Raw genomic sequence first — 115,343 nt, 5'->3', positions numbered from 1 at the left:
AAGTCTAATCCCACAGTCACTATGGGTACACCTGCTTTACTGGCGATATGGTAGAAACCTGTCTTCCAGCGTTTTACCGGGCTGCGAGTACCTTCCGGTGCCAATGCCAGTGAGAAGTTAGGATTTGATTGGTAGAGCTGGACCACAGCGTCTACCAAATTATTGGATTTACTTCTATCTACCGGGGTTCCGCCAACGGCTTTGAAGAACCAGCCCCATGGCGGAATAAAAAGCTGATTTTTTCCGAGAAAATTAACCTTAGCACCTAATGCTCCGCGGGCTAATAAGCCGACGATGAAGTCCCAATTACTGGTGTGAGGGCCAAGGATAGCGACAAACTGATGGTCCATAGGCAGTGAACCGGAAATTTTCCAGCCAAAGAATTTTAAGATGAACTTACAAAAATACTGAAACATAACTAAAGACAAATAATCCTTTTAATCTATCGTAACCCTCAACAAATTAGCCATCGACTTTATGACTTAACTCATTGAGTTCATATATACTATAGCCTATCTCGTATTTATGGAGAAAACCATGTTTAAAAAAGGACTTACGGCTCTACTAATGCTACTGGCATTTAGCGCCTCAGCCGTGCCAACCGATGATATTGCGCATATATTGTCTGAGCAGGAGGCCGCATGGAACAGAGGTGATCTTGATGGCTACATGCAAGGTTATTGGAATAACGAGAAGATGCGTTTCGTTTCCGGAAATAAGTTTCGCTATGGTTGGGCTGAAACATTGGCGGCTTATAAGAAGAACTATCCTGATAAGGCGACCTTAGGCCAATTGAAATTTACCATCAATGACACCAAGATGTTGAGTAACTATGCGGCTATCGTGGTGGGGCGTTGGGAGCTAACCCGAGCCAAAGATAAGCCTAACGGTGTATTCACTCTGTTGGTGGAAAAGATAGATGACCGCTGGGTTATCACCCACGACCACACATCAGATTAGGTTATCTCAGATATCCAAAACTCAATTTTGGACTGGAGTCTCATTTTAGCTTCTTAGTATTTTGTGCCATTTACTTTGAACTGCTGTCGTCCTAAGTTGCGGCCTTTGCCGTCATACCTTACCTCGATGAAGCGAGTAGTACCCGAGTTATCTTGCAGTAGAATGCTGGTCGATCGGGTGCCGTATTCCTCATGCTTAATATAGATAGATGAGAGTAGCCTTTCCCACTCCAAGCCTATGCCTGTTTCCGGCAGATCTGAGTCTTGGGCACGGGTTTCATCTTTCATTATTGCTAGCAAAGCGTCTATATCGGGTTCTTCACCACTTGAAATAGACTCCTGGAGTGCGAGTGTCCCGCGAGCCATCTTGGGCCAGATATCATCCAATGCTCCATTGCTTATGGAGTGGAACCCCGAATCTAACCGGGTAAGAGAATTGGCTATGCTGTTAAAGCAGTAGAGTTCGCTGACATCGCCAAAGATCAAGTTGAAAGGGTTGTAGTGGCTACTGTGATCTCGTAACCAACTGCCGGTGATGAGACCTTGAGATCCGAGAGCCTTGAGTACTAACTCGCCGCGGCTTCTCATCTCACTCTGCTGTCTCAAGGGGTCTCTTAAATTAGTTAATGCCGCGAATCCGCCTCGTTTATTGATGCCAAGCCAAGTTCCCCCTGCCTCCAGATCTTTGCCAGCTAAGATCTCATTCTCTGGCGGCCATAAATGTGCCTGCTCTGTGGGCCTGTGGTGGAACTCATCGCGATTGGCACACACGATCAATGGGTATTTTGAATGCTTATTTAAAGCAATAAACAAGATGCACATATAAAGAAAATGCTTGGGAGTGATAGTTACAAGGTAATCTATTTTGTGTCGAAGCGGAATTTATCTTATTACTAGATGGTAGAAGCTACCCGAGCGAAAGAGGATGAAACTCATTCATTTCAAGGGCCGCACACACTATTAGTGGGTATTTAGGATGCTTATTTAAAGCAACGAAGAGAATACACATAGACGGTCTAAATCGAAGAGAGGTATTTTGAATTTATACCTGATTTGAATGCTATTTATTTGCAGCTTTTGACAAGGAAAAAGCAAAGAAAATGGCGAGTTTCGAGGGTAAGCCTAGGTCCTAGGACCTAGGCTCTTTAACTTAATGCTTATGTCCGTGCTCATGTGAGCCATGGTCATGGGATTTTGGCTTGAGTAACATGATGCGGGCCATAAACTTTCTTGGGCCTAAACGTAGCAGGCTAGCGGCAAATAAGCAGGCCAGAATTATCAGAGATATTATACTTAACGGCTCAGGCATAGTCATCATCATGCTCCATTGAGGCTGGATCAGTGATGTTATGCCTAAGATGACTATGATGAGTCCTATCACTGCAGTTCTCTGGGCCCAGCTCATTAACTTGAGCTGGGCCAAGTTGAAGATAGGTGCAGCCACCAGAGCTAACATAACGGCTGGGATACTCCAGCCACTGTATGCCAAAGATAGCGCTAAAACCGCACCGCCTAAGTTACAGAATCGCATTGGCAGGAAGAGCACCATAAGTACAGCCACCTGAATAACCGGATTCTCTAATGGCACCGAAGGATGACCAATCAGGTTAGCCAAGACTAAGCTGAGTATGATCCAGGGCGCACTTCTGTCTACTATGTGGGCGAAGCCAAAACGCAGAGGAGATTTGGGGACCGAAAGATGGGGATCCGTCGGCTCTACCCGGCTAAAAGTAAGTAAGGCTCCGATAACCAATAAGCTGATTAATTGGAAAAGTGCGACCAAGGGGCCAAGTAGGAAAACCGTGATGATCAGGGCCTCTGGCCCCGCGAGTCGTTGTAACCAACGTTTTCCCAGGTGGCTACTCTGAGGTGACAGGCCTAGCTTAAATCTGAGTCCGGCGACAGCATAACTGAGCAAGAGCACAGGTCCCAGAGTCATCATCCAGTCTACGAGTTGTTCTGTGCTATGGCCATGATGATGGTGCTCATGCCCACCCGAGTCCATCATCAAGAGTAGAAACAATAATCCTATGCCGAGTAAGCTGCCTATACCCGCATGATACTCATATTTTTCCTGACTCCCTTTGCTGGCTTCATCTGGTGAATGATGTCCATGGGGCTGATGCAGTACCACGTGTAGAATAGAACCTGTCACGAAGGCTTGTAGATATACGGTATTATCCAGGCTGAGTTGAGTCAGCATCTGTTCTCCGGCGAAGTAACCTACGCCAGTCAGAATCATCATGGCGGCTAAAACTGCCATGGCCCAACGACTGCCGACTTGAGGCTTAACCAGCCACCAGATGGCAAGGCCCACTGGCAGGCGATGTAATATAATGCCCAAGGCGAGTAAAATCGAGACATCGTCCTGTTGGGCAAGCACCATGGCCCCGCCGTCGGTGATGGTGTGCAGCAGTAATCCTCCTACGCCTAAGATGAGGGTGAGATTATGTGTAACCTCAGAATAACGGTGAAACAGCTTCTCACTGGCTGTCGGCCCCCACATTCCTATGATGACGAAGATGATCGCCAGGAAGCCGCCATGCTCCAGTAGCTCAGGTAAAATATGTAGCAGCACAAGTCCGCCCAGGGAAACGAATATAAATCCGTCCAGGCCTTTTTGTAGCCCGTGCTCTGTCGAAAAGAATCGATAGAAGATAGGACCTAATAGTAGTGCGATACAGCTGGCTAATAGATAGAGCATGATTTGTTTAGCTAGGACCTTAGAAAACGACGGGACAGTATACCAGTTTCTGGAAAATAAGCAGACAAGCCAGCATTATTTACATCGAGTGTGATGATTTTTTAAATCTAAGCGGGTTTTGCACGCTTCAAGGTACTCATTCTCTCAAAGTTTGCATCAGGCCTGGCAACAGGTGATTACTGATTTGAGCGCATGTGGTCTTTCCTGTGTAATTATTCTATCTGATTGTTTCCAAAAAGTTATAGAATATATAGACTCCTCCTTGCGCTCAAAATACAGGCTTATAAGCACCTATGGATACCTTCTCTGCCGCTGTAATGTTATTCCTCATCATGGATCCTCTCGGGAACTTGCCTATTTTCGCGTCTATATTGCGCCATATAGATCCGAAAAAAAGACGCCGAGTGCTGATTCGAGAGCTGTTATTTGCACTCGGCATCATGCTGCTGTTTCTTTTTGCCGGTGAAGCTATTCTCAATTTTCTCAACTTGAGATCTGAGTCGGTTAGCATTGCCGGAGGCATCATCTTGTTCTTGATCGCCATCAGAATGATCTTTCCTCAGCCTGGAGGCGTGGTCGGTCTGGCGGCAGGTGAAGAGCCTTTTATCGTGCCTATGGCGATCCCCTTAATGGCCGGACCTTCGGTGCTCGCGGCGCTCATTTTGTTGGCGCACACAGATAGCACCAGGATGTTAGATTGGACCGTGGCTCTACTGGCAGCGTGGGGGGTGAGTGCGGTTATTCTACTCTTCTATAAGGTGTTCACTAAGGTGCTGGGAGAGAAAGGTTTGACCGCGGTAGAGCGCTTGATGGGGATGGTGTTGGTGATGATCTCGGTGCAGATGTTCCTCGATGGTATCGCTAGCTATATGGCCCATATGGGACAGGTAAACTAAATCAGTTAGCAGATTTGTAGGAGCTGCTTTAGCTGCGATGGCCGACTGTGGCCCTCTCTCCCGACTAAAGCCGGTCCTACAATAGAATTTCTGATCTTTGTTGCATCAAAACCTGGTTAGCCACATACTCTGGATATTGTATTCAATTGTTAATGGCTTTATGAAGCTGTTTAATCTGGGATAGGTTTTCATGCTTTCTTGTCTTCTCTTATGTGTATCCAGTCTATCGGCGCTCGATTCGGTCGAATATCGTGATCTTCTACCCTATCAAGGTACGCCTGTCTCCATGGAGGAGCGAGATGAGCAAGGTAATCTAAAGATTGCCTCAACCTATGTAGATAAAGGTGCCTGGCATGGCTTTCATCTGCCCGATACCCCAAGCTATTACGGCAGTTTCACCGGTCCATTGTTTATCGCCCAAGAGTACAGCTTGCACTTGAGTGATAGCATGCAGAAATTGGCTTTGGAGGATCTGATCACAGGGAAAGTGCTTGATTTTAGCCAGGCGGAGCAGAGTCGTATTTATAGTCAGCCCGATGGTCTGTATCAAGAGTTTGATTGGCCTGACATCTCTGTCTCATTGTCTCTTAACTATAGTGATAACCGCACCTCTGTGGTGACGACTACACTCGTTAACCACTCAGGAGAAGATCAGCAATGGCGACTAACTTGGTCCGGTACCCCGTTTCAATCCCATCCTAAATTAGACCAGTACAAGTTAATTAAACGAGTCGATAGTTGGAGCAACGGCGTCGCCTGGCAGCTAAATCCTATAATGGATACTTGGAATATACAGCTAGCCGACGCTAGTTTTGAGCTTTGGTTTAGCCCTAAGACTGAGATCACTCTAGCCGAGCACAATGGTTATAGTGCCAAAACTGAGGCGTTATCAGTAAAGGCTGGCCAGAGTCTCGAATTTTTGAGTGCGCAGCGTTACTTCCATACTCAGCAGGAGCGGCTGGAGCATGGCGATATTGACTGGGCTACGCAGAAGCAATTACTGGCAGAGAACCGACTGCTATGGCAGCAGAGGCTAAATAAGGGCATAGATCAGGGTAAACCTGAGTTTCGTAAGTTAGCCGCTAAGAGCATAGTGACCTTATTGCATAACTGGCGCAGTCCGGCTGGAGCAATTAAACATGATGCGGTCACGCCTTCGATCACTTACAAATGGTTTAATGGTGTCTGGGCCTGGGACAGTTGGAAGCAGGCGGTAGCCTTGTCTTATTTCGATCCTGAGTTAGCTAAATCAAATGTGCTGTCTATGTTTGACTATCAGTTTACTGCTCAAGATAAGGTGCGACCCCAAGATGCGGGTAACTTGCCTGATGCCATTTTTTATAACCGAGATCCCGCAAGAGATGGCGAAGGCGGTAATTGGAATGAGCGCAACGGTAAGCCACCGCTAGCGGCTTGGGCCGTGTGGGAAATATACCAGCAGAGCCAAGATCTTAGCTTCGTGAAGCAGATGTATCCTAAGCTGGTGGCTTATCATTCATGGTGGTATCGCAACCGAGATCATAATGGCAATGGCTTGGCGGAATATGGCGCCAATCTGCATCCGGCGCATCTCAAGAGTGGTCAGCTAAACCGCGAGGCTATTATCGAGGCGGCTGCTTGGGAGTCGGGAATGGATAACGCCCCTAGATTTGATGACGATGGCAGCGTGCAGGTATTGGAGAATCGTAATAAACAGGGTGAGGTGATTGGCTACTCCTTGTCTCAGGAGTCAATCGATCTCAATGCTTATCTGTTTGCAGAGAAGATGATTCTGGCGAAGATGGCAAAACTGCAACATTTAGATAAGCAGTCCAGTGAATGGGCGGCACAGGCCGATAAGCTTAAAACTCAGATCCAGACGCAGATGTTCGATGAGCAGACTGGCTTCTTCTACGATATTCGCTTCGATGGTAAGGAGAGTCATTTATTGATAGGTGCTGGTAAGGGAGTCGAAGGCTGGCTGCCCCTCTGGGCCGGTGCGGCGACTGAGGAGCAAGCGAAAATCATGGTTAAACGTCAGCTCACCGATAAGCAATTTGCGACTAAAATCCCATTTCCTACCGTGAGTGCCGATAGCCCTAATTTTGCCGCGACTAAGTATTGGCGTGGGCCCGTGTGGTTAGATCAAGCCTTGTTTGGCCTGCTTGGACTCGAAAAGTATGGTTACCACAGCGAGGCTGAAATATTGGCCAAACGCTTAGTAGAACAAGGTGATGGTATACTTTCTCAGGCACCGATTAGAGAAAACTACGACCCACTGACAGGCGATGGACTGCATTGCACTAACTTTAGCTGGTCAGCGTCAGTCCTGCTGTTAATTTATCAGCAGTGGCTGAATAAATAATCTGCAAAAATGACTTTTTATTATCATTGAGCACGCGTAAGTCATTGTTTAGCTTGTGATGATTGATAACGTCATAGTTTTCTGTGGTTTACGCCATAACAATCTAGGTTAACAGAGTAAATGTTGTACTTTTACTGTAATTCAGACGAAACTACTGTTAAGGTTTTGTGGTGTTTATGTTGGCTTGGTGATTTATGAGAAGAATTTTCTCCTTAACCCGTTTTATATCATTTATGCCCACTGTGCTGGGCATTTTCTCCTTGGCTATTCTTGCTTCCTGTTCCTCAGCTCCTGAAGAGTCTGACAAGACTCAAATTCAGCAGAATATTGAATCGAGTCACACGGTAAGCCCTGCTGCTGATTCTGTAGAACTGGCCAATGAGAAGAAACGGATAATTTCCTGTGGTTCCATGCCGCCCATTCAGGATAGGTCTAAACTTAAATCGAATTTAGTTAAGAAGGGTGTCATTACACCTGAGATGAGTCTGGAACAGGCCGATGAGAAAGTCGCTGAATTTATCCGTAAGAAACAACAAGCGTTTAAGAATTGTAGCAAGTTCAGGCCTGAGGGAAGTAAGCTATTATGAAAAGAATCAGTAGTATAAGAAGACGTTCATTAATCAGTTTGTCTTTATCCCTGATGTTGAGCGTTACGGCCTCGACATCTCTATTTGCGAAAGAGTTAGATGCTAAGTTAGAGCTCTCGTCTGCATTGTCTTCTGGTGAATTCGCTGCGGCTACATTGGCCGATGCTGGGATGATCAATAAAGAGCAGATATTATATTGGCTCATCAAGCGGGGAGAGGTTTCTGCCGACGCCAGCGAAGCTGACAAGCGTGCTGCCGTCGATAAATTTACTCATAGAGCGACCAGTTTTCAGAGTAAGGGGCGCTTGATTGAGGCCCAGTTTGACAAGGCTAGACTCAAGTCACTGGCTCAAAGTAAGAAGCTTAAGCGCAATTCGATTGCCAAGATGGATAATATGGTCGGCACCTTAGCCGATGCCGATATCACTAAGACAGTGAAAGTCTTAGGCATTCTAATCGATTTTCCGGATCTGCCATTCGATAATAATCGCTTGTCAGCTGACGATGATATCCCCATGTTTTATCCTAATTATCCAGTGTCTCACTACAATGATCTGATGTTTTCTACCACTGGTTTTACTGGTCCCCAAGGTCAAAATCTGCTGACTGGGTATCAATACTATCAAGCCGAATCCGGTGAGCGTTTCAACTTTACCGGTAATGTTGAAGGCTGGTTTAGAGCGGCTAATAATGCCGCCTTCTACGGTGGTAATGATCCCGATAACAATGACGATGATAAGGCTGTGCCTGAACTGGTAAAAGAAGCCGTGACTCAGGCTGTGGCTAGCATGTCGCCTTCCGAATTAGCCAGCTATGATGTGGAAGATCCATTCGATGTCGATGGCGATGGCAACTTAGATGAAGCCGATGGCGATATCGATCATGTGATGCTGTTTCATTCCAGTATCGGTGAAGAAGCCGGTGGTGGCGTGCTCGGCGATGATGCTATCTGGTCACATCGATACTTTGTTTATACTGGTAATACGTCTGGATACACCATTCCTGGTACGGGTAAGAAGGTATTTGGCTATACAATACAGCCAATAAATGCTGCTGCGGGTGTGGTGGTACACGAGTTTGGCCACGATCTGGGGTTACCCGATGAATATGATACCACCAATACAGGCGATGGCTCTCCGGTTGGATCTTGGTCTGTGATGTCCACAGGCAGCTGGGCTGGTACTATTGCTGGATTTAGAGCAGGAACTGAGCCAACAGGTTTTAGCCCCTATGCACGCTCTTATCTGCAGGACAGATATAAGGGACGTTGGATTAACGAGCAGGAAGTCTTGCTTAGCAGCATAGGCACATCGGGATTGGATGTGGTCATTAATGAGGCGGTAAATCACTCATTGGTGAATCAGATCTCTATTCCATTGCCATCGGCGACGATTCCTTTCAAGCAACCCTATGGCGGTAGTTATCAATACTACTCTGGCCAGGGGCATTTGATTAACAATGCTTTGTCATTTGAAATTGACTTACCAAGCTCGACGCCACTCACGCTGACAGTGAAAGCCCATTGGAATATTGAGGTGGACTATGATTATGCTCAGGTGATGGTAGATGGAGTCGCTTTAGCGGGTAATCACACTAAAGCCAGCAATACAATTAACACGGCTCGGGACATCATCAGCGGAAATTCCGGCAATATAGACGGTGCGGAAGGTGCTAACAACTGGGTCGATCTTGAATTTGACCTAAGTAGCTTCGCTGGCATGTCAAAACAGATTAGTATTATTTATAAAACCGATCAGGCTGATGGGGATTATGGTTTTGTATTCGATAACCTGCAGATCACCAATGGTATCTCGGTCATTTATAGTGATGATGCCGAGACGCCAAATACCATGATGCTAAATGGCTTTTCACGTATTGATGATGAACGTCCCGGGGCGGCTCGCCGCTATATCGTTCAACTCAGAAGTCATAACGGCGTCGATGTTGGACTGGATAGCGAATCTTATGAGCCAGGCGTATTGCTTTGGTTGGAGAACTTTAGTTACTCCGATAATAACTCTAGCGCTCACCCCGGTGCAGGCTTGATTGGTGTTATCGATGCGGATCAGAACCTTATTGGTACAAATGATTCTGGTATTCAGGTTAGAGATGCGACCTTTAGCATGTTTAACCAGTCTAGTTATGTCGGAGATAATCACCTGTCGTCCATCTCTATGTTTGATGATAGTCAAGGTTACAGTGCGCCGCTTCAACCTCAGTCTGGAATACTCTTGCCTGAGCTTGGCTTGACTATGGAAGTGGTGGCACAGACTGCTGATTCATCCACAGCGACGGTTAGATTTAACTATGGCGGCACAACACCTCCTCCAGCATCAGATCTGGCATCGAGCTTCAGTGCAAGCCAGGAAGTGGCTGGGACAGTCGTGTTTAGTGCCATTGTGACTGGTGGTGATGGAAATTACTCTTACTTGTGGAACTTCGGTGTCACTGGCACCACCAGTGCCGAGGAGATGCCGACCTATGTCTATGAAGCTTCAGGAAGCTATATTGTTAACCTAACTGTGACCGATGGACTAGGTTCGAGTGTAGTGACTTCCCAGACTATTATGGTTGCTTTACCTGTGCCGCCTGTAGCTGGATTTACCTTTGTGACTAACGATCTTAGCGTGACTTTCACGGATACTACTACAGGCGGTGAAGGCGTTATGACCTATTCGTGGGAGTTTGGTGACAGTCAGACGAGTACGGCGCAATCGCCCAGTCATACTTATGCTTCAGCCGGAACTTATACTGTGATGATGACAGTGACTGATAGCTTAGGTGTAGTGAGTAGCAGAAGTACCTCTATTACCGTGATTACAGCAGTGGTTACATTACCCGTTACCACTCCTTCTGGTGATTCTGGTGGTAGTCTTGGCTGGCTAAGCTTAGGTTTACTGGCTTTGATGGGATTCAGAAGAAGTCGTCATTAAACGAGTATTAGTCCGATTAGGCGACTAAACGAAAAAACGCCCGTTTGGGTGTTTTTGTTTTATATGGATTTTTTTCCTTAAAAAAGAAAAGGTTACATCTGCTCTATGATTTTTCGGGCTGCGGGCAAAAAGGTTTCACTGACGATAAGCTGCTCATCATCATAGGAAAAGTAACGGCGACGTCCCCATAGCTCCTGAGTGACTGGTTGCTTAATTGATTCGGTCAATTGGGCTAGCCGATGGCAGGGAGTAAAGTGAGCTATTTCTATCTTGCCAGGAGTGAAGTTATCGCTGGAAAAAAGCAGTTCACCTAAGGGGCGTGTCCCAAGGGTGAGGAACTCGGTTTCTTTCTTGTCGAGTAAGTTAGCCGGGATCAAGGTTCGGGCAAATATCCAGGCTACCCCATCCAGACATAGCAGTACTTCACGTACCCAAGCTTGCCTCTGGGTGGGAAATTCACCGTTGAAAGGGGTTATAGTTCCCTCTCCGAGTATTTTTACTTCGAACTTGGTACAATGAGAACGTAGCTTTTGGGTTAGACTTCCTGATGAAAGTAACCATTCACTTAGCGGGGAATCTGGGAGTTCAGAGATTTGTTCTGGCGAAAACCATTGAATTGATTCACCATAGGGAAAGCTTAACCTAGTCACACTCATCTATTTCTCGGTACAATACGGCTTGGAAACAGCTGCAGTCTAGCATGTCGTCATAGGATAGTCAGGAAGATTAGTGGGCACAAAGGAGATACAGTTTAATATGAAAAGGTTCGATATGAGATCAGGTTATCTTAGAAAACTCGCATCCCTCTTGTTTATTTTTAGCGTTAGCATCTTTAGTGTTGGCGCTTATGCGGCAGACGAGGATATAGTTGATAACTATGCCTACTATGGGTTTGAACCCGATCTCATCACTAACTATATTTCCAACGGTAAAAAACTTGGCTTCGTACGTATAGGCATAGAGCTGATGGTGAAAGACCCGGAAGATCTTATTGCTCTGGAGCATCACGACCCTCTATTGCGTGCGGCTATATTAGAGATCATGGGCAGTCAGACTGCCGATAAGGTTAAGTCCTTAACGGGGCGTGAGGAGATCCGCCGCGAATGCTATGACACAATCAATCGACTCATAGAACAAGAGATTGGTCGACCGATTGTGGTTAATTTGTTGTTCACTAAATATCTTTACGATTAGTCTGCCTACACTTAGCTAGCTATCTATCCACACTCAATAATTGCCGCCGTTAGTGCTCCATTAACGGCTAAGATACCTATGACAAAATCAGCTCCCAAACAGGCACCTAAATCGAATTTAAGAGATGGTTCGGTTAAAGGTAAGCAAAACCAATCGCAGGCCAAATCTACTTTTCATAAGCAAAAATCTAATAAGCAGAAGCAAAAGAGCAAGCCGGTAGTTCGTAAGCCTAAGTCGGTACAAGCTGTCGAGAAAAAGGGGCTCCACGAGAGAAACTTGCATAGGGATGGCTATGATTTTGAGTTGCTGATTGAGGCTAGCTCTGAGCTAAAGCCATTCGTTAGACCAAACCCTTACGATAACCTCTCAATTGATTTTTCCGATCCTCAAGCGGTTAAAGCACTAAACTTAGCCCTACTTAAGGCGCACTATCAAATAGAGTCTTGGGATATTCCCCAAGGATTTCTGTGTCCGCCAATTCCGGGTAGGGTTGATTACCTACACTATGTTGCGGATCTGCTGGCTGGAAATATTCCACAACAAGTAAGCCAAGAGCCATCAGTGGGAAGTTCTGATGGACAAAATGTCCCCGCTTCAATGAAGGGCTTAGCTAAAGCTGCCACTAAAACCAATAGAGTCCCGACAGGCCCTAAGATAAAGGCGCTTGATATAGGCACGGGAGCGAATGGTATCTATCCCATCTTAGGCATTCAATCCTATGGCTGGCAGTTTATCGCCAGCGATGTCGACCCGCTTTCTATTACTAATGTGGAGTCGATAATTCAGGCTAACTTTTGCCTGCAGGGTAAGTTTAAAGCTCGACTGCAAACCGATCATCAAAAAGTATTTCATGGCATCATCAATGTCGATGACAGATTCGATGTGACCTTATGCAACCCACCGTTTCATTCATCGCTGGCCGAGGCGAGTGAGGGGAGTCAGCGTAAGCTAAAGAACCTCGCAGCTAACCGCGCGGCAAAAGGGCATAAGAGCGCACCTGCTAAGGTTAAGGGCGCAAATGTAGATCTCAACTTCGGCGGTCAGAAGGCCGAGCTCTGGTGTGAAGGTGGCGAGAAGCAGTTCTTGCTCAATATGATCCGTGAGAGCGCCGACTTTAAGACTCAATGCCTGTGGTTTACTAGTCTAGTATCGAAGCAAGAAAACTTGAAACCTAGCTATGCCGCTCTCAAAAAGGCGGGCGCCGTTACCATAAAAACCATAGATATGGCCCAAGGTAACAAACTCACTCGCGTACTTGCCTGGAGCTTCCTCACGCCCAAGCAACAAGCGTTATGGGCTAAATATCGCAGTTAAGGGTTACTGTTTGGTGGCAATACTAAGAACCAAAATTAAGCAACATAACTCTAGAATAGTCTTATCAGTTTTTTAGAATGCAAACCAACCTGTTGTATTTTTGTCTTAAGAAGTTAATGGGTTATCTTGTGGTACCTACAGTGGGAGGTATATACAATCAACAAACGCTCTCTTCAAAAGGCATGAAGATAAATAAATTATTTCATGCCTGGAATAAAGAATTAGTTAAATGACAAACCCCACATTAAGATTCGGCCACCATTATAATAATCACTGGTTTCAGTAGCTGATATTCTAAATTTACTTGTTAAAACCGCATTTTGGAGGGTAAATTCTTGTCTTTGGAATTGTGGAGAACCACTAATTGGAGCAAAGTTAAAACTTCCTTTGGTAACCCAAGTGTTATTCTCCCACACATCAAAGGTAAATGTTTTTAATCTTGTTCCTTGACCGTTATTATATGAGCCTAATTTGAATGACTTAAGAGAAAAATCTTTCTTCAAAATCATTGAAAAAGACATAGGGAAAGGTAAACCGCCACTATCTGATTGTAGATACATCCCCTGATGATAATCCTCACTATCAACTAAAAATGCATCGTTCAATGGACGGTAATAATCAAATGCACCACCGGTAAAAATGCTATCAGCGCTAAAAGAATCAATGTCGCTATACACTGGGGTCTTAGCTTCTGCGGAAAAGGAAAAGTCTCCACTCTCGCCATTTGCTCCATACCAAGTCCCTTTCCACAAACCATTAGAATTTTCAGAGCCAACAAACCATTTAGTTCCGTCACTATCCTTTAGTTTAAAGTTAAACCTAGCATTGCTGCCTGAGCCGATAAATGAATTGTTTTTCTCTTCAATATGACCAGAAAGTACTCCTGAATTACTATCATTTCCCGTGAGAATGTCATCATTTTGAAACAAATTAACTGCAGATGTATAAACGGAGTCATTAATTCCATCAAGGGTAGTATCATAAGTGATATTAACAACTTCAGCATGAGAGGCGCTGACAATTCCTAGCGATAAAATAAATGCACTATTTATTTTAATTATTTTTCCGTAATATTTCACATTGTGCTCCTGCTGCGTTTTGGTTGATTGCGTTTCTCTCAGGTGTGTTATTTTGGTCAAGTCCAACCGGACACCTTACTCTGTAATTTCTCATAGCGGAGCGGTGTTAAATTTACGAGAGTTACTGCGCAAAGGGTATACCTAAGCCTGTGTTGAGTAAATGGCTAGTGTCGAACAAGGGGCTTAGGCGCATAGTACTCGCCACTTATGGGTTATACGCCCAGTTTGGTTTCGAATCTGTACCTAATCCTGAGGTGCTGATGCAAGGTTTGGCAACCCAATGTGTATTACGCACTATTCACAATTCTAGCCGTATCGACGTCTTGTCAAAATGGGTTAGCTAGCTTAAATTCAACCGAATTCAGTGCATACAAAGTTGCAGTATGGATGACTTCTTTTAGATAATTTATTGATGAGATAAGAGTATGAAGCTAGATGCAGTATTGTGGGATTACGATGGAACTCTGGTTAATTCAGTGCCGAAGAATATCGATATTACCAAGACAATTTTATCTATCGTAGCGCCACATTTAACGGGTGAACATTTACCTAAATATTTGCATAGCGAAGCTCTTTATCACGAGGTAAATCATGCAGCTAAAAACTGGCAAGAGTTGTATGTTAAATATTATGGTATGTCCGATGAAGAGATGGTTATAGCTGGTAGTATGTGGGCAGAGCACCAAGAAAAGAACCAAACACAGGTTTCTCTTTTTAATGGTATTACAAAAATCATAGACAGATTCTCTGACATTCGTCATGGGATCTGTTCGCAAAACTCGCAAAAAAACATCCGTAATGTACTTGAGATTCATGGTATTAATGGGCCATTTAAGGCCGTTGTTGGCTATGATGATGTGTCAAACGGTAACCAAAAGCCACATCCAGATGGTGGGATGAAGTGTTTAGAGAGCATATTTGGCCACACCAATAGCCAACTATTGATGTATATCGGCGATCACGAGGCTGATACTCAATTTGCGCGCAATTTACAGTCAGTCCTCGGCGGGCAAGCGAAAGTTATATCTGTGGCTGCGGCCTACAGTCAATCAGACCCTTCAGGTTGGGCGGTTCAACCCGATCACATCGCCACCAATGTCGAAGACCTTACGTCTATCATTGGCAAGTATCTATAACGACAGCTTGCTTTATTGAGAATGCACACCTTCTCGTATCTTCGAATAAGACTTGTTGTTATGTTGGATTTATTCATTTTTATGAAAATAAAACAAGGACATAGGTATGGGGTTGTCTGTTAAGCAAGTTGGGGTGTTGAAGGGGATGGCTGCGGCTATGGGATTAGCTGTGGTGGTGATTGTTGTGGGGATGATGTTTGACCCTTTCTCTTATGCGCAGATAGAGGACTTAGGTAGTAAGTTTACTGTGTTGGGTCAATCGTTGATCTTGCCTGTAGTTTTCCTTATAGGCAGTATCGCTCGCCTAGCAAAATTTCGCTTCTTTAGCCCAGAAGATATCGATGGTAGCGCTTTATCCAATGCTAGTCATGAGGCTAGTGTGTTGCAGAGCCTGCTACAAAATACGCTTGAACAGCTATTGATGACTGCAATGGTTTACAGTATCTGGGCATTCACCATGCCGACGGTCTGGTTATCAGTGCTTCCACTATGTTCGTTACTGTTTGCCATCGGCCGCATTGCTTTCTTCAAAGGCTACGCCAAAGGTGCCCCAGCCAGAGCATTTGGTTTTGCCTTAACCTTTTACCCAAGTGTTTTATTGATGGTCATAGTCGTGATCTATCAGTTGGCTTGTCGCTAAGTTGAGTATTGATAACCAGAGATATGGTTGATATGTTGTTGATTAACAATGGGCGACTAGGATCATCATGATCTTATAGAAGGAGTTGTGATTCAGCATGGAAAATCCATCAACATTATTAGTGGTTAAAAATCTTCAAGAATCTAAATTGTTTTACGTGAATATTCTTGGATTGGATCTAGTTTCAGAAAGTGATTCTTGTATAAAACTCTTGGCAGGCACTCATGAAGTGCTCATGTTTCAGGGGACTTTACCTGCCATAAATTATCAGCATGGTTACAATTCCAGCTCCACATTAGTGTTCACGGTTAAAAATCTAGATGAAAAAATTAACGAGTTAAAGAATCATGGTGTTGAGTTTATTCATGATGTCCCAAATCAAAATGACTGGGGACGGTACTCAGCTTTTAAAGATCCATCAGGCATAGTTCATGAGTTATTTGAATTTTTCAGCTAACGAGTGACTATGGTGTCAAACCCTTAGTTCTAAGTCATTTGGGTTCCCAATAGACCTAAATCGAAGAGATAGATATTTAGGTCTAGATGCGGCTGCGAGCTTCGATTTCAAGGATGAAACCGCAGAGCGGCCAGGGATGGCTTTATAGCGTCTCGCAGAAGTATCTGCACATTAGCCCCACGGCAGGTGATAGGTTACAAAAAGGATCAACGCTCAAATCGACCCAACTAAATACCAATGAAGCTAGAAGAAACTAAAAAAGTTATTTCAGCAATTGTTAACCGACAATCTCAATTAGCGTTAGCGTTGAATAGGCCGAAGGCCGTCTATTAGCGAAGCGTCGTCTTAGCTTTCCCTGCCTATTCCTCGTTCCTAGAGTCTAAAACCTTGGACCTTCTTAGCTTGGATTCCACAACAACTTGCCGCAATCCGTCAAATCATACCCACCCAGTGAGGCGGCCAACTGTCTCGTCTGCGAGCTGGATATCATGTCGAACAAGTGCTGTAACTGACGTCTGAAGTAGATCCCCTGTGGCATGACGAAGTCGAATGATTCCGTGATCAGCGGCACGAAGCTTAGGCCGCTTTCCATGGCGACCGATTGACAGCCGAAGCCTATGTCGGCATCACCGCGGGCGATGAAGCCGGCGAGTTCACGCTCGCTGTAGGCGGTGACATTGGCATTGATATGAGTCAGGGCGGCGCCTTGCTTCATGAGCCAATGTTCCAGGTGTTGCTGGCTACCAGCACCGGCTTGCCTGTCTACCCAGCGCCAGGGGAGGGAGATTATCTGGTCTTCTTCCTGACATCTATGATGCATCTCGGTACGCATCATCAGGCCCTGTTGACGTGTATAGCCGTGGATCATGACCCACTGCTGGTGGTTCGGGTAGCCCTTTAGCAGCGCCGGGTGACGGATATTGCGCTCATCGACACTACCCCAGTGTAAGGTGCACACATCGGCGTAGCCGCGTGAGAGCAAGTCCAGGCCGAGGCGTGAGCCTGTGGAGCTGTAGCTGATGAGGTCGCTTTTGCCTATCTGAGTCATCAATCGAGAGACCAACATAGACAGTAGGGGATCATCACTGCCTGTGATGTGCATTCTGTCTGACAACATGCCGCTATGGCATGAATCCATTACCCAACGATCGATCAAAATCTTAGGGAAAAGCCACTTTCCTGTAACTTTAGTTGCGGGAAGTATGCGATCGTTTGCCATCGCATAGACCTTCTTCTCATTGAGATCTAGGTATTCGGCGACCTGTTTGGCGCTCATATAGACGAGTTTGCTCGGCTCTGTCATTACTAATTTCCATTAAGTAGTACTTTGGCTGCTTCATGCAGCCAAGATTTTAAACGTCCCTTGTTTCGGTCTACTTCTTTGAGGGGCGCTTAGGTGGGATGGCATCGAATTCTATGTTGTCGGCACCATTGTAGATAAGGAAGTGTTTTCCCTTGGCCCGGGCTATCATGGTTATTCCCATCTGTTGTGCCAGCTCTAGTCCCATCTGAGTTGCTCCGCTGCGGGATAGTAAGGTGGGAATACCCATCTTGGCGACTTTTATCACCATCTCAGAGGTCAGGCGTCCCGTGGTGTAGAAAAGTTTGTCTTCACCTGGGGTCTCTTTTAACCACATCTCGCCAGCTAAGGTATCTACCGCGTTATGGCGGCCCACATCTTCGACGAAATCGACGATTTGATCGTCGAGGCACAGGCCACAACCGTGTACCGCGCCTGCATTCTTATAGGTTTCGTTGTATTCACTGATATTTTTTAGCAGGCTATAGATCATGCTCTGCTTAATTCGGCGTTGTGGCAGGTTTATCTCATCCAAACCATCCATAAATCCACCATATACGGTTCCCTGGCCACAGCCTGAGGTTACCGTTTTTTCCGAGAGCTTCTCTTCTAAGTTCTCAGTGTCTTCCTTGGTGATGATGGCCGCTGAGCTGACCTCCCAATCGACGATAATCGATTCAAGTTTATCGAGCTGCGAGATAAACCCTTGGTTCTTCAAGTAGCCTAAGGCCAGCGATTCGGCTCTGGCCCCTAAGGTCATCAAGGTTACAATCGGTCGCCAGTTCAGGTAGACGGTGAGGGGGCGCTCACAGGCGATATGCTTGTCTACCTGCTCACCATTTTCGTCGATAGCCTTAACAGCAATGGTTAATGGCACATCGGTCGCTGTTTTTATCAAGGTTGGATAGTGCTTGCTCAAGGTTCATCACTCTTCATTGGAAATTGACTAATTTAGCATAGCAATTATTGTACCCAGACGCTGAACCCTTGAGTTAATGCGTGATCTCTCTCATTACCCACCGTTAAAACGCCCATTTATGTCCTATAAAAAATGGCGTTCAGGACAAATTGTCCTACTCTTAGTGTGGAATTGATGATCTAGCGCAACTTTCCTCTATTAATTGCATGGCACATATATTGCTTGTTGATGGGCATAGTAGAAAATATGAACCTCATTATCGGGCCGGGTGTTATCTGAATGATAAACCCGCTACAAGTAAGGTGGAGACTGAATGCAACATACCGAAAGCCAATGGCCCATGCATGTTTCTCTCAAGAGAATCGAAAAGTTAGTCGGGCGCTGGACCTCAGTGACCTGGGAGTTAGATCAGATATTACCGGCCACTCATGACGCCCCTGAGAATTCACACCTTATCCAGCTTGAGTTACATAAAGATGAACGCGGTAGCTACCGTATCAATTTGGATATGGACAACGCCATGTTGTTCATAGTGTGCGACGAACTCGAGGACGGTACTTGGGTTCCGGCAATGATCTCCGCAGACCAAAACGTCGCAGCAGGTTGCCTGGAAGGTGATACGCCAGTGTTGAACTTACCTATGCCACAAGCCATTGCCTGTTGGATGGAAGCCTTCATTACCCGCCATGGTGAAGTCGAGATATGTGCGCATCGTCGTAAGCATGTTAACCGCCGTAAGAATCAAGGTCCGAGTACCAATCATTTCAGTGAGCACAGAAACCGATGAGCAATAAACCAAGCGGATTATTCTCTCGCTGGACTCAACGTCGTCAGCAAGTCGAAGAGGAAAGGTTGGCTGAGGAGGCTGCCACAGCAAGAGCGCAAGAAAAGACTGATGAGCAAGACCTTAGTGATCTAGAAGTCACTGAATCTCAGCTAGAGTCATCTCTAGTGCAAGAGTCAGATCAAGAGGCGACCGATGAAGCTAAGGTGCTAACGGCTGAAGACCTTCCCGATCCAGACAAAATTGAAGTTGGTGGCAGTTTTGCCAGTTTTATGGGGGCAAATGTCGATCCAACGGCTAAGGCAGCCGCGTTAAAAGCGTTATGGAAGCAGCCTCAATATAACGAAATAGATGGCTTGCTCGAGTATGCCTTAGATTACAGTAATCAGCCTAAGCTGAGTGCGGAGCAGTCGGCAGAAATTGCCAAGAAGATTTTCCGTCATGTGACTAAGAAAGAGGATGAAGTCAAAGAGCAAGAGCTTGCTCAAGCCGCTGAAGACCATGCAACAGAGAGTGCTGATGAAAGCACTACAGCTTCCCTTAGTAATGAAACACATATAGACAGTGAAGCACCTGAGGACATTTTGGACATCGAGAGTGATGACTTGTCCCAAAATGCACCAGATTCTGAGGGTGAAACAAAGGAAACGGTCGTTTAACGTCATTTTACATAAGTTTAATAACCACAGACTTGGTATGTGAATTGCTACTTTATCTTGCAAAAAGCGAGAAAAGCTTAGCAATAATCGGTAATAAACCTTGGCCCTGATGAAGCCAAAGTGTTGAACAATGAAACGCTAACCGAAGAGTGATAAGAGTGTAGCGATCAGCCGATGGCAGCAGCCAAACTGTTCAGGAACGCAATGTGAGCATAAATTTGAATAATGATACCCAAGTTGAACTCCAAGGGGTTCGGCAGCAAGTGTTGGCGAATACTCAGGTCATTCAAAACCTGATCCCGCCAACCGTCAGCTATACCACTGAGGGCAATGTGCTCGTTATCGGGCCGGAAGATCTGGCTCGCTTAGCGGCAGCTAGATTGTCTAATATGGGAAAAATTGCCATTCTGGCCAATGAATCGATTACCAGCCAAGATGAAGAGCATCTTGAGAGGGTGATGTCTGCCGCCGAAGATGTCGAGAGCTTCTATAACAAGCTTATCGAGATCAAAGGTTTCCTCGGACAGTTTCAGGTTAAAGTCGAATCAGGCAATGAGCAAGATGCTATCGCGACTGACTTGAGCCTGGCGGCTATTCGTAAGGCGCACTTCGATCTTATCTTAGACTTGAGCCAGTCTCCCTGTATCAACTTAGAAATGTTACCACCTGGCTATTTTTACGTGGGTCAGGACGAAGCTAAATTAGACGATGCCGTTAATCAGCTTCCAGAGCTGATTGGTGAGTTCGATAAGCCGCGCTACGTTAAGGTGAACAGCGAGATCTGTGCCCATAACCGTAACGGTATCGATGGTTGTAATCGCTGTCTGAACTTCTGTCCTGCCGATGCCATCCAAAGCATAGATAAGATGATAGAGATAGACCCTTATCTCTGTCACGGTGCTGGTAGTTGTACCAATGCCTGCCCTACAGGTGCGATTAGCTACGACCTGCCAACACCACAAGCCCTACACTCTTATCTTCATAAACTGGTTACTCGCTTCAGCGAGCAGGCTCAAGTTGCTCCTGTGATCTTGTTTCATGATGAAGCCAATGGTGCAGCACTTATAGGTGATGACTTACCTGGCGCTATTATTCCGGTTGCCATGGAAGAGATCACCGTTGCTAGCATAGATCATTGGATGTCATCTCTGGCCTGGGGTGCACGTCAGATTTTAGTGCTTAACACCGCCGCCACAGCGCCGACCTTGACCCAGATGCTCAAGGGTGAACTTCAGCTGGCGAACGATATTCTTAATGAGATGGGTCAGCCACAGCGTATATCCCTTATCGATGAGTCGAGTATAGCCAGTCTTGCCGATTTGGTAGCAAGCAGCTCCGATTGGCCTGTGATTGTGCCGGGTGAGTTTGCTGCTACCACTAAGCGCAACACCTTGTATGCGGCGATAGATCATCTTAATGAGCAAGCGGCTTCAGTGGATACCTGCCTGACCCAGAGTAACCTTCCCTACGGTATTGTCAGCGTAAATACTGATAGCTGTACCTTATGTCTCTCTTGTGTGTCTACCTGTCCAACTCAGGCGCTCACAGATGGCGGCGATAAGCCGGCATTGAACTTCCTCGAGCAAGATTGCGTGCAATGTGGCCTGTGTGAGAAGGCCTGTCCTGAGAACGCCATCAGCCTGACCTCTCAGATGAACTTAGATAAACAAGCGCGTCAAACCATCAAAACATTGAAAGAAGAGGATCCATTCGAGTGTATTCGTTGTGGTACCCCCTTCGCCACCAAGTCGATGATCAAACGCATGCAAGAAGTGATTGGCGGGCACAGTGCGTTCAGTGCAAACACAGAGCGTTTGCAGATGTGTAGTGACTGCCGCGTGAAAGATATGTTTGAAGACATCCTTCAAGACCCAGAAAAGCAACTGCGATAAGAGTGTAGCTATGACCGAATTAGTAAGAGAAGTATCAGAAAATGATCAGTTAAGAGCCGACATCTATCAGCTATTAGCCGCGCTGCTACGCAGCCAGCCGAGTGCAGAGTTATTGCAGTTTCTTGCCAACCTCGAGCTGGATGTCAATGACCCGAGTGAGATGACCAAGGCTTGGTCAGCGCTTAAGTTAGCCTCGAATCAATTCACCAGTGAACAGCTGGAAGAAGAATATTTCAATATCTTCTATGGCGTAGGTAGCGGTGAAATCATGCCTTATGCCAGCTGGTTTATGACAGGTTCTTTGATGGACAAGCCATTAGCCATGTTACGCCAGGATCTGCTGCAGCTAGGTTTCGAGCGCGAAGAGAACGTTAAAGAGCCGGAAGATCATGTTGCAGCGCTTTGTGAGGTGATGGGGGTTTTGTTACTTGAAGCACCAGGCTATCGCCAACTGGGTTTCTATCAACGCCATATCAGCAGCTGGATAGAGCGTTTTTGTACCTCGTTAGCGGTAACGCCAAGCGCGGCTTTCTATGCCACCGTGGCTCAGTTAGCTAAGTCATTCTTCGAAACCGAAGCCAATGAATTTGAGCAATTACAGCTGAATATCCCGGTGAACTGCCCCGGTTCTGAGGCTGAAACAGCCGCAGATGAAAAGCTTGAGCCTGCTAAGCGAGAGCTAGCCTCTTAAACGGCACGCTTAGGCAGCCTAATCATGACTGTCAGTTCGAATATGAAATCACCGGGCTGACATTCAAGAAAACTGAAGGTAAACCTTCAAAAAGAGTCGGGTCATTACAGATGACTCGATGTTAAACATCAAATGGAAACTCAGGAGAGACTATGAAGAAGCAAGCTTCCGACATAGGTCGTCGTCAACTGTTAAAAGCTTTAGCAGTTGGCAGCGCGGCTGGTGCAGTTGCAACTGTTAGTGGTCAAGCTCTTGCTGCATCACCAGCTGTAGCAACGACTACAGAGAAAAGTGACGGCTACCAAGAGACTGACCATGTTCGCAGTTATTACGCATCTTTGCGTACTAAGTAACAGTGGCTTTTTGATCTGATTAGTAAATATTTATATTAAATCAATAAGATTAGGAGTGTGTGATGCGACTAACTCGCAAAACAGACCAGGCAACAAGGGCTAGCAAGCCTGCCTTAGGTCTAAACCGTCGTCAGTTCCTTCAGTCTGCAGGTCTTGCAACTGGTGGTATTGCTGCGGCGTCTATGCTTGGCGCAGGTATGATGCGCAAAGCCGAAGCTAAAGAGGTGCCACATAATGCACCGACTGAAATAAAACGTACCATATGTTCTCACTGTTCTGTGGGCTGTGGTATCTATGCCGAAGTACAAAATGGGGTATGGACAGGCCAGGAGCCTGCATTCGATCATCCATTTAACGCTGGTGGTCACTGTGCAAAAGGTGCGGCACTACGTGAGCATGGCCACGGTGGGAAGCGTCTCAAGTATCCAATGAAACTGGAAGGCGGGAAGTGGAAGAAAATTTCTTGGGATCAAGCCATAGAAGAAGTGGGTGGTAAGGCATTAGAGATCCGCAAGGAATCTGGTCCCGATTCAGTATTCTTCATGGGTTCGGCTAAGTTCTCTAATGAACAAGCCTATATGTACCGCAAATTGGCAGCCATGTGGGGCACCAACAATGTCGATCACTCTGCACGAATTTGTCACTCTACCACTGTAGCCGGTGTTGCAAACACTTGGGGCTATGGTGCGCAAACCAACTCTTTCAACGATATTCGTAATGCAAAAGTGATGATGTTTATTGGGTCCAACCCATGTGAAGCGCATCCGGTTGCTATGCAGCACATCCTCGAAGGCAAAGAACGCGGTGCGAAAATCATCGTCGTTGACCCAAGATTTAGCCGAACTGCAGCTAAATCTGATGAATATGTACATATTCGTCCAGGTACCGATATCCCTTATATATATGGTCTGCTTTGGCATATCTTCAAGAATAAATGGGAAGATCAGACCTTTATCGACCAACGTGTATACGGTATGGAACGTATTCGTGAGGAAGCGGCTAAGTGGAACCCCGCAGAAGTCGAACTCGTTGCAGGTGTACCTGAAGTACAGATGCGCCGTGTGGCTAAGATGATGGCTACGACTAAGCCCGGTACCGTTGTCTGGTGTATGGGGGGACTCAGCATCACATAGGTAATGCTAATACTCGTGCCTACTGTATCCTGCAACTAGCGCTTGGAAACATGGGTGTTGTTGGCGGCGGTACTAACATCTTCCGTGGTCACGATAACGTACAGGGCGCGACCGATTTCGGTTTGTTGTTCGATACACTGCCTGGCTATTATGGCCTTAAGACAGGTTCATGGAAGCACTGGTGTAACGTGTGGGACTTGGATTACGAGTGGGTTAAAGCCCGTTTCGACCAGAATGAATACTTAGGTCAAAAGCCGATGAATTCTACCGGTATCCCGTGTTCTCGCTGGCATGATGGTGTACTGGAAGACAAGACTAAGATCGCTCAGAAAGATAATATCCGTATGTCATTCTTCTGGGGGCAGTCGGTTAATACCGAAACCCGTGGTCGCGAAGTGCGTGAAGCACTGGATAAGATGGACACTGTTGTGGTCGTCGATCCGTTTCCAACGATGGCGGGTGTTATGCACAATCGTACCGATGGTGTGTATTTGCTTCCTGCATGTACTCAGTTTGAAACTTATGGTTCTGTTTCAGCCTCTAACCGTTCACTGCAGTGGCGTACAAAGGTTATCGAGCCCTTGTTCGAGTCTAAGCCAGATCATGTGATCATGTACAAATTGGCGAAGAAGTGGGGCATAGAGAAAGAATTCTGTAAGCATATTAAGGTCAATGGTGATGAGCCATTAATCGAAGACATGACCCGTGAATTCAACAAGGGTATGTGGACCATTGGTTACACAGGCCAAAGCCCTGAGCGTTTGAAGATGCACCAGGAAAACTGGGGTACTTTCGATATTAAATCCCTCGAAGCACCAGGTGGCCCGGCTAAAGGCGAGACCTATGGTCTACCTTGGCCATGTTGGGGCACGCCTGAGATGAAGCACCCAGGTTCACAGATCTTGTATCGCACAGGTCGTGAAGTGAAAGACGGTGGCGGTAACTTCCGAGCCCGTTACGGTGTTGAACACGACGGTAATAATATACTTGCCGAAGGTTCTTACTCTAAAGGCTCTGAAATCCAGGATGGTTACCCTGAGTTTACCGCTGATATGCTTAAGCAACTTGGTTGGTGGGATGACCTGACCGCTGAAGAAAAGCAACATGCTGAAGGTAAAAACTGGAAGACTGATATCTCCGGTGGTATCCAGCGTGTAGCCATTAAGCACGGTTGTATTCCTTACGGTAACGCCAAAGCCCGCTGTATCGTTTGGAACTTCCCCGATGATATTCCTCTGCACCGTGAGCCACTTTATACGCCGCGTCGTGATCTGGTAGCTAAGTACCCGACCTATGATGACCGTATGGTTGCCCGTCTTCCTACCTTGTATAAAACGATTCAGGATCAGGACTTCGCTAAAGACTTCCCAATAGCTCTGACCTCTGGTCGTTTAGTTGAATACGAAGGTGGTGGTGAAGAGACACGTTGTAACCCTTGGCTCGCCGAGCTTCAACAAGAGATGTTTATTGAGATCAGTCCGGCGGATGCAGCAGATCGCGGCCTTCGTGACGGTGATGATGTTTGGGTTCACAGTCCGGAAGGTGCCAAAATCAAGGTTAAGGCCATGGTAACGCCTCGTGTTATCGAAGGTGAGTGCTTTATGCCTTACCATTTCGCGGGTGTATTCGAAGGTGAGAGTCTAGAGAAGAATTACCCTGAAGGCACAGTGCCTTACATTGTGGGCGAGTCGGCTAATACCGTACTGACCTATGGCTATGACGTGGTTACTCAGATGCAAGAGACTAAGTCTAGCTTGTGTCAGATCACTAAAGCCTAATTGAACTTGATGAGGAGATAGCCAACATGGCAGTCATGAAATTTTTGTGTGACACCAAACGCTGCATCGAGTGTAACGGTTGCGTCACAGCTTGTAAGAACGAAAACGATTCCGCTCTCGAATGGGGAATTCAACGTCGCCGTGTAGTGACAATTAACGATGGTGAGCCGGGTGAAGCGTCGATCTCAGTGGCATGTATGCACTGTACCGACGCGCCTTGTCAGGCAGTCTGTCCGGCCGATTGTTTCTACCGCACCGAAGACGGCATAGTGCTGCACAACAAGGATACTTGTATCGGTTGTGGCTACTGCTTGTATGCCTGTCCATTTGGGGCGCCTCAGTTCCCTAAAAAGACGGCATTTGGTAGTCGTGGCAAGATGGATAAGTGTACCTTCTGTGCTGGTGGTCCGGAAGAGACTCATTCAGATGCAGAGCGTCAGAAGTACGGTGCTAACCGTATCGCCGAAGGTAAGTTGCCTATGTGTGCCGAACTTTGTTCGACCAAGGCCTTACTTGCCGGTGATGCTGAGATAGTATCCAGTATCTTTAGAGAGCGTACCGCGGCACGTGGTAATCCAGATGCAATCTGGGGTTACACACCTCAGACCGGTGCATAGGGCAATTAGGACCCATCGGGCTATGAGTGATTTTCGCAGCCCGATTATAAGTCCGATAAAGGAGTGACTATGAATTTTAAATCACTACCAAGCCTGTTTGCTCTGGTGCTAACTGCTGACTTGGTTTTTAAATCACTAGGCAGGTTGTTTTCTGTGCTGGTTTTGCCTTTGGTATTAACGAGTGTGCTAGCGACTGGCTTAGGTATGAGCGCGACAGCATTTGCAGCCGACGGTCAAACCAGTCAGCAGATAGCTACAGCTAAAACCAGCGATGCAGATCTATGGCGTGCTGTTAAAGCTGGTGATTCAGGTTATACAACGGCCCAGGGTGTCGAAGCGAATGTGTTAATTAATATCGCCGGCAATCAAGGGAAAGATATTAAGAATAATTATCTTACCCCTGCGATGGCCTTCGCTGTATTAGGCGTATTTTCAGCCTTCCTGGTATTTTATTTTGTTAATGGACCTTCTAAGTTAAGTAAAGGGTTCTCTGGCAAGATGGTACTGCGTTGGACTAAGGCTGATTTGTGGATCCACTGGGTGTTAGCCCTATCTTGTTTGGGGCTGATTTTTACCGGTCTCACCATAATGTTGGGTAAACATGTTCTGCAGCCTTATGTGGCAGAAGGAATATGGGCGGCAATGATCTATGTCAGTAAGACTATCCATGATTATGTGGGTCCGATATTTATGGCAGCTTGGGTCTTGTGCGTCGTAAAATGGATGCCGATGCAGACATTTAAGATGTACGACCTTAAATGGTTTCTCGTGGTTGGTGGTTACATCAACTTTGGACCATTCAAGGGTAAGCACCCTGACAGTGGCTTTGCTAACGCCGGTGAGAAGATGTGGTTCTGGACGCTAACTGTGTTCGGTTTGTTCATCTGTGTTTCCGGCATCATGTTAGTCCTGCCTGGTCTTGAGTTACCACGTGAAGCCTCAATGGCGGCACTACTCATCCACGCTATCAGCGCGATCATCATTATCGCCTTTACTATCGTGCATATTTGGATGGCGACGGTATTGAGTGAAGGTGGCATGGAGTGTATGAAGTCAGGTTACTGTGATGAGAACTGGGCAGTGCAGCATCATAATCTTTGGTACGACGAGATCAAAGAGAATGGTAGTTTAGAATATAAAGATTAAGGTCAAAGATCCTAGGAACTAGAACCTAGGCCCTAGGAACTTAATAAAAAGCCCCAGTCGATTTAGTTCGCTGGGGCTTTTTTCATATGGATGTGATTATCCCCGGACTATATGGATGTAGTTGGAGGGGAGTTTCATATGGATGTGGATTATTCTCGAACTATAAGGTCGTAGTAGAAGGGGAGTTTTATATCTAAATCTTGAGTGTGATGCTGACGCATCAATGAGAACGAATGATGAGCCTATCTGTCTCGCGACTCGAAGCTTTCTTTGTTGTGTCTTGAGCTCGATACTATAAGGAACCTAGGCTCTAGGTACTTTAGATAAAGTCAGTTGTTGCCCTTTCTCGATTGCAGTTTCAAGATAATTCTTTAGTAACGGAAAGCAAAACTCTCTAAACCATTTGTGTTCAGGATCGTTTTGATACTTGGCATGCCAGAGTAAATAATATGGGTGTGTTTCTAATTTAAAGGGGAGTGGCTTCACTTTTAAATCAAAGATATTGCAATACTCAGCAATGATATGTCGGGGCACTGTGATGATGGCTTCTGTTGTATCAATGACTTTAAAGGCATCGAAAAATGAGGGGACATTTGCTAATACTTTTCTTTCATATCCAGTAGGCTGCATAACTTTATCAACTTGCTTGGTGATATTGGTAATACTGCGCACTAGCACATGTTTAGATCTCACATAGCTTTCGAGCGTAAGAGACTCATTTGCAAGCGTACAGCTCTTTGACATGACAGCTACATACGAGTCTTCAATCAATTTCTTCCCATAGATATTCTCAGGAATTGTATCTGCAATTGAAGCAACTAAGTCTACCTTTTTCATTTCGTCATCGGAGAGACTCTGTCCTTGCCATAATTGGCAGTCAATACTTAGGTCTGGTGAGACCTTCTCTAGCTCAGAGCAAATTAGAGCACTCGTTATTGATGATAAGAAAGAGGTATAGGCTAAATGAAAGCGTCGTTTACAGCTTGCTGGATTAAATGTCTCAGTTAAGTAAAGGGAGTCAAGCGTGGTGAGTATACCTGGGAGCTCGATGAGCAGTTCTTCCCCCCTTTGTGTCAATATAAAATTCTGACCCTCACGAATTAATATGGGATCATCGAATGCCTCTCTAATTTGTAACAGGCTCCTGCTCATTGCAGACTGTGTAACGTTCAGCTGATGGGCTGATAAGGTTAAATTTCGCGTCTGTAATAATGATAATAGCGGTCGAAGTAACTTGTAGTTATTCATTATATCTTCTCAGAGCCATATTAAGGATTGGCTTTATAGTGTTTTTAGCATCCATACATCACACGCGTTATGTACTGTTCCGCTCAAAGATTCACTTAAATGCTCAAAACCTAGTTTTTCATAAAGACGAATCGCTGAATCCATATTAGACAGGGTATCTAAATAACATTGTTGATACCCTTGCTGCTTGGCGTACTCTAAACACTTTATCGTTAGGCTTTTTCCTAAACCATGTCCACGGCTTTCTTTTAATAGAAATAGTTTTTTTAGTTCGCAAATGTCACTGCTCTTGTTAAAGGGGGCAACACCACAGCCTCCAACTACTTTTCCATTTAATTTTGCGACCAAATAGAGGCTATTGATATTGCTATAATGCTGACTCATATTTTCTACTTCAGCATCTGAGGGGCCATAGCCTTCCCCCACAGCTCCGTACTCCTCACCAACTCTCTTGATTATTGCGCATACAAGACTATCAACTTCTGGTGTTACTTCTACTATTTTTAAAGACATTATACACCTCTCTATATGTGGTTATATCTAACTGTACTTGCAGCTAAGTTACAGATGTCCTTCGCGCCACTTTTTGATCATCTCTTCAGAAACGAGCATTCTTTCTATCCGTAACCTGAGCTTTTTCTTCTCTAGGCTGGGGTCTTGCTGTTTAGTCTTCATTTCCTGTGTATTACCGAGTTGATGAGTGACACTTTGGATTCTGGTTGTAGCAAAAGAAACCAAGGCTGCGGTTATTAATAATGCCAGCAATAGTGTTTTAATTTGTGCCACCTTTATTCGTTTTACTCTACTTTGACTTCACTATAAGGCGTAACCAACCATGACATATAATCAATATATATCATGGTTGGTATGATTTTAAGTCATGAGCAGGTAGTTGTGGATAATCATAAATGGAGGTTATGTTTATGGCTTTGTTAGCGCTTTCTTGAATCACTTTTCTATAGTTAGATACTCGTCACTTTTTTACTGTGCTAAGAATATGTTGTACCTTGTTTAAAGCCGAAATAAAAACCATTCCTAATTGCCTTTTTCCTTAAGTATCAGCCTATTAGTTGTACATGTCAGTAACAAGTTTAGCTCGGTCATTGCCATAGGTTTACGTCGTAAAATTAAAATAAATTCCAAAACATGATTGGGTTAACACTTTAGAAAACGGGTGGACTTAATAGCGATCCTTATCCGTTTCAGATCAATATTCTCTCGGTAAAACTTGCTTATATTGCCTGTGCAATTTGTTGAATGCTTTTTTAAAATAAAAAATCGTGTTGAGAAAGACCATCTAGCTAACAAGTGGTTAACATTCGCTCGACATTAAATATGTGGATAAGCATTCTTAATATTTAACGATTCCTTCCCAGGAGTAAAAATGAAGAAGCAACAGCCTGATCTGAACCGAAGATCTTTGCTGAAAGCACTCACTATAGGTGGTACGGCGACGGTCGCCCTTGCCGCTACAGGTATAAGTGCCGCTCAAGCAACAGAGAGTAATCTAGGCACGAAAAGTGCGAATGGCTATCATGAAACTACGCACATCCGTAGTTATTACAATAGCTTGAGAAGCTAATTAGGAGAGTTTTAGATATGCAGTTAACTCGCAAATCTAACGAGGCACCTAAAGTCGAGAAGAAGACTCTAGGCATTAGCCGTCGTCAGTTTATGAAGCATGCAGGTATCACCTCTGGTGGTATTGCAGCGGCTTCACTCTTGGGCACTGGCATGATGCGTCGTGCAGAAGCCAAAGATGTCCCACATGATGCACCAATCGAGATCAAGCGCACCGTATGTAGTGCTTGTGCGGTAGGTTGTGGTCTATATGCTGAAGTTCAAAATGGTGTCTGGACAGGTCAAGAACCTGCGTTTGATCACCCATTCAACGCCGGTGGCCATTGTGCTAAAGGTGCTGCGCTGCGTGAACATGGTCATGGTGAAAAGCGTCTTAAATATCCGATGAAACTTGTGGATGGCAAGTGGAAGAAACTATCTTGGGAGCAAGCTTTTAATGAAGTTGGCGATAAGATGCTGGATATTCGTAAAGAGTCCGGTCCTGATTCACTTTATTTCATGGGTAGCGCTAAGTTCTCTAATGAAGGCTGCTACATGTACCGTAAATTTGCGGCTATGTGGGGCACCAACAACGTCGATCACTCGGCTCGAATCTGTCACTCTACCACGGTAGCCGGTGTTGCAAACACTTGGGGCTACGGTGCGCAAACTAACTCTTTCAACGACATTCAGAATGCCAACGCAATCTTCTTCATTGGGGCTAACCCGGCTGAAGCGCATCCCGTTGCCATGCAGCATATCCTGATCGCGAAAGAGAAGAACAACGCTAAAATTATTGTTGTCGATCCACGTTTCTCACGTACTGCGGCTCACTCTGATCTGCACTGTGCACTTCGTCCTGGTACCGATATTCCATTCATCTACGGTATGCTTTGGCATATCTTCGAAAATGGCTGGGAAGATAAGACCTTTATCAAAGAGCGTGTTTTCGAGATGGAAACGATTCGCAAAGAAGCGAAGAAGTTCCCACCTAAAGAAGTTGAACACGTCACTGGTGTAAGCGAAGCAGACGTTTATCAAGCGGCTAAGCTAATGGCTGATAACCGTCCTGGTACCGTTGTCTGGTGTATGGGTGGTACTCAGCATCACGTTGGTAATGCTAACACTCGTGCCTACTGTATCCTGCAACTTGCCCTAGGTAATATGGGCGTTAAGGGTGGCGGTACTAACATCTTCCGTGGTCACGATAACGTACAGGGTGCGACCGATTTAGGTCTATTGTTCGATACGCTGCCTGGTTACTACGGTCTTAAGACGGGCTCATGGAAGCACTGGTCTCATGTATGGGATCTTGAGTTCGATTGGGTTAAGTCTCGTTTCGATCAAAATGAGTACTTGGGCCGCGTGCCGATGAATACTCCGGGTATTCCATGTTCTCGCTGGCATGACGGTGTCCTCGAGACGCCTGAAGCATTAGCGCAGAAAGACCGTATTCGCATGGCCTTCTTCTGGGGGCAATCGGTTAACACTGAGACCCGTCAGCGTGATGTGCGTGATGCATTGGATAAGATGGACACTGTTGTCGTCGTGGATCCGTTCCCGACTATGGCTGGTGTTATGCATCGTCGTAAGAATGGCGTTTACCTGCTACCTGCTTGTACTCAGTTTGAGACTGAAGGTTCAGTGTCTAACTCGGGTCGTAGCCAACAGTGGCGTGAAAAAGTTATAGATCCCTTGTTTGAGTCTAAGACCGATCTTGAGATCATGTATCGCCTGTCTCAGAAGCTAGGCTTCGCCGAACAGTTCACTAAACGTATCGCCAAAGATGCCAATGATGTTTTGGTTATCGAAGACATTACTCGCGAAATTAACCGCGGTATGTGGACTATCGGTATGTCAGGTCAGAGCCCTGAGCGTTTGAAGATGCACACCCAAAACTGGGGTACATTTAGCAACAAGACACTTGAAGCGGTTGGCGGACCGGCTAAGGGTGATACTTACGGTCTACCTTGGCCATGTTGGGGCACACCAGAGCAGAAGCACCCAGGTACTCAGATTCTTTATAACACACACAAGCATGTGCTCGATGGCGGCGGTAACTTCCGTGCCCGTTTTGGTGTTGAGTACAAGGGTAAGAACCTACTTGCCGAAGGCAGTTTCTCTAAAGGTTCTGAGCTCACCGATGGTTACCCGGAGTTTACCTCTCAGATGCTTAAGCAGTTGGGTTGGTGGGATGATCTAACGGCGACCGAGAAAGCCGAAGCCGATGGCAAAAACTGGAAAACAGATATTTCCGGTGGCATCCAACGTGTGGCCATGAAGCATGGGTGTATTCCTTACGGTAACGCGAAGGCGCGTTGTATCGTATGGACCTTCCCTGATCAGGCGCCAGTTCACCGTGAGCCGCTTTATACGCCGCGTCGTGATCTTGTGTCTAAGTACCCCACTTATGATGATATGCAGGTTCATCGTCTACCGACTCTGTATAAATCTATCCAAGAGAAAGATACTGCGGCTAAGTACCCACTAGCATTGACCTCTGGTCGTCTGGTTGAGTATGAAGGCGGTGGTGAAGAGTCTCGTTCTAACCCATGGCTTGCCGAGCTTCAGCAGCAGATGTTTGTTGAGATAAGTCCTGCCGACGCTGCCGATCGTGGCATTCGCAACGGTGATACTGTCTGGTTAGAGGGTGCCGAGGGTGGTCGCATTAAGATCCAAGCTATGGTTACGCCTCGCGTTAAGCCGGGTGTGACTTGGATGCCTTACCACTTCGCGGGTGAGATGCACGGTGAAAGCCTGGCAGCTAACTACCCGGAAGGAACGGTTCCTTATGTTATTGGTGAGTCTGCGAACACTGCACTGACTTATGGTTATGACCCTGTGACTCAGATGCAGGAAACCAAGGCATCGCTTTGCCAGATTGTGAAAGCGTAAGCTAGGAGAATTGCCATTATGGCTACAATGAAATTTTTGTGTGATACCAAGCGCTGCATCGAGTGTAACGGTTGTGTCACAGCTTGTAAGAACGAAAACGACTCGGCTCTAGAATGGGGTATTCAACGTCGACGCGTTGTTACTATCAATGATGGTATGCCAGGTGAAGCCTCTATCTCGGTAGCATGTATGCATTGTACAGATGCACCTTGTATGGCAGTTTGCCCGGCAAACTGTTTCTACCAGACTGAAGATGGTTTAACGCTGCACAACAAGGATACTTGTATCGGTTGTGGTTACTGCCTCTATGCTTGTCCGTTCGGTGCACCTCAGTTCCCTAAGAAGGGCGCCTTTGGTACTCGTGGCAAGATGGATAAGTGTACTTTCTGTGCCGGTGGTCCTGAAGAGAACCATTCAGATGCAGAGCGTCAGAAGTACGGCTCAAACCGTATCGCTGAAGGCAAGCTACCTATGTGTGCCGAGCTATGTGCGACTAAGTCGTTACTGGCGGGTGATGCTGAGATTATCTCATCTATCTTCCGTGAGCGTGTTGCATACCGTGGCTCTAAAAATGCAATCTGGGGTTAATAGATCTGCTGTGCATTTCTAAGGATGTAATATGAACAAATTGTTCAAACAGATAGGCTTAAGCTTGGTACTTATGTTTAGTGCTATCGGTTTAGCTCAAGCTGGTTCTTCACCGGCAGCTCAGCAGGCTGTTGCGACAGAGGGCCAGATTTGGTCTCAATTGAAGGCTGGGGTAACCGGTGAGACAACCTCACAGGGTCAGTTTCACAATCAAGCTATCAATACCTATGATCTGCGCGTGTTAGAGTTACGTAGTGATTTGCTTGCGCCAGCTTTGATGGCAGCGCTATTTGGCATGATCATCGTTTTTATCTTGTTTATCAAGGTGAACGGCATCTCTAAGCTTCACGGTGGATTCTCTGGTAAGTTGGTTTACCGCTGGTCTAAATTTGATGTATCCATTCATTGGCTTGGCGCTATTCCATGTCTGCTACTGATTTTGACGGGTCTGTCGTTACTGGCGGGTCGTTTCTTCTTCCAACCTTATATGCCTGAGAGTCTGTGGTCTGGTTTTGTCTATGCTGCCAAGCAGATACATGACTTTATGGCGATTCCTTTCATGTTAGGTTGGGCCTTGATGGTCACATTATGGGCCAAGAATCAGCTGCCTAAGATGTATGACATCAAGTGGATGCTGGTAGTGGGTGGGTATATCAACTTCGGTCCATTCAAGGGTAAGCACCCGGATGCTGGCTTTGCTAATGCCGGTGAGAAGCTGTGGTTCTGGGCTTTTGCTTTATTTGGACTGCTGATCTCGGCTTCAGGTATGTTAATGCTATTCCCGAACTTGTTCGAGCCTAGCCGTAACCTGAGTCTGATTGCATTGGTACTGCACTCGGTCAGCGCCATCATTATCACGGCTTTCTCTATCGTACATATCTTTATGGCTACCGTTATGTCTGAAGGTGGTATGGAGTGTATGAAGTCCGGCTATTGTGACGAGACCTGGGCGACACAGCACCATAATCTTTGGTTCGATGAGATTAAAGAAAATGGCACGCTGAAATATAAGGATTAAGCTTTAGCTAAGAGACGCGAGTTTCGAGCTACGAGTTCCTAGGCTCTAGGTCCTTATTAAAAACACTCCGTCAGGTAACTGGTGGGGTGTTTTTTATGTGTGCTGGTAAGCTGCGAGCGTGAGTGTAACTGACAGACTGATAACTGCTGGCGCTTTATTGAGTAAGGGCTAAAACATGACTGGCTTAACAAAACCCAACTGATTGTATCCCTTGCTGCGATAACTTATAGCCAGTTCACATTTTACCTATAACTTAAGTGGTACTTTTGTGCGATTAACATAGCATGCGTGCCTCTTTTTCGCCTCGATTCATCACGGACCTTGTTCTTTGAGACCGAGCAGTTAGGAATTTTATGTCTTCAATTATTCAGCCAAGTCATAGTGAAATTATTAAGCCTTACCAGGCCGATATTACCGTCCCCAATTGGATGCTCGGCGCTATGGAGCGAGTGATGCAGTTCTATGTGGATAAAAACCTGAGACTCGATACTCATTCTGCCGACATGATGCCAGCTCCGATAGAGGGCAAGAAATATATGCTCTATGCCCATATCCCTTTCTGTCATACGCTCTGCTCATTTTGTACCTTCCATCGTTTCCTGTTTAAGGAAGACAAGGCTCGCGCTTACTTTATCTCCCTACGTAAAGAGATGGATATGGTTAAGGCGCTTGGTTATGACTTCGAGTCCATGTATATCGGTGGCGGCACGACAACTGTGCTGGAAGACGAGCTCGCCCGTACTATCGAACATGCTAAGAAGCTGTTTCCGAGTATCAAGGAGGTCTCTTGTGAGTCTGATCCTCAGCATTTAGATAGCCCTGGCTTTAAGCAATTAGAGGGGCTGGTGGATCGTATGTCCATTGGGGTGCAGAGTTTTAACGATGACATTCTTACGATGACGGACCGCATCGAGAAGTTTGGCTCGGGTCAGCAGACGTTCGATAAGATCATGGCGGCTAAAGAGCTGTTCCCGATCATTAACGTTGATTTGATCTTCGGTTTTCGTGGGCAAACAGATGAGATTATCCAGCATGATCTGGATATGGCCGCTAAATTAGACCCACGTCAGATAACCACCTATCCTTTGATGATCACTCATCAGACTCGCAAGAGTGTGAAAGGTAAACTAGCTGCATCTCAGGGAGATATGGCACGTCAATATCGTCAGATCTTAAATAGTCTAAATGGACAATATACTCAGCTCTCTTCATGGGCCTTCGGTAAGGCTAACGACGAAGGTTTCGATGAATATGTCATAGATTATGACGAGTACTTAGGTGTTGGCTCAGGATCGTTTAGTTTCTTAGATGATACCTTGTATGTGAATAACTTCTCATTGCGTAAATATCATGAAAATATTGCCGCTGGGCGCATGGGCGTCGAGCAGCAAAAGAACTACAGTAAGAAAGATGTGATGCAATATCGCTTCTTATTAGGCATGTTCTCGGGCCGCTTATCCCGTAAATATTTCCGTGAGACTTTTGGGGTAAACCTTGATACCGCGCTGTTTAAAGAGATGACCTCAATGAAAATGATAGGTGCAATCAAGAATGATCTAAGTGATCCGGATAATTTGATCGTTACGGATAACGGCAAGATGATGGGCCTCTTGATGATGAAAGAGTTCTATTCGGGGATGGATAATGTGCGCGCTCAGCTACGTAAGCCGCTCAAGGCATGTGATATGTAATTTGTGCCACATGAAAATGCATCAAAGGTTGAAGTTTTACTTCAGCCATTTTTGTTTCTAGAACCGTTTCTAGGGCGATAGCGATATAGGTTATTAGCAAACCTGCAATTTGTTAAGGGATTTAAATGAGTGTAGCCCAGAGGCTTTAAATTTTGGCAAGTGTTTTGACCTGCTCTTCAAGATGTACTATCTCTAAGCGGATCTGTTTGATGAAAGGATCATCATATTGGAGACGGTCGAATTCTTTGAGGCAGGCACGATAGCGTCTGAGTTTATTTTCCGGGGTACCGACAAGATCTAAGATCTCTTCAAAATTAATTATTGATTCCATTCAACAATCCTAAAATTCCATCCATGGTCTGAGCCTATTTTACGAAAATACTTCTTTGGTAAATGATGAATTATGTAACCACTATCCTGTAACATAGATGAAACATGTATTATTATTTAGATAAAACAATCTATTGGCGCTATATTTTGTTTTTTTCACCCTGATTGCTTACCTATATCTGACACGGGATTGAGAGATCTCTTACATTGAGATTAGCGAATCAAAGTCATTAATAATATATATGTTAATGATTGGTATTAGTCCGTGAAAAGCGCTGGGAATGGTTGAAAATATTTTAGTTTCAGGTAGTTTGGCATGTACTAATAATGGCATTTAATAAGGACATTTAGATGATTGTGCGTATCGGGGAGTTTCAGGCTGCCGCAGGAAAGAGCGAAGAGTTATACCACTTTTTACAATTGCTTAGCTCATATATAATCCAGTCGAAGGGATGCGTTTCATATGATGTACTTCGTAAACAGGATAGCCCGGAATCCTTTGCCGTCATCGAACGTTGGCTAAGTGTAGAAGCCCATCAGGCTTCAGTCGATAATTTTCCTAAAGATCAGATGCAGGCTGCGATGCCACTCTTTGGTGAGGCTCCTAAGGGGAGTTATTACCAGTCATGATTAATCTCTTTCGGGCGAATCTTTGGAGATAATAAATATGAAAGTTCTATTTCAGACTGAGCGCATTATCTGTCGTGAGTTTGAGCTAAATGATCTGCAATCTTTTGCCGACTACAGAGCCTTGCCCGATGTGGCTAAGTATCAGAGTTGGAGTGAATATAGCTACCAGGATGCTCTGTCTCTGTTCGAGGAGATGCAAAAGGTGCCATTTGGTGATGTAGGCCACTGGTTTCAGTTGGCGATCACAACAAAAACACCTCAAAACCTTGATGGAAGTCAGTTGTTGGGCGATCTTGCGGTCCATTTTATCGATGATAAGCAGATAGAGATAGGTTTTACCTTCGCGCCTGATTTTCAGGGACAAGGGTTTGCATCCGAAGCCGTGATTGGTCTACTAGCATACCTATTTACCCAGCTGAAACCCCATAGAGTGATAGCTGCTACTGATGCCGAAAATGTCCCATCCTGGTTATTGTTAGAGAGAGTGGGCTTTAGACGAGAAGCGCATTTTATCGAGAATGTGTTTTTTAAGGGGGCTTGGGGCAGTGAATTTCAATATGCCATGCTAGCTTCAGAATGGAGACCCCAAGTTGGTTAATGCCTATGCCTGAGCTAGTTGCTAACTTATCAGTCTTACAAGAAGTCGCACCAGCAGATGATTTTATCAGATTAAGACTCATCTCAGGGCTGACACCCAGGCCGAGAGAGGCTGTAGTGAAAGGTCTGCCTCGCAGCTTGTATGGCGTTCATATTCACCTGAGTGATGAGAGTACAGAACACAAGGTCATTGCCATGGGGCGTGTGGTTGGTGATGGGGCTCTGAATTTTGAAATCGTCGATATCGCTGTCGATCCGGATTATCAGGGGCAGGGCTTAGGGCGTGAGATTATGCAGCAGATCATGAATTATCTTAATCGCGAAGCACCTACTGGCGCCTACATTACCCTAATGGCCGATGTGCCTGCTTTGTATAAGAAGTTTGGCTTTAAGCTCAGTCGTCCTGAGAGTGAAGGCATGTACATTGTTAAGTAGATTTTGATCTATAGCCTAAGTTGATTGAATCGGAGTTGGCTAGATCGGAAAAATCCCTTACCATCATTCTATGACATCTCTATTGCGAGCCTGTTAATGGCCAATATTCTTCTGATTGCTAATTTGAACTGTGACCGTATCCTGCAGCTGGATAAACCTCTACAGACTGGTGGGCGTTTTCATTATCAGGATGGAGGGCAAAGGCTGGGTGGAGGAGGTGCCAATACTGGGTTAGGCTTAGTCTGGGCACATCATAGAGTCGCCTTGGTCAGTCAAGTGGGACGAGATAAGATTGGCGATTGGTTACTGGCGGAGGCGAGTACTCAAGGTATCGAATGTCATCTTATACAAAGACACGATGAAACCAGTAATGAGATGTTATTGGTGATGACGCCGGACGGTGAGCGAACCATTATCAGACCACAGAGACCCATCTTCGAATTAGCTGCACCACCTGTATGGTCCCAGTGGGATGCCGTGTATTTTAACTCATCGGCCGAAGGTGCGGTGAGCTGGGCTAAAACCGCCTTGAACCATAGTTTAGTCTTTGCTCAACTGGCGAAAGATGACAGGCTTAGGCCTTGTCATATATTGATCGCCTCTAAGACGGATATGGCAGGGCGAAGTGACCTATCCCCCTGGGAGTATGGCTTGAGTATAGCTGGGGACTGCCTTAAGCATTTTATCGTTACCGACGGTGCCGATGGCGCTATTCTCTACACTGAAGGTGATATTGAACATGTGGATGCAACTCCCTCCAGTGTTGTCGATACCACAGGGGCCGGTGATGCCTATGCTTCGGGTCTTATTCATGGCATGGCAACTGGATTCTCCATCATTGACGCCATGAAAGAGGGCGCACAATGGGCCGCATTTGCCGTGGCGACGCAAAGCTCAATCCCTGGAGAGGCGTTAAAGACATATCTTGAATTGAATGCTTGAATGTGACCTCTGTTTTCCTAGGAACTAGGAACTAGGAATTTGTCATAAATCTCTCATCCCTTCGCCATCTAGTTGTAACCTTGTCGTTATATCCTAAGCCCATAGAGTTTTTGCATCTCTACTCTTCCACTTATTATTCGTTTTTATCATGTGCTTTGCCCTGCTCCCCAGCAGGGCATTTTTTATCTTAGGTCAGATTGCCCTACTGTCTATTTATCTTGACTTGCAGTAAGTTGATCCATATTAATGCCGAATTCTATGTTCTTCCTTTTTAGGATTTAATTACTGCTATCGAGCCCATTTTCAGGTTAATATTTACATAATTGTTACACTTGTGAGAGTTCTAATTTTCTAATTAGTGGTAACGGGATGTAAACGTATGGGTAATACCGTTTGGAATGATAAGAAGAAGTTCATCTGGATCCTGTCGATTCTACTCTTGAGTGCGTTTCTGTTAACCAGCAGTATCAGTTACCGCGTCGCCCATGATTCCCTAAGCGAGCAGATCGAAGAGAATACCTTGCCACTTACTAGTGACAACATCTACTCCGAAATTCAACAAGATCTGCTGCGACCTATCTTTATCTCCTCTCTGATGGCACAAGATACCTTCGTTCGTGACTGGACTCTGGATGAGGAACAAGATCCGGAAAAGCTGATCCGGTATTTACGCGAGATCCAAGGTAAATACGATACCGTGACCAGTTTTTTTATCTCCGAAAAGAGCAGGAATTATTATCACTCCACTGGGATTCTGAAACAGATCCAAGATACTGAGCCCGACGATGCCTGGTATTTTCGTGTTCGCTCTCTGCCGGAGTCTGAACTTTATGAGATTAATATCGATCCCGATTCGGCAGATAGTAGCCGTACCGTGGTTTATGTAAATTATAAAGTGTTTGATTTTGAGGGTAATTTTATCGGTGTTACTGGAGTTGGCTTGGCAGTCGATAAAGTGAAGAAACTGGTGGAGCTTTATCAGAAAAGATATAACCGTCATGTCTTCTTCGTCGATAGAGAGGGCAAAGTCACTCTAAATGGAGGCTCTTTCACTGGGAGCCAGACACTGCAAGGCACACCGGGGTTAGATAAGCTGGCTACGCGGATTTTAACTAGCCCCAGCGCCTCTCTCTCCTATGTCAGAGACGGTAAGACTGTGTATATCAATAGCCGTTTAGTACCTGAATTTAAATGGTACCTCATCGTTGAGCAGGAGGAGGTGGCAAGTGAGCGTAAGTTATTGACCACTTTCTGGGGAAACTTACTTATTAGCCTGCTGGTCACTATCGGGATTCTGCTCATTGCTAATCTGACCTTGGGTCGCTATCAACGAAAATTAGAACATATGGCTTCGACGGATAAGTTAACCGGAGCCGCTAACCGCCAGATATTTGAAGAGTATTTCGATAAGGCGCTAATTGAAGCCAGTGAAAACCAGACTAGTGTCTCGATAGTGTTGTTGGATATTGATAACTTCAAACGAGTGAATGATAATTATGGTCATAGTATCGGCGATCTCGTGATAAAAACGGTGACTAACATACTCAGAAATCAGCTGCGAGAGCATGATGTTGTCTGTCGTTGGGGTGGGGAGGAGTTTCTGCTGCTGTTGCCTAATATCGAGTTGAGCCACGGCGGGGATATTGCCGAGCGTATACGAGATACCATAGCTAAGCGAAAAATTAGGGTGAATGAGTATGAGCTGAGCGTTACCGTGAGTTTAGGTGTCGCCGAGTATAAACCTAATGAAACCCCTGCCGAGATGATAAATCGCGTCGATGTTGCCCTGTATCAGGCCAAGGAGTGTGGCAGGGATCGTGTGGTGTTATCTCAGTAGCTGGGCAAGATCTCGATAGCCTCTGGCTCAGTTTTGTATTAGCCTACTGAACTTACTATTCGATATTAAGGATCACTTGGATGTCGGCAAAATTGCTGGTTAAACGTTTGTCTGGCCTCTATCTGGGAGAAGAGGTAAGTGATGCCACGGGGGTCTCTAGTGGCATATCCCATAAAAAGTCTTCAGCCTCGCTACGGGTCGAGATCGATCGCGTCATAGGTGATGCTCAAGCCGACCCTAAGCATCATGGTGGCTTAGACAGGGTGCTGCATCATTTCCCCCGGGAGCATTATGGCCAGTATCGTCGCTGGGACATGATGGCTGGTTTTAAAGATGCGCCAGCCATGGGTGAGAACATCAGTACCGTAGGGCTGGATGAGACTCAGGTCAATATCGGTGACGTCATATCCATAGGTGATGTGGAGCTACAGGTAACCCAGCCGAGATCGCCCTGCTTCAAGTTAAATATCCAATTTGGTCATAAAGAATTTGCCTTAACCATGCAGACAAGTGGTTTGTGTGGCTGGTTTTATCGTGTCGTTAAAGCCGGTGAGATCACCCAAGATGCGAGTGTCTATTTGAAAGAGCGTCGCACCGATATCAGTGTGCGAGATGCTATGACAATCTATTTTGCTACCGAATTCGATGCCCAGAGCTATGATCGTCTGGCCTCCTGTGAAGGCCTTGCGGCTTCTTGGGTTAATAGCTTACATCGGCGATTAGACAAACAAAAAATTGAAAATTGGCAGATGCGCCTCATCGGCCCAGTGTAGGGCTAGTGTAAGTAGTTAGACTCATTATGTTAGTCAGAAACGTGTTGTTAATGTGATATTTCAAGGAGAGAAGCGAGTGACAGAGCAAACAGAAGAAGTACAAGAGCTCACCAGAGATGAAATGAACATGGGTATCTTGGTGCAAGTGGCTAGCTTTGCCGGCTACTTGATTCCATTTGGTAGCATACTCGGGCCGCTCATTGTCTGGTTGATGAAGCGTGATGAGATCCCGTTTGTCGATGAATGTGGTCGTAACTGTTTGAACTTTAAGATCAGTATGATCATCTGGGTGATGATAAGTTGTGTGCTGATGTTTGTCGGTATCGGTTTTATTCTGATTGGACTGCTGGCGATAGTGGATATAGTGCTGACGATTATTGCAGCAATGAAGGCCAGTGAAGGGATTAGTTATAAATACCCATTGTCGATCACCTTCATAAAACCACGAACTTAATCAATTTTGACCAATTAGTTTTCTATTGAGTTCCTAGGTTCTAGAACCTAGGAACTCAATCATATTTATACCTTAAATCCTGCCACTAACGTATCTAATCGGCTCGCTAACTGATTCAAAGATTGGCTCGCTTGTGCAGCCGCATGGGCGGTATCGGATGTTCTCTGAGTGATGTCGTTGATCTCGGTGACATTACGATTAATATCTTCCACTACTGTCGATTGCTCTTCCGTTGCTGCAGCCACTTGAATATTCATATCGGTAATATGCCCTATCTGCTCGCTTATGCCTGTCAGCGACTGACTGGCTTCGTCGACGGCGGTGACACCTTCTAGGGAGCGAGCTCTACTCTGGGCCATGGCATCAACAGCACGAGTCGCTTCTGTTTGTAATTTATCAATCATGATCTGCACTTCATTGGTCGAAGTTGCAGTGCGGGAAGCGAGATTTCTTACCTCATCGGCAACGACTGCAAAACCTCGACCCGCTTCACCGGCCCTTGCGGCCTCAATGGCTGCATTGAGTGCCAACAAGTTGGTTTGGTCGGAAACAGCACGAATAACATCTAGAATACTTTCGATAGACTTAGTGTGTGTGGCCAGAGACTCGATGACTTCACCAACTTGTTCAACGTCATCTGAAAGAAGATTGATGGTATCACGAGCGCGGGTCACAACTTCTTGGCCTGTATTAGACTGAGCGTCGGCATTCCTGGCTGTATCGGCGGCCAGGGCCGCATTGCCTGCGATCTCATTGACTGTGGCACCCATCTCGTTGATGGCGGTAACAACCATCATGGTCTGATCTTTCTGCAGCTGGCTATCGGACAGAGTTTGCTGTGCCTGATTGGCGACATCTTTTGCCGACTGACTCAGTTGCTCGCTGGTTTCCCCGACTTCGATAATCGATGCCTGAATCTTGCTGATGAAGCTGTTGAACCCCATGGCTAATTGAGCCAGCTCATCATTCCCCTTAACCGGGAGGCGCTGACGCAGATCGCCTTCACCTTCACCGATATCCTGTAGCATGCTAGCGACTTTAGCTATGGGCTGGCTTATTGAGCTAGCGACTAAGACTGCCAGAGAGATGAGTATGATAGAGATTATCAGGCTCCAGATCAGGATCTGGTAGGCAGATTCTTCGAGCATGGCGAAGACTTCGTTTTGTGGCACCTGGGCAATCAGATACCAGTCCATGGAGGGGATATAGCTGCTGGCGACCAAGATGGTTTGACCATCTTGTTCAATTTTAGTCAGGCTAAATTCATCGCGGTTGAGTAGGTTGTTCGCTTGATTATTGTATATGCCACTCAGATTCCTGCCGATACGGCGAGTATCTTGATGCAGTTTCACCTCGCCCTTAGCGTCGACAAGATAGACGAAGCCGCTCTTTTCAATTTTGAATGAACTGAGCAGGCTAACCATATCGTCTAGTGATTTGGCCAGTCCGACTAAACCACGTCCGTAAGGCTGCTGGTAATTAATAAACAGCTTCACCTCTCCATTGGCTTCGGTGAACACGTTGAGCATACGTTCTTGACCGCTGTTCTTATAGTCGAAGAACCAGGCGTCTTGACCTGGAGTTAACTCTCTCAGGAAACCGTCTTGGGTGTAGTAGGCGGCAGTATCTCTATCGGCGAATGAGGCCTGTGCGAGATCATACTGGCGGGTGATCATCTTCAGCTGATTGACGACCAGAGCCTCTTCGGCTTCGGGCCTGTCATTTTCCAGCCATTGAATCAACATTGGGCTGTTGGCTAGTTGTTCGGCGGCATTCATCAAGGTGGAGATATCCAGCTCAACCTTATTGCGGATCTGCAGCATCATGTTTGGCAGTTCGGAGGTCAACATGCGTTGTTCTATGACTTGTTTAGCGCTGCGTTGACTCAGCACACCAACGAGTATGGTGGATAACAGCACAGCTAACGTGACCGTCAGTAATATCTTCTGTTTGATAGTAAGCATATTTAGTTTCTTTTTTCGCAACTAGTCTGAGATTGAAGTGAAAGCTATCGCGTCAATCTCATTAGGTTTGTGACCCGAGGATCTAAAACTGAGCATAGGCTTGCTTGCTCGATTAGATTTGTTTTATAGGATATGAGTTTCAGATAGAAACTTAGCGTTTGGGTGTTTAGATAACGCTTTTATTAGGGGGTGAGATTATGGTTATTTTTTAGCTTCTATGCAACCTGTTTTTTACAATCTTTACCAAAAAACGCGCCATTAACAGGCGCGTTTTTGAGTGTTTTTTTTAACGGGATTACATATTAGGGTAGTTTGGACCGCCGCCGCCCTCAGGGGTAACCCAAGTGATATTTTGACTCGGATCTTTAATATCACAGGTCTTGCAATGAATGCAGTTTTGTCCGTTGATGACGAACTTGCTCTCACCTTCCTCCTCGACGATCTCATAGACGCCAGCGGGGCAGTAGCGCTGTGCTGGTTCGTCGTATTTCACCAGGTTGATGTCTACAGGAATTCGCTCATCTTTGAGACGAAGATGGCACAGCTGATCTTCCTCATGGAAGGTATTAGACAGGTAAACCGATGACAGCTTATCGAAGCTGAGTTTCCCATCCGGCTTAGGATAATCAATCTTACTATAGGCGCCAACTTCCGCCATCTGTGCGTAGTCGGGTTGCTCATCCCTTAAGGTGATGGGGAACTTACCGCCAAACCAGTTTTGATCGATAAAGTTAAACGCGCCACCTAGATAAGTGCCGAACTTGTGCATAGCCGGGCCGAAATTGCGGGAACTGTATAGTTCTGCCTGTAGCCAACTCTTGTCGAAGCGTTCGTTATAACAATCGAGATCTTTACCGCCTTCGACGCCGGCCTGTAAGGCATGAGCTATGGTCTCGGCAGCCAGCATGCCGCTCTTCATCGCAGTGTGGGTGCCTTTAATCTTGGCGAAGTTCAGGGTTCCTGCGTTACAGCCTATGATGAGGCCACCAGGGAAGGTCATCTTAGGCAGTGAATTTAACCCGCCCTTAGTGATGGCTCTTGCACCATAACTGATGCGCTCACCACCTTGAAGATACTTGGCTATCACAGGATGTTTCTTATAACGCTGAAACTCATCGAAAGGACTCAGGTGCGGATTTTTATAGTTGAGGTCAACGATCAGGCCCACGGCAATTTGGTTATCCTCTAAATGATAGAGGAAGCCACCGCCGGATGCGCCTTCGGTAAGGGGCCAGCCACCAGTATGAACCACTTTACCTAGCTCATGTTGTTCATTGGGTACCTTCCAGATCTCCTTGAAGCCCAGTCCGTAGTGCTGTGGCGTCTTACCGTTATCCAGATGATAATTTTCGATCAATTGCTTACCTAAGTGACCACGGCAACCTTCGCTAAATATGGTGTATTTAGCATGTAGCTCCATGCCAGGCTCATAACTGTCTTTTGGTTTACCATCGGCGCCGACGCCCATGTCGCCGATTATGATGCCTTTGACACTGCTGTCTTCATTGAACAGGAGTTCACTGGCGGGGAAGCCTGGAAATATCTCGACGCCTAACTCTTCGGCGCGTTCGGCTAGCCAGCGGGAGAGGTTGCCGACACTGATTATGTAGTTGCCATCGTTGTGCATGGTTTTAGGCACGAGGGAGTTCGGCATCAGGCGAGCGTTCTGATCTGAACTCAGCATGTAGATTTCGTCGTCAGTGACTAGGGTGTGGAGTGGCGCGCCCTTTTCCTTCCAGTCACTGAATAGTTCTCCGAGTACCTTGGGCTCGAATACCGCTCCTGAAAGAATATGAGCACCGACTTCGGAGCCTTTCTCAACAACACAAACAGTAAGCTCGTTGCCACTGTCCTGGGATATCTGCATCAACCGACACGCCGTTGCTAAACCGGCCGGGCCGGCTCCAACAATGACGACATCGAATTCCATCGATTCGCGTTCCATCACTTCACCTCTAGGTCACTTCTCCCCGTTAAACGGGTGTTTTAATCGTTAACTCCACCTTACATTAAATTCATGTAATGGCACAGAGAATAAACAGTGATTTAAGTCTACTCGGATTCAATAAGAGGTGTGAGCACTGTCACAGATTGTTAACGCTCGGTTGATCCTGAACAAGAAATGCACTTTTAAAACTAGGGAATGAAGACAATAAAGCCTATAATTATTCACTGACGGTTCTCCGAGCTTCTTGTCCTACGTCATCAGATACGGACGCTAAGCCGTGGCAATTACGCCACCGGGGTGTGAAAAGAAATGATCACACCTCCCCAACTTGGAAAGGTGATCATGTCTCAACTACAAGACAAATTTGGTCGAAGGTTTCACTATTTGCGGATGTCGGTGACCGACGTTTGCAATTTCAAATGCACATATTGCCTCCCCGATGGCTACCGTCCCGACGGTCGTGCTCAGTTTCTTGGACTCAATGAAATAGAAAATCTGGTCGGCGCATTCTCTGACGTCGGCACGCAAAAGATCCGCATCACAGGTGGTGAGCCCACCATGCGTAAAGACTTCACCGATATCATCCGTGTGGTTGCCGATAACGACAAGATAAAGACAATCGCAACCACAACCAATGGCTATCGTTTGGAAAAGAATGCCAAAGAGTGGTATGACGCCGGTTTAAGACGCATCAATGTGTCGATAGACAGCTTAGATCCCCGTATGTTTTATCAGATCACGGGTCAAAATAAGTTTGATGAGGTGATGCGAGGTGTCGATGCAGCTCTAGAAGCCGGTTTCGAACGGGTAAAAATCAATGCGGTATTACTCAAGGGATTAAACGATAAAGATCTGCCAAGGTTTCTGCACTGGATTAAAAACACGCCCATAGATCTGCGTTTCATCGAATTGATGGAGACAGGTTTAGGTCATGATTATTTCAAGGCACACCATCTTGCCGGAGCCGATATCAGAACCTCTTTGGTTGAAGATGGCTGGAGCTTAGATACACCTGCGGTAGATGATGGTCCCGCGCAAAACTTCAGTCGTGACGACCATAAGGGACGCATCGGCTTGATCATGCCCTACGATAATCACTTCTGCGCCAGCTGTAATCGCTTGAGAGTATCGGCAAAAGGTAAGCTGCACTTATGTCTGTTTACCGAAAACGGTGTCGATCTTAGAGATCTGTTACAGCATCAAGATCAAAGGGCTGAGCTGGTCGAGCGACTCCATGGTCAGCTAGCCGCTAAGAAGGAGACTCATTTCCTTCACGATGGCATTACCGGTGTGACCCAACACTTAGCCTCCATAGGTGGCTAATCCTCTGTTGCAGCCTGATTGGAGTATTACCTGATGCATCATGATTCGGTAATACTTAGTGTTAGGCCTCAGATATAATTTCTACATTCATTTTTTAAGTGATTATCAAACAAGAGTCACATGCAAGGCATGGAGTTTGTCACTCTTTGATGCTTGTGAGAAAAGTAATTGCCGAATAAATTAAGGTTAAATCTAATGAGCAGTGAATTTACCCATATCAATGCCGATGGCAATGCCCATATGGTTGATGTGACAGATAAAGCAGTCACAGAGAGAGAAGCTAGAGCCGAGTCCTATATAGAGATGGCAGCGGAAACTCTGGAGATGATCATGAGCGGAAGTCATCACAAGGGTGATGTGTTCGCCACTGCACGTATTGCAGGCATTCAGGCGGCGAAGAAGACATCGGATCTTATTCCTCTTTGCCACCCTCTGATGTTGACCAAGGTGGAAGTTGAACTCGAAGCTCAGCCTGAATTTAGCCGGGTACGTATTACCAGTCTTTGTAAGTTATCGGGTAAAACCGGTGTCGAGATGGAGGCCTTAACGGCGGCATCTGTGGCGGCTCTGACCATCTATGATATGTGCAAAGCGGTACAGAAAGATATGGTGATATCCCAGACGCGTTTGCTAGAAAAACGTGGTGGTAAATCGGGTCATTTTAAGGTTTAAGTCGCTCAGTTTTTGAAGGTATATTAAAGATGATAAACGTACTTTTTTTTGCTCAGGTTCGTGAGCTATTAGGTCAGAGTACACTAGCCGTAAAAGCCAGTGAGTCGACTGTGACAGCAGAAGACCTGCGCGCACAACTTGCCGCAAAAGATGATAAATGGGGTAAAGTATTAGCCTCTGATAAGTTACTGGTCGCGGTCAATCAGACTATTAGTAGCTGGGATACTCCGGTTGAAGATGGTGATGAGGTTGCCTTCTTTCCTCCTGTGACAGGAGGTTAATATGGCAACTGAGTTAAATGCTGTCAGAGTTCAGACTGAAGATTTTAGTGTGCCCTATGAGTATGCGCTGATCGCAGGTGATAATAGCGATGGCGCCGTGGTGACTTTCGTCGGTAAGGTGCGCGACTTTAACGATGGCAGCGCGGTGACCGACCTGACCTTAGAACACTATCCTGGCATGACCGAAGCTGTGCTTAATCAAATCGCCATAGAGGCTCGTGAGCGTTGGCCTTTAAATCATGTCACCATCATTCATCGTGTCGGCACTATGGCTTTGGGTGAGCAAATCGTCTTTATTGGTGTCACCAGTGCGCACCGAAAAGCGGCGTTTGCCGCCTGCGAATTTCTTATCGATTTCCTCAAGACTAAGGCGCCTTTCTGGAAGCTTGAGGCGGGCGACAAGGGCGCAAACTGGGTAGAGGCTAAAAATGCTGACGATCAAGCCGCCAAAATGTGGGAAAAAGAGTAACTCTAAGGGATAAAGAATAAATTTGGCCCTCACTTGTAGTCAACCAAAGTAAGGAAAGGCAATGAAGCACTGGTTTAAGCTAGTATCTGTATGTGTGGTGTTAGTGTCTAGTTTGGTATCTGTACCGGCTAGGAGTGATGATGTTCCGCCGATCGCCGCAGCATCGAATATCAAGTTTGCCCTCGATGAGATCGCTAACCTGTTTACCCAAGATACGGGTCGTAAGGTCAATGTTTCCTACGGCTCTTCGGGAAATTTCGTCGCCCAGATCCGGCACGGTGCCCCTTTCCAACTATTCCTCTCTGCCGATGAGAAGTATATTCACCAGCTACAGAAGTTCGATACCAGCTTAGATGAAGGCGTCCTCTATGCGGTGGGCCGACTCGCTATCGCCGCACCTAAATATTCCCCGCTAGAACTCGATCCTGAATTAGAGGGATTAAAATCCCTGCTAAAAGCGGGTAAGTTGCAGAGATTTGCCATCGCAAATCCAGATCATGCTCCTTACGGCGAGCGTGCCCGAGAAGTTCTCCAGGGGCTTGGGTTATGGGATAGCCTTAAGTCTAAGCTTATCTACGGGGAGAATGTCTCCCAGGCGGCACAGTTTGCCGTGAGTGGCTCAACTCAAGGGGGCTTATCGCCTTGTCTCTGGCTATCGCCCCACAGTTCCAGGCCATGGGGCACTATAGAGTGATCCCCGAAGAGTTACACACTCCCCTTACGCAGCGCATGATATTGACCAAGAAGGCGGGAGAAACTGCTAAAGCATTTTATCAATATCTTCAGTCTGACAGTGCCCGTCAGATATTCAGTGACTTTGGATTCGGTTTGCCAGATCTGGATGCATCAAAGCCTGCTAAATCTAAGTCAGTTGAACCTGAGTCAGTTGGATCAGAACAGTTTCAACCAGAGACAGGTAGCTAGTCTATGGATTGGGAAGCCCTCTGGTTATCGATTAAGCTAAGCTGCGTTACCGTTATCATCTTGATCCCCTTTGCTATCTTGGCGAGTCGTTTTCTGGCCTATCATAACTTCACTGGTAAATCTTGGGTTGAAGCCTTGATCATGGTGCCTCTGGTGTTGCCACCGACTGTGATAGGTTATTACCTGCTGGTGGGATTGGGCAGCCAGTCCTGGCTTGGACGTTTCCTGGAGCAGGTATTAGGTCAACAATTGGTATTTCACTTTTCTGGTTTGGTGGTTGCCTCGATCATAGTCAATATTCCTTTCGCCATTCAGCCGATCCAACGCGCCTTCGAATCTGTCCCCCAAGAGGTTCGCGATGCAGCGGCCTGTTGTGGCATGAGTCCCTTAAAAATACTCTTCAAAATTGAACTGCCTCTGGTGTGGCCTGGGGTATTAACCGCACTAGTGCTGTGCTTCTCCCATGTCTTGGGAGAATTCGGTGTGGTCTTGATGATGGGCGGTAATATTGCTGGTGAGACGAAGACCGTGGCTATCTCAATTTACGACAGTGTGCAGGCATTTGACTTTGCCAGCGCCGGGCAGATGTCCTTAGTGCTGCTACTATTTGCCATCACAGTGCTTGCGCTGACGACAAGCATGTCGAGAAGATTAGGGAGAGCGCATGGCTCGAGACATAGTTAATTCAACTTGGCTTGATGCTCAGTTTCCTTCCCGTGTGCTCGAGCAAATAAGGGAGAGGGTATAGTGCAAGACATTGCCGACCTTTACTGTCGCATCAAACAAGAGAAACATATCAAGCTAGATGCCGAATTTACCTGTAAGGCGGGTGAGATGTTGGCGGTTGTCGGCCCTTCTGGCGGCGGGAAATCGACCTTACTACGTATGATTGCCGGCCTCAATCAGCCTGAATCGGGCGAGATACATTATGGGGACCGAGTCTGGTATGACAGTGATAAAAAGCTAAGTCTATCACCCCAGCGGCGGCATTTAGGCTATGTGCCCCAGCATTTTGGTTTGTTTCCTAATTTAACCGCCATGGAAAATGTGGTGGCCGCACTGGATCATATTCCCAAGTCGGAACGTAAGCCTAGGGCTAAAGAGTGGCTCGAACGGGTGAATTTGCATGGTTTGCCGGATCGTTTACCCGCAAATCTATCGGGTGGTCAGCGTCAGAGGGTCGCACTGGCGAGGGCTCTGGCCCGAGAACCTTCGGTATTATTACTCGATGAGCCTTTCTCTGCAGTCGATAGGGAAACCCGCGAACGCCTCTATTTAGAGCTGGCCAGGTTAAAAGAGCAGTTGGCTATTCCTGTGATAATGGTGACTCACGATCTTAACGAGGCTTTGCTGTTGGCGGATAAAATGATTCTTATCAGTCAGGGAAAGATGCTGCAACAAGGTCGACCCCATGATGTATTAGTGCGTCCTCGCAACGAAGCCGTGGCCAAGCAAATGGGGCTACGTAACATTTTCGATGCCTGTGTGATAGCTCAGGAAGAAGAGCGACAGATAACTTGGCTTAAATTTGGTGAGCACCTCATTGCCAGTACCTATTTTGAACATCTGGATGTGGGAGCTAAGGTGCGCTGGGTTATTCCCAATCAAGGGGTGAGATTCAATTCGATCAAGAAAGGCCGACTGTGCAAAAGTTTCAATAAGCTGGATATCACCATAGAGTCTATGTTGACCATGGGCGAAAGCGTCAGGATCATCGCGAGTGTGAGAGGAGTTCGCCACCAGATCAACGCCGAGGTGCCTCTCTATCTTGCGCAAAAACTTGAGCTGGTTAAAGGTGTAGAAACGACAGTGGCACTCAAGTCTGAACTCATTCATATCTTAGAGCCTGCTTAGGGCCTGTTATTTTTCATGAAAGGTAAACAGGCTCTAGCACCTATCTTTATGATCAAACATTAATCTTGATTCCATCAGGGCTTTATAGTCATTCGCCTAAAATTGGCATTAACTAAAAGGGGATCAAGTCATGTATAAGAAATTTACTGGTTCAATTATTTTATCCTGTGTACTCACGCTACCTGCGTTTGCGGCATACAATGGCCCGGGGGTAAGCACCCAAGCAAAAAATGCTGCCGATGCCAGTAAGGCTAAAGATGACACTCCAGTGGTACTGACGGGTCATCTGATAAAGAGTTTGGGTGATGAGAAATACCTGTTTCGCGATGATTCGGGGAAAGTCGAAGTCGAGATCGATAATGCTCTCTGGCGTGACATCGAGGTATCTAGCGACACCACAGTCACTTTGAAAGGCGAGGTTGATGATGATTGGCAAGGTATTGAAATTGAGATTGACAGCATAGAGTTAGTGGCGGAATAACCGATTGTGTCCGGTCAGTTCATTTGGGTTAAGTTCTGTCGAGTTCATTTTTATTGAGCTTATTTCTTGAATCGTAGCTGCTTCAATGTGTGAAGCTGATAGCAAGATTTCCTAGGTTAATCATCGACGAGTTAGATTGAATTAACTGTTCTTGATTTAATGCGATAAGATAGCAATATCGTAGATTTTACTGGAGGAGCCATGGCTCGTTGGTTAGTTGGTTTAGTGCTCATTTCATCATCAGGTTTTTCGGTAGCAGCTTGGGCCGAAACATCGATTCTTGAACTACTTTCCGATGAGGGAAACCTCACTCCCCAGGCATTTTTATTACAAGTTGAGCAAGAGTATCCTGGCATCATCTCAGAGTTTGAGATAGATGTGGTAAATGGTGAGCTCATCTATGAGTTGAGTATGATAGATACCAGCGCCGAGACCATTACCGAATTTGAATTCAGGGCTAAAGACGGACGCTTGGTAACACAGGAAGTCGCAAGATTAGAAGCCGACGATCGCGATGAACTCATCGCCGTTAACTTGATGGAAGATAAATCACTGACTTTCTACACCCTGGTGGATAAGGCCATGAAAGACAAACAAGCATTTATACTCGAAGCACAACTGGATCATGATCTCGGCATCAGTTATTTGGAATTGAAACTTATCAATGTCGATGGTAAGAGTAAATTAGCCTTCGATATTAAGACTCTACGCCCTTTACCTCTGCTTAAATGGAACTAAGTTACTACCATGAAAATTTTACTCGTTGAAGATGATACGACCACAATCGAATATGTGGTTAAAGGATTTATTGAGCAGGGGCACAATATAGAGACGGCCAGTGATGGCCATCAAGGTTTGCTGCTTGCCACTAGCATGAAATATGATCTGGTGATCTTGGATCGTATGCTGCCCCAGCTTGATGGACTCAAGTTACTGGCTGCCTTAAGGGCTACGGGTAGTCAGACTCCGGTGTTAATCCTGTCTGCACTCAGCCATGTGGACGAGAGAGTCAAAGGCTTACGTGCCGGTGGTGATGATTACATGACTAAGCCATTTGCCTTCTCTGAGCTATTGGTACGAGCCGAAAAATTAATGCAGCGAGGCTTATCCCAGCCAACAGAGACCGAATTATCGGTAGGCAACCTGGTGATGGAACTGCTAACCCGTAAGGTGACGCTAGATGGTAGCGAGCTTATGTTACAGCCTAAGGAGTTCCAGCTACTCAAGTATTTGATGGAGCACCCTAATCAGGTGATCAGCCGTACTTTACTGTTTGAAGCAGTATGGGATTATCACTTCGATCCTCGCACCAATGTTATCGATGTACACATAGCTAAGCTCAGACGTAAGTTTGAAGAACTGGGCTTCGGTGAGTTGATCGAGACCGTCAGAGGTGCTGGCTATCGCCTCCGTGAAGGGCATTAAGCCATACCAGAGTAGTGCGTGGCGCATTACCATTATTTTTTCTGCTCTTGTGACTCTGATTATCGGTACCTTGCTGTTTGGCATGTACCGCCAATTAATGAATGAGCAGGAGTTGCAAACAGATCAACATCTCGCGTCTGAAAAGGCGCGCTATCAGCAGATGGCGCTGACGCTAGACCGCAGAAGTTTCGGTATTCAAGTTAAAACTGCCGATCCCAATACCGCCTTAGTGGTATGGCGTAACTCATTCGATCTCGTGGGCGCGTTAAGCTTGATCCCCGACGATATGCCGCTCTTGCCCCTGACCCGTGAGTTTCCTATCCTAACTGGTGGCCCGGATAAGCTACATATTTTGACCGGTGGCCTGGTGGTCACTCGTTATGGGCCGGTATTGATTGCGACCCGTACCGATCAATTAGGCACTCTTATTGAGCGCTTCGTCAATGTGGCAATTACGGCCCTGATGTTGACAATTGTGCTTACTTTGGCGCTAGGTTACCTGTTTTCTAAGGCGATTTTGCGTAGGTTGGTGCAATATAACCGATTGAGTCGATTGATTGAGAAAGGCGAATACTCTACACGCCTACCTGTGAGTTGGCGTCAAGATGAGTTCGATATGTTGGCACGAAAATTTAACGGTGTACTCGATACGCTGGAGAATAACCTGACTGCAGTTCGTGGAGCGACGGATAATATTGCCCATGATCTCAGAACGCCGCTTTCTCATCTAAGGATCGGTTTGGAACAACTTCCGGACAAGACCTCACAGGAGTTACCCGAAGCCTGCGCTATCTTGACTGAAGAGCTAGATCACTGTCTGGCGACGTTCGATGCCATGTTGTCTCTGACACGGATAGAAGAGGGCCAGCAGACGTTGGAACTACAGGATCTGAGCATCAAGGATATGTGTGAAGATCTATTCGAGATGGCTGAGGCGATGGCCGAGTTGAATCAACAGAAGCTATTACTCTCGACGGGGGAAGATATTAAGGTGACGGGGGATAAGTATCTGCTGTTTCAGGCACTATTTAATCTGGTGGATAACGCGATCAAGTATGCCGGTGATGGCGCGACTATAGAGATAGTGCAAGCGGGTAGAGAGATTCAGATCCGTGATAATGGACCTGGAATTCCTAACGAGGCAACAGAAAAAGTATTCGAACGCTTGGTACGGCTTGATCCGAGTCGACATAATAAGGGCACGGGCCTAGGTCTGTCTTTGGTGAAAGCGATACTCGCCAGACATAATGCCAAGGTGACGCTCAGCGATAACCAGCCTGGTTTAGTGGTCCGTATTAACTTTTAAGTGCCTGCCGTGTGACAGCTACAAGCTTCTTAAGTTTTGTCGGTTTAGTAGTAAGGTAATGATAGAGAATGGGAAAAACAATGGGTGCTAGTCAATGTATCAAATAGTCGCCGATGAAGATGATTTCTTAGTGATCGCTAAATCTGCCAATGTTCATTTTCATAGCCAAGATGGCTCTGCCGGGGTGATGGCAAGATTGGAGCAAGATCTGGTTATCAAGCTCTACTCTGTGCATAGGCTAGATAGTCTGACTTCGGGACTACTCCTGTTTGCTAAAAGCAGTCGCGCTGCGGCTGAATTCACCGAGCTATTTACCCAGCATAAGGTACAAAAATACTATGTTGCCTTAGCTAAGGGGAAACCGAAGAAGAAACAGGGTTGGGTGGTTGGCGATATGGCCAAATCCAGACGTAGCATGTACAAGCTGCTGCGCACCACAGAAAATCCGGCGTTAACGCAATTTTTCTCTCAATCTGTGGCCGAGGGTCTACGCTTGTATCTGCTAAAGCCTTTAAGCGGTAAAACTCACCAGCTTAGAGTCGCCTTGGCAAGCATAGGAGTCCCTATCTTAGGGGATAAACTTTATGGAGGCGCAGAATCTGATAGAGGTTATCTGCATGCCTTTAGCTTAAGTTTTAGCTTTGGTGGTAAGGAGTATCGATACTTGAGTTACCCATCACAAGGAGAGGCATTTACCGCTGCGGATACCATAAAGCAGTTGCAAATATGGTCTGAGCCTGAGAAATTAAGCTGGCCTAAACGAAAATGATGTTATTAAGGGAGAATTTTTCATGGATACAAATAAACTACTGCTAATTATCATTGCGATTCTATTGCCACCTGTTGCAGTATTTTTAAAGTCGGGTGTGGGCAAAGATCTGCTTATCAACATCATCTTATGCATACTCTTCTTCATTCCTGGTTTACTGCATGCATTATGGGTCGTGACTAAGTAGTTTCAGCTTTGAACAGGCTAAATGGTTTGAAAGAGAACAAAAACGCAGCCATTGGCTGCGTTTTTTATTGATGATGGCCTAGGTTCTAGAATGGCATGGTGAAACCGATTGTGGCTGTGCGGCCCATTCCCTTAAAGTAGCGGGTGTCTTTACCTACTGTCTGAGAATAGTAAGTGTAGTAATCTTCATTTAACAGGTTTTGAATGCCTATGCTCAGGGTGCCCTTGTACACTGGAATCGCAACAGATGCATCCACGGTAGTGTAGCCATCGAATCTCGAATAGATCTCATTACTGGCATCTTTGAAGTCTTTGTCCATAAAGAAATTCGCCTGAACCCGAGTCGAGATATCGTTGTCGAAGTTATGAGTCCAGAACAAGTTGATGCGATTAGGTGAGATATTCGCGCCGTCCAGGTCGGTATCGACACTCTGATCGTCGTTTGAATCATACTCGCCATTTTGAATCGCGATATTAACGCCGACGTCATCATTGTCACCGATATAGGCGGTGATATTAGATTCTATGCCTTCGATAATACTCTTCTCGCGTTTAACCACGAATGAGCCGCTGCCATCCTCTTTCTCTACCATACGACTGCCGTAGTCGGTCGATGAGCGATAAAAGGCGATCTTGGCGATGAAATGTTCTCCCTGATAGTCTGCACCAAACTCTATGTTGTCTGTGACTATCGGTGTTAGGGCGAGTGAGTCATCGATACTCGGATTTTCATCCGGGAAGCTATCGCCGTCACGTAGGACACGGCCGATATCCGGCATGCCGAAGCCCTGGTTGAAGCTAGTGTAGAGTCGAATCGATGGGTTTATCTGGTATGAAGCGCCTATATTAAACAGGGTCTCATTGAAGTCAGGTGAGCCTCCCTCAATCTCTTTGTCGCCATAGCCATACATGGTCTTATAGTCATCGACCTTGAGTTTGGCATATTCGTAACGCACACCACCTGATAGGGTCAGGTTTTCGATAAGGTCATAATCAAGCTGAGCAAAGGGCGCGATATTTTCGTAGGTGCTTTCAGGAACCCAAGAGGCGCCGCTAACCAGCATATCCTGCTCTGTGGTATCCCTGAATATATCTATACCGTACGCTAGATTCATGCCTGAGTCGGCGATGTTGTTGGCGATCATTGAGGCTTTCATGCCCCACTTAACAGACTTGTTGCGGGACTGCTCATAATAGAGAGATTCACCATTAGCGCCGGTGCCGCAGACGGTGACTTGATCGCTGCCTTCCATGCTAGGGTCGTAAAAGTCAGACCAACAACCACCACCGTATACGGCTTCGAAATTTTGATTGAAAAATTGCAAGTGGAGCTGCTGACCAGCAATATTTTCATGGGTGTAGGTCAGGCTAGTGGTGGTCACTTGATTGTTGGCTGCTTCCCAAGGTTGCTCTTGCTTGATGGCACCAGTGGGAATATCGTTTTCTTTGTCACCGGTCACGGCCATATAGTCGCCGTTGTTTTCCATATTATAGTGATTAACCATCAGCTCCAGACGAGACTCATCGAAGTTATGCCCTAGCTTGATGAAGAAGTCGGCACTCTGACTGTCCATGGACTCGCCTTGGGTGGTGTCGACGCCGATCATCTGATCGTTCGCATCGTAATAGACGCCATTGTTGCGATAGCTGACAGAGCCTATCATATCTAACTGGTCTGACTCACCGGAGAAGGAGTAACTGGTGCCGAAGCTGATGCCATCTGATTCTAAATTATTTGGCACTGTGACATCGAAACTCACTTGATGCTCATTGTTGCCGGTAGGCTTCTTAGTTATATAGTTGATGATGCCACCCTGTGCACCTAGGCCATGCATGGCATTGGCGCCATGGATGATTTCGATACGTTCTATCATGGCGGGATCGATAGTTTGGCCCGAACGACCACCACTACGAAGCGGGTTAGATTGAGGCACTCCATCTATCATGATCAGTGGCGGACGGCCCCTCAGGGTTTCACCTGTATTACTCATCTTCTGACGACTGGGAGAGAAGCTAGGGGCCAAGTTACCGATAATTGTCGATAGATCTTTAGTGGTTCTGAACTGCTGCTCCAACTGCTCTCTGTCGATAATGGTGACCGTATTCGGAATGGCACTGACTGGCTTGCCCATACGGCTGGAGGTCACTGTAATGACTTCTATATCGGATTCTTCTGCTGTCACAAGATTTGGTGTTATTGCGCTGGCAATAGATAGCGCTATCAATGATGTTGTAAACTTCATGCTTAGTCATCCCGGTAAAAACTAGATAACACTATTTAAGCGAAGGATTTTATTATTAGACGCTAAGTGTAAATCTATTGTAAATGATAATGATTTGTATTGCTCGTTAGTGTAGAGGCTGGTTTTCTTGCTGTCTATCCGTGTGCCGATTATTAATCGAAAAAGGTGAGAGTTGTGATTTACATCTCTGATAATGCTGAATTAAGTCGTTAGTTGTAGTGGTTTTGTAAATGTTTTCTTGGGGGAGGTGTTGTTGGTTTGAACTGGTTTGGGTATATAATACCAAACCTTGATAATAGGCTGGGCTGTAAAAAGATGAACCGGACAAAAAAGATAACTCTGAATTTCAAGAAAAAAGCGAAAAAGGCCAATGCTAAATCGTACTCAAGCAATAAGCCGAAATATATATCCAAAGCCGAGCGAGATCGTTTAGCTGAGAAAGAATCAACTGAAACCGATATAGAGCAGGGTGCAGATATAGGGTCTAAACCAGTTTTCTAGACCCGATATTCTAGTCCCCTATTAACCTAAACTTCCCTTTTGAGCTTAATGTCAGCTCAGAAATCTTAAGATTTTTTTGTTCAATCGTGTTTAAAATGTTCAAATTAGGCATAACATACGCTCAGCCCCATTAACACTCGGGGGAAATCATACTCAAGATGCATGATTTTTGCATTTTTCTTCAATAAACTTCTCTTTTTCAGTATTCACTAATGTCCCATATAAGGTGATCTGTGGCACAATGTGCCGCTTCTAATCTCATCTGCGAGAATTAATCTGATTATTCATCGCAGACAGAATAGTGGGCATAGTTTTCGTTACCTATCCCCCTTATTTGCATCACTACCAAGTTTTGTATTGAGGTCGTAATGAAAGTTTTGTTCATCCCAAAAGGAGTTTCATGAATACAGTTTATTCTATAGGCGAACTTGAGTCGTTTTTAGTGGCGATTTTAGTGCTTTTTATCGGGCACTCAGTTAATCGCCATGTCGCTTTCTTTAGAAAGTACAATATTCCTGAGCCTATTGTCGGCGGCCTTATCGTCGCAACTATCATCACTGTCTTACATTTCAACAATATCTCGTTGGAATTTACCCTGTCGATGCAAAATACCTTGATGCTGATGTTTTTCAGTACCGTTGGACTGGCAGCGAGTTATAAATTGCTGCTTAAAGGTGGCAGTAAGGTGTTTATCTTCTTGGGGATCGCCTCTCTCTATATCGTTATTCAGAATGCCGTCGGCGTGAGTATGGCTGCCGCCTTGGGCTTAGAGCCCCTGATGGGCTTGATAGCCGGTTCCATTACACTTTCGGGTGGCCATGGCACTGGTGCTGCTTGGGCACAAACCTTCTCTGAAGACTATGGCATTAATACCCTAGAGTTTGCTATGGCTGCTGCGACCTTTGGTTTGGTCATGGGCGGGATCATAGGTGGTCCAGTGGCCCAGAGGCTGATTAACAAAAATAATCTTGTTTCCTCATATGGTGTCGGTGGTAATCACCATAAAGATCACCCCGATCTAGTGACTTATGATCAGTTAGAAGAGGATAGGGTTACCGCTAAGAGTATTCTTGAGGTCCTGTTTATCCTGCTGTTTTGTGTGGCCGGGGCTAAGTGGATAGGCACTCTGGTGGCGACAATGGATATTAGTTGGCTAAAAATGCCTGACTTTGTCTACGCCCTGTTCATCGGTGTGGTGATCACTAACATCACTGAGGTATCTCGCGGCTATAAGATTAACAGTGAATGCGTCGATATCTTAGGTACGGTCTCACTGTCATTGTTTCTGGCTATGGCACTGATGAATCTTAAGCTATGGGAGATATTCGATCTGGCGATTCCCCTGCTGATCATCCTTATGGTGCAGACCGTGATTTTGGCTCTATTTGCCTATTTCGTGACTTTTCGCCTGATGGGCAGCAATTACGACGCCGCGGTAATGGCGGGTGGTCATTGTGGTTTCGGCATGGGGGCGACGCCTACTGCCGTGATGAATATGGGAGCTCTAGTGACCAGAACGGGTCCATCACCTCAAGCCTTTATGGTGGTTCCTATTGTTGGCGCCTTCTTCATCGATATCGTTAATGCGATTATCTTGCAGGGCTATATAAGCTTCATCGTTTAAGGTTACCGATACCTAACTCCCTTGTTTGAGGGAGTTTATCTTTTTAGATTCATCTTTCTCTGCACTTTCAGTTTATCTTCCTCATTTCACCATGCCAGCTCAATCGACCACTGCCGTTAGCCTTCAATTCCTTATGTTTTTATTTATTCTGTTTAAAAATAAAATCATGCAATCAAAATTATCTGCTATTCGTTATAGGGGTGAACACTTCACTTTCTATAAAGGACTGAACTAGATGAAATCTTCAAATAAAGCGCTTGGTTTAACTGTGGCAGGTATTTTGGCCGCCGGTCTTTCCGTCGGTGCCAATGCGGTACCGGATCAACCTACCGAATGGGAGAAATGTGCTGGTATTGCCAAAGCTGGTGCCAATGATTGTGGTGCACTGGATGGCAGCCATGGCTGTGCGGGCCAGTCTAAGGCGGACAACTTACCCAATGAATGGGTGTATGTACCTTCCGGCACCTGTGACAAGATCACTGGCGGTGAAGTTAAAGCAGTCAAGCCGGCTAAATCTTAATGAGTCGGGGAGTCTGAGTGGCGCCGGCATTGGCCTGCGTCTCCCCCATGTGCAGCAGATCTTGGCTGCCGATGAGACCGATATTCCCTGGCTCGAGGTGCTGGTTGATAACTGGCTCGTCGAGGGAGGGCTAAATAAGCATATGCTGGAGGCTATAGCAGAGCGCTATCCAATAGTTCTGCATAGCGTCGGTCTGTCTCTTGGCGGCCCTGCACCAATCGATTTTAGCTATCTGCAGCAAGTTAAAGCTTTAAAGCAGCAGACCGGAGCCCTCTGGTATTCAGAGCATGCCAGCTTCTCGGGTAATGCTAACCTCAAGGTTCCAGATCTTCTTCCTTTGCCCTATACCCAAGAAGCCGTTGAGCACCTTAGTCGGCGTATTATTCAGGTGCAGGATTTTATGGGTGAAAGAATTCTGCTGGAAAACGTGTCTACCTATGTGAGTTGTCAATTTAATGAGATGACTGAGGGGGAGTTTATTGCCGCGGTAGCCCAAGAAGCCGATTGTTACTTGCTGCTGGATATCAATAATGCCTTTGTCACCAGCAAAAACCTTAATCAGGATATGCAGGCATTTATGGATGTGATTCCGGTAGAGCGAGTCAAGCAGATACATCTTGCGGGTTTTCATGACAAGGGAGACTACCTGCTCGATGCCCATAATCATCCTGTGGATGAAAGAGTGTGGCAGGCTTTTAAACAATTCATTGCCCAAAATGGCCATATTCCCAGTATGATCGAATGGGACAGTGATTTACCTCCTCTCGAGAGGCTGTTAGCCGAACGGTTGATCGCGGCAGAAATTTTAGATGCAGCTCTTGTTACTGAGCCAGAGTTGTCGAATAGAGGAGGAAAGCGATGCGCCTAGCTCAGTGGCAAGAGTCCTTCATCAACGCCTTGAGACAAGGGGGAAGTGATAAGGGACTATTGTCCTTAGTCGATCCAGTTCTGGCGAGTCGACTGGATGTGTATCGTAACAACTCATTACAGGCGCTAACCGCAGCGCTATCGATCTCCTTTCCCATCTGCCAACAATTAGTCGGCGAGGTCTGTTTCTCTCGGCTCGCGCGGGACTACATTCAAACCCACCCCATGCTAGACAGTAACTTGAACTGCTATGGTGAAGCTTTTCCTCTGTTTTTGCATGGGATCACAGCAAGGCGGCCAGAATTTGAAAAGGTGCGATATTTGGCTGAGGTCGCTAGGCTGGAGTGGTCATTACAGCTTAGCTACTACGCCGCAGATAATCTTGACTGCCAGCTGATAGTTCAAATGGCGGAGTTGGCCGAGGAGCAACATCAAGATGTCGTTATGCAGCTCAGGCCGGATATCTTTATTCTGGAGTCTAGTTTCCCACTTTATGAGATCTGGCTAGCTCATCAGCATGAGCCTTCATCAATAGATAACTCAGATACCGAATATTTTCTGAGTGTATCTCGAGACCCGTTTAAACCTCAGGTTAATCTCCTATCTGAGCAAGACTTTAGGCTTCTGGATGCCATCGCTTGTGGTGAGAGCCTAGGAGAGATGACACAGAGAGGACTCGATATGAGTAGCTTGCCACAATGGATAGCCAGAGGCTGGGTGTGTGGATTTATCGTACGGGAATGGGTGTAAATGCTGACTCGAGAGCAGCTGCAAGGCCTATATAGGTACAGCTTCTGTTTGACTGCCGATCGTGGACGCGCCGAAGACCTGTTACAGACCTCCTTGGAAAAATGGCTCAGATGCGGCAAAGTGCCCGAGTATTCCCATGCCTATATCCGCAAGATTATTCGGAATCAGTTTGTCGATGAGTGTCGACGCCTGAATCGGATCGCCTTCGAGCCCATCGATGAGCATGGGCCAGTCCTCTTAGATGAGACTTCGTTAGAGTCACTGCATATCCAACATCGACTTATCGAGCAAGTATTTGAATTATTAAATGCCGCGGAGAGAGAGGTGCTCTATCTATGGGCCATAGACGGTTATACTGCCGCCGAGATCGGCGAGGCGCTTGATCAGCCAAGGGGCACTGTCTTGTCCAGATTACATAGAATAAAACAGAAAGTTGCCGAAGTTAGCCTAAGTCGTGGCTGGCTTAAAGAGGCATCATCATGAGTAACTTAGGCTCAGGAAGTATGGACGTTTGCTTCAAACAAGCGGCGAAGTCGTATATTGAGCAGGAATCACTCGATGATGAGCAGCTAGCTAAGTTTGAGCTGCTGCTTGCCGGGCACCTCGAAGAACAGAGCACAAGAAACCTTGAACAAACAGGTGCCTTAAGGGCCGGCCATCATTCGAGTAAGCCGGCATATATCAGTGAACAGCTTCAGGAATATGGGTCAACAAGGAGTCACCTAAAAGCCAATAGAGGAAAATATTCCTTATTAGCCCTCACGGCGAGTCTGGTCTTGGTATTTATGCTGAGTGTGAATTTTTATCCTGGCTCCCGGTATATTAGCTGGAAGATCGCCGACGAAGTTGCCATGAACCATATCAAGATGAAGCCTATGGAACTGAAATCGGATCGATTGGCTCCCCTGCGTGATTATTTTACCCAACTCGATTTCTCTGTTGTGCGCTCCGAACTGTTTGCTAAGAAAAATTACACCATGTTAGGTGGGCGCTACTGCTCGATTCAAGGGGTTACGGCAGCGCAGATCCGTTATCGAACGGATAAAGGGCAGAAGGTCACTTTGTATGAGGTCGCCTATGATCCTAAGCTCTATGGTGATATACCTAAAATAGAGCAAGGAGAAGCGCCACTATCGATAGATGTTAAGGGGGTCAGTGTCTCACTTTGGGTCGAAAAAGGCTTGCTGATGGCCGAAGCCAAGAACCTTGATTAAAGCGGGAAAAACTTAGTTTCCAGTGCCTGCCAGCTTTTCTCGTCGCTACAATCTGGAACGTGTTGCAGCATGTAGTTCATGTCACCTGTGTGTCTTAACAGGCTGAGCATCATCATGTGTTGCTGTAAGCGGGTATCTCGTTTGCCTTGATAACCGTAACCATCGAGATAGGCGTGGAATATTCTGGGCTCACCCAGGGCGAGTAGTAATGCTGGTGAGGTAAATTCAAACACAGGATCAGGGCAGGCTAGGGCATCACCAAAATCTATGATCCCGGTGAATCGATACCGCCCCTCGTGCTTGTTAACCAATAAGTTACCCGGATGCAGATCTGTATGTATCAGGTGTGCATCGGATTTATTAAGGCTGGTAGCCAATTTATCTGTATGCCGGGCAAGGTAGGCATTTAACTCTTCAAGTAAAGGCTCTGGCAGGCCTTGTCTCTTACGTTTCTCATGGCATTTATCGATTTGTAATCGGATAAAGTCTGGCCAATCCAGCCTTAAGCCTTCGATGCTTTGCTCGGGGAGCCGATGTAACTGTTTACTGAAGTGACCCAGCTCCAGTGCGATATCGCATCGTTCCTCGACAGAAAGCTCTGTGAGTACAGATGAGAGCATGACGCCATCTAGCTTCTCTATCACCAGGTAGAGCCAATTGTCGACATCCCCGAAGTAAAACAGCTTAGGTACCTTGACCCCCAATCTGTGCTGGTTGAGTAACTTGAGGCTCAGGTATTCGCTCTGATACTGTACATGAAAGTTAGGCGCTAAAAGTTTAACGATAAAGGATTTATTAGCCTTATCTAAGTCTCCGGCACTCGAAGTTTGAGTCAACTCGAAGACAGGGTTAGTGCCTTCGAAGTTTTGACTCATATGGATAGCATTTATGCCATGCCTGATACAGATAGTGTCGAGAACGGGGCGCCAATCATCTAAAATCCAGTTATCGCTGATATCACAAGCCAACTCATAGGAGGGATCTCTTGGTAATCTCGGCATCTGGTCTGATGGTCCTTTTTATTCGAGTGAATATTAACTCGTTGGCTTAGTCTGTTTATGATCACGCCTGAATAGCTTCCACTCATCTAGGGCTTCGCCACTTGGCAAGGTACAAATGCTTGTAGATAATTCTAGTTTTCCATCTAGAGATTCGCAATAGACAGAGGCTGGATTGGCGATACCTATCTGAGGCTTAGTCTGTTTGTGATCACGCTTTAGAAGCTCCCACTGATCCAGGGCTTCGCCATTTGGCAGAGTACAGACACCAGTAGGAAGATCTAACTTTCCATCGACAGATTCGCAATAGACAGAGGCTGGATTGGCGATACCTATTTGAGGCTTAGTCTGCTGATGATCACGCTTGAATAGCTCCCAATGTTCTATAGCTTCGCCGCTTGGCAAGGTACAGACACCCGTAGGAAGATCTAGCTTTCCCTGAAGAAACTCACAATAAGCGGCGGCTGGATTCTCTGAGGCGGGGTTGGCTAGTGCAACCACTGTGTCGACGGCAGTTACTACCACCTTGTCTGTGAATGCCTGGGTTTCTTCTGCTGTGGCTGGTTTATCTTGATTGCAGGCACTAAGCATTAGGGCGCTGGCAATAAGCAGGGTAATTGAGGCTGGTTTAATCATATCCTTCGATTCTCCGTTGAAGAGCTGAATTACTAATTTATGCTGTTAGTAACGAGTCATATCCATAAAAGGGTTAATTTTCTGCTTGTTTTGGGGGGATTAATTCATTCAATACAGAAAATAGCCATCAGTTTTATGGATTTACTTTAACCCAGAAGTGAGTTAATCGACAAGGATACGGAATATCATAAAGAAGCTGTGAATATGGCTGCAGTTTTTCTTGATTCTGGTGAGAGGCTCGGGAGCTTGAATGTCTTTTTATAAATGCTCGTGTATAAAAGGCTTTGTAAGAGTCGGCTCTGAGGTATTAGCGTGAGTGCTAATACCTCTAAGTAGGCCTATGTATCTGGGCTATTACTATTTTATTATCCAGTAAGCAGGTCACATCTGGGTATCTTGTTTGAACATGGCTGCCATTAATTGATACTGGCTAGATAGGTTGTCAGTACGGGTCAGTCCATTTTCATCGCTCACCTGAATTACAGGGTTTTTAATGAAATCTCGCGCTTCATTCTGTGTCATCAGTTCGGGTAGTGTCACTGTGTACTTGACTCCTTCCTGTGCCGCTACATTCAAAAATAGTGGCTTAGACTTGACTAGTGCACCCGAGTCGTCGGCGTTGAAGGCGAAGTCTTCGATATATCTGAGTTTTATCAGGTTCTGGCCTTGGGCTAATTTGAACTCCTGGGCATTAGCAACTTTAATTCCGTTAATCTCAGATACTTGCATACTGCTTGGCATTGAGAGGCTCGCGGCAAACGCCGAAGTTGAAGAGATTGCGATCACGGCAGATAAGATAGTTTTAGTCAGTAAGTTCATAGTTAACTCCAGATATTATTCGTAAGCTTTCAGTTAGTAGCGACTGGGTTGTTAACCCGTTGAAAGCAGAATAATGTCTCCCTCTAGGGGAAGGTCAAAGAGTTTTTTCATTTTTTTTAGATTAAATTTTTAGTGCCTGCTAGAACCTAGAACTATTCAAGCTTAGCCACAGATCTCACAGTTTACCTGTTTACCTAGTTTCATCTCGCGGAACTCCATGGTCATGGCATCTATCATTAATATGCGTCCCAGCAGAGGCTTACCCATCTTAGTGATCACCTTGATGGCCTCGACTGCCTGCAGGCAACCTATCATACCGACGACGGGGGCGAGTATGCCAGATTCGACACAGGTGAGATGCTGCTCACCGAAGAGCTTGCTAAAGCAGTGATAGCAGGGATGCTCATCCTGATAATCGAATACCGTCACTGTGCCTTCCATGCGAATAGCGGCGGCGGAAACGAGTGGAACCTTATGCCTGAAGCAGCTGCTATTGAGTTGTTCACGTACCGCCACGTTATCTGTGCAGTCCAATACCAAGCCATGTTGAGCAACTAGCTTGTCTATCTCGGTATCGTCCAGCACAGCATCGATGATATCTATCTGAATATGAGGGTTGAGTCCATTTAGGGTTTCTCTGGCTGACTCGACCTTAGCTTGACCGATATTCTTGTCTTGATGTAGCACTTGCCTCTGCAGGTTGGATAACTCGACGGTATCGAAATCGACCAAAGTCATGTGCCCCACACCAGCTACCGCAAGATATTGGCTGGCGGCGCAGCCCAGGCCTCCGGCACCGATAATCAGCATCTTAGCGAGTTTGAGCTTCTCCTGGCCTTCGAAATCCATCGCCTTGATAGAGATCTGGCGACTGTATCTAAGCATCTCACTGTCAGACAAGATCTCATCGTTATTGGGTGTCGAACTCATATCTGTTTTCCTGATGCTTGTCTTGGTTAGAAATAGGCTAGGGATCAGCTAGCCATGTCATCGTTTAAGCTAACTGCTAGCAATCGCTTAATTAGCAAAGGACTGAATTGAAAGGCTCAACCGTAACGATCGTACCGTCTGAGGTATCGCCTTGCTCTTGGCTAAGTATGACGAAGCAGTTCGCTAAGCTCATGGAGGTGAGCATGCCTGAGCCTTGGCCCCCAGTTAAGCTGACTTCGAATTCACCCTTATCATCTTGGCTTAAGATGCCGCGCTGATATTCTACACGTCCAGGATATTTACGCAGATCTCCCTTCAATGTGGCCTTTAGTTGTAGTGGCTTGGTCTGGGGGAGTCCCTGCATCTTGATGAGCAGAGGCCATACTAGCTTGTAGAAGGTCACCATGGAGGATACCGGATTACCTGGCAGGCCACAGAAGACGGCTTTACCTAGCTTACCGAAGGCGAAGGGCTTACCTGGTTTGATGGCCAGCTTCCAAAACGTGATTTCACCCACTTCATCGAGTACTTGTTTAGTATAATCGGCATCTCCTACGGAGACTCCACCCGAGGTGAGCACCATATCGGCATTGGCTGAGGCATTTCTGAATGCTTCACGTATCGCTTCGGGATCGTCTTTAACCACGCCCATATCGATCCATTCGACGTTGGCTCGGCTGAGTAGCCCACGAATGCTGTATCGGTTCGAGTCATAGATCTGGCCTGGGGCCAACTCTGTTCCTACGGGTCTAAGTTCATCTCCGGTAGAGAAGAAGGCGACTTTTACCTGGCGTGTCACACGTATTTGGTTGGTGCCTATGGTGGCTAGCACGCCGAGTTCGGCGGCGCCAATCAGAGTGCCGCTGACTAATACCTTGCCACCTGTTGTAACTTCTTCGCCACGATAGCGCACGTTGGCTCCTATGGCTTTAGGGGACTCGATAAAGATAGCCATCTCCTTCGCTTCGACCTTCTCATGCATCTGCACGGTATCGTAGCCCACGGGCAGAGGTGCACCTGTCATGATGCGAATGCAGGTATTAGGTTTCGCTTCTCCCTCGAATGGATGGCCTGCGAAGGACTGCCCAATTAAATTTAGGCTCTCATTGTTGGCAAGATCTTCGAAGCGAAAGGCGTAACCGTCCATGGACGAGTTATTGAAGGGAGGCAGGTCTATGCTAGATGCTAAGTCTTCGGCCAATACTCGTCCTAGCCCTTGGGAAAGTTGCACGACTTCTGAGTCTTCCAGTGGATTCACTTGCTCGAGTAGTAGTGCAATCGCTTTATCTGGATGCATGAGGCTAGGTTGAGAGCATGGATCGGCTTTAGTGGGCATCTGGCTACCTTATGAGGAATTTATAATTTCACGTAAAAATACGCGACATTAGTAAAAGCGAAAGTTAGCGGACATTATGCCACGCTGATATCAGAAGACTATGATCTCAACGTCAGTTTTTCATTCGTGTTTTTATAATGTGAAATTGAGACAGTGGAAGATGGCATTAAGTTGCTAGTTCCTAGTTCCTAGTTCCTAGAACCTAGATTTCTAGGAACTTATCTCAAGTTGCCGTAGCAAGTTTACTTCCGGGGATAGCCTGTTGCTTCACCTGTTGTCCATCTTGTAATGTCTCCGCGCCACGGATCACCACAGTGTCACTATCGGTTAGCTCGCCGTTGACCGCTATCCACTCGCCTTCTCCATCGCCTAGCTCTACCGGGATCTTCACTGCCTTGTTGTCTGCATTTATTTTAAATACATAGGCCCCTGTTGAGCGCAGTATAATTGCATCTCTAGGTACCAGAGTCGTCAGCTGTTTAGGGGCTATAGGTAAGGCCAGAGAGACCAGCTCGCCGACACTGAAGGCATCTTGCATCTCTATGGGGAGGTCGATGCGAGCCTCGAAGGTTTGAGAACGAATATCAGATACCGGGATCAGGCTGCGAATATTGGCGTGAAACTCGCCTTCGCGGTGATAAATATTGAGTTCATCACCAATCTTTACCCGGCGGCTATGCTTGAGAGGGGCATGTAGGCGGATCTCTAAGTTATCGGGATCTGTGATGGAGACAATCGATACCGAGCGACTAATATCTTCGCCCGCTTGATGCTTACGTTCTGTGATGATACCGGAGAAGGGGGCTCTTACCTCGGTCCGTTTAAGGTCATCCATTATCATCTTGAGCTTGATCTGCTCTAGCTTAAGATTTGCCCTTGCGAGATCTCTATCGGATCTCGCTTTATCCAGCTCAGTTTCCGAGGCGTTCTTACTGGTGATTAGTTTCTCTAAACGTTGTAATTCGCGATCTAATCGAGTGAGTCCAACGCGTTCATATTCTATTTGAGCCTGCTGTTGTTCTCTTTGTAGGGATAAGCGGGTCTTCTCCAGTCTTGCAACCACTTCTCCTGCAATAACATGTGTGCCTGCTTCCTGTACCCATTCGAGTTTACCGTCGATCCCCGCAGTCAGCTCTGAGTTGCTACGGGAATGAACTGAGCCAATCACCATGATTTTCGGCGAGAGCGCGCGGTTTTCTACCTGAACCACGCTCACCAGACGGGCTTTCTCCTCCGCTTTCTGGCTAGCCTGTTCTTCGGCAAGCAAGCTATAGGGGGCCAGTAATGAAATAGATAGGCTGAGGTAGAGGCTGGCTTGGATAAAAGGTTTCATCACTTAGCTCCGGAGTTAGATTCTGTAACGGGCGAAAATGAGTCCGTGGCGTGGGCTCGCTGTGTAGGGGAGTGGCTGATTCTCAAGAGGCTAGGTATGAGTATCAGGGTAAACAGGGCGCTGAATGTCATACCACCCACAATAACGGCGGCCAATCCTCGGTAGATCTCGCTCCCGACGCCGGGTACTAACATGAGAGGCAGCATGCCGAAGATTGACGTTAGGGTACTCATATATACCGGACGGGCTCGGGTCGCGACAGCTTGATAGATAGCATTGTCGATATTGAGGCCTTCTCGAGTGCCTTGACGGGTCTGATCCACTAACAAGATGGCGTTGTTAACCACCAGTCCCAGTAAGATGATGAAACCTATCATGGTCAGTAGATCTAGGCTCTGAAAGCTCACCAAATTCAGTAATCTCAGGCTGACGACGCCACCGCAAATGGCTAAGGGCATAGATAGCAAGACCAGCAGGCTGTCTTTGGCAGACTTAAACATGGCCGCCATCAAGAGGAACAAGATAAGTACGGCCAGCAGGAAGTTAGCGCCCATCTCCTTGATGGTGCTGTCGAGTTTATCGGCACTGCCACGGAACTTAAGCGAGCTATTTTCTGGTAATGTCGCCTTAAGAGCTGGGACTGCCTTGTCATTGATAATTTCCAGGGCCTCGTCCAATGACATATCTGCTGGTGGGAAAATCAGTAGGCTCACACTACGTTTGCCGTTGACTCTTTGTAGCTGAGTCGGACCTACGGTACGCTTGATGGTCGCGAGTTCACCTATGGTTTGAATACCAGCGGCTTGAGTGTAAACCGGCGTCGCCGCTAACTGTTCCGGGTATTGCCACTTAGGTCCCTTGAGCAGAACATCCATGCGCTCATTTCCATCGAAATATTCGCCGATAAACAGTCCGGAAGTATAGGCTCGAACGGCATTGGCTATCTGGCTCCTGTCGACACCAGCCTGTGCCAGGCGGCGCTCGTTGGGGATAAGCTGTAACTCAGGCTGGGCCATGGATAGGCCTGGAATGGGCCGAACCACTGAGCCAGGAAGAGCCTTTGTGATCAAATCCATTCCTTTAGCGGCCGAATCCATTAAGGCCTCCATGTCCGGTCCCTGAAGGTCAATATTGATTGCCCGGCCACCGTTAAAACCAAACTGAAGTAGTGAGCCTCGGTTGGTGAAGGCCTGTGTATCTGGCAAGCCTATCAAGATCTCTTCGTTGAGCAGTTGGATCATCTGATCGGCTTCCGATGGATCTTCCGGATAGATAAACAATACGTTGAATGCCGCATACATAGAGAAGTTATAGCCCTTGATATAGGGGGCCTTCTCTTTATCATAATAGGGTTTGAGTCTCTCTATGATGACTTCACCCACCTCTTTTTCCAAGGTTTTCACGTTAGCTCCGGGCGGCAGAGAGAAGAAGGCAAAAATGCCATCTGAGCGAGCCTGAGGCAGAAAGTCGGGTCTGGGCATCAAGGCGAAAGTTAATATGCCACTGCCCATTATGAGTAGGGCGCACCAGCTGGCTGCACGTTTCTTATCACCTGTGAGTCTACGTATTAGTTGGGTGAGCTTATGCCATAAATCAGGCTTATCCCTGTCGGCTAGGGTCTTCTTGGGCAACTTGAGCCATAGTAGGCTAAATACGGGAATTAAGGTGATGGCACTGATAAAGGAGGAAACCACTGCAACCGAGAGGGTCAGGGCTAAGTCGGAGAATAGTTGGCCTTCTACACCCGGCATAAACAATATAGGAAGGAAGATGGCAACAGTCGTGACAGTTGATGCCATTAAGGCGCCTCGTACTTGCTCTGTTCCTTTGGCTATCGCATCTGTTAATGTCTCGCCTTTTTGCAACAGACGGACGATGTTTTCCTGCACTATGATAGCTGCATCGAGTACCAGACCTACGGCGAAGGCTAATCCGGCCAGGGAGATCACGTTTAGGGTGCGGCCCATGGCCTCCAGAGAGAAAAATGCGATAAGCAGAGCGACAGGAATGGTGGATGCGATCATCAAGGTCGCTCTAAAGCTGCGTAGGAAGGCGAACAATATGATCAGAGCCAGCAAGACGCCTATGGCTAAGTTACCTTTTACCAGTAAGATGGCGCGCTTGATATGCACAGAGGCATCGAAAGAGAGATCCATGACCAGGCCGGCGTCTTTTAATTCTCCTTCATTAAGCTCGGCAATGGCTTTGTTGACCCCATCCAGTACGGTCACAGTATTGGCGTCGAAGGTGCCTTGCAGGGTCATGTAATAAGCCGGATAGCCATTACGTTTGGTAAATCCTTGTACCTCGGCCGTCGACACACTGACATCGGCAAGTTCATTGAGGTAAACGGGTCGCCCTTCGTTGTACGTCACTATCAGCTTGCCTAGGTTTTCAGGAGTATATTGACCTAAAAATCTCACCGTATATTGACGTCGTCCAACATTGGCCGTGCCCCCGAGATATTGGTAGCGCGGGATAGGGTGCTGCGAAGTTGATCTAAGGTGATGCCGAGCGCCGCGGCGCGATAGGGATCGAACAGGATATGCAGCTCTTTTGGTTGCCTGCTCTGTAACTGCACGGATCCAACTCCGATGATCTGTCTCAGTCTGGGCTCTACCACATCATCTATCAACTTCTGATACTTGCCAAAATCTGTGTCCGGATTATCCGGGGCCATACGAATGAGTAAGGAGGCCAGGTTAGGTGCACCACGACCACCACCGACATTGATGAAAGGTTCGTTAGCATCCAACGGACGCGGAGGCGTCTGATTAAGGGCGTTGATCACATTGATCATCGCCTCTTGCATATTATTTCCGACTTCGAATGTCAGTGAGACGGCACCAAATCCTTGAGAAATATTGGAAGTCATCTCGACAACGCCAGGGACTTGTCTTAAGACATTCTCCTGGGGCTCTATGATGTTAGATTCCATCTCCTGGGGAGCGGCTGAGCGCCAGTTGTTATACACAGATATCTGTGGACGCTGGATATCGGGCAATAGTTGTATGGGTAACTTAGCGATGGCGAGTATGCCGAAGATCGCTATTAATAGCAGGGTTACTAAGGTCCCTGCCGGATTATGGGTGCTTATTCGAGTCAGATTCATTGTTTTTCCTGCCACGCTGAGAGTCGTTGGGAATGACTCTTCTCCAGTGGTGGTCATATTCTTATCGTCCATGATATTAAGAGTTTAATGTTAACAGGTCTGTGTGATTTGGTTAGCAAATGTTGCGGAGGTACTTGTTGTTATTTTGTGGTAGATCTCTTAATGATAACGATTTGTATTTGATAAACAATGGCTTAAGTAAATTTGGTTGCAGTTTCTTATTTTTTTCACGATAATGCTCAGCTATAAATAGCTACCCAGATATGCGTCGTGAGGAATAAAATGCTGGCACAAACAATGATTGATCAACTGAACGCTCAGATAAATGTCGAGTTTTTCTCGTCTAACTTATACCTGCAGATGAGTGCTTGGTGCGATGATAAAGGCTTCGAAGGGGCGGCTAAGTTTATGCGTGCTCATGCCGATGAGGAGATGCAGCATATGCATCGTCTATTTACTTATGTGAGTGAAACCGGTGGTTTACCTCTGCTTGGCTCGATAGATGCGCCTCAGTCTGATTTTACTTCGCTGTTGGCCTTATTCGAATACACCTACGAGCATGAGCAGATGATCACATCTAAAATCAATGCATTGGCCCATGCCGCATTTACTAATCAAGATTATTCGACGTTCAACTTCCTGCAGTGGTATGTCTCTGAGCAGCATGAAGAGGAGAAGTTGTTTAAATCTATCGTCGATAAGATCCGTCTGGTGGGAGAGGATGGCAAGGCGCTGTTCTTTGTCGATAAAGATCTCGCCCAGATGGCTGCCCAAGAGTCGGCTAGCGTGATGGCTGGGTCTGCCGCTTAATCTAGGTTTAAAAAAGCAATAGGAGCCTTGATGGCTCCTTTTTATTTTATGAGCATGAAATGGCTATCGATAGAGCTTGCTGGTGGAGGTATGATTCTAGTTCTTGCGCCGGTAAAGGATGGGAAAATAGATAGCCTTGGCCGAAATCACAACCCAGAGCTTGTAACATCTGCCACTGAGCATGGGTCTCTATTCCCTCGGCGACTAACTTGAGTTCCAGACTCTGCCCCATCATGACTATGGCCTTGATCAGCTTGGCATCAGACTCTCTCTCCAGCATGTTGTCGATAAAACTCTTATCTATCTTAATGACTGCGATGGGGAATCGCTTCAGGTAGCTGAGTGAAGAGTAGCCAGTACCGAAGTCATCGATATAGATATCCAGGCCGAGTGAGCGGATCGACTCCAGTGCTGCCATGCATTGTTCGGTATCATCCATCAACATGGACTCGGTTATCTCTATGTGCAGATACTGAGGCTCGATGTTGTTCTTCTGCAATAGGGCTTTGAGTAGACATTTAAAACTGGTTTTATTATGGCCGAGCAGTTGTCTGCCAGACACATTGATCGCCATACTTATCTTGAACCCTAATCTGTGCCAATGCGCTAGATCGGTTAATGCCTGCTGTAATACCCATTCCCCTATAGGTTCTATTAGTCCGGTTTCTTCGGCGATAGGGATAAACTTATCCGGAGATATCATGCCGAACTTTGGGTCTTGCCAACGAATGAGCGCCTCGACACCTGTTATTTTTCGGTCGTCCAGATTCACTATGGGTTGATAGTGCAAGCAGAATTCTTGTCGAATGACGGCTTGCCTCAGGCGTTGTTCGAGTTGGATGCGCTCGAGCATGTGCGTATTCATCTCAGGCGAGTAATAACGGTAGTTATTGCGGCCATCATTTTTTGCCTGGTACATGGCTGTTTCTGCATTTCGTGTCAGTAGCTCTTCATTGTCACCATCTTCCGGAAACAGGCTGATGCCGATACTGGCGGAGATCATCAATTCATCTCCTTTGACTCCAAACGGAGATGCGAGGTGAGTAATCACCTTATTGGCAATCTCTTGTACCTGATGCTGATGTCGGACTCGCGGCAAGATGATGATGAATTCATCGCCACCGAGGCGAGCGACAAAATCATGCTTATTCACCAGGGATTTAAGCCTGGAAGCCACTTGTTTCAATAGTTCGTTACCGACCGCATGACCGTAAATATCATTGGTATATTTGAAACGGTCGAGATCGATAAACAGGATCGCCACTTGGCGATTATTCTCTTGAGCCATTATCATCTCTTGCTGTACTTTGATTGTGTACAGAGAGCGATTAGGCAGCTTGGTGAGCAGGTCGTAATGGGTTTTATACCAGATATCTTGTTCGTACTTTTTACGATTACTGATATCGAGGAAGAGTCCGATATGTTGAACGATCTGTCCCGCATCATTCTTAACGACAGTGATGGCTAAATATTCCGGATAGATTTCTCCATTCTTGCGTTTGTTCCAAATCTCACCTTCCCATTTCCCTTCACTCTGTAGCGACCGCCACATCTCGTCATAGAAGTGTCTGGTTTGCTGCTTCGAATTTAAGACTGATGGACTCTTTCCTTTAACATCTTGTAGGCTATAACCGGTTATCTGAGTAAAGGCTGGATTAACCAGTTCGATATGGTTGTCTGCATCTGTGACCACGATTCCCTCGGAGGAGTACTCGAATACGGCTGCGGCCAAGTTGAGTTGCCGATTGGCCTTGCATCTCTCTTCCAGCATTAAGTTAAGCGAGTGAGACAGTTGGGCTATCTCATCCTTGCCTCTCACGGGGACCTTAAGTTCAAGGCTAGGGTCCAGGGTCATCTTCTGCATATCCTTAGCAATTAAGGAGATGCTATCGACAAGATTGCTGAGCATGCTTCGGCCTATGATAACCAGTAAGATTAAGTTGATCAGAGCCGCTACTATTCCTAGTGTTAAGTAGCTGAGGGATGCTGTTTGCTGTTGATAACCGAGCCTGGCAATCTTATCTGTCAGCTTATTACTGAGGCTGTGGAGTTTCTCTATGGGAGCGCTGGTAATTTCCCACCAAAATAGACTGTCGATCTCGGGGGCTTGATATTGGAGACTCGCCAGTGATTCGATCATAAGCTTATTGTCTACGCGGACTAAGCTGTCTTGTTCCTTTATGCTTAAACCTTGCAACTTGAGTCGCTGCAGCTTATCTATCTGATGATGATAGTTATCTATGGCTTCATCTATGTTAATGATGGCAGCTAGCTTCATTTGCGACAGACCGTCTAAATTTTTTAACTTGGTGAGTTTAAATTTAAGCTGGTTAATATTGCGATTAAAGCTGGCTAAGTATCTCTGCTCTCCCCTTAATAGGTAATTCTTAAAGTCATGTATCAAGCCGCCGTAACCTAATAGCCTGCTGATCTTATAGGCCTGTTCGACAATATGGACCTGAGACTCTAACTGGATTCTGACTCGAAGGACCTGTTGGGTGGAACTGCTGGCGAGTATTTCCCTGATCAGTAGCTTGTTTGGGGTGTCGGTAGTTAGAAGGGCTTGGGTGATAGCTTGAGTCAGCTGATGCTCGATACTCTTGACCATGATAAAGGCTTTAGAGTCCAGATATTGAGCCGATAGCATGCCGTTCATTAAGCCACGTTCTTTTGCTGCCGTTTCCTGAATGGCGAGAACGTTGAGCAGGTCGACGTATGCTTTAGCTTGCTGGGCATTCTCTGTTTGTATCTGTAGCTGAGAAAGCAGCACTAATAGCTGGTGGTTGTATTCTGAGTAAAATCGGAATGCCTCATTCTTTTGCTGTTGATCGACACCCAAACGTACAGTGGCCATCTCATGACCACTCGTCTTGATGACTTGCAGATTTTCTCTCAATATTTGACTCTGGCTGTGGTCGGTTTCCAGAGTTTGTACAAAGGCTTCCAGAGCCGGACTCTTGAGTAATTTATGCAGTTGAGTGTCTGTCCGCTTCCTTTGCCGATTTAAATCAGTTAGATACTTATCTCCATGGCTACTGACATAGCCTGCAGAAAGGCCTCTTTCTCTCTGTAATTCCAAGATGAGTTGACTGACTTCACGACTGACTTCGATGGAGAGTGTATTTCTTTGAGCTTCGTGATACCGGTCAAGCAGGTGTAACATGCCTATCGAGCCAAATAGGGCGAGTAGTAGCATAGGTATTGAGGCAAACAAGATGAGTTTTTGTTTTAGGCTTAACCTGTTTAATACCGATGGCATCTGTCTGCTCCATGCAAAATTCTCGGCATTTATCTCTATATGAGCGCCGCTGAAACCTGTTGATTCGAAAAGAGGTGAGAATAAATATCATAGCTAACTAGGGCTGTCACACATATTTCATGAAATTCTAATCTAGGTCACGAAATAAATTATTAGTGTCAAAAAGTCGACTAACGTATTATTTTTGTTAGGATTATGTTTTTACTGAATTAGACAAAGGTTTTTAATGAGGGGGTTTTGTTCGGTGAAAATCGGGATGAAGAAAATTAACCTTAAAAATTATAAGGTTAATTCGTTAGTTAAAGGCCTGTCGAGTTAATGTCAGGTCGAGCTAAACAAAAAGCACAATAATATATTTTTGTTTAGCCCGATACGCAAATGATACAGAGTTGAATCTAGCTTGCCTTCGCCATCAGCGCGTGACGGAATTCAACAATATCTTCGATGGTGAGTACTGGCAGATCGTGCTTCGCGCCAAATTGAATGATCTCAGAGAGTCTGGCCATGGTGCCATCCGGGTTGGTTATTTCACACAGTACACCAGCGGGCTTCAATCCTGCCAATTGCATGAGATCTATGGTGCCTTCGGTATGACCACGACGGGTCATTACTCCCCCAGGCTGAGCACGTAGCGGATATACATGTCCAGGGCGTGCCAAATCACCTGCGACTGCGTTATCGGCGGTGGCTGCCTTGATGGTGGTGACGCGATCTGCGGCTGAAACACCTGTGGTGACGCCTACCTTAGCCTCGATACTGACCGTGAAGGCGGTACCGTACTGGCTGGAGTTGTCTTCGACCATAGGTGGCAAGTCTAGATGCTTGACCCGCTCGTCGGTTAAACATAGACAGACTATGCCGCTGCCTTCACGAATAAGCAGTGCCATCTGTTCATTGGTTAGCATTTCTGCCGAATAGATCAGGTCGCCTTCGTTTTCTCTGTCTTCATCATCGACGACGAGAACGCCTCGGCCTTGTTTAAGTGCTTCTAGTGCGACTTCGACGCGCTCAATTGCTGTGCCGAAAGGGGATAGTAGTGACTGATTCATGGGTTAAATCCTTAATAAACAACATTGGGTTTTCCAGAATCAGGGCGTGCAGAAAATGACACCACATTGACAAGCAATGGGGGGCTTAAGCTGAACCGAGTAAGCACAGTGCCAGATACCGATGAAGGTATGTCTGTGGGGCTTCTCGTTACATCTTTACATTCTCTCTCATCCGGACTCAGACTCGCTACTTAAGCTGAAGGCTGTTAGTAGAAAGTTCATTACCGTCGGCTCTGGAATGTTTTACGTGGGGTAAAAGGCACCAGATCTGCTGACCCCAGGCAGCTTATATTTATTAATATGAGCTTGCTTGGGCGCTCGCGGGCTTAAGACTTGAGTGAGATGATTAAATCGAATCAAGTACTATCACCGCCGGTGGGGAGTTACACCCCGCCCTGAGAATTTACTCGTACATCATCTTAGGTATAGGTCCGAGTAATCGAGTCCTATACCAGTAAGATTTAGCTGTTGAGCGCCAGTATGGTGCGCTTCTTTTAAGCAAATGACAAGAGCAGGGAATAGGGGCTTGCTCTTTACCTGAGGTGGTATCCTCTTTAGACTCTTATCTAGAGTGCCAAATGAGTCATCAATTACCAAGGATGTGTAAGATGCCTAGATACCGTCGATCCTTTGCGGATTTCAGATTAAATTTACTATTTGTGCCCTTGATACTAAGTCTATCGCTTGGGTGTACAGATACCTTGAGAGAAACACCTATGAAACAAGCCGATAATCTTCTTCCTCCGGTAGCCAAGAAAGTGCCATTTGAGCTAAATCTCCATGGAGTGAAGCGGGTCGATGACTATTATTGGCTCAGGGATGACGCGAGAAAAGATCCTCAAATACTGGCGCATTTAGAGGCTGAGAATCGCTACAAAACCGCTCAATTTGCTCCCTATGAGCCACTGCAGAAAATCCTGTTCGATGAATTGATTGCCCGACTGGATAAAGACGAGTCCAGTGTGCCTTATAAATGGCATAGTCATTGGTATTCGAGGCGCTATCAGTTGGGGTTCGAGTATCCAGTGATTGTTCGCAGTCGTGGTGAAGTCGAGACTCAGATTAGGCATGTATCTACATCGTCAGAAGAGGCCATAGTAGCATCTCAGTTGCATCATCATGAGCAGGTTTTGCTCGATGTGAATGTGCGTGCCAGCGGCCACGATTTCTATGGCTTAGGTGGTGTGTCCGTCAGTCATGACGAGTCTAATTTGGCGTTTGGCGAAGATACTCTCAGCAGGCGCATGTACAAGATATATTTCAAAGACATTGACAGTGGGGCCTTGCTAGATGATGTCCTGGATGGCACAGATGGTGGATCTGTGTGGGCGAATGACAATCAACATGTGTTCTATATTAAGAAAGATCCGCAGACCTTACTGGGTAATCAAGTGTTTCGTCATAGGCTGGGTACCGAGCAGTCTCAAGATGTGCTGGTATATGAAGAGCGAGACGATACCTATTACATATCACTGGGAAAAAGCTTAGATGAAACCCGTATTGTATTGTTTCATGAGAGCACCATCACCAGTCAGGTGTCTGTGCTTGATGCTGACCAGCCGTTAACTCAGTTTAAGCCATTATTGCCCAGAGAAGAGGGCCATGAATACTCAGTATCTAAGCTAGGTGATGAGTATTACATCTTAACGAATTGGCAGGCCGAAAACTTTAGGTTGATGAAAGCCAATGAAAGCCAGATTTCAGATAAGAGCCAGTGGCAACAAGTGATAGCCGCTGCAGCAGATATGCGTATCGAAGATATTTTGCTATTAAAAGATTATCTGATCGTGCAGACGCGTACTCAAGGTGTGAGCCGAATAGAAATTCGCCCCTTCGGTGAACAGGCATCCTATGAATTGACGTTTAATGATCCAGCCTACGTGGTAGGGCTGGATATTAATGCCAGTCAGCTAAGTGACAAGCTGCGTATCTATTACTCTAGCCCTACTACGCCTGAGTCAGTCTATGAATATGACTTGAGTCAGCCGATGAATAGACGCTTGTTGAAGCAGGAGAAGGTGCTGGGAGACTTTGATAGTGAGCGTTACCAAGCCGAGAGATTGTTTATTACGGCCCGTGACGGGGCTAAAGTGCCCGTCACTCTAGTGTATCGTAAAGATAAGTTCACTAAGGACGGGTCAAACCCTCTGTATCAATATGGCTATGGTGCTTATGGTCATACGGTAGAACCCGACTTCGACAGCTCGGCGATAAGCTTGTTAGATCGTGGCGTGGTATATGCCATCGCCCATGTCAGGGGGGAGAGATGCTGGGTCGCCCATGGTATGACTCGGGTCGCATGCTAAATAAGCAACACAGCTTCGATGATTTTGTCGATGTCACTAAGGCATTAGTCGCTCAAGGATATGGCGATAGCAAGAAGGTACTTGCTGCTGGTGGAAGTGCTGGTGGCTTATTGATGGGGGGGTGATAAATCAGGCACCCGAATTGTATTTCGCCGTAGCAGCCCATGTGCCTTTCGTGGATATTGTCACTACCATGCTCGATGAGACCATCCCACTAACCACCAATGAATATGATGAGTGGGGTAACCCCAATGAGAAGGCTTATTTCGATTATATGCTGAGTTATTCACCCTATGATCAAATGACCAGACAGGCCTATCCCCACCTATTGGTGACCACGGGATTACATGACTCTCAGGTGCAATATTTTGAGCCTGCGAAATGGGTAGCCAAGTTGAGGGACTATAAGACAGACAATAATAAGTTGCTGTTTCATATCGATATGGAAGCGGGGCATGGGGGCAAGAGTGGCCGCTATCGTCGTTATCAAGACACGGCACAGGAATATGCCTTCTTTCTTGGCTTATTAGATTTAGATTAGGTGCTAGGTTGATATGACCCCGGTAAAGTGAACACGGGGTCTCACTTCTTGATTCACATCTTGATTTATTTGTTATGGAGTTATTGTGGCCGAGTCTAATTGGAAGCTATACATGATCCGCTGCGGTAATGGCCATCTCTATACTGGGGTGACTACAGATATAGAACGCCGCTTAAAGGAGCACCAGGCCGGTGGCATTAAGGCGGCTAAATTTCTTCGGGGTAAGGGGCCTCTCTCTTTGGCGTATTCTGAAAATGTCGGCAATCGCTCTGAAGCGTTAAAGCGAGAGATTAGGGTTAAGAAATTGTCCAGGCAACAGAAACTACTCATGATTGCTGAAGCTAATTCTTGATTACTGAAGCTGATTTTCACTACTTTGTCGCATAAGGGTAATCAATAACATTATTATAATGTTATTGATTACCCTTATGCTCTCGTCTGACTAGAGCCTCCATCCTTTCATCTACAAAGACAAGTTTTTCACACCTCAAGAGTTAATTTGTGTCCACGAGTCACTATTGGGGTATAACTTGCCTGGATTTAAACATATAAATATACAAACCAATGAACGAGCCGTAGACAAAACTAATGGTCTGACGAGCGGTTTTTTCATCATTTTCTGCGTATTATTTTTTCTGCATTTACTCACCCTAAATCAAGCTAGTAATCTCGGGATATTTACTAGCATCAATGACATTGGGACTCGGGTGCCTGATTGGATGTCGGCGTTGCTCTCTGATTTTGGCAATGGCATCACTCTGGGGGCTGTGTTCTTATGTTATCTGGTCAAACGTCCTGAGTTGATCTGTAGGGTACTCCTCGCAGCTCTGTTAAGCCTGATTTTTGTCCCCTTGCTTAAGCAGTACTTCGATGCGCCGAGGCCTGCTGTGTTATTAGAATATTTAAATGTGATCGGAGAGATTAGACACAAACACAGCTTTCCTTCCGGGCACAGCGCAACGGCATTTCTATTTGCTGGGCTCATTTACCTTTCAAGCCAACAGGCAATGATAAGGGTGAGCTTAATTTTTATGGCGTCATTAGTGGGGGTATCAAGGATCTTGGTGGGGGCACATTGGCCTGCTGATGTGGTCATGGGGGCTATAGTGGGTCTTAGCTGTGCTTATATCGCGACTCAATTATGTCCGTTAATTCGACTCTCATTTCGAAAGCGCCTAATGGCTTATCTGCTCTTAGTCCTGGCTCTGGTATCGAGTGAATTAAATACTGGCTACGACTTTTCTGATATTTACATCGTGCAATATGTGAGGTGGGGCCTACTTAGCCTAAGTACCATTGCCGTGCTGGTGTTTACGATGAGGGAGGTCATGACAAGCGTAACGGCTAAACGTCAAAGGCTACATTCACATTAGTAAGAGATATCTTAGTTGATGATAATTACACGTTAAATTTGAACTCTCTTGTTATTCAAAATGTGATCTGGTTAGCAGAGCATCGATATGCGTATGTAATAGATTGAAGCTTTACAAGCAGATTTACGGAATTTTCACGTTCGATTCATATAATGGCATCGATGAAAAATTCGGAGTCCGTTATGAACAACAGAATTTCTTCACGAGTAAAATGGAGCTTACAATCTCGTGAAATGACAGGATATGGATTTAAATTTCTGCTATTGGCACTGTTTGTGGTGCATGTACTTACATTAAATGATGCGACCAATTTATCTCTATTTCAGAGCATTAATGCTATGGGGGCTCGATTACCCGCTTGGTTGGTCAGTGCTATTACCGATCTTGGTAATGGGACGACTTTAGGCGCTATTGTGCTCTGTTATCTGGTCAAACGTCCCGATCTCACTTTGAGAGTGGTGATTGCTGCCATACTTTCTTTGTTGATGGTTCCTCTGATTAAAGATTATTTCGCCTCACCCAGACCCGCAGTGATCTTGGAATATTTAAATATTATAGGAGAGACCCGGCATGTAAATAGCTTTCCCTCGGGCCATACCGCGACGGCTTTTCTATTTGCGGTAACTATTTTTCTGGTGAGCAAGTGCAATAAAATTAAGTTGGGTTTGATCGCCGTCGCTGCACTTATAGGTGCTTCACGTATCATGGTCGGTGCTCATTGGCCTGCGGATGTTGTCATGGGGGCTATCGTCGGTGCTTTGTGCGCTTATGGGGCGTTATTGCTTGCTCCTCTGGTGAAGCTCACTGATAAACTGAGATTTCGAAGTTATCTGGTGCTTTTGGTGGTTCTCCTGCTCTGTGAGCTGGATAAAGGCATTGATGCCGATGCATTTTGGCAAGTGATCTTGCTCAGATGGATCTGGTTTAGTGTGTGCGCAGGATTGATTTGGCAGTTTTGGAAGCGGACTCATAGAGCCGCTAAGCTAGAGGGATAATCTCAGCTAAGTAAAAATTTTGAACTGAGTTGGGATATCGCTATCAGTGTTGGGGGTGGGCAGCGACTCATTAAAATAGCTAAAGTCGCTGCGCCGGGAAGTCTGTTAAGCCAGCCAGCTGTTATTGAGAGTTATTGCATGCTGACCTGACCATCTATCTTATCGAAACTCAAGTTGCCGGAGCCGGCTTCGAGAATCGTGAGCCCCTTAGTATTGACCACTTCAATACCACCTGAACCATCTTCTATGGTGACTCGACCTTGAATGTCTTTGACCGACATGCCACCGGATCCATCTGTGATACTGACATCACCATTAACCTTGCTGATATCTATCGAGCCAGAACCATCGTCGAGCTCGATATTACCCTGTACATTTGACAGAATTATGGAGCCGGACCCATCCTGTATATTCAGATCTCTGCCCCCAGGATCTCTATGCTACCAGAGCCATCCTCAAGCTTGATATCGGCATCCATACCAGAGAGTTTGATGCTGCCTGAGCCGTCATCGATGTCTAATGTCATTTTAGCCGGAACCTTGATAACGAGATCTATGTATGGGGAGTTTCCTGAGCCGAATCTTGGGCCAAACTCGGCTACCAGATAGGCAGTGTTACCTTTTTGAGTCAGAGACAAGTTAGGTTCCATCTCTTCATAGGTGTAGATATCGGCCTCGAGTATGATATTTGTAAGCCCATCGACCCCAATTATCTCCAGTGAACCGGCTCCTGTATTGGCGACCATGACGTTGAGCTCGTTAGCATCGAGTTGCATCACCTGTTGACTGTGTTCCAGAGGCTCCATGCTGGCGCCATTAACGTTAATAATGCATCCGGATAGGGATAGGGCAAAAATAGAAGCGAGTACTGTTGGGCGAAAAGTCATGTTTCTGTTCCTTTGAAATCTATTATGTGTGGCCAAGACTTAAGTTTTTATTCTTGTACGCTTGAAGTCATTGCCATGCGGTTTCTATTATCATTTCCTTTTGCAGTGTTTATGCCAACATGGCACCTATATGTTTTATATGGTTATTTTTGGTTTTGTTGGGTAATGTTTGTGAAAATGTTAATCTAAATGCGTAATCTGTGAGTTTTTAGACCTGCAATGTGGTGAATTTCATCACCACATTTATTCGTGCTATAAATCTGGTTACTTACTATGGATAGAAGATAAATAAGAGAGAGCAATGGATTACTTAGCAATCAACAAATCTGCGTGGAATAAGCGAACTCACACCCATGTGGCCTCAAAGTTTTATGATGTAGAAGGTTTTCTATCCGGTAAGTGTGCCCTGCAAGAGATAGAGCTTGATGAGCTCGAGGTGAAAGGTAAGAGTCTTCTCCATCTTCAATGTCACTTTGGATTGGATACCTTGTCTTGGGCCAGAAAGGGCGCCGAAGTGACGGGTATCGACCTCTCGTCTACGGCAATCGAAAAGGCCCAAGAGGTCACATTACAGGCTGGCCTCGAAGCCGAGTTTATCTGTACTGACGTTTATAGTACGGCAGAGAAAGTGTCTAAGCAGTACGATATCGTGTTTACTTCTTATGGCGCCCTGTGTTGGTTGCCAGATCTCGATCAATGGGCTCAAGTCGTCAGAGATTGCCTCAAGTCTGGCGGTCAATTCTATATGGTTGAGTTTCATCCCTTAGAAGCCTTGTTCGATGGCTATAGCTACTTTGCACAAGTTGAGCCGGATGTCGATGAAGAGGGCACCTATACAGAGAACTGCTCTGGTGAGAAAGATACCTTGGTCACTTGGCCGCATTCAATCTCAGATATTATCAATGCTTTGCTCCGCGCCGGACTCAGACTCGAACACTATAATGAGTTCGGCTTTAGCCCCTATAACTGTTTCGAGGGCTTGGTCGAGGAAGTTCATACTCAGGCATCCGGTGAGCGAGTATTAAGATATGTGATGGAACACAAACAGCAGCGTGTACCCTTGAGTTATTCAATTTCGGCTAAGAAACCTAGCTAAGAGAAACCTATATATATCTAGAGAAGCGGTTTACTTCCTGAACCGATAAACATTAAGGTGCTGGCAATATTTCTGGCATCTTATTGATTGTGAATTTGTATGAGTTTTTTGCTCAATTGTAAATTTTTTATGTTTTTATTGTCATGTTTGTGCGAATGGTAATAATAACGATTTATATTTGTAGTATGGACCATAACGTGAAATTAAGTATGATAGGGCTAGCCGTAGTGGCTGCACTGACTGCAGGCTCGGCTCAGGCACAGCCAGAAGCGGTAAGCGCATCTGAATCCAGTAATATAGAGCACATCCTGATCACCGCGTCTCCTTTCGCACAGAAACTTAGTGATACCCCAAATTCGGTTTTTATCGTGTCTAAGGAAGATTTAGACCTTCAGCGAGTAGTCGCGCGTAATTTATCCGAAATCATCTCGAATCTGGTTCCTGGTTTCTCTCCAAGTACCGAAACTATGTCCACCTTTGGCCAGAACTTTCGTGGTGGTAAAGCCATAGTCATGATTGATGGTGTATTGATTTCAACAACCTTGAGAGCCGGTGGTCGTGATCTACAGTCCATCTCTGTGGATGTGATCCAGAGCATAGAAGTGATCAAGGGCGCAAGTGCCATGTACGGTAATGGTGAGGCGGGTGCCATCATCAATGTGATCACCAAGAAACCTACGGTTAACTTCGAAATGCAAACGACAGTAGGCGTCGAAGCCTTTGCCGATGAGCTATCGGATGCCGGCTACAGTATCTCCCAGACCTTCTCTGGCACTACCGACTCAGATCTAGGCTATCTGTTGAATCTGTCGGGTAAAGACCGCGGCAACCTATATGATTCTAATGGTAATCAACTACCCGGCGCACCTAATAGCCAAGGTGGTATGGGTGATGCGGATGAGTACGACGTGTTATTTAAGCTAGATCAAGAGATGGACTCGAGTCGTGTAGCCCTGTTAGCTCATCACTACAAAATAGAGAACAAGCTGCATTATAAACGTAGCGTCAACGATGACAACGGCCTAGTAGAGATCGATAAGACTCAGCCATACACTGGCCCTAACCCGACGACTGAACTAAGCACAGTACAAGTCACCTATGATCATGACGATATATTTGGCCAGCAATTAAGCCTCTCGGCTTATATGAGCAAGGTTAATGTGGGCTATGAGTCGGGCTCCGAGATTGTCTCCGACAGGAGTGGCTTTAAGGCTGCCATGCAGTGGACGATTGATAATTACAGCCGTTTAGTCTATGGATTCGAATATGGTAAGGATAATACCGAGCAAGGTAGAGATCGTGATGTCATTCTTAGCTTAAACATAAATGGTGTTCCCGTAACAGAGTCTCAATATATCTGCTCTGTATGCGATCTTACCGAGACTAAGCTGAGCCCATTCGCTCAATACTGGAACCAGATCACCGATGATCTGACCCTACAAATTGGTCTGCGCTATGAGAACTTCGAGATTGAAGTTCCGGATTATCAAAGGTACAGCAGGGGGATCCTCAGCGAGAAGCAAGGCGATACCTTAAAGTACCATAAGCCTCTGGTTAATTTAGGCCTGGTATATAGCTTGAATGACTCTACCGATGTTTTTGCCAGTTTTTCTCAAGGCTATTCTCATGCGGACATGCGTATGTTGAGAGACATGCCGGTGGCTAGCGTTGCCGAGTTTTCCGATGACATCCCGGCTACACAAACAAACTACTATGAAACTGGTCTACGCTTCAATAATCAGGATCTGCAAGGGAGTCTCTCTTTCTTCTATTCCGACATTAGCGACGGTTATGCCTATGACTATAATGTCGATGCTCAAATTTCGAAGCGTGTTGCCGCCGTGGTGGTCGCCGATGAGAAAGTCTGGGGCTTCGAGGCTACTCTGGATTATCGCATCAACGAGGCGATAAAGATCGGTACCTCAGTATCTCAATCTGAAGGTAAACGCACCAACAGTGAGACAGGTGTAGATTATTGGATGAATGGTACTAAAATCACCCCAATTAAAGCCTCGGCCTATGCCGATTATCGATTTAACGATATGGCTTCGGTACGCATGCAGGTTAACTATGTGGGCGATCGAGATAAGAACGCTCGGGAAAGCGAAGCCGGATATAGCTACTATGAGTCTCCCTATGATGGCTATACCTTAGTGGATCTCATCTCTACCTTCGATACTGGTGGCTATGGACGTATCACCTTCGGCATAGATAACTTGTTCAATGCAGACTACCAGCCTCTGGTGTCTCAGATGAATAAAGAAGTTGTTTGGGAAAAATATCGTAATCAGTTTTCTGGTTATGGTCGACGTTTAGCCCTCGAATACAGTGTAAATTACTAATACCTCACATCTGGACCGATAAACCCCGGAAAAAAGACTCGCATTGATTGCGAGTCTTTTTTGTTTGTAATACCAAGCGGCATAAGGCTCAGAGTTACTTTTCTCTTAATACTGGGTATTTTTGGTATTGGTCATCATAGTAAGGACTTCTCTGATAGAACCAGCGTAGACGTGCCTTAGGGTCTGCCGCGAACTCTTCATCTTTGAGGGCCTTGTCGAAGGCTAGTTGTAACTTAGGGTCATCCTTGAGCATCTGAGCCGCTAGCGGTTCTACGGCATAGTTCTCGATATACTCGGTGCGGGTGAAGATGGGATTAAAAAATCCCCATTGCAGTAATGAATCCGGTGATTGCGGCTCGAGTAGCAAGATAGCCAGATCGCCCAAGGGTTGGTGGGTATCGATTCTTACCGTGCCGCTAGGCAGCTTAGTCTCAACTGACTCGAGTTTCGCATCGGCTTTCACCGTCTGTCTGCCTTCATAATCCTTGCTCCTGAACTTAGGGGAGCTCAGCTCATATTGCTGCAGTTTCATCTCTGTCGGCTGGATGAGTCTAGTCATGCGGATGCCGTGAATGTGCAAACGCTCGATCACTTCAGTCCACTGCGGAGGAATGTAATAAGCACTGGGTCGAGTCACGCTGATATCCGGCACTGTATCGCCTATCACGGGCAGGTTAGGATAAAGCTTAGGAACTCCGTTCCATCTGACAATCTCGTTGCCGCTGATCGGGCTTTCTTCCATGTGATATTCAATGCCCTTAAAGTCCCAGCTTCGCTTTTGTTGCACCTCTTTCCAGGTGAGTGTCACTCTGGCAGGATAGTTGAATTTATCCTGTTTGATGGCTGATTTTAGTTTAGTGGCCTGCTTACCCACTGTTTTCAGTGTTGCTTCGAGCATCACATAGGTTCCTAGCACTCGTTGCTTGTAGGGCTTGAGGCTGTGGTTCTCTATCAAGATAGTCGGCAGGTGTCTGGTATCACCATAGCCATTGGAATAGCGTGGGCTGGGGTTCCACAGTGACATGCCTTTAGTGATATCTGTGTTATCTATGGCAAAGATTAAGGGGCCTGGAATATGGCCTTGGCTAGTGAGAGCCGACTCTATGGCGGGGCGGTAACTCTTCTCTAGCCAGGCATAGCTTGCAGGGCTGAGTCCCTGGGCTAAGTTATAGCCGAAGGTCACATCATACTGATAGTCGATGCCATCGGTGACATGCACATCGATATAGAGATCGGGCTGCCACTCGTTGATGGCTTGTAGCATATGCTGCATCTCTAATGTATCGGCCTTGGCATAATCGCGGTTCAGGTTGAGGTTATTAGATGTTGTACGCCACCCCATATTTACCGGACCGCGTTGGTTTACCCGATTGTATTGGCTGGAGCGCTCATGACCATCGACACTGAAAATAGGCACAAATAAGAGGTTGGCATTATCGAGTAGTACACCTTTATTACCCAGAACGATATCACGCAGTAACATCATGCCAGCGTCTTTACCGTCGATCTCGCCCGAGTGAATCCCGGCCTGAACCAACACACTAGGCTTACCGTTCTCGGCTAATACTTCTGGAGAATAGGCGCCTTCGCTCGATGCTATGAGCATCCAGATATCCCGTCCCTGTGGGCTCTTACCCAGGCTAACTTTCTTTAACTTGTCTGTTTGGGCTATGAGTTTATCCAGCCAGGCAAAGGTTTCATCGTAACTTGGGCTGGTTTTGAGGCCATCTTTCTCGAAGGGGGTAGCCCATTCATCATCGACGCCGAGAAGCAGAGCTTCACTCTTACCATGCCATTCGATAGCTGGTGGCAGTATTCTATCGTTGATATAGGTATTGGCTTGCTTAGGAGTTAACCCTGCTGTGCCAGTACTTGCTGTATTAGCGTTAGTTGCGGCATCGCCTGCAAGGCAGCTAGTGCTAGCGATAGACAGTGCTAGTAAAATGGTTGTTGATAAAGGGGTTAAGCGCATGATCGAATACCCAATAAAGTCGGAGACTAAGTTTTAGTTAGAGTTATTATTTGGCTGTTATATTTCATTAAAAAGCTCACCAACACAAGAGGGGAGGTCATTGTAATTAATAGTCAAAGGTTCGCTTATGTACAGTTCCCATTCCGGGCTCTATTGTTTCTTTGAGCATGACTCTGGAATGTTAGTGAGTGAAGTTTATTTAATGTCGAGTCTTTCAATTGTGGAATATGATGGTTTTTTAGATTCTTGGGTGTTTATCTGCTTTAGCCGAGAATAAAAGGAAACATATGCAACAAGATCAAGATGAGAATTTTAAGCGGCTGACACGCATTGCCAAGTTTCTGGTGCCCACATTTATCTTGCTCGGGGTAGCTGTATTCAGCTGGTTTGAGCTCAGTAATGAGGTGATCAATATTACAGTTGAGAATAAAAATCTAGAGTGGAGCCAAGGTTGTTCTGCTGGTAACTGCTCGGGCGTGCCAACCTTCTATATTATTACCCCAGAGGAGCGCTTTATCACCACTGAAGCTATCTATGACCGAATTGAAATTGGGGAAAACTATGATGTTGAAACAGAAGGTTTTACTGATTCACTTGTCCATAGAAGAATAGATTTCTTGTTTTAAACTCTCATTTAAATGGTCATTTCAATTTCAAGGAACGAAGATGATAGCCAAATATATTCGATGTGAAGTCCCTGTTGCTAACAGGGCAGATTTTCCGAGGGCCAGAGTCTCTGGCAAGCAACGGCGCACTGCCAGGGGTTTATCTCTCAACTAGGTGGCTGGGATTTATCAAGCGGTCAGGCGATGATTCTGGCTCGCTGGAGTGATATGGAGAGTGTGAAAAATTTTATGAGGGTGACTCATGATCCTACCGCAGAGAAAACTAATCAGGTTGGAACCTATAGCACTATCTCTGTCTCCTATTTACATCTGGTGATGAGTATTCCAGCTTTAAATCAATATCAGAATCATCACTGTAATAGCCAAGTCGGTTGTGGTTTTATTCGCATCGCCGATTGCTATATCGACCCAGAAAAAACCAATGAATTTATTAAAGAGCAGGCAAGGCTGTGGAATCCGGGCATGCAGCGAGTCGAGGGAATGTTAGGCGGACAGGTATGGCTGTTTAATGATAAACCCCAGCGTTATCTGGTGACGACCTATTGGGAAAATGAAGCGGCTCATCGTCACTACGCCAGCCATTACTTCCCAACCCTAAAGCAACAAGCTGCCACCGACATAATCCAATCCATCTCAGGCTATCACATCCAAACAGAACCAAGCTGGCAAATAACGCCTTAACTTCTCCATTTGTTTTTTTAGCCTGTCATATATATCCCTTCAATTCGAAGAGAGCATCTCTGTTTTTTAAATCCAGTGTAGGCGCGGCTGTGAGCTTAGATTTCATAGTGAGGTATCGCGAAGTGATACTCTTCGAACGAGAGGCTGGGATGCCGAACTGGCCGTTTAACAGGGAGGTTATTGGAAACCGTAGAGCGCCCAGGGAAGGGTTTACAGCGTCTCACAGAAGTGTCTGCACATACCCCGCTGGGAAGCGATAGACAACAGTGAAGTTATGGTCCATAAACCACCTATCACATAACACTCAACACTAAATGTTAAATATCAAGCAACAGGCATAAAAAATCCCAGTTCAGCTAACAGCCAAACTAGGATTAATAAGGCAATCAAACTAACCAATAAAAGACCTTAATTAGGCATTAGGTCCGGCATGCTTAATCGAATCCGATACCTGGTACTTCTCGAAGTTGGCTGTGAAGCTCTCTGCCAGTTTTTGTGCATATTCGGCATATAGCGCCTTATCTTCCCAGGTATTTACTGGGTTGAGCAGCTTAGTCTCGACGCCTGGAATGGCGACAGGAATTTTCAGGTTTAGCTTTTCTAAGTGCACAGTCTCTATATCTTTGAGTCCACCACTGACAATCGCATCGACGATAGCGCGAGTTGTCGGAATGTCGAAACGGCTACCGACACCATGTGGACCGCCAGTCCAACCTGTGTTGACCAGATATACCTGGCTGCCGAATGATTCGATTCGCTTCATCAGTAGCTCGGCATAGACACCGGCAGGACGTGGGAAGAAAGGTGCGCCGAAACAGGTTGAGAAGGTCGACTGAATCGCAGCGCTGGAACCCATCTCGGTCGAGCCAACCTTAGCGGTATAACCCGAAAGGAAGTGATAAGCGGCCTGCTCTTTGGTCAGTAGTGACACTGGTGGTAGCACGCCAGATACATCACAGGTTAAGAAAACAACAGCATGTGGCTCGGCGCCGCAGTTTTCCTCTTTTCTGAGTTCGATATGCTCAAGCGGATAAGCCGCACGGCTATTTTCCGTGAGTGTCGAGTTGCTGTAGTCCGGAACACGGTTCTCATCCATGACCACGTTTTCAAGTACGGTACCGAAGCGGATAGCGTCCCAGATCACCGGCTCATTCTTCTGGCTCAGATCGATACACTTAGCGTAACAACCGCCTTCGATATTAAATACACCGCCTGGTGCCCAACCGTGCTCGTCATCACCGATTAAGAAACGCTTAGGATCGGCCGATAGCGTAGTCTTACCTGTGCCAGACAGGCCGAAAAATAGTGTCGTGTCGCCATCTCTGCCTACGTTAGCCGAGCAATGCATTGGCAATACGCCTTTGGCTGGGAGTAGGAAGTTTTGCACTGAGAACATAGACTTCTTCATCTCACCGGCATACTTAAGGCCGGCAAGAAGTACTTTACGTTCGGCAAAGTTCAAGATAACGGTCGCATCTGAATATGTGCCATCTCTTTCGGGATCGCAGACGAAACCTGGTGCATTGATGATCTGCCAAACTGGCTTATCTGCGGCATTGAACTCTTCAGGGATGATAAACAGGTTGCGGGCAAATAGCTGGTGCCATGCCGTTTCTGTGGTGACTTGTATTGGCTGGTAATGCTCAGGGTCTGCACCGACTTCTAGCTCAGAAACAAAGAGCTCTTTATCGGCCAAATAGGCCTCTACTTTTTGCCATAGGGCGGTAAATTTAGCTTGTTCGAAAGGTTTGTTCACTGGGCCCCAATCGATATCGGCTTCTGAACTTGGCTCTTTGACGATAAAGCGATCATTAGGTGAACGGCCTGTGCGTTCCCCTGTCTTTGCGACTAACGCGCCATTGGCTGTGAGTTCACCTTCGCCGCGGGCAAGGGCTAGCTCGATGAGTTGTGCTGTCGTAGGGTTATGGTGAGTTAGTTTTGATCCATCCGCCATAGTAAGGTCTCCATGTTTTGAGGTCGGAATTTCGGTGCCGTTCTTTGTCGGCTTTTTTCTATATATAGAAAATTATTGTTTATCAATAAGCGTCTTAATGCGCTGAAACTCGATTGTAACTTAAGCAGAAATGAATGTGTGAGGAAGATCGATTTTTTGGCAAAAAAAGAGGATGCAGATGGCATCCTCGTTTCATTGAAACTGTATTACTGCTTAGCTGCGGGAGCCTGTGCATTGCTGAAGATAGCTTGGATATCGATGGAGTCGAAGCTGTAATTGGTATTGCAATACTCACAACCCATGTCAATTTTACCTAGTTCGGTAATGATGGCATCGATTTCTGCTTTAGCGACGGTGCGAATAGCCTGAGCGCTGCGTTCTCTCGAACAGGTACAGGAGAAAGTGACTTGGACCGGGTCAAAAAGGCGTACTTCTTCTTGATGGTAGAGACGATGAAGTACCTCTTCAGCTTCAAGATCAAAAAGTTCTTCTTCCTTTACCGTGGCTGTCAGTTGCTCTAAATGCTCAAACTCGACGTTATGCTCACCTTCGCTCGGCAGTACTTGCAACAAGATGCCAGCCGCTTGTTGGCCATTGGCAAATAGATTGATCGAAGTCGGTAATTGCTCTGACTGAGCAAAGTATTCTTCGAGGCAGGCGGCTAAACTGCTTTTGTCTAGTGCTACTACACCTTGATAACGCTCACCATCGGTAGGCGTAAGGGTGATCACCATATGACCTTTATCGCCGAATAGTTGCTGCAGATCGGCGTCTTGCTTCAAGTTACCATTCCAGCGAGCCACACCACGTAGCTGTTGTAGGTTGTTGCCATTGATAACGGCGAGTGAGACCGCACCGTCACCCTGAAGTTGTACACTGATATCACCATTGAATTTCAGTGTCGCGGTAAGTAGAGATGTTGCCGCCATAAGCTCACCTAGAAGGTGCTGGAGCCGTACTGGATATTTGTGGGCAGACAAAATCTCTTGATAACTCTTCTCGAGTTGTACTAATTCGCCACGAACGTCTGCATTTTCGAATAGGTAGCGGTGTAAATTATCTTTACTCATCTCAATCTCACAATTACATTGCTTCTGAAGCCGAACTATCGGTATCAATTAAATAGGTATATGGTGCCTGGAGGCCATTTTTTCAACGCTTAGGTCGATTTAAAGTGCATTAGCCTTCTTTAAAGCGAATGAGCTGGCGTCGCTGCTTCTTGTCTGGTTTATGATCTGGTGCGGGATTGTTGAGTACATTCAAGCGTCTCGCCTCGGCATATGTCTCTCGCTTAGCTATGCTTTCGGGGGTTTCCAGGTATAGAGTTTGCGCAAAAATGGCTTTTTGTCGCTGTTCAGACAGTTTTTTGATGACTATTTCTTTTTCGTCATACCCCTGTCTTAATTTTATTACAGCATCTAACTCCGCCATTTTACTCGACTTGGTTCGTTGGCCGTTATAATGAACTTTGCCGCCATTGATCATCTCTTTAGCGATGGCGCGAGTCTTATAAAAGCGGGCGGCCCAAAGCCACTTATCCAGTCGGACCGAGCTTGCGGGGTCGAGGGACTTGGTCATTGAGTCTCCGTGGTGTAACACTAGTTGCTATTTAAAGGTGGATGAGGTCACATGCTGGGTAATAAAATGTTTTTAAAACACGCTAATCACCTAAGATCGCGATCGGCTTCACACCGTTTTAAGACGCGTAAAGTTAACATAATTAGCCCATAGTCGCCAATTATGCCGCTGTTATAAGCTTGTTGCGCTTGTTGCGCTCTACAGTGTAGGTTAGCATGAGTCAGGATTTACTAAATTATTATAATCAGAACAGAGACCTGTATAGAGGGTCCACATAAATATGGATTTATTAGATAAAGTTATTGCCAAGGCCGCAGGTATACCACATAAGCCTTTGAGTTCAGCTACTTTTTGGCTTGTTCTCGTGCTTGTTATTTACCTATTAGCTCAGATCACCTGGAAACTCATCTCAGTATCGGATGGATCTCAAACCTGGCGTCCAACGCCTGTCAGCAGTAGTTCCAGAAGCAATGTGAATATCGGCGAACTACAACAATTAGCGCTTTTTGGTAGGTTGGATTCCAATGCCTCTAAGCCTAAGGTTGAGACCGTAGTCGAGATGATCACTGATGCACCAAAAACCTCCCTATCTATTCAGTTAACGGGTGTGGTCGCCTCGACCGTACAGCAGAAAGGCTTAGCGGTTATAGCCTCAAGCGGCTCCCAGAATACCTATGGTTTAGGGGATAAGATTAAAGGAACATCTGCATCGCTTAAAGAGGTCTATGCCGATCGCATCATCATTACCAATTCGGGTCGTTATGAGACGTTAATGCTCGACGGTCTAAAATATGAAACTAACAGTCAGGCTAATAAGCAACTTCAACGAGCCAAGTCGGTAAGGAAGATAGATCAACGTAAAAATAAGCAGGTAGCTCAAGAGATTAAGCAGTCTCGTGAGGAGCTATTGGCCGATCCGAGTAAAATTACAGATTTCTTATCCATATCTCCCGTTCGCAGTAACGGTGAGTTGAGTGGTTACCGCTTGAATCCGGGTAAAGACAGGGAGCTGTTTAAGCGGGCAGGATTTAAAGCCAACGATCTTGCAAAGTCTATGAATGGTTATGATCTAACTTCAATGAGCCAGTCGATGGAAGTGATGGCTCAATTACCAGAATTAACTGAAATATCTCTTATGGTCGAAAGAGACGGGCAGCTAATTGAGATCATGTTCAGTTTGCCGGAATAATTAAAAATTAGAGGGTGAGACTAATTCCTGGTCCTCACACCTCATCAGTATTTGTTTGAGCCTTATGGGCGAACTAATGGGTTTATGGGAAGTAACATAATGAATAAGAAGAGTTTTCGCAGAAAATTAATTGCAGGGATTGTGATGGGAGCATCTCTTTTAGCTCCTCAACTTGCTTGGTCTGAGCAATATGCGGCTAATTTTAAAGGGACTGATATTCAAGAGTTTATCAATATCGTTGGTAAAAATCTGAATCGTACCATTATCGTCGATCCCACGGTTCGCGGTAAGATTAATGTCCGCAGCTATGATCTTCTCGATGATGAACAATATTATCAATTCTTCCTTAATGTGCTTCAGGTTTATGGTTATGCCGTCGTGGAGATGGATAACAACATCATCAAGGTGATTAAAGACAAGGATGCTAAAACAGCATCTATTCGTGTTGCCGATGATGAGGCTCCCGGAGTCGGCGATGAGATGGTGACTCGTATCGTCGCCCTCTACAACACCGAAGCGAAACAACTCGCCCCCCTGCTTCGTCAGCTTAATGATAATGCCGGTGGCGGTAACGTAGTTAATTATGACCCATCGAATGTCTTAATGATTTCTGGTCGCGCAGCCGTAGTCAATAAGCTGGTAGAGATAGTTCGCCGCGTCGATAAGCAAGGTGATACCGAAGTGCAGGTGGTACCACTGGAATTTGCATCGGCGGGTGAGATAGTTCGTATTATCGAGACCTTAAATCGTGTCACAGGTAACAAGTCTCAGTCGGGCCAGGTTCCTAAAGTGGTTGCCGATGAGCGTATGAATGCCGTGATTGTCAGCGGTGACGAGAAGGGCCGTCAACGTGTGGTCGAATTGATCAAGAAGCTAGATGCAGAGCAGGCTAACACAGGTAATACCAAGGTTCGCTATCTGAGATACGCCAATGCAGAAGATCTTGTTGAAGTATTGATGGGTTTTGCCGATCAGCTGTCCAGCGATCAAGATGGTGGTGGCAAATCAGGTGGTAATAAACGCCGTAAAGATATCAATATCATGGCCCATGCCGAGACAAATGCACTGGTGATCACGGCGCAGCCGGATCAGATGCGCACCATAGATAACGTGATCAACCAGCTGGATATTCGCCGTGCTCAGGTATTGGTCGAGGCGATTATCGTCGAAGTGGCCGAAGGTGACGATGTTGGCTTCGGTATCCAATGGGCGACAGCGTCTGGCGGCATGACCCAGTTTAATAACTTAGGTCCGACCATAGGTGAGGTAGGTGCCGGTGTCTGGTTAGCACAAGATCAGAAGGCCTCACAGACTTGTTCTGGATCTGGAGATAATCAGACTTGTACGGATAATCCAGATACCAAGGGTGATATTACCGTTCTGGCTCAAGCATTAGGTAAGGTTAACGGAATGGCCTGGGGTGTAGCCATGGGCGACTTCGGTGCCTTGATTCAGGCGGTTTCCAGCGATACTAAGTCTAACGTATTGGCGACGCCATCTATCACGACCTTAGATAATCAGGAAGCCTCATTCATCGTTGGTGACGAGGTGCCTATCTTAACCGGTAGCCAGAGTTCGAGTAACGGCAACAGCAACCCTTTTACCACCGTCGAGCGTAAAGAGGTGGGGGTTAAGTTGAAAGTGATTCCGCAGATTAACGAAGGCACCTCGGTTAAGTTAACGATTGAGCAGGAAGTCTCAGGTATCAATGGTAAGACTGCCGTCGATGTCACATTCGCGACTCGCCGTTTGACTACCACTGTGATGGCGGACTCGGGGCAGATCGTCGTCTTGGGTGGTCTTATCAACGAGGAAGTGCAGGAGAGTGTGCAGAAGGTACCTTTTCTCGGTGACCTGCCGATTATCGGCCATCTTTTTAGGTCTTCATCGAGCAGCAAGAAGAAAAAGAACCTGATGATATTCATCAAGGCAACCATTATTCGTGATGGCATCATCATGGAAGGCATCGCGGGTCGTAAGTACAACTACTTCCGTGCGTTGCAGTTAGAGCAGCAAGAGCGAGGCATCAACTTGATGCCGAATACCGAGGTGCCGATACTCGAAGAGTGGAATCAGTCCGAATACCTGCCAGATGATGTTAGGGATATTCTGGAGCGCTATAAAGAGGGTAAAGGCCTGGAGACTAGAATGCGCGAGACTGACCCTGCCCTTAAGAGCATCTCCGAGAGCAAAGAAAAAGACAAGTCTCTGGATACGGATGATAATGCCGATGAGTAATGCTCAACTCCCTCAAAGTGATGAGCTGGCTTTAGTTTCTGATGAAGTTTGGCAGGACGCTGAAATAGACAGTGATGAGGAGTTTCGTTCCGATAGTAGAGAGCGCTTACCCTTCGCTTTCTCCCATCGTTTCGATGTGGTGATCGATACTGGTGTCGATGAAGCTCTGACCTTGTATCATACTGCCGAGACTCCCCTGGCTGCTCTGCTCGAAGTCAGACGCTATACTGGGCGTGAGCTGCCTTTGGTGCAGCTGGTTCCGGCTGAGTTTGAGGCTAGATTAACTCAGGCTTATCAGGCTAATTCTTCCGAGGCACAGCAGCTGATGGAAGATATCGGCAATGAGATGGACTTGTATACATTAGCCGAAGAGTTACCTCAAACTGAGGACCTGCTTGAGGGCGATGATGATGCGCCTATCATCAAGTTGATCAACGCCTTATTATCGGAAGCGATCAAAGAGGAAGCCTCAGATATTCATATTGAGACCTATGAGAAACAGCTGGTTGTCCGTTTTCGCGTCGATGGCATGTTGAAAGAGGTGCTCAAGCCCAATCGTAAACTTTCATCTTTATTGGTTTCCCGTATCAAGGTGATGGCACGTCTGGATATCGCCGAGAAGCGTGTTCCTCAAGATGGCCGTATCTCATTGCGAATTGGTGGTCGCGCCGTCGATGTGCGTGTGTCGACTATGCCGTCGAGTCACGGCGAGCGCGTGGTATTGCGGCTATTGGATAAAAATACCGGCAACTTAGATCTCATTCAACTTGGTATGACAGAGCAGATCCGTATCGAATTCGATGAACTGATCCGCAAGCCCCATGGGATTATTTTAGTGACCGGGCCTACAGGGTCGGGTAAGAGTACAACGCTATATGCTGGTCTGAGCGAGCTGAACTCGAAAGAAACAAATATTCTTACGGTTGAAGATCCTATCGAATATGAACTCGAGGGGGTAGGTCAAACTCAGGTAAATACTAAGGTCGATATGACCTTTGCTCGTGGTCTGCGCGCGATTCTGCGACAAGATCCTGATGTGGTGATGATAGGAGAGATCCGCGACTTAGAAACGGCGCAGATTGCAGTTCAGGCATCATTAACGGGTCACATGGTGTTATCGACGCTTCACACCAATACCGCATCTGGTTCAATCACTCGATTACAGGATATGGGCGTGGAGCCTTTCCTTGTCTCATCGAGTCTGTTGGGCGTGCTGGCCCAACGCCTAATCCGCACCTTATGTTCCGAGTGTAAATCTGAGCATGTGCCGGATCAGAGTGAACGTAAATTACTGGGTATGGTCGAAGATGATCAAAGAGTCATATATCGCGCCGAAGGCTGTAAGTCGTGTGGCAATAATGGCTATCGTGGTAGAACGGGTATCCATGAACTGCTCATCGTCACCGACGAAGTACGTGAACTCATCCATACCGGACGTGGTGAATTGGCCATCGAAAAGCTTATTCGTCAAACCACACCGAGTATTCGTCATGATGGCATGAGTAAGGTACTGGCCGGAAAAACTACCCTCGAAGAGGTGTTACGCGTTACTCGCGAGGAATAATTCATGCCTGCATTTGAATATAAGGCTTTAGATAAACAAGGAAAACAGCAGAAAGGCGTGATCGAGGCGGATACTGCCCGTCATGCCCGTGGCCAGCTCAGAGATCAACGCTTGATGCCGTTAGAGATTAAGCCTGTTCTCGAGAAAGAAGCTAAGGCTAAATCGGGAGGCAAGAGTCTGTTTCAGCGCGGTATATCCGTGGCAGAACTTGCGCTTCTCACGCGTCAAATCGCCACTCTGGTTGCGGCGGGGTTACCGGTAGAGGAAGCGTTGAAAGCGGTCGGTCAGCAGTGCGAGAAAGATCGTCTGGCTAGCATGATCATGGCGGTGCGCTCACGTGTGGTCGAAGGTTATAGCTTGGCTGATTCTCTGGCCGAATTTCCCCATATCTTCGATGATCTCTATCGCGCCATGGTGGCATCGGGAGAAAAGTCTGGTCATCTCGAGGTGGTGCTTAACCGCTTGGCTGATTACACCGAGCGTCGACAGCAACTGAAAAGCAAGATGACTCAGGCGATGATCTATCCCGTAGTATTAACCGTTGTCGCCATAGGCGTTATCGCGATTCTATTGGCCGCGGTAGTGCCCCAGGTCGTTGGCCAGTTCGAACATATGGGCCAGCAGCTGCCCTGGACGACTCAATTACTGATCGCCTCGTCAGACTTTGTCAGAGATTATGGACTGCTTGTCCTAGGTGTGATGGTTGGTGGGTTTGTGTTGTTTAGACGTCTACTGACTAAACCTGAATACCGCATGAAGTTTGATTCCTTACTCCTCAAGTTACCTGTCATTAGCAGGATCAGTAAGGGACTCAACACGGCACGCTTTGCTCGGACCTTGAGTATCTTAGCGGCGAGCTCAGTGCCACTACTGGATGCGATGCGAATTGCCAGCGAGGTCTTGATTAATGTAAAGGTCCGGGCTGCGGTAGAAGAAGCAACGGCGCGAGTACGTGAAGGCACCAGTTTAGGTGCAGCGTTGACGAATACGAAACTTTTTCCGCCTATGATGCTCTATATGATCACCTCGGGTGAGAAGAGTGGCCAGCTAGAGCAGATGCTTGAGCGAGCTGCGGATAACCAGGACAGAGAATTCGAGTCGAATGTCACCATAGCACTGGGGATATTTGAGCCTATGCTGGTCGTCAGCATGGCTACCGTAGTCTTGTTTATCGTTTTGGCTATTCTGCAACCAATCTTAGAGCTTAATAATATGGTCAGTGGTTAAGTTTAGGATTAATCGTACAATCGTGTTATCAGTAAAATAAGCGTTTCGTTATTCATTTTCTCTGAGCCTAACAAGAGGCTCAGAGCGTTTTTAAGAGGATGTTGTTCATGCAAACAAGAAATAAGCAGAAAGGTTTCACCCTACTCGAAGTGATGGTAGTTATCGTGATTTTAGGGATTCTAGCTTCTATGGTTGTTCCCAACTTAATGGGAAACAAGGATAAGGCCGATCAACAGAAAGCGGTTTCAGATATCGTCGCCTTAGAGAATGCCTTAGACATGTATCGTTTGGACAACAGCATCTATCCAACGACCGAACAGGGTCTGGATGCCTTAGTACAAAAACCAAATAGTTCACCTGAGCCGCGTAACTATCGTGAAGATGGCTATGTGAAGCGTTTGCCACAAGATCCATGGAGAAATGATTACTTGCTACTGAGCCCAGGTGAAAATGGCAAGCTTGATATCTTCAGCACGGGTCCAGATGGCCAAGCGGGCACAGATGATGATATTGGGAACTGGAATCTACAGAACTTCCAGTAAGCACTGAAGTTACTGAACATCTGAATCAAGAATCTGAATCGATAATCATATGAAATCATTGAGCTCATCATGGATATGCCAGCATATTCCAGATTTCTCTCTCTATGGGGTTAGCCGATGAAGCTAGTAAGCCAGAAAGGTTTCACCTTAATGGAAGTGCTCTTAGTGGTGCTCTTGATGGGTTTGGCTGCTTCGGCAGTAACCATGACCATGGGCGGCGCCGATGGAAAGAAAGAGCTCGAGAGGACGGCCCTGCAGTTTATGGCTGCTACTGAGATGGTACTCGATGAGACTGTGCTCAGTGGTCATTTCATCGGTATCGTGATCGAAAAGACCAGTTATAAATATGTCTTCTACGATGAGGGTAAATGGAAGTCATTAGATAGAGATCGTATTCTGGCCGAACGGCAGATGAAAGATGGGGTCGAGATAAGTCTGGTCCTCGATGGTCTACCTCTGGTGCAGGAAGATGAAGAGCAAGATTCCTGGTTCGACGAGCCCTTCATAGACGAGAAGACCGAAGAGGAGAAAAAGAAGTTTCCTGAGCCGCAAATTTTGTTATTTCCAAGTGGTGAGATGAGTGCTTTCGAGATGACCTTTTTTAGTGAAGATGAACAAGGTAACGAAATTGAAGCATTAGTGATTGGTGATTCGCTCGGACGCTTATCTCTGGGGAGAGACGATGAGTTCGATGGCGGTGACTATGGGCACTAAGAGCATAATGAACACCAAAGCAAAAGGCATGACCTTGTTGGAGGTCATAGTGGCTCTGGCGGTGTTTTCCATCGCGGCAGTATCTATCACTAAGAGCCTGGGGGATCAGATCGCCAACATGCCGATCTTAGAAGAGCGTACCTATGCCCAATGGGTGGCTGACAATGTGATGGTCGATGCCAGGTTGGAAGCTAAGTTTCCCGATATCGGCAAAAAAGATGGCGAAATGGAGCTTGCCGGACGTGATTGGTATTGGCGTAAAGAGATAGTAAAAACTTCAGATGACAAATTCCGCATGATACGTGTGAGTGTCAGCAATGATGCTCGTTATAAACGTATTGTTGCCCAGGTGAACAGTTATGTACTCAATCCGGAATAGACTTAATGGGGGTTCACCTTACTCGAGATGTTGATCGCTATCGCTATCTTCGCCATGATCGGCTTGGCGGCAAATGCGGTATTGAGTACGGTCATTAAAAACGATGAAGTCACCAAAGAGTTTTCCAGCAAGTTAAAGGCGATGCAGCAAGGCTTTGGTGCATTAGAGCGTGACTTAGGTCAGATGGTGGCCAGAACGCCAAGATTGCTCGAAGGTGGTCGCGGTAGCACAGTATTTCAAACCGGCTCTGATATTTTGGATTCTGAATCAGAGGCTTTGGTCTTCTTCCGCTTGGGCTGGCTCAACCCGGATGGGATTTTACCCCGTGGCAGCATACAGTCAGTGGCGTACGTGGTCAGAGACGGTGCCCTCGAGCGTTGGTATTACCCCTATCCTGAGCCTGAATTCGGGGCGGATCCGATTAAAACCATAGTGATGCGAGGGGTGATATCGGTGCAGTACTCCTTCTTTATGGAAGATAAGTGGGAAAGAAAGGTCGATGGCACTAAGTTGCCCAAAGCGATAGCCATGGAGATCGAATTAGAGGGCCTAGGCAAGATTCAACGTAAATTCTTACTCCCCTTAGGCGCGCCAGTAGCTTCAAATAAGAACAACGGCGGCGGCAATAATAACGGCGGCGGCAATAACAACGGCGGCGGCAATAACAACGGTGGTGGCAATAACAACGGTGGTGGCAATAACAACGGTGGTGGCAATAACAACGGTGGTGGAAAGCAGGATGAGAATGGCAGATAGTCTAATGATTAAGGGGCAATCAGCTAATGAATCAGCTTCCAGCTAAACAGCGAGGTGTCGCGCTTATCGTGGTGCTGTTGATCGTCGCCATGGTGGCAATTATCGCCACCAACATTAATAGTCGTAACCAGTTATCGGTGCGCCGTACCCTCAATTTGGCCGAGTATGATCAGGCATTCTGGTACGCCATCTCCGCCGAAGAGTTAGCTAAAAAAGTACTCAAGCAAGATTTCGAAGACGCAGATGGTACGGTACACCTACAGCAATATTGGGCCCAAGCCGATGTGGTATTCCCCGCAGAAAATGGCGAGATTAGCGGCACAATTTCAGACTTGCAGTCTTGTTTTAACCTCAATGCGCTGTCGGCCGAAAGTGTAAAGGGAGCCGGAGGCAATGGCCAACCTAAATTACCACTGGCGGCGGTGCAATATAAAGGTTTACTGGTTGCATTGGGCATGGATGATTTCGGCGCCGAGCGGCTAACTCATACCCTAAAAGATTATATCGATGAGGATGCAACGGCGAGCCCATTTGGCGCCGAAGATGCAGATTATGAGTCCCGTAACGTACCATATCGTGCGGCTAACACCTTGATGAGTCATCGTAGTGAATTGCGGGCAGTGTTGGGATATACACAAGATATCTACCTTAAGTTACTGCCCTATATTTGTGTGATACCTGGTAATAATAAACAGGTATTGAATGTGAATACCATTGAGGTTGAGCAGGCCGCGCTGCTTGCCGGCATGTTTGATAATAAGATTTCAGTGGGCGAGGCGGAAAGCATCATCAATCAGCGTCCCGGGGACGGATATGAGAAGACTGAAGATTTTACCGAGATATCCTCTATATCTAGCCTAATAACGGCAGATGCGGCGTTAAAAACCAGCTTTGACGTCACTACGAAGTATTTCAAGTTGGAGGCAGGGGCTAAAGTAGAGAATGCTACCTTCCGGCTAGAGAGTGTATTGAAAATGGATGGTAGCAATATAGAGGTCTTGACGCGCCAATTTGGCGGACAGAAATAATCTGGTCAGTACCGGGTATCGCCAGTAAGCATAATAAAAATAACATAACTTTATCTGAGCCCGTTTGGGTGAGGGATCAAGTTAGTGGAGAAGAGATTTGAGTGAAAGACTATTAATCCGCTTAGGAACGAGTCAGGAGCAAACTTGCTCATGGCTAGTTTGGTCTGAGCTGGAGCAGGAAATTATAGGTTCTGGTGAGCTTAAGGATGCCCTAGAATTGGCGAGCCTGACCGAGCGTGCCGGCAATCGTCCCGTCGATGTCCTCGTTCCCTCGTCGGCGATAACTTTGACCCAAGTGGAGTTGCCCGAGAAGGGACAACGTCAAGCGATCCAAGCGTTACCTTTCATGCTGGAAGAGAACCTGGCAGAAAATGTTGATGATCTGCATTTTGTCACGGGTCCTCGCGAGGGCGAGCACCTCAGCGTGGCTGTGGTTGCCCATGAGCAGATGCAAACCTGGTTAACTTGGCTCAGTGATGCGGGTTTAAAGCCTAAGCGTATCGTACCCGATTGTTTGGCATTACCTCTGCAGCAGTGCCAATGGGCGGCAATTAAATTTAATCAGGAATATTTACTCAGAACCGGTGCCGGAGTCGGAGTGAGTCTGAGTGAAGACTGGCTGAATATGGCTTTGCTAAGGCTGCTTCCAGCGGATAGCGAAGCTATGGTCACAGTTGCTGGCTACAGCGAGTTGAATTTAGCTGGTACTCAGGTACAGGCACAAGAACTCGAGCTTCCTATGTTAGTGCTGGCAAAAGGGATCTTATCGGCCCCGATTAACCTTTTGTCCGGTAGCTATACTCCTAAACGTGAATATGGCAAACATATACAGATTTGGCGAAATGCTGCGATTGTCATCGTGGTTGCCTTGGTGTTATCCCTAGTGAATAAAGGGCTCAACATTCACCAAATGAATACCGAGCAGGCACGTCTGCAGCAGCAGAGCGAGACCATTTTTAAGCAAGCCGTACCCGGAACCTCACGTATAGTAAATCTTAGAACTCAAATGGACAGACATCTCAGGAGCATGCAGGGCAGCGGAGGGGGAAGTGAATTCTTCTCTATGCTTGAAGGCTTAGAGGAGGCATTTACTCAGGTGCCTCAGTTAAAGCCAACTACGCTACGTTTCGATAGTGCCCGCAATGAGCTGCGTATGCAGGTGACGGCCAAGAGCTATGCCCAAGTGGAGCAGTTTAAGGAGATTGTTTCTCGCTCATATAGGTTGGATTCAGGTGCGATGAACAGCGGTGAAGATTCAGTTACCAGCACATTGACCTTGAGGAGTAAGTAACATGGAAAATGTGAAAGTATGGTGGAACGGTCTCATCTTACGTGAGAAGCAGCTCGTCAGCGTCTGTGGTGTATTTCTCATTATTGCTTTTCTCTATTGGGGGATCTGGACACCGATATCTAATGCGGAAATTGAGGCCGAAAGAGGCCTAGAGGCACAACAGAGTACTCTTAATTTTGTTAAGCAGACGGCAAATAAGATAGCCGGTCTCAAAGAGAGTGGTAATAAAGCCAGTTTCAGAGGGAGTCTCAGTGCAGCAGTGAATCAGAGTGCAGGGGCGTTTGGCCTGGAGATCACTCGTATGCAGCCTCAGGGTAAGAAAATTCAAATCTGGATGGATGATGTCCCTTTCGATGCCTTACTCGGCTACCTTAACGAACTGGTACAAGAGAAAGGATTATCCTTAGAAAGCATAGATTTGGCAGAGTCTGATACGGTAGGTTTAGTACGTGTTCGTCGTATTCAATTGTCGCAGTAATGATTGTTTTTTATTAAGGTGTAGTAGTGAATTTAGCTAAAAAGATTATTATCGGCGTGTGCATCTATCTGGTATTTTTGCTGGCCTTATTACCTGCAAGTGTGGTGATGAAGCTGGCGCCTCTGCCTAATAATATCAACTTGAGTGGTGTTTCTGGCTCAATATGGTCGGGAAGTATCGAGTCGGTAACAATACAGAATAGGCAATTAGAGCAGGTTCAGTGGCAGTTGAGCCCCTGGGCTTTGTTGCTGGGTCAGGCCAAGATAGATCTGGTTATCGGTAATCGAGGCTCGGCGGTTAACGGTAAGGGATTAGTCATTCTTTCCATGAGCGGAATCGATGCCGAAGGCCTGAGATTCGAGGCGCCGACTAGCTTTCTGTTAGGCAATAATCGCTTACCCTTTAGAACGAAAGTCGGTGGCGATATCAGCTTGTTTATCGATCGTCTCGAACAAGGGACTCCTTGGTGTGAACAGTTAAATGGTAAGCTGTTTATCAATAGTGCCGGTGTAAAAAACCAGTTCGGCAACTATCCTCTTGGAGATATAGAGCTAGGCCTGAGCTGTGTCGATGGCAATGTGAAAGTGAAATCAGATGAGACTATGAATCAGTTAGGTTTCAGCGGAACCTTGGTGCTGCAGGCAGAAAAAGTGGTACAGCTCAGTGCTAAGATAAAAGAGACAGCTTCACAACCCGAAGATCTGAAGAAGGCATTGGCTTTCCTGGGTAAGAAAGACAGCCAAGGTTACTATCCGATCAGTTACCAAGGTAGAGTTCCCGGACTCTAATCAATAGCAAACCAAATAAGAATTATAGATTGCGAGCTTAGTCTCTTACCTGATAAAACATAAGGCACCAATAGGTGCCTTTTTGATACCTGAAGGGTTTAGCTAATCTGCCAGAAGATCATCCAGTAACAGATGATAATCTCCTATTGCAGGAAAATCGCTAAATATTTTATTGGGTTTCTGACTGTCTGGGTTGGTTATACCCAGCTGGTAACCAACACCGGCATCTTTTGCTGCTTGCAATATATCTTCATTATCATCGATAAATAGGCAGCGGCTAGGATCTAACTGGAACTGCAAGAAGAGGTGTTGCCAGAAGTGAGGATGCTCTTTCGGGTAACCAGTTTCATGGCTGGAGAGCATATGGTCTAGCCCCGCAGCCAGTTCAGTATGTTCTAGTTTCAGGGCTAAGCTCTTGGGATGGGCATTGGTGACCAGGATGCGAGACTTTTTCTGCTCACCGAGGGCGTACAGAAATGGCATGCTATCCTGTCTTAACTGAATTCTATCGACCAAGGTTTTATGCAGCCCCATGATATCGAGCCGTAATTCACTTTCCCAATAATCTAAGCAATACCAGTCTAAAGTGCCGAAGACTTTACCGTAAGACGATTCAACTAACGCTTGTGCGGCTTGGCTATTTAAGCCTCTTTGTCGGCTTAATTCCGCTGGGACTATGCTTAACCAAAAGTGATTATCGAAATGTAGATCCAGTAGGGTTCCATCCATATCGAGCAACACAGTATCTATCTCATTCCATGGAAACATCATTATCCCGTTTTATTTTGTGCTGTTTGAAGTGTAGGGGTGCGTTTAAATATCTAAAGTAACTATTTATACTAAATAATATCAATCAGATAGTACGCAGAATCTAGCTCATGCCATGGAAACATTATTATCCTATTCTAGTTCTTTGCTGTTTGAAGTGTAGGGCTTTACCTTGAGAGTACAAGCGATTCGGCTATTAGAGGCTTAATACTAATCTATCTTATTCCATGGAAACCATTAATCAACGAAGTTTCTGGTTGTAGATTAAAAACAGGATAGTAAGATTGTACTCTATAAGCACTTATCATTTGGCTCAGGGACTCCTATGAAGCACAAGAAACCGGAAATTCTAGGTTCAGAGATTGTTGCGCAAAGCCGCTTGTTTAAAATAGAGCAGGTAAACCTCAAATTTTCCAATCAGGTCGAGCGACAATATGAGCGGATGAAGGGGAATAATCGTGGTGCTGTGATGGTGGTGCCTGTGCTCAATGGAGAGACACTGTTATTAGGGCGAGAATATGCTGCGGGTACTCATACCTATGAGCTTGGTTTTCCGAAAGGTTTAATCGATCCCGGTGAAGAGGCACACGAAGCTGCTAATCGTGAGCTGCAGGAAGAGATAGGTTTTGGGGCAAGAAAGCTGACCCATTTGATGGAGTTGAGTTTGGCCCCTGGTTATTTTGCCAGCAAGATGCAGATTTTTATTGCCGAAGATCTTTATGAGAGCGTTCTGGAAGGAGATGAGCCTGAGCCTATCGAGATGGTCCCCTGGCCACTGGATAATTGGCAATCTTTGCTCGAACAGGAAGACTTTTCAGAGTCCAGAAGCGTAAGCGCCTTGTTTTTAGCTCAAAAATACCTAAAACTATAAGTGTTTAAAACATAATTATAAGAACCCTTTTCTTATAATTGTATGTGTGAGTCGGCTGTTGGAGCAGTTATGAAGCCAGAAGAGTACATAGAACAAGCAATTGACATTGCTGTTGAAGCGGGAATAAAGATACGTGATATCTATCTTAAAGGGACTTTCGAGAAAGAGATAAAGTCAGATAATACGCCAGTGACTTCGGCAGATATTGCAGCTCATAATATTATTACCGCCGCATTACAAGCTTTGACTCCCGATATCCCGGTGCTTTCCGAGGAAGATGCGAATATTCCTTTCTCTGAGCGCAAGGACTGGCAACGTTATTGGTTGGTAGACCCCTTAGATGGCACAGGGGAGTTTATCGCAGGGAGTGGTGATTTCTCTGTGATTATCGCCCTGATAGAGCATAACCGGCCTATCATGGGAATAGTGTATGTGCCTATGACTGAGGTATGTTATTACGCCATTGCTGGGCTAGGAGCCTATAAGCGTGATGGTCAATCTGAGGTCAGGATCATGAGCCGTCAGTTGCCTGCCGATCGGAATCCACCGCTAAAGCTCGCCGTTAGCCGACGTCAAGACCCTCAGTCGGTACTTAAGTTATTTAGCCATACGAAACATTGTGAATTGATCGTGCTCGGTGGAGCTGCTTTAAAGAGCTGTCTCGTGGCAGAAGGAAAAGCCGATTGCTATGTTCGTATCGGGCCAACGGGTGAGTGGGACACCGGAGCCGCTCAGATCATTGTTGAAGAGGCTGGCGGGCAGATCATGGATATTGAGCTTCAGCCCCTGAGTTATAATGAGCGGGAATCTTTAGAAAACCCTAACTTTATTGTGGTTGGTTCCCCCCACTTAGCCTGGGACGTTCTGCTAACGGCTGAGAGCTAACCTAATATAGTTAAACAGGCCATCACTCAACGATGGCCTTTTCTTTATTTGTGGTTTAGACAAGTCGCTATCTGCTCAGGATGATAGATTAGAGGATTATTATGATTTTGACTCGACGTTTCCTGCCCTATTTTATTACTCAGTGTCTAGGGGCGTTGAACGACAATGTCTATAAAAATATGTTGTTACTCTTGGTCACCTATTCTCAGCTTGCTAGCCTGCCCATCGATGTAAACCTATTTGTTAATCTAGCCGCCGGTTTGTTTATTCTTCCCTTCTTTCTTTTTTCTGCTCACGCGGGTCTGATCGCCGACAATATCGATAAAGCGATATTAATTCGACGCCTCAAGTTGTTAGAGGTGATCATCATGTGCTGTGGTGCGGCGGCAATCGTTAGCCAAAGCTATTTGATTATGTTGGTATTGCTCTTTCTGATGGGGACACAATCGGCTTTCTTTGGCCCGGTGAAATATTCACTTCTACCTAAGGTATTGAAGGATATTGAGTTGGTTAGGGGCAATGCCTGGGTTGAGATGGGCACCTTCATCTCCATTTTGATAGGCACCATAGTCGCTGGTCTGATCGTTGCCAGTGACCATGCCAACACGTTAGCCGCGATTACCGTCGTTTTTTTAGCAACTGTTGGTTATATCTCGAGTCGCTTTATCCCATCTATCCCCCTAAGCTTTGAACCTAAAAAATTGATGTTCACTCCCTTTTCCGGTTCGATAGCCAGCCTCAGGAAAGCCAGGCGAACACCTTCGATATGGATGGCCGTACTTGCCATTAGCTGGTTTTGGTTTCTTGGTGCTACCTATCTTACTCAGTTCCCCAATTTTGCTAAGCTACACTTACATGCAGGAGCGACAGTGGTCTCCTTGTTGTTAGCCTTGTTTTCTATTGGTATCGCGGCAGGATCATTTTTATGTGATCGCATGTCATTTAAGCAAGTCGAACTAGGTCTTTTGCCCTTCGGTTTGCTAGGTTTGACCATTTTCGGTATTGATCTGTATTGGGCTGTACCAGACTCAAATTCTGTCGATGTTTATACTGCAAGTAGTTTCATTAGTGATTCGCAACATTACCGACTCATGTTTGACTTATTCATGGTAGGGGCAAGCGGTGGTCTATTTATTGTGCCCTTGTATGCATTTATTCAGGCGAGGACGAAGGAGGGGGAGTGTGCTCAGGCCATTGCGGCAAATAACATCATGAATGCGCTGTTTATGGTGATGTCAGCCATCTTCGCAATAATCTTCTTGGGCCCTCTGGGTGGGAGTATATTGCACTTGTTCTTGGTGCTTGCCCTATCAAATTTAGTGGTTGGAGCCTTGCTGTTTATCAGGCTACCTGAGCTGAGATTGAGGCTGGTAACTTACCTCTTGGCTAGATTTATACATCCACTCTCTGTGGCTCAAGGTGATACTTTACCTAAACATGGAGGAGCGGTATTAATTGGGTTATCAAGTTCAGCGAAAGATCTCTTACTGATACAGAGCCTTTCTGTACGACCAATATGTTTTATATTGAGACAGCCTCTTGATACGGAGTTTCTGGCCAAGCTGTTAAGAACATCGGGAAATGTGCTTGAATCGGCATCGAGCCAACAAGGAAAAGCCGATGAGGGGAGTCAGGAGTATATTGAGCACATCGCTAAGGCATTAGCTAATGACGATCTGGTTTATCTGTGCATAAACGATCATCTGGATCTTAGCGATAAACTCGAGGGGTTGATTGGGTCAGTACCTAGGCTGAGCATCTCTTTGGAGCCTGGAGGAGACAAGAGTGTAGATAAAATGGCACCGAGCAGAAGAGTCGGTGTGGTGTTAACCCAAAGAGTAAACATACCTCTAGAAAATGACTAGAGGTATGTGACAATGGTCAGGCTTGAGTACTAAGCTTATGTGCGAGCCGAATACTCGTTTAACCATTCATGCATCGCCTGATGCGAGCCCTTAAATGAGACTCGAGCTTGTTTCTTGTCCAGTTGATATTGATACATAGGGTCGTAATACTTGTTGAGCAGCATAGATATCCACTCGAGGTGAGCCTCTGTGTTGTTCGTTTTTTGCTGAATTTTCAGTGCGTTGGCAATGATAGACTGAAACTCATCATGTAACTGGCCACCGAGTCGTTTCTTAATACCCGTGATACTTAGGCTCAAGTATTCAGAGAACGCGACAAAGCCAGCCTCTTCACCTAGACGCTCTATGTAGCCTGAATGCATCTTATGGACGTATTCATCTAATAATCTGCTATGCCTATCTTCATTGGATTCCTCTAATACTAAGATCTGCGCCGTTTGCATGGCGCTGTAAAATGTCTTAGGTATCGCAGAACGACCGATGAGAAAGCTTTCATCCTCTAAGACTAAACAGCGCTCATCTCTTTGCTGATGTCTTAATAGTTCCACAGCCAAACGATTTTCAAAATTGATCTGGGTTGGTTGGGGCTCATGGTAACGCCCGAAACTCGATCCCCTGTGATGGGCTATGCCTTCCAGATCGACGGACTCGGAACGTTTGACTAAGAAGTCAGTTTTACCGCTGCCAGTGATGCCACTGAGAATAAATACCGGTTGCTGCTGAGGAGCCTCATCGATGACATTGATAAGATATTGGCGCATAGCCTTATAACCACCCTCTACATAGGGGATCTCCAGGCCAGCCTCTTTAAGCCATTGTTGAGTAAGTTGAGATCTTAGGCCGCCTCGAAAGCAATACAGGTATGCACCTGGATTTTTATCAAAATAATCCAGCCAGGCATCCACTCTCTGCTGCTTTACTTTACCTTTAACCAGGGAATGTCCGAGTTTGATGGCCGCTTCTTGGCCATTTTTCTTGTAGCAAGTACCGACCTTCTGTCGTTCGCTATCTTGCATTAACGGCAGGTTAGTACTGCTTGGGAACGCGCCCTTGTTAAATTCGAGCGGTGCTCTGACATCCATCATAGGATGACCCGATAACATGATCTCTCTGTACGCGCTCTTAGGGACTAGATGTTTGCTCATTAGATGAGTTCCACGAGCTGAGTTTGTGATGCATCGGTCATAGTACCAATACATTTAGTCGGCACATTATTTTTGGCTAGCAAGCTAATCAGTTCCTGCTCGGCATCAGCCGCTACCGAGATGAGTAAACCGCCGCTGGTCTGGGGATCACAGATAATGCCTTTCTGCTCATCTGTGAGTGTTGGCAGATGTTCGCTGTAGCTATCGTAGTTTCTGTGTGTTCCACCCGGGATACAACCCATCTCAAGATAAGTTTTTGCCTTAGTTAATAGTGGTAAGGCCGAAACTTGGATTTGTGCATTGAGTTTTGCTCCCAGACACATCTCGATCAGATGCCCGGCAAGTCCAAATCCTGTGACATCTGTCATAGCGTTAACCCCGGAAATTTTTGCAATTGCCGGGCCTAATAAATTCAGCTCACACATGGCATCGGCGGCAATGTTGATATCTTCAGCCGCTATTTTCTTCTGTTTCTGGGCCGTAGTTAAGATGCCTATGCCTAAGGGCTTAGTCAGATAAAGCTTGTCGCCAGCTTGCGCCGTATCATTTTGCTTAAGCTCGGCTAGCGGGATCTGTCCGGTCACGGCGAGTCCAAATATGGGCTCCGGAGAGTCGATACTATGGCCACCGGCCAACATAATCCCTGCGTCTGCACAGGCTTGGCGTCCGCCATCGACAACTTGTTGAGCCACTTCTGCCGGTAAGGTATTCACCGGCCAGCCTAAAATTGCGATAGCCATCATAGGTGTGCCGCCCATGGCATAGATATCGCTGATAGCATTAGTTGCGGCGATTCGGCCGAAGGTGAAGGGATCATCGACGATGGGCATAAAGAAATCTGTGGTGCTGATGATGCCGGTTTCTTCATTAAGCTTATAAACGGCGGCATCATCACGGGTCTGATTACCCACTAATAGATTGGGGTCTTCGAATACCGGGAGCTGAGAAGCTAATATTGTACCTAGGACTTTTGGTGAGATTTTACATCCGCATCCTGCGCCATGGCTGTACTCGGTAAGTTTGATTGTAGATTCTGACATGAACTCAAAAGTCCCTTTAGAAGGTAATTAAGCGCTCATGATAGACCTATAGTCAGACTACTTCAATTAGTAGGGCTCTGGAATGAAAGGTGTGAGGAGTACTGGGGGAAATAGGAACAATTGATAAGTAAGCTAGCAGATGAATCCCCTGTAAAACCCCCTGTAAAAATAATGGCTCGATAGAGATGTTATCGAGCCATTTTATAACAGAACTAAGCGTAAGTAGCGGTGAGTAGCTTCCAGTTTCTATGTTGTAAAATGAAACGTTGTTTCATCTCGTCGACTTGCTGCACTAATTGCTTGTTGGCTAACTGTTTGCGCTTCGCTTCGAGCAGTTCTTTCTTAGCTTGATAATAGTCAGCCAGATGAGATTTCAATATCTCGTATTCTGCTTGCAGCTTGTCTAATACCTCATCACAGTTACTGAGAGTAGAGACGCGATCTTGGGTGCGCTGCAGTTGCATCTTGAGTTTGGCGCTCTCAATTCTCTCCTGGGGAGTGACCCGCAGATCTTTTGCTAGTCCACACCAATTTAAGGAATTGATCAGCCATTTGGTTGGATCGTAATGCCACCAATGTATGCCGTTACGATAGTCGTTTTCGAAGATGTGATGGAAGTTATGATAGCCTTCACCATAAGTAAGCAGAGCGATAAAGCCATTATCCCGCGCCGTGTTCTTATCTGTGTATGGCTGGCTCCCCCATACATGGGCGAGAGAGTTGATAAAGAAGGTACAGTGCTGCACAACAACCAGCCTTAACAGACCTGCCATAAGCAGCATTGCTAGAATATCTCCATTGAGCCAGCCTAAGAATGCGGGTAAACCTATGTTCATCAAAATAACCAAGGGCAGATAGTATTTGTGCTGCCACATCACTATCTTGTCGTTCTGAAGATCTCGAACATTCTTATAATCGTGATAACGCTGAGATTGATATTCTCTAAGCATCCAACCTATGTGGCTGTACCAGAATCCCATCTTAGCAGAGTAAGGATCCTTATCATTATTATCGACATGCTTATGATGAACTCTGTGATCCGAAGACCAGTGAAGCGCGCTGTTCTGTAGTGCCAGAGCACCGCCAAGGGCAAACAAGAAGCGTACCGGCGCCTTGGCTTTATAGGTCTTGTGTGACCAAAGACGGTGATAACCTGCGGTGATCGACAAGCCACTGGCGAAAGCGAAACCGATGAAAGCAAGCCATTCAGTTAAGCCATAGCCCTGTGTCATGCCGTACCAGGGAACGAGTATGGCGGCACCCAGGAAGGTGATTAAAAAGAAGGCTACATTAGTCCAAATTAGTGGGGGTTTGTTCATTATTCTTATCCAGTTCAACTTTGAGCGTACATCTGTACGCTAATTTAGCCTGCAAAACGGTTTTGGTCAAGTCGGAAACACTCGTTAGGGGCTGTGTTTTAGTGTCAAAAAATGTATTATCACGGGATAATATTTAAGTTTCGGAATCACCATGACGGGTGTAAGAGCACAGCAGAAAGAGAAGACGCGCAGGGCGCTAGTCGATGCCGCATTTAATCAACTCAATGCTGAGCGTAGTTTTTCGAGTCTAAGTTTACGTGAAGTCGCTCGCGAGGCAAAGATAGCGCCAACCTCTTTTTATCGACATTTTAAAGATATGAATGAGCTAGGCTTGACCATGGTTGATGAAGGTGGCTTAACACTCAGACAGATGATGCGTAAGGGGCGACAGCGAGCCGAAGCTGGCGGTAGTGTTATCCGTATCTCAGTGGATACCTTTATGGAAGTGCTAGAGTCTAATCCGAATGTGTTTAGAATTTTATTGCATGAACGTTCTGGCACATCGGCTCCCTTTAGAGCGGCGGTAGCTCGTGAGATAGAGCATTTTATCTCTGAGTTGACTCATTATACGGAAGCCACGGCAAACAGAAGCCCTGAACTTGCCAGAGCTCAAGCCGAAGCCTTAGTCACCTTAGTCTTTAATGCCGGAGCGGCTGCACTGGATATGAAGCGAGTAGATAGAAAAGTACTCGCCGATAGACTAGTTATTCAGTTACGCATGGTGGCCAAGGGCTCGGAAGCCTTACAAAATAAGCTAGATAGAAGATAGGTAGCTTCATGATAAAGGGCC

At 46.2% G+C, this 115,343-nt stretch carries 103 protein-coding genes, 5 pseudogenes and 2 riboswitches (1 of these 110 running past the window's edge); of the genes and pseudogenes, 76 read left to right on the top strand and 32 right to left on the bottom strand.

Annotated elements, in window-relative coordinates:
• Positions 1 to 416, bottom strand: partial view of a lysophospholipid acyltransferase family protein gene (locus tag FM037_RS27530; protein ID WP_144049166.1) — the 5' portion only. It extends 136 nt beyond the left edge of the window; 416 of the gene's 552 nt are visible here — the first part of the coding sequence; the start codon lies at positions 414 to 416; its stop codon lies off the left edge, out of view.
• Positions 417 to 537: 121 nt separating this feature from the next.
• On the opposite strand from FM037_RS27530, the gene FM037_RS27525 reads away from it, so the two are divergent.
• On the top strand, positions 538 to 960 hold the full coding sequence (locus FM037_RS27525) for a YybH family protein (RefSeq protein WP_144048616.1): 423 nt from the start codon (positions 538 to 540) through the stop codon (positions 958 to 960).
• 53 nt (positions 961 to 1,013) lie between these two features.
• Here FM037_RS27525 and FM037_RS27520 read toward each other — a convergent pair whose 3' ends face one another.
• Entirely contained in the window at positions 1,014 to 1,781 is a 768-nt protein-coding gene (locus FM037_RS27520; RefSeq protein ID WP_144048615.1) for an NRDE family protein, read from the bottom strand.
• Positions 1,782 to 2,109: 328 nt separating this feature from the next.
• A complete protein-coding gene (locus tag FM037_RS27510) occupies positions 2,110 to 3,663 on the bottom strand; it encodes a metal transporter (RefSeq protein WP_144048614.1) in 1,554 nt (517 codons plus the stop codon).
• Between the two features lie 293 nt (positions 3,664 to 3,956).
• Between FM037_RS27510 and FM037_RS27505 the strand changes: the two genes are divergently transcribed.
• The 4 genes from FM037_RS27505 (at position 3,957) to FM037_RS27490 (ending at position 10,423) form a co-directional block, all read left to right on the top strand.
• Positions 3,957 to 4,559, top strand: a complete 603-nt coding sequence (locus FM037_RS27505) for a YhgN family NAAT transporter (protein ID WP_144048613.1) — start codon at positions 3,957 to 3,959, stop codon at positions 4,557 to 4,559.
• Positions 4,560 to 4,749: 190 nt separating this feature from the next.
• Positions 4,750 to 6,903 carry an MGH1-like glycoside hydrolase domain-containing protein gene (locus FM037_RS27500; RefSeq protein ID WP_144048612.1) on the top strand — a complete coding sequence of 718 codons (2,154 nt, stop codon included), beginning with the start codon at positions 4,750 to 4,752 and terminating at the stop codon, positions 6,901 to 6,903.
• 194 nt (positions 6,904 to 7,097) lie between these two features.
• A complete protein-coding gene (locus FM037_RS27495; RefSeq protein ID WP_144048611.1) occupies positions 7,098 to 7,490 on the top strand; it encodes a hypothetical protein in 393 nt (130 codons plus the stop codon).
• Positions 7,487 to 10,423 (top strand): immune inhibitor A domain-containing protein, encoded by a 2,937-nt coding sequence (locus tag FM037_RS27490; RefSeq protein ID WP_229381030.1) that lies wholly within the window; start codon positions 7,487 to 7,489, stop codon positions 10,421 to 10,423. Before FM037_RS27495 ends, FM037_RS27490 begins: the two co-directional genes overlap by 4 nt.
• Positions 10,424 to 10,515: 92 nt before the next feature.
• On the opposite strand, the gene FM037_RS27485 is transcribed toward FM037_RS27490, so the two are convergent.
• The gene (locus FM037_RS27485; RefSeq protein ID WP_144048610.1) at positions 10,516 to 11,079 is read right to left on the bottom strand and encodes a chorismate--pyruvate lyase family protein; all 564 of its coding nucleotides are present in this window, start codon (positions 11,077 to 11,079) and stop codon (positions 10,516 to 10,518) included.
• A 100-nt stretch (positions 11,080 to 11,179) separates the two neighbouring features.
• Here FM037_RS27485 and FM037_RS27480 point away from each other — a divergent pair, with 100 nt between their 5' ends.
• Positions 11,180 to 11,617, top strand: a complete 438-nt coding sequence (locus FM037_RS27480; RefSeq protein WP_407695620.1) for a flagellar basal body-associated protein FliL — start codon at positions 11,180 to 11,182, stop codon at positions 11,615 to 11,617.
• 78 nt (positions 11,618 to 11,695) lie between these two features.
• Entirely contained in the window at positions 11,696 to 12,931 is a 1,236-nt protein-coding gene (gene rlmF / locus FM037_RS27475) for a 23S rRNA (adenine(1618)-N(6))-methyltransferase RlmF (RefSeq protein WP_144048609.1), read from the top strand.
• 221 nt (positions 12,932 to 13,152) lie between these two features.
• Here the strand turns inward: rlmF and FM037_RS27470 are convergent, their stop codons facing one another.
• Complete coding sequence (locus FM037_RS27470; RefSeq protein WP_144048608.1) at positions 13,153 to 14,010, bottom strand: hypothetical protein; 858 nt, start codon at positions 14,008 to 14,010, stop codon at positions 13,153 to 13,155.
• Positions 14,011 to 14,159: 149 nt separating this feature from the next.
• On the opposite strand from FM037_RS27470, the gene FM037_RS30250 reads away from it, so the two are divergent.
• The 4 genes from FM037_RS30250 (at position 14,160) to FM037_RS27450 (ending at position 16,243) form a co-directional block, all read left to right on the top strand.
• The gene (locus FM037_RS30250) at positions 14,160 to 14,354 is read left to right on the top strand and encodes a hypothetical protein (RefSeq protein WP_185976922.1); all 195 of its coding nucleotides are present in this window, start codon (positions 14,160 to 14,162) and stop codon (positions 14,352 to 14,354) included.
• A gap of 81 nt (positions 14,355 to 14,435) precedes the next feature.
• Positions 14,436 to 15,146 carry an HAD family hydrolase gene (locus tag FM037_RS27460; protein WP_144048607.1) on the top strand — a complete coding sequence of 237 codons (711 nt, stop codon included), beginning with the start codon at positions 14,436 to 14,438 and terminating at the stop codon, positions 15,144 to 15,146.
• Between the two features lie 106 nt (positions 15,147 to 15,252).
• Entirely contained in the window at positions 15,253 to 15,786 is a 534-nt protein-coding gene (locus FM037_RS27455; protein ID WP_144048606.1) for an MAPEG family protein, read from the top strand.
• Positions 15,787 to 15,883: 97 nt separating this feature from the next.
• Positions 15,884 to 16,243: a VOC family protein gene (locus FM037_RS27450; protein WP_144048605.1), complete on the top strand. Its 360-nt coding sequence runs from the start codon at positions 15,884 to 15,886 to the stop codon at positions 16,241 to 16,243.
• Positions 16,244 to 16,640: 397 nt separating this feature from the next.
• Here the strand turns inward: FM037_RS27450 and FM037_RS27445 are convergent, their stop codons facing one another.
• Together FM037_RS27445 and FM037_RS27440 are read right to left on the bottom strand one after the other, a co-directional pair.
• Positions 16,641 to 17,546: a helix-turn-helix transcriptional regulator gene (locus tag FM037_RS27445; RefSeq protein WP_144048604.1), complete on the bottom strand. Its 906-nt coding sequence runs from the start codon at positions 17,544 to 17,546 to the stop codon at positions 16,641 to 16,643.
• A gap of 70 nt (positions 17,547 to 17,616) precedes the next feature.
• Positions 17,617 to 18,462 (bottom strand): formate dehydrogenase accessory sulfurtransferase FdhD, encoded by an 846-nt coding sequence (locus FM037_RS27440; RefSeq protein ID WP_144048603.1) that lies wholly within the window; start codon positions 18,460 to 18,462, stop codon positions 17,617 to 17,619.
• Positions 18,463 to 18,775: 313 nt separating this feature from the next.
• On the opposite strand from FM037_RS27440, the gene FM037_RS27435 reads away from it, so the two are divergent.
• The 8 genes and pseudogenes from FM037_RS27435 to FM037_RS27400 all read left to right on the top strand — a co-directional run bounded on the left by FM037_RS27435 (position 18,776) and on the right by FM037_RS27400 (position 27,515).
• Positions 18,776 to 19,249, top strand: a complete 474-nt coding sequence (locus FM037_RS27435) for a DUF3305 domain-containing protein (RefSeq protein WP_144048602.1) — start codon at positions 18,776 to 18,778, stop codon at positions 19,247 to 19,249.
• The gene (locus FM037_RS27430; RefSeq protein ID WP_144048601.1) at positions 19,246 to 19,905 is read left to right on the top strand and encodes a DUF3306 domain-containing protein; all 660 of its coding nucleotides are present in this window, start codon (positions 19,246 to 19,248) and stop codon (positions 19,903 to 19,905) included. The genes FM037_RS27435 and FM037_RS27430 overlap by 4 nt, the downstream gene beginning before the upstream one ends.
• Positions 19,906 to 20,123: 218 nt before the next feature.
• Positions 20,124 to 21,797, top strand: coding sequence for a 4Fe-4S binding protein (locus FM037_RS27425; protein WP_152830866.1), 1,674 nt, complete (start codon positions 20,124 to 20,126; stop codon positions 21,795 to 21,797).
• A gap of 10 nt (positions 21,798 to 21,807) precedes the next feature.
• Complete coding sequence (locus tag FM037_RS27420; RefSeq protein WP_144048599.1) at positions 21,808 to 22,488, top strand: TorD/DmsD family molecular chaperone; 681 nt, start codon at positions 21,808 to 21,810, stop codon at positions 22,486 to 22,488.
• 152 nt (positions 22,489 to 22,640) lie between these two features.
• Positions 22,641 to 22,841, top strand: a complete 201-nt coding sequence (locus FM037_RS27415) for a twin-arginine translocation signal domain-containing protein (protein ID WP_144048598.1) — start codon at positions 22,641 to 22,643, stop codon at positions 22,839 to 22,841.
• A 62-nt stretch (positions 22,842 to 22,903) separates the two neighbouring features.
• A pseudogene (locus tag FM037_RS27410) lies at positions 22,904 to 25,752 on the top strand (formate dehydrogenase subunit alpha).
• A 26-nt stretch (positions 25,753 to 25,778) separates the two neighbouring features.
• A complete protein-coding gene (fdh3B, locus tag FM037_RS27405) occupies positions 25,779 to 26,369 on the top strand; it encodes a formate dehydrogenase FDH3 subunit beta (RefSeq protein WP_144048597.1) in 591 nt (196 codons plus the stop codon).
• A gap of 69 nt (positions 26,370 to 26,438) precedes the next feature.
• On the top strand, positions 26,439 to 27,515 hold the full coding sequence (locus tag FM037_RS27400; protein WP_144048596.1) for a formate dehydrogenase subunit gamma: 1,077 nt from the start codon (positions 26,439 to 26,441) through the stop codon (positions 27,513 to 27,515).
• 303 nt (positions 27,516 to 27,818) lie between these two features.
• Here the strand turns inward: FM037_RS27400 and FM037_RS27395 are convergent, their stop codons facing one another.
• Genes FM037_RS27395 through FM037_RS27385 form a run of 3 tightly spaced genes read right to left on the bottom strand, consistent with a single transcriptional unit; the run spans position 27,819 to position 29,549 of the window.
• Positions 27,819 to 28,763 (bottom strand): LysR family transcriptional regulator, encoded by a 945-nt coding sequence (locus tag FM037_RS27395; RefSeq protein WP_144048595.1) that lies wholly within the window; start codon positions 28,761 to 28,763, stop codon positions 27,819 to 27,821.
• Between the two features lie 33 nt (positions 28,764 to 28,796).
• Positions 28,797 to 29,276 (bottom strand): GNAT family N-acetyltransferase, encoded by a 480-nt coding sequence (locus tag FM037_RS27390; protein WP_144048594.1) that lies wholly within the window; start codon positions 29,274 to 29,276, stop codon positions 28,797 to 28,799.
• 48 nt (positions 29,277 to 29,324) lie between these two features.
• Positions 29,325 to 29,549 (bottom strand): hypothetical protein, encoded by a 225-nt coding sequence (locus tag FM037_RS27385; protein WP_144048593.1) that lies wholly within the window; start codon positions 29,547 to 29,549, stop codon positions 29,325 to 29,327.
• A gap of 598 nt (positions 29,550 to 30,147) precedes the next feature.
• Here FM037_RS27385 and FM037_RS27380 point away from each other — a divergent pair.
• The 5 genes from FM037_RS27380 (at position 30,148) to FM037_RS27360 (ending at position 36,515) form a co-directional block, all read left to right on the top strand.
• A complete protein-coding gene (locus FM037_RS27380; protein ID WP_144048592.1) occupies positions 30,148 to 30,345 on the top strand; it encodes a formate dehydrogenase in 198 nt (65 codons plus the stop codon).
• Between the two features lie 17 nt (positions 30,346 to 30,362).
• Complete coding sequence (locus FM037_RS27375) at positions 30,363 to 33,218, top strand: formate dehydrogenase subunit alpha (RefSeq protein WP_144048591.1); 2,856 nt, start codon at positions 30,363 to 30,365, stop codon at positions 33,216 to 33,218.
• 18 nt (positions 33,219 to 33,236) lie between these two features.
• A complete protein-coding gene (fdh3B, locus tag FM037_RS27370) occupies positions 33,237 to 33,806 on the top strand; it encodes a formate dehydrogenase FDH3 subunit beta (protein ID WP_144048590.1) in 570 nt (189 codons plus the stop codon).
• A 31-nt stretch (positions 33,807 to 33,837) separates the two neighbouring features.
• On the top strand, positions 33,838 to 34,824 hold the full coding sequence (locus tag FM037_RS27365) for a formate dehydrogenase subunit gamma (RefSeq protein WP_144048589.1): 987 nt from the start codon (positions 33,838 to 33,840) through the stop codon (positions 34,822 to 34,824).
• A 353-nt stretch (positions 34,825 to 35,177) separates the two neighbouring features.
• Positions 35,178 to 36,515 carry a coproporphyrinogen III oxidase family protein gene (locus FM037_RS27360; RefSeq protein ID WP_144048588.1) on the top strand — a complete coding sequence of 446 codons (1,338 nt, stop codon included), beginning with the start codon at positions 35,178 to 35,180 and terminating at the stop codon, positions 36,513 to 36,515.
• A gap of 145 nt (positions 36,516 to 36,660) precedes the next feature.
• Here FM037_RS27360 and FM037_RS27355 read toward each other — a convergent pair whose 3' ends face one another.
• On the bottom strand, positions 36,661 to 36,846 hold the full coding sequence (locus FM037_RS27355; protein WP_144048587.1) for a hypothetical protein: 186 nt from the start codon (positions 36,844 to 36,846) through the stop codon (positions 36,661 to 36,663).
• A gap of 350 nt (positions 36,847 to 37,196) precedes the next feature.
• On the opposite strand from FM037_RS27355, the gene FM037_RS27350 reads away from it, so the two are divergent.
• From FM037_RS27350 to FM037_RS27320, 7 genes are all read left to right on the top strand, one after another.
• Positions 37,197 to 37,475 (top strand): putative quinol monooxygenase, encoded by a 279-nt coding sequence (locus tag FM037_RS27350; protein ID WP_144048586.1) that lies wholly within the window; start codon positions 37,197 to 37,199, stop codon positions 37,473 to 37,475.
• A gap of 37 nt (positions 37,476 to 37,512) precedes the next feature.
• Positions 37,513 to 38,073 (top strand): GNAT family N-acetyltransferase, encoded by a 561-nt coding sequence (locus FM037_RS27345; RefSeq protein ID WP_144048585.1) that lies wholly within the window; start codon positions 37,513 to 37,515, stop codon positions 38,071 to 38,073.
• Positions 38,073 to 38,507 carry a GNAT family N-acetyltransferase gene (locus FM037_RS27340; RefSeq protein ID WP_144049163.1) on the top strand — a complete coding sequence of 145 codons (435 nt, stop codon included), beginning with the start codon at positions 38,073 to 38,075 and terminating at the stop codon, positions 38,505 to 38,507. The genes FM037_RS27345 and FM037_RS27340 overlap by 1 nt, the downstream gene beginning before the upstream one ends.
• A 96-nt stretch (positions 38,508 to 38,603) precedes the next feature.
• Complete coding sequence (locus FM037_RS27335; RefSeq protein WP_144048584.1) at positions 38,604 to 39,449, top strand: PfkB family carbohydrate kinase; 846 nt, start codon at positions 38,604 to 38,606, stop codon at positions 39,447 to 39,449.
• 379 nt (positions 39,450 to 39,828) lie between these two features.
• A complete protein-coding gene (locus FM037_RS27330) occupies positions 39,829 to 41,286 on the top strand; it encodes a sensor domain-containing diguanylate cyclase (protein ID WP_144048583.1) in 1,458 nt (485 codons plus the stop codon).
• 80 nt (positions 41,287 to 41,366) lie between these two features.
• Entirely contained in the window at positions 41,367 to 42,059 is a 693-nt protein-coding gene (locus FM037_RS27325; RefSeq protein WP_144048582.1) for an MOSC domain-containing protein, read from the top strand.
• A 127-nt stretch (positions 42,060 to 42,186) separates the two neighbouring features.
• The gene (locus tag FM037_RS27320) at positions 42,187 to 42,513 is read left to right on the top strand and encodes a DUF4870 domain-containing protein (RefSeq protein ID WP_185977098.1); all 327 of its coding nucleotides are present in this window, start codon (positions 42,187 to 42,189) and stop codon (positions 42,511 to 42,513) included.
• A gap of 65 nt (positions 42,514 to 42,578) precedes the next feature.
• Here the strand turns inward: FM037_RS27320 and FM037_RS27315 are convergent, their stop codons facing one another.
• Both FM037_RS27315 and FM037_RS27310 read right to left on the bottom strand, forming a co-directional pair.
• Positions 42,579 to 44,477: a methyl-accepting chemotaxis protein gene (locus tag FM037_RS27315; RefSeq protein WP_144048581.1), complete on the bottom strand. Its 1,899-nt coding sequence runs from the start codon at positions 44,475 to 44,477 to the stop codon at positions 42,579 to 42,581.
• Between the two features lie 295 nt (positions 44,478 to 44,772).
• Positions 44,773 to 46,422: an electron transfer flavoprotein-ubiquinone oxidoreductase gene (locus FM037_RS27310; protein ID WP_144048580.1), complete on the bottom strand. Its 1,650-nt coding sequence runs from the start codon at positions 46,420 to 46,422 to the stop codon at positions 44,773 to 44,775.
• Between the two features lie 224 nt (positions 46,423 to 46,646).
• A riboswitch (molybdenum cofactor riboswitch) is annotated at positions 46,647 to 46,780 on the top strand.
• On the opposite strand from FM037_RS27310, the gene moaA reads away from it, so the two are divergent.
• The 13 genes and pseudogenes from moaA to FM037_RS27245 all read left to right on the top strand — a co-directional run bounded on the left by moaA (position 46,768) and on the right by FM037_RS27245 (position 56,116).
• Entirely contained in the window at positions 46,768 to 47,748 is a 981-nt protein-coding gene (gene moaA, locus FM037_RS27305; protein WP_144048579.1) for a GTP 3',8-cyclase MoaA, read from the top strand. It overlaps the preceding riboswitch by 13 nt.
• A gap of 195 nt (positions 47,749 to 47,943) precedes the next feature.
• Positions 47,944 to 48,420: a cyclic pyranopterin monophosphate synthase MoaC gene (gene moaC, locus FM037_RS27300; protein ID WP_144048578.1), complete on the top strand. Its 477-nt coding sequence runs from the start codon at positions 47,944 to 47,946 to the stop codon at positions 48,418 to 48,420.
• 29 nt (positions 48,421 to 48,449) lie between these two features.
• Positions 48,450 to 48,701: a molybdopterin synthase sulfur carrier subunit gene (gene moaD / locus FM037_RS27295; protein ID WP_144048577.1), complete on the top strand. Its 252-nt coding sequence runs from the start codon at positions 48,450 to 48,452 to the stop codon at positions 48,699 to 48,701.
• Position 48,702: 1 nt separating this feature from the next.
• Positions 48,703 to 49,170: a molybdopterin synthase catalytic subunit MoaE gene (gene moaE / locus FM037_RS27290; RefSeq protein WP_144048576.1), complete on the top strand. Its 468-nt coding sequence runs from the start codon at positions 48,703 to 48,705 to the stop codon at positions 49,168 to 49,170.
• Positions 49,171 to 49,231: 61 nt separating this feature from the next.
• Positions 49,232 to 50,094, top strand: a pseudogene (modA, locus tag FM037_RS27285) (molybdate ABC transporter substrate-binding protein).
• Positions 50,095 to 50,097: 3 nt separating this feature from the next.
• On the top strand, positions 50,098 to 50,778 hold the full coding sequence (gene modB, locus FM037_RS27280) for a molybdate ABC transporter permease subunit (protein WP_144048575.1): 681 nt from the start codon (positions 50,098 to 50,100) through the stop codon (positions 50,776 to 50,778).
• 60 nt (positions 50,779 to 50,838) lie between these two features.
• Entirely contained in the window at positions 50,839 to 51,948 is a 1,110-nt protein-coding gene (locus tag FM037_RS27275; RefSeq protein ID WP_144048574.1) for an ABC transporter ATP-binding protein, read from the top strand.
• A 130-nt stretch (positions 51,949 to 52,078) separates the two neighbouring features.
• Positions 52,079 to 52,429 carry a NirD/YgiW/YdeI family stress tolerance protein gene (locus FM037_RS27270; protein WP_144048573.1) on the top strand — a complete coding sequence of 117 codons (351 nt, stop codon included), beginning with the start codon at positions 52,079 to 52,081 and terminating at the stop codon, positions 52,427 to 52,429.
• Between the two features lie 201 nt (positions 52,430 to 52,630).
• Positions 52,631 to 53,167: a PepSY domain-containing protein gene (locus FM037_RS27265; protein ID WP_144048572.1), complete on the top strand. Its 537-nt coding sequence runs from the start codon at positions 52,631 to 52,633 to the stop codon at positions 53,165 to 53,167.
• Positions 53,168 to 53,176: 9 nt separating this feature from the next.
• Entirely contained in the window at positions 53,177 to 53,854 is a 678-nt protein-coding gene (locus FM037_RS27260) for a response regulator transcription factor (RefSeq protein WP_144048571.1), read from the top strand.
• A 49-nt stretch (positions 53,855 to 53,903) separates the two neighbouring features.
• Complete coding sequence (locus FM037_RS27255; protein ID WP_185977097.1) at positions 53,904 to 55,160, top strand: sensor histidine kinase; 1,257 nt, start codon at positions 53,904 to 53,906, stop codon at positions 55,158 to 55,160.
• A 94-nt stretch (positions 55,161 to 55,254) separates the two neighbouring features.
• Positions 55,255 to 55,929, top strand: coding sequence for a TIGR01621 family pseudouridine synthase (locus FM037_RS27250; RefSeq protein WP_144048570.1), 675 nt, complete (start codon positions 55,255 to 55,257; stop codon positions 55,927 to 55,929).
• Between the two features lie 22 nt (positions 55,930 to 55,951).
• Complete coding sequence (locus FM037_RS27245) at positions 55,952 to 56,116, top strand: YqaE/Pmp3 family membrane protein (RefSeq protein WP_144048569.1); 165 nt, start codon at positions 55,952 to 55,954, stop codon at positions 56,114 to 56,116.
• 85 nt (positions 56,117 to 56,201) lie between these two features.
• Here the strand turns inward: FM037_RS27245 and FM037_RS27240 are convergent, their stop codons facing one another.
• The gene (locus tag FM037_RS27240) at positions 56,202 to 58,358 is read right to left on the bottom strand and encodes a TonB-dependent receptor (RefSeq protein ID WP_144048568.1); all 2,157 of its coding nucleotides are present in this window, start codon (positions 58,356 to 58,358) and stop codon (positions 56,202 to 56,204) included.
• A gap of 315 nt (positions 58,359 to 58,673) precedes the next feature.
• On the opposite strand from FM037_RS27240, the gene FM037_RS27235 reads away from it, so the two are divergent.
• From FM037_RS27235 to FM037_RS27205, 7 genes are all read left to right on the top strand, one after another.
• Positions 58,674 to 58,859: a DUF2986 domain-containing protein gene (locus FM037_RS27235; RefSeq protein WP_144049160.1), complete on the top strand. Its 186-nt coding sequence runs from the start codon at positions 58,674 to 58,676 to the stop codon at positions 58,857 to 58,859.
• Between the two features lie 400 nt (positions 58,860 to 59,259).
• A complete protein-coding gene (gene gltS / locus FM037_RS27230) occupies positions 59,260 to 60,483 on the top strand; it encodes a sodium/glutamate symporter (protein WP_144048567.1) in 1,224 nt (407 codons plus the stop codon).
• 235 nt (positions 60,484 to 60,718) lie between these two features.
• Positions 60,719 to 61,003 carry a BufA1 family periplasmic bufferin-type metallophore gene (locus tag FM037_RS27225; protein WP_144048566.1) on the top strand — a complete coding sequence of 95 codons (285 nt, stop codon included), beginning with the start codon at positions 60,719 to 60,721 and terminating at the stop codon, positions 61,001 to 61,003.
• The gene (bufB, locus tag FM037_RS27220) at positions 60,969 to 61,871 is read left to right on the top strand and encodes an MNIO family bufferin maturase (RefSeq protein ID WP_144048565.1); all 903 of its coding nucleotides are present in this window, start codon (positions 60,969 to 60,971) and stop codon (positions 61,869 to 61,871) included. Before FM037_RS27225 ends, bufB begins: the two co-directional genes overlap by 35 nt.
• Positions 61,862 to 62,620 (top strand): HvfC/BufC family peptide modification chaperone, encoded by a 759-nt coding sequence (locus FM037_RS27215; RefSeq protein WP_144048564.1) that lies wholly within the window; start codon positions 61,862 to 61,864, stop codon positions 62,618 to 62,620. Before bufB ends, FM037_RS27215 begins: the two co-directional genes overlap by 10 nt.
• Positions 62,621 to 63,103, top strand: a complete 483-nt coding sequence (locus FM037_RS27210; RefSeq protein ID WP_185976921.1) for an RNA polymerase sigma factor — start codon at positions 62,621 to 62,623, stop codon at positions 63,101 to 63,103. It abuts the gene before it with no gap.
• Positions 63,100 to 63,834: a hypothetical protein gene (locus tag FM037_RS27205; RefSeq protein WP_144048563.1), complete on the top strand. Its 735-nt coding sequence runs from the start codon at positions 63,100 to 63,102 to the stop codon at positions 63,832 to 63,834. Before FM037_RS27210 ends, FM037_RS27205 begins: the two co-directional genes overlap by 4 nt.
• Here FM037_RS27205 and FM037_RS27200 read toward each other — a convergent pair.
• The 7 genes and pseudogenes from FM037_RS27200 to FM037_RS27170 form a co-directional block, all read right to left on the bottom strand.
• Positions 63,831 to 64,835, bottom strand: a complete 1,005-nt coding sequence (locus tag FM037_RS27200) for a phosphotransferase family protein (RefSeq protein ID WP_144048562.1) — start codon at positions 64,833 to 64,835, stop codon at positions 63,831 to 63,833. The genes FM037_RS27205 and FM037_RS27200 overlap by 4 nt on opposite strands.
• Positions 64,836 to 64,868: 33 nt before the next feature.
• A complete protein-coding gene (locus FM037_RS27195) occupies positions 64,869 to 65,468 on the bottom strand; it encodes a putative hemolysin (RefSeq protein WP_144048561.1) in 600 nt (199 codons plus the stop codon).
• Positions 65,469 to 65,849: 381 nt separating this feature from the next.
• Positions 65,850 to 66,287 carry a DUF2057 family protein gene (locus tag FM037_RS27190; protein ID WP_144048560.1) on the bottom strand — a complete coding sequence of 146 codons (438 nt, stop codon included), beginning with the start codon at positions 66,285 to 66,287 and terminating at the stop codon, positions 65,850 to 65,852.
• A 162-nt stretch (positions 66,288 to 66,449) separates the two neighbouring features.
• Entirely contained in the window at positions 66,450 to 67,217 is a 768-nt protein-coding gene (moeB, locus tag FM037_RS27185) for a molybdopterin-synthase adenylyltransferase MoeB (RefSeq protein ID WP_144048559.1), read from the bottom strand.
• A 91-nt stretch (positions 67,218 to 67,308) separates the two neighbouring features.
• Complete coding sequence (gene moeA, locus FM037_RS27180) at positions 67,309 to 68,553, bottom strand: molybdopterin molybdotransferase MoeA (protein WP_144048558.1); 1,245 nt, start codon at positions 68,551 to 68,553, stop codon at positions 67,309 to 67,311.
• A 223-nt stretch (positions 68,554 to 68,776) separates the two neighbouring features.
• Positions 68,777 to 69,886, bottom strand: coding sequence for an efflux RND transporter periplasmic adaptor subunit (locus FM037_RS27175; RefSeq protein ID WP_144048557.1), 1,110 nt, complete (start codon positions 69,884 to 69,886; stop codon positions 68,777 to 68,779).
• A pseudogene (locus FM037_RS27170) lies at positions 69,886 to 72,998 on the bottom strand (efflux RND transporter permease subunit). Before FM037_RS27170 ends, FM037_RS27175 begins: the two are co-directional and overlap by 1 nt.
• 282 nt (positions 72,999 to 73,280) lie before the next feature.
• On the opposite strand from FM037_RS27170, the gene ftnA reads away from it, so the two are divergent.
• Positions 73,281 to 73,808 carry a non-heme ferritin gene (ftnA, locus tag FM037_RS27165; RefSeq protein ID WP_144048556.1) on the top strand — a complete coding sequence of 176 codons (528 nt, stop codon included), beginning with the start codon at positions 73,281 to 73,283 and terminating at the stop codon, positions 73,806 to 73,808.
• A gap of 46 nt (positions 73,809 to 73,854) precedes the next feature.
• Here the strand turns inward: ftnA and FM037_RS27160 are convergent, their stop codons facing one another.
• Both FM037_RS27160 and ribB read right to left on the bottom strand, forming a co-directional pair.
• Complete coding sequence (locus FM037_RS27160) at positions 73,855 to 77,067, bottom strand: EAL domain-containing protein (protein ID WP_144048555.1); 3,213 nt, start codon at positions 77,065 to 77,067, stop codon at positions 73,855 to 73,857.
• 395 nt (positions 77,068 to 77,462) lie between these two features.
• Positions 77,463 to 78,116, bottom strand: a complete 654-nt coding sequence (gene ribB / locus FM037_RS27155; protein WP_144048554.1) for a 3,4-dihydroxy-2-butanone-4-phosphate synthase — start codon at positions 78,114 to 78,116, stop codon at positions 77,463 to 77,465.
• Between the two features lie 156 nt (positions 78,117 to 78,272).
• A riboswitch (FMN riboswitch) is annotated at positions 78,273 to 78,523 on the bottom strand.
• Positions 78,524 to 78,832: 309 nt separating this feature from the next.
• Here ribB and FM037_RS27150 point away from each other — a divergent pair.
• The 4 genes and pseudogenes from FM037_RS27150 (at position 78,833) to FM037_RS27135 (ending at position 83,331) form a co-directional block, all read left to right on the top strand.
• Positions 78,833 to 80,963 (top strand): annotated as a pseudogene (locus tag FM037_RS27150) (S9 family peptidase).
• A gap of 85 nt (positions 80,964 to 81,048) precedes the next feature.
• The gene (locus tag FM037_RS27145; protein WP_229381029.1) at positions 81,049 to 81,315 is read left to right on the top strand and encodes a GIY-YIG nuclease family protein; all 267 of its coding nucleotides are present in this window, start codon (positions 81,049 to 81,051) and stop codon (positions 81,313 to 81,315) included.
• Positions 81,316 to 81,493: 178 nt separating this feature from the next.
• Positions 81,494 to 82,336: a phosphatase PAP2 family protein gene (locus FM037_RS27140; protein ID WP_144048552.1), complete on the top strand. Its 843-nt coding sequence runs from the start codon at positions 81,494 to 81,496 to the stop codon at positions 82,334 to 82,336.
• 182 nt (positions 82,337 to 82,518) lie between these two features.
• On the top strand, positions 82,519 to 83,331 hold the full coding sequence (locus tag FM037_RS27135; protein ID WP_227993223.1) for a phosphatase PAP2 family protein: 813 nt from the start codon (positions 82,519 to 82,521) through the stop codon (positions 83,329 to 83,331).
• Positions 83,332 to 83,462: 131 nt separating this feature from the next.
• Here the strand turns inward: FM037_RS27135 and FM037_RS27130 are convergent.
• Positions 83,463 to 84,217 (bottom strand): annotated as a pseudogene (locus FM037_RS27130) (hypothetical protein).
• Positions 84,218 to 84,518: 301 nt separating this feature from the next.
• Here FM037_RS27130 and FM037_RS27125 point away from each other — a divergent pair.
• Positions 84,519 to 85,313 carry a class I SAM-dependent methyltransferase gene (locus tag FM037_RS27125; protein WP_144048551.1) on the top strand — a complete coding sequence of 265 codons (795 nt, stop codon included), beginning with the start codon at positions 84,519 to 84,521 and terminating at the stop codon, positions 85,311 to 85,313.
• A 197-nt stretch (positions 85,314 to 85,510) separates the two neighbouring features.
• The gene (locus FM037_RS27120; protein WP_185976920.1) at positions 85,511 to 87,655 is read left to right on the top strand and encodes a TonB-dependent receptor; all 2,145 of its coding nucleotides are present in this window, start codon (positions 85,511 to 85,513) and stop codon (positions 87,653 to 87,655) included.
• Between the two features lie 94 nt (positions 87,656 to 87,749).
• On the opposite strand, the gene FM037_RS27115 is transcribed toward FM037_RS27120, so the two are convergent.
• Positions 87,750 to 89,627, bottom strand: coding sequence for a M14 family metallopeptidase (locus FM037_RS27115; protein WP_144048549.1), 1,878 nt, complete (start codon positions 89,625 to 89,627; stop codon positions 87,750 to 87,752).
• A gap of 287 nt (positions 89,628 to 89,914) precedes the next feature.
• Here FM037_RS27115 and FM037_RS27110 point away from each other — a divergent pair, with 287 nt between their 5' ends.
• Together FM037_RS27110 and FM037_RS27105 are read left to right on the top strand one after the other, a co-directional pair.
• A complete protein-coding gene (locus FM037_RS27110) occupies positions 89,915 to 90,253 on the top strand; it encodes a hypothetical protein (protein ID WP_144048548.1) in 339 nt (112 codons plus the stop codon).
• 141 nt (positions 90,254 to 90,394) lie between these two features.
• The gene (locus tag FM037_RS27105) at positions 90,395 to 90,934 is read left to right on the top strand and encodes a DUF4937 domain-containing protein (protein ID WP_229381259.1); all 540 of its coding nucleotides are present in this window, start codon (positions 90,395 to 90,397) and stop codon (positions 90,932 to 90,934) included.
• Positions 90,935 to 91,346: 412 nt separating this feature from the next.
• On the opposite strand, the gene FM037_RS27100 is transcribed toward FM037_RS27105, so the two are convergent.
• From FM037_RS27100 to hslR, 3 genes are all read right to left on the bottom strand, one after another.
• Positions 91,347 to 92,888, bottom strand: coding sequence for a phosphoenolpyruvate carboxykinase (locus tag FM037_RS27100; protein WP_144048547.1), 1,542 nt, complete (start codon positions 92,886 to 92,888; stop codon positions 91,347 to 91,349).
• A gap of 206 nt (positions 92,889 to 93,094) precedes the next feature.
• Positions 93,095 to 93,958: an Hsp33 family molecular chaperone HslO gene (hslO, locus tag FM037_RS27095; protein WP_144048546.1), complete on the bottom strand. Its 864-nt coding sequence runs from the start codon at positions 93,956 to 93,958 to the stop codon at positions 93,095 to 93,097.
• Between the two features lie 109 nt (positions 93,959 to 94,067).
• A complete protein-coding gene (hslR, locus tag FM037_RS27090; RefSeq protein ID WP_144048545.1) occupies positions 94,068 to 94,466 on the bottom strand; it encodes a ribosome-associated heat shock protein Hsp15 in 399 nt (132 codons plus the stop codon).
• Between the two features lie 280 nt (positions 94,467 to 94,746).
• Between hslR and gspC the strand changes: the two genes are divergently transcribed.
• The 12 genes from gspC (at position 94,747) to FM037_RS27030 (ending at position 106,660) form a co-directional block, all read left to right on the top strand.
• A complete protein-coding gene (gene gspC, locus FM037_RS27085) occupies positions 94,747 to 95,655 on the top strand; it encodes a type II secretion system protein GspC (RefSeq protein ID WP_144048544.1) in 909 nt (302 codons plus the stop codon).
• 99 nt (positions 95,656 to 95,754) lie between these two features.
• The gene (gene gspD / locus FM037_RS27080) at positions 95,755 to 97,893 is read left to right on the top strand and encodes a type II secretion system secretin GspD (protein ID WP_144048543.1); all 2,139 of its coding nucleotides are present in this window, start codon (positions 95,755 to 95,757) and stop codon (positions 97,891 to 97,893) included.
• Positions 97,886 to 99,457 carry a type II secretion system ATPase GspE gene (gene gspE / locus FM037_RS27075; RefSeq protein WP_144049157.1) on the top strand — a complete coding sequence of 524 codons (1,572 nt, stop codon included), beginning with the start codon at positions 97,886 to 97,888 and terminating at the stop codon, positions 99,455 to 99,457. Before gspD ends, gspE begins: the two co-directional genes overlap by 8 nt.
• Before the next feature lie 3 nt (positions 99,458 to 99,460).
• Positions 99,461 to 100,684 (top strand): type II secretion system inner membrane protein GspF, encoded by a 1,224-nt coding sequence (gene gspF, locus FM037_RS27070; RefSeq protein WP_144048542.1) that lies wholly within the window; start codon positions 99,461 to 99,463, stop codon positions 100,682 to 100,684.
• A 107-nt stretch (positions 100,685 to 100,791) separates the two neighbouring features.
• Positions 100,792 to 101,226 carry a type II secretion system major pseudopilin GspG gene (gene gspG, locus FM037_RS27065; protein WP_144048541.1) on the top strand — a complete coding sequence of 145 codons (435 nt, stop codon included), beginning with the start codon at positions 100,792 to 100,794 and terminating at the stop codon, positions 101,224 to 101,226.
• 117 nt (positions 101,227 to 101,343) lie between these two features.
• On the top strand, positions 101,344 to 101,940 hold the full coding sequence (gene gspH, locus FM037_RS27060; protein ID WP_144048540.1) for a type II secretion system minor pseudopilin GspH: 597 nt from the start codon (positions 101,344 to 101,346) through the stop codon (positions 101,938 to 101,940).
• A complete protein-coding gene (gspI, locus tag FM037_RS27055; protein WP_227993239.1) occupies positions 101,918 to 102,319 on the top strand; it encodes a type II secretion system minor pseudopilin GspI in 402 nt (133 codons plus the stop codon). The genes gspH and gspI overlap by 23 nt, the downstream gene beginning before the upstream one ends.
• 27 nt (positions 102,320 to 102,346) lie before the next feature.
• Positions 102,347 to 103,075, top strand: coding sequence for a type II secretion system minor pseudopilin GspJ (gene gspJ, locus FM037_RS27050; RefSeq protein ID WP_144048539.1), 729 nt, complete (start codon positions 102,347 to 102,349; stop codon positions 103,073 to 103,075).
• A 26-nt stretch (positions 103,076 to 103,101) separates the two neighbouring features.
• Positions 103,102 to 104,103 carry a type II secretion system minor pseudopilin GspK gene (gene gspK, locus FM037_RS27045; protein ID WP_144048538.1) on the top strand — a complete coding sequence of 334 codons (1,002 nt, stop codon included), beginning with the start codon at positions 103,102 to 103,104 and terminating at the stop codon, positions 104,101 to 104,103.
• A gap of 97 nt (positions 104,104 to 104,200) precedes the next feature.
• Positions 104,201 to 105,394 carry a type II secretion system protein GspL gene (gene gspL, locus FM037_RS27040; RefSeq protein WP_144048537.1) on the top strand — a complete coding sequence of 398 codons (1,194 nt, stop codon included), beginning with the start codon at positions 104,201 to 104,203 and terminating at the stop codon, positions 105,392 to 105,394.
• A gap of 1 nt (position 105,395) precedes the next feature.
• Positions 105,396 to 105,872 carry a type II secretion system protein M gene (locus tag FM037_RS27035; RefSeq protein ID WP_144048536.1) on the top strand — a complete coding sequence of 159 codons (477 nt, stop codon included), beginning with the start codon at positions 105,396 to 105,398 and terminating at the stop codon, positions 105,870 to 105,872.
• Positions 105,873 to 105,898: 26 nt separating this feature from the next.
• Positions 105,899 to 106,660: a type II secretion system protein N gene (locus FM037_RS27030; RefSeq protein WP_144048535.1), complete on the top strand. Its 762-nt coding sequence runs from the start codon at positions 105,899 to 105,901 to the stop codon at positions 106,658 to 106,660.
• Positions 106,661 to 106,762: 102 nt separating this feature from the next.
• On the opposite strand, the gene yrfG is transcribed toward FM037_RS27030, so the two are convergent.
• Complete coding sequence (gene yrfG, locus FM037_RS27025) at positions 106,763 to 107,428, bottom strand: GMP/IMP nucleotidase (protein WP_144049155.1); 666 nt, start codon at positions 107,426 to 107,428, stop codon at positions 106,763 to 106,765.
• A 325-nt stretch (positions 107,429 to 107,753) separates the two neighbouring features.
• On the opposite strand from yrfG, the gene nudE reads away from it, so the two are divergent.
• The 3 genes from nudE (at position 107,754) to FM037_RS27010 (ending at position 111,049) form a co-directional block, all read left to right on the top strand.
• A complete protein-coding gene (gene nudE / locus FM037_RS27020) occupies positions 107,754 to 108,299 on the top strand; it encodes an ADP compounds hydrolase NudE (RefSeq protein WP_144048534.1) in 546 nt (181 codons plus the stop codon).
• 69 nt (positions 108,300 to 108,368) lie between these two features.
• Positions 108,369 to 109,184, top strand: coding sequence for a 3'(2'),5'-bisphosphate nucleotidase CysQ (gene cysQ, locus FM037_RS27015; RefSeq protein ID WP_144048533.1), 816 nt, complete (start codon positions 108,369 to 108,371; stop codon positions 109,182 to 109,184).
• A gap of 101 nt (positions 109,185 to 109,285) precedes the next feature.
• Positions 109,286 to 111,049 carry an MFS transporter gene (locus FM037_RS27010; RefSeq protein WP_144048532.1) on the top strand — a complete coding sequence of 588 codons (1,764 nt, stop codon included), beginning with the start codon at positions 109,286 to 109,288 and terminating at the stop codon, positions 111,047 to 111,049.
• A gap of 35 nt (positions 111,050 to 111,084) precedes the next feature.
• Here FM037_RS27010 and mnmH read toward each other — a convergent pair whose 3' ends face one another.
• From mnmH to FM037_RS26995, 3 genes are all read right to left on the bottom strand, one after another.
• Entirely contained in the window at positions 111,085 to 112,194 is a 1,110-nt protein-coding gene (mnmH, locus tag FM037_RS27005) for a tRNA 2-selenouridine(34) synthase MnmH (protein ID WP_144048531.1), read from the bottom strand.
• On the bottom strand, positions 112,194 to 113,234 hold the full coding sequence (selD, locus tag FM037_RS27000; RefSeq protein WP_144048530.1) for a selenide, water dikinase SelD: 1,041 nt from the start codon (positions 113,232 to 113,234) through the stop codon (positions 112,194 to 112,196). Before selD ends, mnmH begins: the two co-directional genes overlap by 1 nt.
• Positions 113,235 to 113,446: 212 nt before the next feature.
• Positions 113,447 to 114,553, bottom strand: a complete 1,107-nt coding sequence (locus FM037_RS26995) for a fatty acid desaturase (protein ID WP_144048529.1) — start codon at positions 114,551 to 114,553, stop codon at positions 113,447 to 113,449.
• 151 nt (positions 114,554 to 114,704) lie between these two features.
• Between FM037_RS26995 and fabR the strand changes: the two genes are divergently transcribed.
• The gene (gene fabR / locus FM037_RS26990) at positions 114,705 to 115,322 is read left to right on the top strand and encodes an HTH-type transcriptional repressor FabR (RefSeq protein ID WP_144048528.1); all 618 of its coding nucleotides are present in this window, start codon (positions 114,705 to 114,707) and stop codon (positions 115,320 to 115,322) included.
• Positions 115,323 to 115,343 lie beyond the last annotated feature (21 nt).

It is taken from the genome of Shewanella psychropiezotolerans, from assembly GCF_007197555.1.
GTDB classification, from domain to species: domain Bacteria; phylum Pseudomonadota; class Gammaproteobacteria; order Enterobacterales; family Shewanellaceae; genus Shewanella; species Shewanella psychropiezotolerans.
The sequence above is the reverse complement of the archived record's forward strand: the minus strand, read 5'-3'. Positions and strand labels throughout refer to the sequence as shown.

Excerpts from the sequence above, each read along its gene's own strand:
- FM037_RS27525 (WP_144048616.1), top strand. The coding sequence starts at position 538 with ATGTTTAAAAAAGGACTTACGGCTCTACTAATGCTACTGGCATTTAGC.
- FM037_RS27520 (WP_144048615.1), bottom strand. The coding sequence starts at position 1,781 with ATGTGCATCTTGTTTATTGCTTTAAATAAGCATTCAAAATACCCATTG.
- FM037_RS27510 (WP_144048614.1), bottom strand. The coding sequence starts at position 3,663 with ATGCTCTATCTATTAGCCAGCTGTATCGCACTACTATTAGGTCCTATC.
- FM037_RS27505 (WP_144048613.1), top strand. The coding sequence starts at position 3,957 with ATGGATACCTTCTCTGCCGCTGTAATGTTATTCCTCATCATGGATCCT.
- FM037_RS27500 (WP_144048612.1), top strand. The coding sequence starts at position 4,750 with ATGCTTTCTTGTCTTCTCTTATGTGTATCCAGTCTATCGGCGCTCGAT.
- FM037_RS27495 (WP_144048611.1), top strand. The coding sequence starts at position 7,098 with ATGAGAAGAATTTTCTCCTTAACCCGTTTTATATCATTTATGCCCACT.
- FM037_RS27490 (WP_229381030.1), top strand. The coding sequence starts at position 7,487 with ATGAAAAGAATCAGTAGTATAAGAAGACGTTCATTAATCAGTTTGTCT.
- FM037_RS27485 (WP_144048610.1), bottom strand. The coding sequence starts at position 11,079 with ATGAGTGTGACTAGGTTAAGCTTTCCCTATGGTGAATCAATTCAATGG.
- FM037_RS27480 (WP_407695620.1), top strand. The coding sequence starts at position 11,180 with ATGAAAAGGTTCGATATGAGATCAGGTTATCTTAGAAAACTCGCATCC.
- rlmF (WP_144048609.1), top strand. The coding sequence starts at position 11,696 with ATGACAAAATCAGCTCCCAAACAGGCACCTAAATCGAATTTAAGAGAT.
- FM037_RS27460 (WP_144048607.1), top strand. The coding sequence starts at position 14,436 with ATGAAGCTAGATGCAGTATTGTGGGATTACGATGGAACTCTGGTTAAT.
- FM037_RS27455 (WP_144048606.1), top strand. The coding sequence starts at position 15,253 with ATGGGGTTGTCTGTTAAGCAAGTTGGGGTGTTGAAGGGGATGGCTGCG.
- FM037_RS27450 (WP_144048605.1), top strand. The coding sequence starts at position 15,884 with ATGGAAAATCCATCAACATTATTAGTGGTTAAAAATCTTCAAGAATCT.
- FM037_RS27445 (WP_144048604.1), bottom strand. The coding sequence starts at position 17,546 with ATGACAGAGCCGAGCAAACTCGTCTATATGAGCGCCAAACAGGTCGCC.
- FM037_RS27435 (WP_144048602.1), top strand. The coding sequence starts at position 18,776 with ATGCAACATACCGAAAGCCAATGGCCCATGCATGTTTCTCTCAAGAGA.
- FM037_RS27430 (WP_144048601.1), top strand. The coding sequence starts at position 19,246 with ATGAGCAATAAACCAAGCGGATTATTCTCTCGCTGGACTCAACGTCGT.
- FM037_RS27420 (WP_144048599.1), top strand. The coding sequence starts at position 21,808 with ATGACCGAATTAGTAAGAGAAGTATCAGAAAATGATCAGTTAAGAGCC.
- FM037_RS27415 (WP_144048598.1), top strand. The coding sequence starts at position 22,641 with ATGAAGAAGCAAGCTTCCGACATAGGTCGTCGTCAACTGTTAAAAGCT.
- fdh3B (WP_144048597.1), top strand. The coding sequence starts at position 25,779 with ATGGCAGTCATGAAATTTTTGTGTGACACCAAACGCTGCATCGAGTGT.
- FM037_RS27400 (WP_144048596.1), top strand. The coding sequence starts at position 26,439 with ATGAATTTTAAATCACTACCAAGCCTGTTTGCTCTGGTGCTAACTGCT.
- FM037_RS27395 (WP_144048595.1), bottom strand. The coding sequence starts at position 28,763 with ATGAATAACTACAAGTTACTTCGACCGCTATTATCATTATTACAGACG.
- FM037_RS27390 (WP_144048594.1), bottom strand. The coding sequence starts at position 29,276 with ATGTCTTTAAAAATAGTAGAAGTAACACCAGAAGTTGATAGTCTTGTA.
- FM037_RS27380 (WP_144048592.1), top strand. The coding sequence starts at position 30,148 with ATGAAGAAGCAACAGCCTGATCTGAACCGAAGATCTTTGCTGAAAGCA.
- FM037_RS27375 (WP_144048591.1), top strand. The coding sequence starts at position 30,363 with ATGCAGTTAACTCGCAAATCTAACGAGGCACCTAAAGTCGAGAAGAAG.
- fdh3B (WP_144048590.1), top strand. The coding sequence starts at position 33,237 with ATGGCTACAATGAAATTTTTGTGTGATACCAAGCGCTGCATCGAGTGT.
- FM037_RS27365 (WP_144048589.1), top strand. The coding sequence starts at position 33,838 with ATGAACAAATTGTTCAAACAGATAGGCTTAAGCTTGGTACTTATGTTT.
- FM037_RS27360 (WP_144048588.1), top strand. The coding sequence starts at position 35,178 with ATGTCTTCAATTATTCAGCCAAGTCATAGTGAAATTATTAAGCCTTAC.
- FM037_RS27355 (WP_144048587.1), bottom strand. The coding sequence starts at position 36,846 with ATGGAATCAATAATTAATTTTGAAGAGATCTTAGATCTTGTCGGTACC.
- FM037_RS27350 (WP_144048586.1), top strand. The coding sequence starts at position 37,197 with ATGATTGTGCGTATCGGGGAGTTTCAGGCTGCCGCAGGAAAGAGCGAA.
- FM037_RS27345 (WP_144048585.1), top strand. The coding sequence starts at position 37,513 with ATGAAAGTTCTATTTCAGACTGAGCGCATTATCTGTCGTGAGTTTGAG.
- FM037_RS27340 (WP_144049163.1), top strand. The coding sequence starts at position 38,073 with ATGCCTATGCCTGAGCTAGTTGCTAACTTATCAGTCTTACAAGAAGTC.
- FM037_RS27335 (WP_144048584.1), top strand. The coding sequence starts at position 38,604 with ATGGCCAATATTCTTCTGATTGCTAATTTGAACTGTGACCGTATCCTG.
- FM037_RS27330 (WP_144048583.1), top strand. The coding sequence starts at position 39,829 with ATGGGTAATACCGTTTGGAATGATAAGAAGAAGTTCATCTGGATCCTG.
- FM037_RS27325 (WP_144048582.1), top strand. The coding sequence starts at position 41,367 with ATGTCGGCAAAATTGCTGGTTAAACGTTTGTCTGGCCTCTATCTGGGA.
- FM037_RS27320 (WP_185977098.1), top strand. The coding sequence starts at position 42,187 with ATGGGTATCTTGGTGCAAGTGGCTAGCTTTGCCGGCTACTTGATTCCA.
- FM037_RS27315 (WP_144048581.1), bottom strand. The coding sequence starts at position 44,477 with ATGCTTACTATCAAACAGAAGATATTACTGACGGTCACGTTAGCTGTG.
- FM037_RS27310 (WP_144048580.1), bottom strand. The coding sequence starts at position 46,422 with ATGGAACGCGAATCGATGGAATTCGATGTCGTCATTGTTGGAGCCGGC.
- moaA (WP_144048579.1), top strand. The coding sequence starts at position 46,768 with ATGTCTCAACTACAAGACAAATTTGGTCGAAGGTTTCACTATTTGCGG.
- moaC (WP_144048578.1), top strand. The coding sequence starts at position 47,944 with ATGAGCAGTGAATTTACCCATATCAATGCCGATGGCAATGCCCATATG.
- moaD (WP_144048577.1), top strand. The coding sequence starts at position 48,450 with ATGATAAACGTACTTTTTTTTGCTCAGGTTCGTGAGCTATTAGGTCAG.
- moaE (WP_144048576.1), top strand. The coding sequence starts at position 48,703 with ATGGCAACTGAGTTAAATGCTGTCAGAGTTCAGACTGAAGATTTTAGT.
- modB (WP_144048575.1), top strand. The coding sequence starts at position 50,098 with ATGGATTGGGAAGCCCTCTGGTTATCGATTAAGCTAAGCTGCGTTACC.
- FM037_RS27270 (WP_144048573.1), top strand. The coding sequence starts at position 52,079 with ATGTATAAGAAATTTACTGGTTCAATTATTTTATCCTGTGTACTCACG.
- FM037_RS27265 (WP_144048572.1), top strand. The coding sequence starts at position 52,631 with ATGGCTCGTTGGTTAGTTGGTTTAGTGCTCATTTCATCATCAGGTTTT.
- FM037_RS27260 (WP_144048571.1), top strand. The coding sequence starts at position 53,177 with ATGAAAATTTTACTCGTTGAAGATGATACGACCACAATCGAATATGTG.
- FM037_RS27250 (WP_144048570.1), top strand. The coding sequence starts at position 55,255 with ATGTATCAAATAGTCGCCGATGAAGATGATTTCTTAGTGATCGCTAAA.
- FM037_RS27245 (WP_144048569.1), top strand. The coding sequence starts at position 55,952 with ATGGATACAAATAAACTACTGCTAATTATCATTGCGATTCTATTGCCA.
- FM037_RS27240 (WP_144048568.1), bottom strand. The coding sequence starts at position 58,358 with ATGAAGTTTACAACATCATTGATAGCGCTATCTATTGCCAGCGCAATA.
- FM037_RS27235 (WP_144049160.1), top strand. The coding sequence starts at position 58,674 with ATGAACCGGACAAAAAAGATAACTCTGAATTTCAAGAAAAAAGCGAAA.
- gltS (WP_144048567.1), top strand. The coding sequence starts at position 59,260 with ATGAATACAGTTTATTCTATAGGCGAACTTGAGTCGTTTTTAGTGGCG.
- FM037_RS27225 (WP_144048566.1), top strand. The coding sequence starts at position 60,719 with ATGAAATCTTCAAATAAAGCGCTTGGTTTAACTGTGGCAGGTATTTTG.
- FM037_RS27215 (WP_144048564.1), top strand. The coding sequence starts at position 61,862 with ATGCGCCTAGCTCAGTGGCAAGAGTCCTTCATCAACGCCTTGAGACAA.
- FM037_RS27210 (WP_185976921.1), top strand. The coding sequence starts at position 62,621 with ATGCTGACTCGAGAGCAGCTGCAAGGCCTATATAGGTACAGCTTCTGT.
- FM037_RS27205 (WP_144048563.1), top strand. The coding sequence starts at position 63,100 with ATGAGTAACTTAGGCTCAGGAAGTATGGACGTTTGCTTCAAACAAGCG.
- FM037_RS27200 (WP_144048562.1), bottom strand. The coding sequence starts at position 64,835 with ATGCCGAGATTACCAAGAGATCCCTCCTATGAGTTGGCTTGTGATATC.
- FM037_RS27195 (WP_144048561.1), bottom strand. The coding sequence starts at position 65,468 with ATGATTAAACCAGCCTCAATTACCCTGCTTATTGCCAGCGCCCTAATG.
- FM037_RS27190 (WP_144048560.1), bottom strand. The coding sequence starts at position 66,287 with ATGAACTTACTGACTAAAACTATCTTATCTGCCGTGATCGCAATCTCT.
- moeB (WP_144048559.1), bottom strand. The coding sequence starts at position 67,217 with ATGAGTTCGACACCCAATAACGATGAGATCTTGTCTGACAGTGAGATG.
- moeA (WP_144048558.1), bottom strand. The coding sequence starts at position 68,553 with ATGCCCACTAAAGCCGATCCATGCTCTCAACCTAGCCTCATGCATCCA.
- FM037_RS27175 (WP_144048557.1), bottom strand. The coding sequence starts at position 69,886 with ATGAAACCTTTTATCCAAGCCAGCCTCTACCTCAGCCTATCTATTTCA.
- ftnA (WP_144048556.1), top strand. The coding sequence starts at position 73,281 with ATGCTGGCACAAACAATGATTGATCAACTGAACGCTCAGATAAATGTC.
- FM037_RS27160 (WP_144048555.1), bottom strand. The coding sequence starts at position 77,067 with ATGCCATCGGTATTAAACAGGTTAAGCCTAAAACAAAAACTCATCTTG.
- ribB (WP_144048554.1), bottom strand. The coding sequence starts at position 78,116 with ATGAATCAGTCACTACTATCCCCTTTCGGCACAGCAATTGAGCGCGTC.
- FM037_RS27135 (WP_227993223.1), top strand. The coding sequence starts at position 82,519 with ATGAACAACAGAATTTCTTCACGAGTAAAATGGAGCTTACAATCTCGT.
- FM037_RS27125 (WP_144048551.1), top strand. The coding sequence starts at position 84,519 with ATGGATTACTTAGCAATCAACAAATCTGCGTGGAATAAGCGAACTCAC.
- FM037_RS27115 (WP_144048549.1), bottom strand. The coding sequence starts at position 89,627 with ATGCGCTTAACCCCTTTATCAACAACCATTTTACTAGCACTGTCTATC.
- FM037_RS27110 (WP_144048548.1), top strand. The coding sequence starts at position 89,915 with ATGCAACAAGATCAAGATGAGAATTTTAAGCGGCTGACACGCATTGCC.
- FM037_RS27100 (WP_144048547.1), bottom strand. The coding sequence starts at position 92,888 with ATGGCGGATGGATCAAAACTAACTCACCATAACCCTACGACAGCACAA.
- hslO (WP_144048546.1), bottom strand. The coding sequence starts at position 93,958 with ATGAGTAAAGATAATTTACACCGCTACCTATTCGAAAATGCAGACGTT.
- hslR (WP_144048545.1), bottom strand. The coding sequence starts at position 94,466 with ATGACCAAGTCCCTCGACCCCGCAAGCTCGGTCCGACTGGATAAGTGG.
- gspC (WP_144048544.1), top strand. The coding sequence starts at position 94,747 with ATGGATTTATTAGATAAAGTTATTGCCAAGGCCGCAGGTATACCACAT.
- gspD (WP_144048543.1), top strand. The coding sequence starts at position 95,755 with ATGAATAAGAAGAGTTTTCGCAGAAAATTAATTGCAGGGATTGTGATG.
- gspE (WP_144049157.1), top strand. The coding sequence starts at position 97,886 with ATGAGTAATGCTCAACTCCCTCAAAGTGATGAGCTGGCTTTAGTTTCT.
- gspF (WP_144048542.1), top strand. The coding sequence starts at position 99,461 with ATGCCTGCATTTGAATATAAGGCTTTAGATAAACAAGGAAAACAGCAG.
- gspG (WP_144048541.1), top strand. The coding sequence starts at position 100,792 with ATGCAAACAAGAAATAAGCAGAAAGGTTTCACCCTACTCGAAGTGATG.
- gspH (WP_144048540.1), top strand. The coding sequence starts at position 101,344 with ATGAAGCTAGTAAGCCAGAAAGGTTTCACCTTAATGGAAGTGCTCTTA.
- gspI (WP_227993239.1), top strand. The coding sequence starts at position 101,918 with ATGGCGGTGACTATGGGCACTAAGAGCATAATGAACACCAAAGCAAAA.
- gspJ (WP_144048539.1), top strand. The coding sequence starts at position 102,347 with ATGTTGATCGCTATCGCTATCTTCGCCATGATCGGCTTGGCGGCAAAT.
- gspK (WP_144048538.1), top strand. The coding sequence starts at position 103,102 with ATGAATCAGCTTCCAGCTAAACAGCGAGGTGTCGCGCTTATCGTGGTG.
- FM037_RS27035 (WP_144048536.1), top strand. The coding sequence starts at position 105,396 with ATGGAAAATGTGAAAGTATGGTGGAACGGTCTCATCTTACGTGAGAAG.
- yrfG (WP_144049155.1), bottom strand. The coding sequence starts at position 107,428 with ATGTTTCCATGGAATGAGATAGATACTGTGTTGCTCGATATGGATGGA.
- nudE (WP_144048534.1), top strand. The coding sequence starts at position 107,754 with ATGAAGCACAAGAAACCGGAAATTCTAGGTTCAGAGATTGTTGCGCAA.
- cysQ (WP_144048533.1), top strand. The coding sequence starts at position 108,369 with ATGAAGCCAGAAGAGTACATAGAACAAGCAATTGACATTGCTGTTGAA.
- FM037_RS27010 (WP_144048532.1), top strand. The coding sequence starts at position 109,286 with ATGATTTTGACTCGACGTTTCCTGCCCTATTTTATTACTCAGTGTCTA.
- mnmH (WP_144048531.1), bottom strand. The coding sequence starts at position 112,194 with ATGAGCAAACATCTAGTCCCTAAGAGCGCGTACAGAGAGATCATGTTA.
- selD (WP_144048530.1), bottom strand. The coding sequence starts at position 113,234 with ATGTCAGAATCTACAATCAAACTTACCGAGTACAGCCATGGCGCAGGA.
- FM037_RS26995 (WP_144048529.1), bottom strand. The coding sequence starts at position 114,553 with ATGAACAAACCCCCACTAATTTGGACTAATGTAGCCTTCTTTTTAATC.
- fabR (WP_144048528.1), top strand. The coding sequence starts at position 114,705 with ATGACGGGTGTAAGAGCACAGCAGAAAGAGAAGACGCGCAGGGCGCTA.